General features: G+C 45.9%; 121 protein-coding genes, 1 tRNA gene, 2 pseudogenes and 1 riboswitch (1 of these 125 running past the window's edge). Of the genes and pseudogenes, 27 read left to right on the forward strand and 97 right to left on the reverse strand.

Annotation, left to right across the window (positions count from 1 at the left end):
• Positions 1 to 207: 207 nt before the first annotated feature.
• The 14 genes from mutY to INF28_RS00070 form a co-directional block, all read right to left on the reverse strand.
• A complete protein-coding gene (gene mutY, locus INF28_RS00005) occupies positions 208 to 1,260 on the reverse strand; it encodes an A/G-specific adenine glycosylase (protein WP_226391416.1) in 1,053 nt (350 codons plus the stop codon).
• Between the two features lie 33 nt (positions 1,261 to 1,293).
• Positions 1,294 to 2,133, reverse strand: coding sequence for a polysaccharide deacetylase family protein (locus INF28_RS00010; protein WP_226391417.1), 840 nt, complete (start codon positions 2,131 to 2,133; stop codon positions 1,294 to 1,296).
• 17 nt (positions 2,134 to 2,150) lie between these two features.
• The gene (locus tag INF28_RS00015; protein WP_226391418.1) at positions 2,151 to 2,792 is read right to left on the reverse strand and encodes an HAD family hydrolase; all 642 of its coding nucleotides are present in this window, start codon (positions 2,790 to 2,792) and stop codon (positions 2,151 to 2,153) included.
• On the reverse strand, positions 2,789 to 3,412 hold the full coding sequence (gene thiE / locus INF28_RS00020; RefSeq protein ID WP_226391419.1) for a thiamine phosphate synthase: 624 nt from the start codon (positions 3,410 to 3,412) through the stop codon (positions 2,789 to 2,791). The genes INF28_RS00015 and thiE overlap by 4 nt, the downstream gene beginning before the upstream one ends.
• Positions 3,396 to 4,232: a hydroxyethylthiazole kinase gene (gene thiM / locus INF28_RS00025; protein WP_226391420.1), complete on the reverse strand. Its 837-nt coding sequence runs from the start codon at positions 4,230 to 4,232 to the stop codon at positions 3,396 to 3,398. The genes thiE and thiM overlap by 17 nt, the downstream gene beginning before the upstream one ends.
• A gap of 38 nt (positions 4,233 to 4,270) precedes the next feature.
• Positions 4,271 to 5,068 (reverse strand): bifunctional hydroxymethylpyrimidine kinase/phosphomethylpyrimidine kinase, encoded by a 798-nt coding sequence (gene thiD, locus INF28_RS00030; protein ID WP_226391421.1) that lies wholly within the window; start codon positions 5,066 to 5,068, stop codon positions 4,271 to 4,273.
• Positions 5,069 to 5,083: 15 nt separating this feature from the next.
• On the reverse strand, positions 5,084 to 6,382 hold the full coding sequence (thiC, locus tag INF28_RS00035) for a phosphomethylpyrimidine synthase ThiC (protein WP_226391422.1): 1,299 nt from the start codon (positions 6,380 to 6,382) through the stop codon (positions 5,084 to 5,086).
• A gap of 143 nt (positions 6,383 to 6,525) precedes the next feature.
• Positions 6,526 to 6,624: riboswitch (TPP riboswitch) on the reverse strand.
• Between the two features lie 84 nt (positions 6,625 to 6,708).
• Entirely contained in the window at positions 6,709 to 7,188 is a 480-nt protein-coding gene (locus tag INF28_RS00040; protein WP_226391423.1) for a hypothetical protein, read from the reverse strand.
• A 63-nt stretch (positions 7,189 to 7,251) separates the two neighbouring features.
• The gene (locus INF28_RS00045) at positions 7,252 to 7,596 is read right to left on the reverse strand and encodes a type II toxin-antitoxin system PemK/MazF family toxin (protein ID WP_226391658.1); all 345 of its coding nucleotides are present in this window, start codon (positions 7,594 to 7,596) and stop codon (positions 7,252 to 7,254) included.
• Between the two features lie 302 nt (positions 7,597 to 7,898).
• Complete coding sequence (gene alr, locus INF28_RS00050) at positions 7,899 to 9,098, reverse strand: alanine racemase (protein WP_226391424.1); 1,200 nt, start codon at positions 9,096 to 9,098, stop codon at positions 7,899 to 7,901.
• 29 nt (positions 9,099 to 9,127) lie between these two features.
• Complete coding sequence (locus INF28_RS00055) at positions 9,128 to 9,730, reverse strand: LolA family protein (RefSeq protein WP_226391425.1); 603 nt, start codon at positions 9,728 to 9,730, stop codon at positions 9,128 to 9,130.
• A 32-nt stretch (positions 9,731 to 9,762) separates the two neighbouring features.
• Positions 9,763 to 10,983 (reverse strand): NAD(P)H-hydrate dehydratase, encoded by a 1,221-nt coding sequence (locus INF28_RS00060; protein WP_226391426.1) that lies wholly within the window; start codon positions 10,981 to 10,983, stop codon positions 9,763 to 9,765.
• On the reverse strand, positions 10,976 to 11,497 hold the full coding sequence (locus tag INF28_RS00065; RefSeq protein ID WP_226391427.1) for a DUF6106 family protein: 522 nt from the start codon (positions 11,495 to 11,497) through the stop codon (positions 10,976 to 10,978). The genes INF28_RS00060 and INF28_RS00065 overlap by 8 nt, the downstream gene beginning before the upstream one ends.
• A 145-nt stretch (positions 11,498 to 11,642) precedes the next feature.
• On the reverse strand, positions 11,643 to 12,314 hold the full coding sequence (locus tag INF28_RS00070) for a hypothetical protein (RefSeq protein WP_226391428.1): 672 nt from the start codon (positions 12,312 to 12,314) through the stop codon (positions 11,643 to 11,645).
• A gap of 179 nt (positions 12,315 to 12,493) precedes the next feature.
• Between INF28_RS00070 and INF28_RS00075 the strand changes: the two genes are divergently transcribed.
• The 9 genes from INF28_RS00075 to INF28_RS00115 all read left to right on the forward strand — a co-directional run bounded on the left by INF28_RS00075 (position 12,494) and on the right by INF28_RS00115 (position 23,865).
• The gene (locus INF28_RS00075) at positions 12,494 to 13,129 is read left to right on the forward strand and encodes a stage II sporulation protein M (protein ID WP_226391429.1); all 636 of its coding nucleotides are present in this window, start codon (positions 12,494 to 12,496) and stop codon (positions 13,127 to 13,129) included.
• A gap of 105 nt (positions 13,130 to 13,234) precedes the next feature.
• Positions 13,235 to 14,125 (forward strand): site-specific tyrosine recombinase XerD, encoded by an 891-nt coding sequence (xerD, locus tag INF28_RS00080; RefSeq protein ID WP_226391430.1) that lies wholly within the window; start codon positions 13,235 to 13,237, stop codon positions 14,123 to 14,125.
• 68 nt (positions 14,126 to 14,193) lie between these two features.
• Positions 14,194 to 15,465, forward strand: a complete 1,272-nt coding sequence (gene purD, locus INF28_RS00085; protein WP_226391431.1) for a phosphoribosylamine--glycine ligase — start codon at positions 14,194 to 14,196, stop codon at positions 15,463 to 15,465.
• A gap of 161 nt (positions 15,466 to 15,626) precedes the next feature.
• Positions 15,627 to 18,056: an endopeptidase La gene (gene lon / locus INF28_RS00090; RefSeq protein WP_226391432.1), complete on the forward strand. Its 2,430-nt coding sequence runs from the start codon at positions 15,627 to 15,629 to the stop codon at positions 18,054 to 18,056.
• Between the two features lie 53 nt (positions 18,057 to 18,109).
• A complete protein-coding gene (yihA, locus tag INF28_RS00095; protein ID WP_226391433.1) occupies positions 18,110 to 18,742 on the forward strand; it encodes a ribosome biogenesis GTP-binding protein YihA/YsxC in 633 nt (210 codons plus the stop codon).
• Between the two features lie 6 nt (positions 18,743 to 18,748).
• Positions 18,749 to 20,005 (forward strand): histidine--tRNA ligase, encoded by a 1,257-nt coding sequence (gene hisS, locus INF28_RS00100; protein WP_226391434.1) that lies wholly within the window; start codon positions 18,749 to 18,751, stop codon positions 20,003 to 20,005.
• 27 nt (positions 20,006 to 20,032) lie between these two features.
• A complete protein-coding gene (gene aspS, locus INF28_RS00105) occupies positions 20,033 to 21,844 on the forward strand; it encodes an aspartate--tRNA ligase (RefSeq protein WP_226391435.1) in 1,812 nt (603 codons plus the stop codon).
• Positions 21,845 to 21,898: 54 nt separating this feature from the next.
• A complete protein-coding gene (tyrS, locus tag INF28_RS00110; RefSeq protein ID WP_226391436.1) occupies positions 21,899 to 23,122 on the forward strand; it encodes a tyrosine--tRNA ligase in 1,224 nt (407 codons plus the stop codon).
• Between the two features lie 335 nt (positions 23,123 to 23,457).
• Positions 23,458 to 23,865, forward strand: coding sequence for a hypothetical protein (locus tag INF28_RS00115; RefSeq protein ID WP_226391437.1), 408 nt, complete (start codon positions 23,458 to 23,460; stop codon positions 23,863 to 23,865).
• An 88-nt stretch (positions 23,866 to 23,953) separates the two neighbouring features.
• Here the strand turns inward: INF28_RS00115 and proC are convergent, their stop codons facing one another.
• The 12 genes from proC to INF28_RS00175 form a co-directional block, all read right to left on the reverse strand.
• Positions 23,954 to 24,745, reverse strand: a complete 792-nt coding sequence (proC, locus tag INF28_RS00120) for a pyrroline-5-carboxylate reductase (RefSeq protein ID WP_226391438.1) — start codon at positions 24,743 to 24,745, stop codon at positions 23,954 to 23,956.
• A 12-nt stretch (positions 24,746 to 24,757) separates the two neighbouring features.
• Complete coding sequence (gene purB, locus INF28_RS00125) at positions 24,758 to 26,188, reverse strand: adenylosuccinate lyase (RefSeq protein WP_226391439.1); 1,431 nt, start codon at positions 26,186 to 26,188, stop codon at positions 24,758 to 24,760.
• Positions 26,189 to 26,317: 129 nt separating this feature from the next.
• Positions 26,318 to 27,541, reverse strand: a complete 1,224-nt coding sequence (locus INF28_RS00130; protein ID WP_226391659.1) for a pyridoxal phosphate-dependent aminotransferase — start codon at positions 27,539 to 27,541, stop codon at positions 26,318 to 26,320.
• A 90-nt stretch (positions 27,542 to 27,631) separates the two neighbouring features.
• Positions 27,632 to 28,582, reverse strand: coding sequence for a dipeptidase (locus INF28_RS00135; RefSeq protein WP_226391440.1), 951 nt, complete (start codon positions 28,580 to 28,582; stop codon positions 27,632 to 27,634).
• Positions 28,583 to 28,585: 3 nt separating this feature from the next.
• Positions 28,586 to 28,963 (reverse strand): YraN family protein, encoded by a 378-nt coding sequence (locus INF28_RS00140; protein ID WP_226391441.1) that lies wholly within the window; start codon positions 28,961 to 28,963, stop codon positions 28,586 to 28,588.
• A complete protein-coding gene (locus INF28_RS00145) occupies positions 28,960 to 29,586 on the reverse strand; it encodes a ribonuclease HII (protein WP_226391442.1) in 627 nt (208 codons plus the stop codon). Before INF28_RS00145 ends, INF28_RS00140 begins: the two co-directional genes overlap by 4 nt.
• An 83-nt stretch (positions 29,587 to 29,669) precedes the next feature.
• A complete protein-coding gene (ylqF, locus tag INF28_RS00150; RefSeq protein ID WP_226391443.1) occupies positions 29,670 to 30,521 on the reverse strand; it encodes a ribosome biogenesis GTPase YlqF in 852 nt (283 codons plus the stop codon).
• 11 nt (positions 30,522 to 30,532) lie between these two features.
• Entirely contained in the window at positions 30,533 to 31,303 is a 771-nt protein-coding gene (lepB, locus tag INF28_RS00155; RefSeq protein WP_226391444.1) for a signal peptidase I, read from the reverse strand.
• A gap of 88 nt (positions 31,304 to 31,391) precedes the next feature.
• A complete protein-coding gene (rplS, locus tag INF28_RS00160) occupies positions 31,392 to 31,733 on the reverse strand; it encodes a 50S ribosomal protein L19 (RefSeq protein WP_226391445.1) in 342 nt (113 codons plus the stop codon).
• Between the two features lie 130 nt (positions 31,734 to 31,863).
• Positions 31,864 to 32,790 (reverse strand): signal recognition particle-docking protein FtsY, encoded by a 927-nt coding sequence (gene ftsY, locus INF28_RS00165; RefSeq protein WP_226391446.1) that lies wholly within the window; start codon positions 32,788 to 32,790, stop codon positions 31,864 to 31,866.
• A 12-nt stretch (positions 32,791 to 32,802) separates the two neighbouring features.
• Positions 32,803 to 36,366 (reverse strand): chromosome segregation protein SMC, encoded by a 3,564-nt coding sequence (gene smc, locus INF28_RS00170; protein ID WP_226391447.1) that lies wholly within the window; start codon positions 36,364 to 36,366, stop codon positions 32,803 to 32,805.
• 139 nt (positions 36,367 to 36,505) lie between these two features.
• A complete protein-coding gene (locus INF28_RS00175) occupies positions 36,506 to 37,804 on the reverse strand; it encodes a glycosyl hydrolase family 18 protein (protein WP_226391448.1) in 1,299 nt (432 codons plus the stop codon).
• A 234-nt stretch (positions 37,805 to 38,038) separates the two neighbouring features.
• Here INF28_RS00175 and INF28_RS00180 point away from each other — a divergent pair, with 234 nt between their 5' ends.
• The 5 genes from INF28_RS00180 to INF28_RS00200 are packed head-to-tail and all read left to right on the forward strand — an operon-like array spanning position 38,039 to position 42,656.
• Complete coding sequence (locus tag INF28_RS00180; RefSeq protein WP_226391449.1) at positions 38,039 to 39,115, forward strand: Gfo/Idh/MocA family protein; 1,077 nt, start codon at positions 38,039 to 38,041, stop codon at positions 39,113 to 39,115.
• 32 nt (positions 39,116 to 39,147) lie between these two features.
• Positions 39,148 to 40,113, forward strand: a complete 966-nt coding sequence (locus INF28_RS00185; protein WP_226391450.1) for a sugar phosphate isomerase/epimerase family protein — start codon at positions 39,148 to 39,150, stop codon at positions 40,111 to 40,113.
• Entirely contained in the window at positions 40,113 to 41,177 is a 1,065-nt protein-coding gene (locus INF28_RS00190; protein ID WP_226391451.1) for a Gfo/Idh/MocA family protein, read from the forward strand. The genes INF28_RS00185 and INF28_RS00190 overlap by 1 nt, the downstream gene beginning before the upstream one ends.
• Before the next feature lie 19 nt (positions 41,178 to 41,196).
• Positions 41,197 to 41,928, forward strand: a complete 732-nt coding sequence (locus INF28_RS00195) for a sugar phosphate isomerase/epimerase family protein (RefSeq protein WP_226391452.1) — start codon at positions 41,197 to 41,199, stop codon at positions 41,926 to 41,928.
• Positions 41,928 to 42,656 (forward strand): ThuA domain-containing protein, encoded by a 729-nt coding sequence (locus INF28_RS00200; RefSeq protein ID WP_226391453.1) that lies wholly within the window; start codon positions 41,928 to 41,930, stop codon positions 42,654 to 42,656. Before INF28_RS00195 ends, INF28_RS00200 begins: the two co-directional genes overlap by 1 nt.
• Before the next feature lie 66 nt (positions 42,657 to 42,722).
• Here INF28_RS00200 and INF28_RS12965 read toward each other — a convergent pair whose 3' ends face one another.
• The 18 genes and pseudogenes from INF28_RS12965 to hisZ form a co-directional block, all read right to left on the reverse strand.
• Positions 42,723 to 43,184 (reverse strand): methylated-DNA--[protein]-cysteine S-methyltransferase, encoded by a 462-nt coding sequence (locus INF28_RS12965; RefSeq protein WP_318961685.1) that lies wholly within the window; start codon positions 43,182 to 43,184, stop codon positions 42,723 to 42,725.
• Positions 43,185 to 43,213: 29 nt separating this feature from the next.
• The gene (locus INF28_RS00210; protein ID WP_226391454.1) at positions 43,214 to 43,744 is read right to left on the reverse strand and encodes a 2-oxoacid:acceptor oxidoreductase family protein; all 531 of its coding nucleotides are present in this window, start codon (positions 43,742 to 43,744) and stop codon (positions 43,214 to 43,216) included.
• On the reverse strand, positions 43,741 to 44,496 hold the full coding sequence (locus tag INF28_RS00215; protein ID WP_226391455.1) for a thiamine pyrophosphate-dependent enzyme: 756 nt from the start codon (positions 44,494 to 44,496) through the stop codon (positions 43,741 to 43,743). The genes INF28_RS00210 and INF28_RS00215 overlap by 4 nt, the downstream gene beginning before the upstream one ends.
• 20 nt (positions 44,497 to 44,516) lie before the next feature.
• Positions 44,517 to 45,584, reverse strand: coding sequence for a 3-methyl-2-oxobutanoate dehydrogenase subunit VorB (locus INF28_RS00220; protein WP_226391456.1), 1,068 nt, complete (start codon positions 45,582 to 45,584; stop codon positions 44,517 to 44,519).
• Between the two features lie 15 nt (positions 45,585 to 45,599).
• On the reverse strand, positions 45,600 to 45,842 hold the full coding sequence (locus INF28_RS00225) for a 4Fe-4S dicluster domain-containing protein (RefSeq protein WP_318961691.1): 243 nt from the start codon (positions 45,840 to 45,842) through the stop codon (positions 45,600 to 45,602).
• Entirely contained in the window at positions 45,821 to 46,489 is a 669-nt protein-coding gene (locus INF28_RS00230) for a hypothetical protein (protein WP_226391458.1), read from the reverse strand. The genes INF28_RS00225 and INF28_RS00230 overlap by 22 nt, the downstream gene beginning before the upstream one ends.
• On the reverse strand, positions 46,486 to 46,899 hold the full coding sequence (locus INF28_RS00235; RefSeq protein WP_226391459.1) for a SoxR reducing system RseC family protein: 414 nt from the start codon (positions 46,897 to 46,899) through the stop codon (positions 46,486 to 46,488). Before INF28_RS00235 ends, INF28_RS00230 begins: the two co-directional genes overlap by 4 nt.
• A gap of 10 nt (positions 46,900 to 46,909) precedes the next feature.
• A complete protein-coding gene (gene recN, locus INF28_RS00240) occupies positions 46,910 to 48,610 on the reverse strand; it encodes a DNA repair protein RecN (RefSeq protein ID WP_226391460.1) in 1,701 nt (566 codons plus the stop codon).
• A 22-nt stretch (positions 48,611 to 48,632) separates the two neighbouring features.
• Complete coding sequence (locus INF28_RS00245) at positions 48,633 to 49,481, reverse strand: NAD(+)/NADH kinase (protein WP_226391461.1); 849 nt, start codon at positions 49,479 to 49,481, stop codon at positions 48,633 to 48,635.
• A 4-nt stretch (positions 49,482 to 49,485) separates the two neighbouring features.
• Entirely contained in the window at positions 49,486 to 50,280 is a 795-nt protein-coding gene (locus INF28_RS00250) for a TlyA family RNA methyltransferase (RefSeq protein WP_226391462.1), read from the reverse strand.
• Positions 50,281 to 50,289: 9 nt separating this feature from the next.
• Complete coding sequence (dxs, locus tag INF28_RS00255) at positions 50,290 to 52,140, reverse strand: 1-deoxy-D-xylulose-5-phosphate synthase (RefSeq protein ID WP_226391463.1); 1,851 nt, start codon at positions 52,138 to 52,140, stop codon at positions 50,290 to 50,292.
• A gap of 28 nt (positions 52,141 to 52,168) precedes the next feature.
• Positions 52,169 to 53,248: a YesL family protein gene (locus INF28_RS00260; RefSeq protein ID WP_226391464.1), complete on the reverse strand. Its 1,080-nt coding sequence runs from the start codon at positions 53,246 to 53,248 to the stop codon at positions 52,169 to 52,171.
• A 12-nt stretch (positions 53,249 to 53,260) separates the two neighbouring features.
• Complete coding sequence (locus INF28_RS00265; protein WP_226391465.1) at positions 53,261 to 53,629, reverse strand: ComEA family DNA-binding protein; 369 nt, start codon at positions 53,627 to 53,629, stop codon at positions 53,261 to 53,263.
• Positions 53,630 to 53,676: 47 nt separating this feature from the next.
• Positions 53,677 to 54,054, reverse strand: a complete 378-nt coding sequence (locus INF28_RS00270) for a VOC family protein (protein ID WP_226391466.1) — start codon at positions 54,052 to 54,054, stop codon at positions 53,677 to 53,679.
• Between the two features lie 20 nt (positions 54,055 to 54,074).
• The gene (gene hisIE, locus INF28_RS00275; RefSeq protein WP_264175631.1) at positions 54,075 to 54,716 is read right to left on the reverse strand and encodes a bifunctional phosphoribosyl-AMP cyclohydrolase/phosphoribosyl-ATP diphosphatase HisIE; all 642 of its coding nucleotides are present in this window, start codon (positions 54,714 to 54,716) and stop codon (positions 54,075 to 54,077) included.
• Positions 54,717 to 54,750: 34 nt separating this feature from the next.
• Positions 54,751 to 55,470, reverse strand: coding sequence for a 1-(5-phosphoribosyl)-5-[(5-phosphoribosylamino)methylideneamino]imidazole-4-carboxamide isomerase (hisA, locus tag INF28_RS00280; RefSeq protein WP_226391467.1), 720 nt, complete (start codon positions 55,468 to 55,470; stop codon positions 54,751 to 54,753).
• Positions 55,470 to 56,156, reverse strand: coding sequence for an ATP phosphoribosyltransferase (gene hisG / locus INF28_RS00285; protein ID WP_226391661.1), 687 nt, complete (start codon positions 56,154 to 56,156; stop codon positions 55,470 to 55,472). Before hisG ends, hisA begins: the two co-directional genes overlap by 1 nt.
• A pseudogene (gene hisZ / locus INF28_RS00290) lies at positions 56,157 to 57,137 on the reverse strand (ATP phosphoribosyltransferase regulatory subunit); the annotation flags it as partial.
• A gap of 269 nt (positions 57,138 to 57,406) precedes the next feature.
• Here hisZ and INF28_RS00295 point away from each other — a divergent pair.
• Positions 57,407 to 58,066 carry a hypothetical protein gene (locus INF28_RS00295; protein WP_226391468.1) on the forward strand — a complete coding sequence of 220 codons (660 nt, stop codon included), beginning with the start codon at positions 57,407 to 57,409 and terminating at the stop codon, positions 58,064 to 58,066.
• A 118-nt stretch (positions 58,067 to 58,184) separates the two neighbouring features.
• Here the strand turns inward: INF28_RS00295 and INF28_RS00300 are convergent, their stop codons facing one another.
• Together INF28_RS00300 and INF28_RS00305 are read right to left on the reverse strand one after the other, a co-directional pair.
• Positions 58,185 to 59,054, reverse strand: coding sequence for an FHA domain-containing protein (locus tag INF28_RS00300; protein ID WP_226391469.1), 870 nt, complete (start codon positions 59,052 to 59,054; stop codon positions 58,185 to 58,187).
• Positions 59,055 to 59,065: 11 nt separating this feature from the next.
• Positions 59,066 to 59,782, reverse strand: coding sequence for a PP2C family protein-serine/threonine phosphatase (locus INF28_RS00305; RefSeq protein WP_226391470.1), 717 nt, complete (start codon positions 59,780 to 59,782; stop codon positions 59,066 to 59,068).
• Positions 59,783 to 59,924: 142 nt separating this feature from the next.
• Here INF28_RS00305 and yfcE point away from each other — a divergent pair, with 142 nt between their 5' ends.
• Together yfcE and INF28_RS00315 are read left to right on the forward strand one after the other, a co-directional pair.
• Complete coding sequence (yfcE, locus tag INF28_RS00310) at positions 59,925 to 60,470, forward strand: phosphodiesterase (protein WP_226391471.1); 546 nt, start codon at positions 59,925 to 59,927, stop codon at positions 60,468 to 60,470.
• A gap of 88 nt (positions 60,471 to 60,558) precedes the next feature.
• A complete protein-coding gene (locus INF28_RS00315; RefSeq protein ID WP_226391472.1) occupies positions 60,559 to 61,176 on the forward strand; it encodes an SGNH/GDSL hydrolase family protein in 618 nt (205 codons plus the stop codon).
• Positions 61,177 to 61,343: 167 nt separating this feature from the next.
• Here INF28_RS00315 and rplQ read toward each other — a convergent pair whose 3' ends face one another.
• From rplQ to INF28_RS00485, 34 genes are all read right to left on the reverse strand, one after another.
• On the reverse strand, positions 61,344 to 61,688 hold the full coding sequence (rplQ, locus tag INF28_RS00320) for a 50S ribosomal protein L17 (protein WP_226391473.1): 345 nt from the start codon (positions 61,686 to 61,688) through the stop codon (positions 61,344 to 61,346).
• 34 nt (positions 61,689 to 61,722) lie between these two features.
• Positions 61,723 to 62,670: a DNA-directed RNA polymerase subunit alpha gene (locus INF28_RS00325; RefSeq protein ID WP_226391474.1), complete on the reverse strand. Its 948-nt coding sequence runs from the start codon at positions 62,668 to 62,670 to the stop codon at positions 61,723 to 61,725.
• 62 nt (positions 62,671 to 62,732) lie between these two features.
• A complete protein-coding gene (rpsD, locus tag INF28_RS00330) occupies positions 62,733 to 63,359 on the reverse strand; it encodes a 30S ribosomal protein S4 (RefSeq protein ID WP_226391475.1) in 627 nt (208 codons plus the stop codon).
• A gap of 20 nt (positions 63,360 to 63,379) precedes the next feature.
• Entirely contained in the window at positions 63,380 to 63,772 is a 393-nt protein-coding gene (gene rpsK / locus INF28_RS00335; protein ID WP_226391476.1) for a 30S ribosomal protein S11, read from the reverse strand.
• Between the two features lie 123 nt (positions 63,773 to 63,895).
• A complete protein-coding gene (gene rpsM, locus INF28_RS00340) occupies positions 63,896 to 64,261 on the reverse strand; it encodes a 30S ribosomal protein S13 (RefSeq protein ID WP_226391477.1) in 366 nt (121 codons plus the stop codon).
• A 139-nt stretch (positions 64,262 to 64,400) separates the two neighbouring features.
• The gene (gene rpmJ / locus INF28_RS00345; protein ID WP_226391478.1) at positions 64,401 to 64,514 is read right to left on the reverse strand and encodes a 50S ribosomal protein L36; all 114 of its coding nucleotides are present in this window, start codon (positions 64,512 to 64,514) and stop codon (positions 64,401 to 64,403) included.
• A 166-nt stretch (positions 64,515 to 64,680) separates the two neighbouring features.
• Entirely contained in the window at positions 64,681 to 65,814 is a 1,134-nt protein-coding gene (locus INF28_RS00350; protein ID WP_226391479.1) for a CapA family protein, read from the reverse strand.
• A gap of 42 nt (positions 65,815 to 65,856) precedes the next feature.
• The gene (gene infA / locus INF28_RS00355; RefSeq protein WP_177617669.1) at positions 65,857 to 66,075 is read right to left on the reverse strand and encodes a translation initiation factor IF-1; all 219 of its coding nucleotides are present in this window, start codon (positions 66,073 to 66,075) and stop codon (positions 65,857 to 65,859) included.
• Between the two features lie 6 nt (positions 66,076 to 66,081).
• On the reverse strand, positions 66,082 to 66,375 hold the full coding sequence (locus INF28_RS00360) for a KOW domain-containing RNA-binding protein (protein WP_226391480.1): 294 nt from the start codon (positions 66,373 to 66,375) through the stop codon (positions 66,082 to 66,084).
• Complete coding sequence (gene map, locus INF28_RS00365) at positions 66,372 to 67,133, reverse strand: type I methionyl aminopeptidase (RefSeq protein WP_226391481.1); 762 nt, start codon at positions 67,131 to 67,133, stop codon at positions 66,372 to 66,374. The genes INF28_RS00360 and map overlap by 4 nt, the downstream gene beginning before the upstream one ends.
• A 1-nt stretch (position 67,134) precedes the next feature.
• Positions 67,135 to 67,767, reverse strand: a complete 633-nt coding sequence (locus INF28_RS00370; RefSeq protein ID WP_226391662.1) for an adenylate kinase — start codon at positions 67,765 to 67,767, stop codon at positions 67,135 to 67,137.
• Between the two features lie 198 nt (positions 67,768 to 67,965).
• Entirely contained in the window at positions 67,966 to 69,246 is a 1,281-nt protein-coding gene (gene secY, locus INF28_RS00375; protein WP_226391482.1) for a preprotein translocase subunit SecY, read from the reverse strand.
• 2 nt (positions 69,247 to 69,248) lie between these two features.
• On the reverse strand, positions 69,249 to 69,689 hold the full coding sequence (rplO, locus tag INF28_RS00380; RefSeq protein WP_226391483.1) for a 50S ribosomal protein L15: 441 nt from the start codon (positions 69,687 to 69,689) through the stop codon (positions 69,249 to 69,251).
• Between the two features lie 92 nt (positions 69,690 to 69,781).
• Complete coding sequence (gene rpmD / locus INF28_RS00385; RefSeq protein ID WP_226391484.1) at positions 69,782 to 69,961, reverse strand: 50S ribosomal protein L30; 180 nt, start codon at positions 69,959 to 69,961, stop codon at positions 69,782 to 69,784.
• 30 nt (positions 69,962 to 69,991) lie between these two features.
• On the reverse strand, positions 69,992 to 70,522 hold the full coding sequence (gene rpsE, locus INF28_RS00390) for a 30S ribosomal protein S5 (RefSeq protein WP_226391485.1): 531 nt from the start codon (positions 70,520 to 70,522) through the stop codon (positions 69,992 to 69,994).
• A gap of 25 nt (positions 70,523 to 70,547) precedes the next feature.
• Positions 70,548 to 70,910, reverse strand: a complete 363-nt coding sequence (gene rplR, locus INF28_RS00395; RefSeq protein WP_226391486.1) for a 50S ribosomal protein L18 — start codon at positions 70,908 to 70,910, stop codon at positions 70,548 to 70,550.
• A 24-nt stretch (positions 70,911 to 70,934) separates the two neighbouring features.
• Entirely contained in the window at positions 70,935 to 71,480 is a 546-nt protein-coding gene (rplF, locus tag INF28_RS00400; RefSeq protein ID WP_226391487.1) for a 50S ribosomal protein L6, read from the reverse strand.
• 17 nt (positions 71,481 to 71,497) lie between these two features.
• Positions 71,498 to 71,896: a 30S ribosomal protein S8 gene (gene rpsH / locus INF28_RS00405; RefSeq protein WP_226391488.1), complete on the reverse strand. Its 399-nt coding sequence runs from the start codon at positions 71,894 to 71,896 to the stop codon at positions 71,498 to 71,500.
• A 100-nt stretch (positions 71,897 to 71,996) separates the two neighbouring features.
• Positions 71,997 to 72,182 (reverse strand): type Z 30S ribosomal protein S14, encoded by a 186-nt coding sequence (locus INF28_RS00410; protein WP_226391489.1) that lies wholly within the window; start codon positions 72,180 to 72,182, stop codon positions 71,997 to 71,999.
• 27 nt (positions 72,183 to 72,209) lie between these two features.
• Positions 72,210 to 72,746: a 50S ribosomal protein L5 gene (rplE, locus tag INF28_RS00415; protein WP_226391490.1), complete on the reverse strand. Its 537-nt coding sequence runs from the start codon at positions 72,744 to 72,746 to the stop codon at positions 72,210 to 72,212.
• A gap of 28 nt (positions 72,747 to 72,774) precedes the next feature.
• Positions 72,775 to 73,092 carry a 50S ribosomal protein L24 gene (rplX, locus tag INF28_RS00420; RefSeq protein ID WP_226391491.1) on the reverse strand — a complete coding sequence of 106 codons (318 nt, stop codon included), beginning with the start codon at positions 73,090 to 73,092 and terminating at the stop codon, positions 72,775 to 72,777.
• Positions 73,093 to 73,159: 67 nt separating this feature from the next.
• Positions 73,160 to 73,528: a 50S ribosomal protein L14 gene (gene rplN / locus INF28_RS00425; RefSeq protein ID WP_226391492.1), complete on the reverse strand. Its 369-nt coding sequence runs from the start codon at positions 73,526 to 73,528 to the stop codon at positions 73,160 to 73,162.
• Positions 73,529 to 73,640: 112 nt separating this feature from the next.
• A complete protein-coding gene (gene rpsQ, locus INF28_RS00430) occupies positions 73,641 to 73,898 on the reverse strand; it encodes a 30S ribosomal protein S17 (protein WP_226391493.1) in 258 nt (85 codons plus the stop codon).
• Between the two features lie 12 nt (positions 73,899 to 73,910).
• Entirely contained in the window at positions 73,911 to 74,123 is a 213-nt protein-coding gene (rpmC, locus tag INF28_RS00435) for a 50S ribosomal protein L29 (RefSeq protein WP_226391494.1), read from the reverse strand.
• Positions 74,123 to 74,554, reverse strand: coding sequence for a 50S ribosomal protein L16 (rplP, locus tag INF28_RS00440; RefSeq protein ID WP_226391495.1), 432 nt, complete (start codon positions 74,552 to 74,554; stop codon positions 74,123 to 74,125). Before rplP ends, rpmC begins: the two co-directional genes overlap by 1 nt.
• Positions 74,554 to 75,252, reverse strand: a complete 699-nt coding sequence (gene rpsC / locus INF28_RS00445; protein ID WP_226391496.1) for a 30S ribosomal protein S3 — start codon at positions 75,250 to 75,252, stop codon at positions 74,554 to 74,556. The genes rplP and rpsC overlap by 1 nt, the downstream gene beginning before the upstream one ends.
• Positions 75,253 to 75,268: 16 nt before the next feature.
• Positions 75,269 to 75,604 (reverse strand): 50S ribosomal protein L22, encoded by a 336-nt coding sequence (gene rplV / locus INF28_RS00450; RefSeq protein ID WP_226391663.1) that lies wholly within the window; start codon positions 75,602 to 75,604, stop codon positions 75,269 to 75,271.
• 42 nt (positions 75,605 to 75,646) lie between these two features.
• Positions 75,647 to 75,919 carry a 30S ribosomal protein S19 gene (gene rpsS, locus INF28_RS00455; protein WP_226391497.1) on the reverse strand — a complete coding sequence of 91 codons (273 nt, stop codon included), beginning with the start codon at positions 75,917 to 75,919 and terminating at the stop codon, positions 75,647 to 75,649.
• 12 nt (positions 75,920 to 75,931) lie between these two features.
• On the reverse strand, positions 75,932 to 76,765 hold the full coding sequence (gene rplB, locus INF28_RS00460) for a 50S ribosomal protein L2 (protein WP_226391498.1): 834 nt from the start codon (positions 76,763 to 76,765) through the stop codon (positions 75,932 to 75,934).
• Positions 76,766 to 76,807: 42 nt separating this feature from the next.
• Complete coding sequence (rplW, locus tag INF28_RS00465; RefSeq protein ID WP_226391499.1) at positions 76,808 to 77,092, reverse strand: 50S ribosomal protein L23; 285 nt, start codon at positions 77,090 to 77,092, stop codon at positions 76,808 to 76,810.
• Positions 77,092 to 77,715: a 50S ribosomal protein L4 gene (gene rplD / locus INF28_RS00470; RefSeq protein ID WP_226391500.1), complete on the reverse strand. Its 624-nt coding sequence runs from the start codon at positions 77,713 to 77,715 to the stop codon at positions 77,092 to 77,094. Before rplD ends, rplW begins: the two co-directional genes overlap by 1 nt.
• Before the next feature lie 26 nt (positions 77,716 to 77,741).
• The gene (gene rplC, locus INF28_RS00475; protein WP_226391501.1) at positions 77,742 to 78,377 is read right to left on the reverse strand and encodes a 50S ribosomal protein L3; all 636 of its coding nucleotides are present in this window, start codon (positions 78,375 to 78,377) and stop codon (positions 77,742 to 77,744) included.
• A 154-nt stretch (positions 78,378 to 78,531) separates the two neighbouring features.
• Positions 78,532 to 78,840 carry a 30S ribosomal protein S10 gene (gene rpsJ, locus INF28_RS00480; RefSeq protein ID WP_226391502.1) on the reverse strand — a complete coding sequence of 103 codons (309 nt, stop codon included), beginning with the start codon at positions 78,838 to 78,840 and terminating at the stop codon, positions 78,532 to 78,534.
• A 435-nt stretch (positions 78,841 to 79,275) separates the two neighbouring features.
• Positions 79,276 to 81,219 carry a glycoside hydrolase family 13 protein gene (locus tag INF28_RS00485; protein WP_226391503.1) on the reverse strand — a complete coding sequence of 648 codons (1,944 nt, stop codon included), beginning with the start codon at positions 81,217 to 81,219 and terminating at the stop codon, positions 79,276 to 79,278.
• Positions 81,220 to 81,580: 361 nt separating this feature from the next.
• Here INF28_RS00485 and INF28_RS00490 point away from each other — a divergent pair, with 361 nt between their 5' ends.
• The 3 genes from INF28_RS00490 (at position 81,581) to INF28_RS00500 (ending at position 87,512) form a co-directional block, all read left to right on the forward strand.
• A complete protein-coding gene (locus INF28_RS00490) occupies positions 81,581 to 82,147 on the forward strand; it encodes a helix-turn-helix domain-containing protein (RefSeq protein ID WP_226391504.1) in 567 nt (188 codons plus the stop codon).
• A 79-nt stretch (positions 82,148 to 82,226) separates the two neighbouring features.
• Positions 82,227 to 83,903, forward strand: coding sequence for an AMP-binding protein (locus INF28_RS00495; RefSeq protein WP_226391505.1), 1,677 nt, complete (start codon positions 82,227 to 82,229; stop codon positions 83,901 to 83,903).
• Positions 83,904 to 84,131: 228 nt separating this feature from the next.
• Positions 84,132 to 87,512 (forward strand): S-layer homology domain-containing protein, encoded by a 3,381-nt coding sequence (locus INF28_RS00500; RefSeq protein ID WP_226391506.1) that lies wholly within the window; start codon positions 84,132 to 84,134, stop codon positions 87,510 to 87,512.
• Positions 87,513 to 87,605: 93 nt separating this feature from the next.
• Here the strand turns inward: INF28_RS00500 and INF28_RS00505 are convergent, their stop codons facing one another.
• Positions 87,606 to 89,327: a phospho-sugar mutase gene (locus INF28_RS00505; protein WP_226391507.1), complete on the reverse strand. Its 1,722-nt coding sequence runs from the start codon at positions 89,325 to 89,327 to the stop codon at positions 87,606 to 87,608.
• A 204-nt stretch (positions 89,328 to 89,531) separates the two neighbouring features.
• Between INF28_RS00505 and rpiB the strand changes: the two genes are divergently transcribed.
• The 3 genes from rpiB (at position 89,532) to INF28_RS00520 (ending at position 91,806) form a co-directional block, all read left to right on the forward strand.
• On the forward strand, positions 89,532 to 89,972 hold the full coding sequence (gene rpiB / locus INF28_RS00510; RefSeq protein ID WP_226391508.1) for a ribose 5-phosphate isomerase B: 441 nt from the start codon (positions 89,532 to 89,534) through the stop codon (positions 89,970 to 89,972).
• 122 nt (positions 89,973 to 90,094) lie between these two features.
• On the forward strand, positions 90,095 to 90,787 hold the full coding sequence (locus tag INF28_RS00515) for an iron-sulfur cluster assembly scaffold protein (protein WP_226391509.1): 693 nt from the start codon (positions 90,095 to 90,097) through the stop codon (positions 90,785 to 90,787).
• A gap of 17 nt (positions 90,788 to 90,804) precedes the next feature.
• Positions 90,805 to 91,806 carry a GGGtGRT protein gene (locus INF28_RS00520; RefSeq protein ID WP_226391510.1) on the forward strand — a complete coding sequence of 334 codons (1,002 nt, stop codon included), beginning with the start codon at positions 90,805 to 90,807 and terminating at the stop codon, positions 91,804 to 91,806.
• Between the two features lie 350 nt (positions 91,807 to 92,156).
• Here the strand turns inward: INF28_RS00520 and INF28_RS00525 are convergent, their stop codons facing one another.
• Genes INF28_RS00525 through INF28_RS00535 form a run of 3 tightly spaced genes read right to left on the reverse strand, consistent with a single transcriptional unit; the run spans position 92,157 to position 94,495 of the window.
• A complete protein-coding gene (locus INF28_RS00525; protein ID WP_226391511.1) occupies positions 92,157 to 92,990 on the reverse strand; it encodes a class II fructose-bisphosphate aldolase in 834 nt (277 codons plus the stop codon).
• A 12-nt stretch (positions 92,991 to 93,002) separates the two neighbouring features.
• On the reverse strand, positions 93,003 to 93,539 hold the full coding sequence (locus INF28_RS00530; RefSeq protein ID WP_226391512.1) for a D-lyxose/D-mannose family sugar isomerase: 537 nt from the start codon (positions 93,537 to 93,539) through the stop codon (positions 93,003 to 93,005).
• On the reverse strand, positions 93,536 to 94,495 hold the full coding sequence (locus tag INF28_RS00535) for a carbohydrate kinase family protein (protein WP_226391513.1): 960 nt from the start codon (positions 94,493 to 94,495) through the stop codon (positions 93,536 to 93,538). The genes INF28_RS00530 and INF28_RS00535 overlap by 4 nt, the downstream gene beginning before the upstream one ends.
• Before the next feature lie 85 nt (positions 94,496 to 94,580).
• Between INF28_RS00535 and INF28_RS00540 the strand changes: the two genes are divergently transcribed.
• Positions 94,581 to 95,762, forward strand: a complete 1,182-nt coding sequence (locus tag INF28_RS00540) for an ROK family protein (RefSeq protein ID WP_226391514.1) — start codon at positions 94,581 to 94,583, stop codon at positions 95,760 to 95,762.
• 75 nt (positions 95,763 to 95,837) lie between these two features.
• Here INF28_RS00540 and INF28_RS00545 read toward each other — a convergent pair whose 3' ends face one another.
• The 7 genes and pseudogenes from INF28_RS00545 to INF28_RS00575 all read right to left on the reverse strand — a co-directional run bounded on the left by INF28_RS00545 (position 95,838) and on the right by INF28_RS00575 (position 105,324).
• Complete coding sequence (locus INF28_RS00545) at positions 95,838 to 97,748, reverse strand: ABC transporter ATP-binding protein (RefSeq protein WP_226391515.1); 1,911 nt, start codon at positions 97,746 to 97,748, stop codon at positions 95,838 to 95,840.
• Positions 97,749 to 99,473, reverse strand: coding sequence for an ABC transporter ATP-binding protein (locus INF28_RS00550; RefSeq protein ID WP_226391516.1), 1,725 nt, complete (start codon positions 99,471 to 99,473; stop codon positions 97,749 to 97,751).
• 146 nt (positions 99,474 to 99,619) lie between these two features.
• Positions 99,620 to 100,180 (reverse strand): MarR family winged helix-turn-helix transcriptional regulator, encoded by a 561-nt coding sequence (locus tag INF28_RS00555; RefSeq protein ID WP_226391517.1) that lies wholly within the window; start codon positions 100,178 to 100,180, stop codon positions 99,620 to 99,622.
• Between the two features lie 630 nt (positions 100,181 to 100,810).
• A pseudogene (locus tag INF28_RS00560) lies at positions 100,811 to 101,563 on the reverse strand (PSP1 domain-containing protein); the annotation flags it as partial.
• Entirely contained in the window at positions 101,541 to 102,521 is a 981-nt protein-coding gene (locus INF28_RS00565) for a DNA polymerase III subunit (RefSeq protein ID WP_226391518.1), read from the reverse strand. The pseudogene INF28_RS00560 and the gene INF28_RS00565, both read right to left, overlap by 23 nt.
• A gap of 20 nt (positions 102,522 to 102,541) precedes the next feature.
• Positions 102,542 to 103,918, reverse strand: coding sequence for an aminotransferase class I/II-fold pyridoxal phosphate-dependent enzyme (locus INF28_RS00570; RefSeq protein WP_226391519.1), 1,377 nt, complete (start codon positions 103,916 to 103,918; stop codon positions 102,542 to 102,544).
• Between the two features lie 20 nt (positions 103,919 to 103,938).
• The gene (locus INF28_RS00575) at positions 103,939 to 105,324 is read right to left on the reverse strand and encodes a glycine--tRNA ligase (RefSeq protein WP_226391664.1); all 1,386 of its coding nucleotides are present in this window, start codon (positions 105,322 to 105,324) and stop codon (positions 103,939 to 103,941) included.
• 215 nt (positions 105,325 to 105,539) lie between these two features.
• Here INF28_RS00575 and INF28_RS00580 point away from each other — a divergent pair, with 215 nt between their 5' ends.
• The 3 genes from INF28_RS00580 (at position 105,540) to INF28_RS00590 (ending at position 106,878) form a co-directional block, all read left to right on the forward strand.
• Positions 105,540 to 106,121, forward strand: coding sequence for a nucleoside recognition domain-containing protein (locus tag INF28_RS00580; RefSeq protein WP_226391520.1), 582 nt, complete (start codon positions 105,540 to 105,542; stop codon positions 106,119 to 106,121).
• A complete protein-coding gene (locus INF28_RS00585) occupies positions 106,118 to 106,636 on the forward strand; it encodes a spore maturation protein (RefSeq protein WP_318961688.1) in 519 nt (172 codons plus the stop codon). Before INF28_RS00580 ends, INF28_RS00585 begins: the two co-directional genes overlap by 4 nt.
• 165 nt (positions 106,637 to 106,801) lie before the next feature.
• Positions 106,802 to 106,878: transfer RNA gene (locus INF28_RS00590), tRNA-Pro, on the forward strand.
• Between the two features lie 506 nt (positions 106,879 to 107,384).
• Here INF28_RS00590 and INF28_RS00595 read toward each other — a convergent pair.
• From INF28_RS00595 to INF28_RS00620, 6 genes are all read right to left on the reverse strand, one after another.
• The gene (locus tag INF28_RS00595) at positions 107,385 to 108,302 is read right to left on the reverse strand and encodes a magnesium transporter CorA family protein (RefSeq protein ID WP_226391521.1); all 918 of its coding nucleotides are present in this window, start codon (positions 108,300 to 108,302) and stop codon (positions 107,385 to 107,387) included.
• A 127-nt stretch (positions 108,303 to 108,429) separates the two neighbouring features.
• Entirely contained in the window at positions 108,430 to 109,620 is a 1,191-nt protein-coding gene (locus tag INF28_RS00600; protein WP_226391522.1) for an LL-diaminopimelate aminotransferase, read from the reverse strand.
• Positions 109,617 to 110,405: a diaminopimelate epimerase gene (gene dapF, locus INF28_RS00605; RefSeq protein ID WP_226391523.1), complete on the reverse strand. Its 789-nt coding sequence runs from the start codon at positions 110,403 to 110,405 to the stop codon at positions 109,617 to 109,619. The genes INF28_RS00600 and dapF overlap by 4 nt, the downstream gene beginning before the upstream one ends.
• Before the next feature lie 2 nt (positions 110,406 to 110,407).
• Positions 110,408 to 113,596, reverse strand: a complete 3,189-nt coding sequence (carB, locus tag INF28_RS00610; RefSeq protein WP_226391524.1) for a carbamoyl-phosphate synthase large subunit — start codon at positions 113,594 to 113,596, stop codon at positions 110,408 to 110,410.
• The gene (gene carA, locus INF28_RS00615) at positions 113,589 to 114,746 is read right to left on the reverse strand and encodes a glutamine-hydrolyzing carbamoyl-phosphate synthase small subunit (RefSeq protein ID WP_404815127.1); all 1,158 of its coding nucleotides are present in this window, start codon (positions 114,744 to 114,746) and stop codon (positions 113,589 to 113,591) included. Before carA ends, carB begins: the two co-directional genes overlap by 8 nt.
• A gap of 8 nt (positions 114,747 to 114,754) precedes the next feature.
• Positions 114,755 to 115,343 carry the 3' portion of a CTP synthase gene (locus INF28_RS00620; protein WP_226391525.1) on the reverse strand. Its footprint extends 1,022 nt past the window's final position, so 589 of the gene's 1,611 nt are visible here — the last part of the coding sequence; the start codon falls outside the window, past its right edge; its stop codon occupies positions 114,755 to 114,757.

Raw genomic sequence — 115,343 nt, forward strand, 5'->3', positions numbered from 1 at the left:
CTATTGAAAATATTTCTACTTGATTTCGTTCTTTCTTGTTTGTTCTTAGCATTTTTATCACCCAACCTTATTTTACCACATAACAAACAAAAAGCCCAGCTTTTGCTGAGCTTTTTCGACAGGCTGAAACTCCTCATTGCCAAAATGGCAATGAGGAGTTGGTTTTCTTTCTTGATAAAATTTCTTTATAAAATAAAGAATATCAGTTTAAACTTTAAAATGCCGAAATGCAGACGGCAAAGAAATCTCCTGCTCTATCTGTTTGGAAGTAACCCAAACTGTATCCTTATACTCTTTCCTGCACAAAACCAGATACCCAATCATATGCCACTCCACATGGGTAAAAACATGACGCGCTTTTCCTAAAGCAGTTATTTTCTCTAGCACAATTCCCTGCGCCTTCAAATATTTCTCCGCTTCTATTTTAGACAGACAGCCTTCCGTATTAGGATACTCCCACAACCCAGAGAGCAAACCTTTTTCCATTCTTTTTCGCACCGCAATCTTATCACCGCACTGCAAAAGGAAAACTGTTTTTTCCTCTATTCGTCTTGGCTTTTTTTCTTTCTTTATCGGCAATTCGTCTGTACGATTTTGTTGGAATGCCAAACACCAATCCGCAATGGGACAATCTCCGCATTTAGGCATACCATTTGGCAAGCAGACCACGGCCCCCAACTCCATTAAACTTTGCGTAAAATCACCGCACCGCTTTTGTGGATAAATCTTTTTCAATGCAAAAAAGAAGTCTTTTTTGACCTGTTCCAACTGAATTTCCCGCTCCTCCCCCGTTACTCTTGCGAGCACACGAAGGACATTGCCATCCACCGCAGGTACTGGCTGATGAAAAGCAATAGATGCAATGGCGCCTGCCGTGTATTCCCCAATTCCCGGGAGACAAAGCAACTCTGCATAGCTTTGCGGCATTCTGCCTCCATACCGTTCCATGATGATGACTGCCGCTCTCTGCATCTGAAAAACGCGGCGGTAATATCCCAGTCCTTCCCACAGCTTAAGCAAAACCTCTTCTTCTGCCGCTGCCAGCGCCGCAATATTCGGAAGCACTTTCATAAACCGGGAAAAATACGGTTTCACCGCCTCTACTCGGGTTTGCTGCAGCATAATTTCCGATACCCAAACATAATAAGGCGAAGGATTCTCCCTCCACGGAAGCTCCCGATGTCCGCTGTCATACCAAACAAGCAACTGCTTGGTTAAAGCTGCTGGTAAAATAATTTCTTTTGTTGTCTCTTTATGCACATCCGCACCTCATTCGCCCCTATATTTTACTTGTTAATCTATCATCAATGTCTTTCCTGCCGGAACCATATAATCCTTGTTCTGCCATGCAAAATATAGATCCGTGTTGGTGGGATTTTCAACCAATGTCATATTGACATTAAACCGCAGCTGCCGATATGCCAAAATATAATCAAAAATTTCTATATTCGTTGCATACCAAATATCAGACTGACCGCTAATCTGTTCTGCAAAATTCTCAATTACATTCCAGTTATCATTCTGCTCAAACTCATAACTATGTCCCCACAAGTAAAACATCATAGGCGAGGACTGGCTTTGTGCTTTCATGAATTTTTCTCCCAGTTCCATCAACCGAGGATTGTTATGGTGACAGGTAGCCGGCAGCCGGAGCCAGTCCTCAGAAATGCCAAAACCTTCTGTGCTAACCGTTGTTCTGGCATATACTATTCCCGCATTCTTGACCATTTGTACTACATCAGAACTGGTTGTGCCAAATGGATACGCCATACCACGCACCGTTCCACCAAAGATCTCTTCCAGCCTTCTGCGGTCTTCCACGATCTCCCACTCTGCTCTGCCCGGCGGAAGCTGTTCCAAAAAGGGGTGGAACAACCCGTGGATCGCCACTTCCTGTCCAGATCCCTTAAACAAAGACTCTATTTGCTGCTGTGTCATTCTTCTGTGGATCTGCCCTTTCGGATAAACTGTACCTTCCGGTGCAAACAGTCCCGCATTGATGTTAAAGGTCCCCTTCAAACCATTTTTGTTCATAATCTCCATCAGCCGGATATCCTGCTCTACACCGTCATCATAACTCATAGTAAACGCCTTTGCTTTTCCACCGGGAAAACGCATAAATAAACTTGCCATGATACTTCTCTCCTTATTTATAAAAGTTCATAAAAATTCTGAATATATTGATCCGCTTCTTTTTGAAGCAATTCTCTGTCCGGCGCCGCGCTGGATTCTTCTACTACCACAACCTGCATTCCTATTTTTTTTGCAGTCCTGAGCGCGGTTAAAATATCCTCAAACAAAACTGCCTGATCTGCCGTACAACCAAGACGCCGCAAACATTCCAAATAAATATCAGGGCTGTTTTTTCCCTTTCCCACATCATCGGCAAAGGTAAACACATCAAACAAATCATACACGCCGTTGTGCTTTAAACAAATTTCACAAAGGGTTCGGTCACAGGAGGTCACAATTCCCATAGCAATCCCCCGTTCCTTTAAGTGCTTAAGATACTCCTCTGCCCCCGGTTTTAAACGAATTTTTTGCGCATAGGCCTCATACACCATATCCGTCCATTCCTGGCGAATCTCCTCCGGAGTCATGGGCAGTCCAAATAATTTTTGAATATAAGCGGAACTCTGGGTCAAGCTCATATGTACCACCTCATTTAGCACATACTGCGGCGTTTCTAATCCATGACTTGCCAGAAAATCAATCAACAATCGATCCCAAATCCACATGGAATCCACCAACGTACCATCTAAATCAAATAGGGCTGCCTTTTTTTCCATCATAAATATTTCACCTTTTCCTTGAGCGCCGCAGCTGCACTGCGGGGATCTTTACTCGCCATAATAGCCGATACCACTGCAATGCCATCAATACCAGAACCATAGATCTGACCAATATTTTCAGCATTAATTCCACCGATACCCACTATAGGGATGGTGGTCTGTGTCTTAATTTCCCGCAAAGCCTTTTTGCCGATCCAAACCGCATCCTTTTTGGTAGAAGTAGGAAACACTGCTCCCACACCAATATAATCCGCACCATCCGCCTTGGCCTTCCTAGCTTCTTCCAGATTACCCGCCGACAAACCAAGTATTTTATTTTCTCCCATAATTCTTCGCGCTACCGCGGCAGGAATATCGCTTTGTCCTATATGAAGGCCATCGGCTTCTACCGCCAGCATAATATCGAGACGGTCATTAATAATCAGCGGAACATGATAATATTCTGTGATTTTTTTCAGCGCCAGCGCCTCCTCATAAAACGCCCGGGAACTAATGTCCTTCTCCCGCAGCTGAACCAAGGTCACACCGCCTAAAATCGCCTTTTCCACTGTTTCCGTCAATTTTTCCCGAGAGCACAGGTCCGTATCCGTTACAAGATACAGCTCATAACAGTTCGCCACCGTAAACCTCTCCTCTCTCCATAATGTCCTTTTCTCGAATCAGATAAATGGCATCCATCATCTTTACCCGGAATGTTCCTATCCCATCACCATTTTTTCTACAGGCTTCTGCTGCATATTCTCCTGCCAATCCCAACAAAACTACGGCTGCTACCGCACCGTTTAAAGCCCCTCCGGCCGCACACGTAGCTCCGGTCAACGCAGAACACATGCAACCGGTACCGGTCACATCACAAAGCATGGGGTCACCATTTTTGATATAAAATATTTGTTCTCCGTCCGACACCAAATCAATCGCTCCGGTAGCGCAAACCGTACATTGATATTTCGTGGCAAGCTCCTGCACCATTTTTCCGCATACCTGCATATTTTCTTCATTGACGGCATCCTCAGCGGCCGCATCCACACCGCGGCTTTGTATCGCCGCTCCAGACAACGCACGAATTTCCGAAAAATTACCTCGAATCACATCCGGACGTACTTCATTCAAAATCATCTGCGCCAAATCATCTCTCAGTCTTGAAGCTCCAGCACCAACCGGGTCAAAAATAACCGGAATACCAGTCTGTTTTGCTTTTTTCCCTGCCATAAGCATAGTAGAAACGATTTTCTGATCCAAAATCCCCAGGTTTAAAACCAGCCCTTGAGAAATAGAGATGATTTCATCTATTTCCCGCTCGTCCTCTGCCATGATCGGAGAACCGCCTGCGGCAAGTAAGATATTGGCACAGTCATTAATCGTAACCCGATTGGTAATGCAATCAATCAACGGTTTTTCCTGCCGCAGTTTTTGCAGTGTTTTCACAATCTCCAATAACATTTTTTCATTCTTTTGTTGCATTTGATGTCTTTCCTTTCCTATTCGGTTTCTTCTTTCCACATCCGGTAAAAATGATTGGTTGGCCCGCAGCCGCTGCCCATTTCAATAGCATGTTCTATGGCACCGGTCACATACTCCTTTGCTTTGCGAACTGCCTCTATCACCCTATCACCTTTTGCCATATATGCTGCAATAGCCGATGATATGGTACAACCTGTACCATGCGTATTTTTTGTTTCGATTCTTTTTCCGGGAAGCCATATTTTTTCCTTCCCATCAAATATCAAGTCATCCGCATCTCCCTGAAAATGGCCCCCCTTTATGACCACAGAATGTGCTCCCATAGCATAAAGCTGTTCTGCGGCTATCTCCATATCTCGATGTGATACTATCTTCCTATCACACAGGATTTCCGCCTCGGGAATATTCGGCGTCAGCACCGCACCAAGAGGCAAGAAATACTTCTTCATGGCAGAAACCGCGTCTGGTCGGAGTAAATGAAATCCGCTCTTTGAAACCATGACCGGATCAATGACTATCACAGGCGGCTGATATTTTTTTAAGGCCGCCGCAATCACCTTTATAGTCTCTGGCACCGAAACCATACCCACTTTTACGCCATCCGGGGGGACATCCTCAAACACCGCCTCCAGCTGTTTTTGTATCATTACCGGCGAGATATCCTGGGAGTCCAGAACTGCTGCAGTATTTTGTGCCGTTACCGCTGTGATCACGCTCATACCATAACAGCCCAAAGCGGAAAACGTTTTAATATCCGCTTGAATACCCGCGCCGCCAATACTGTCCGAACCGGCTATGGTCAAAAGTTTTTTCAATCTCTGTTCCCCCTCTCAGATGGTCACTTCTTCACCGCCCAGAATACGATTCATGTTCCGCACCGCACATTGTTCCCCGCACATAGTACAGGTATTTTCTTCTCGGGGCTTTGAACCTTCTCTGTACTTTCTGGGCTTTTCCGGATCCAAAGCAAGCGCAAACATCTTTTCCCAATCCAGCGCCTTGCGGGCATCGCTCATGGTATTATCCCATTCTCTTGCACCTTTCACACCTTTTGCAATATCACCCGCATGCGCGGCAATTTTTGATGCTATGATTCCCTCTTTCATATCCTCAAGATCCGGCAGGCAAAGGTGTTCTGCCGGCGTCACATAACACAAAAAATCAGCACCGTTTGCAGCAGCAATTGCCCCGCCAATCGCACTGGTAATATGGTCATAGCCCGGAGCCACATCGGTCACCAGCGGACCAAGCACATAAAAAGGCGCTCCATGACACAACCGCTTTTGCATGGTCATATTGGCCGCAATCTCATTAAGCGCCATATGTCCCGGTCCTTCTACCATAACCTGCACATTTTTCTCCCAGGCCCGTTTGGTCAGTTCTCCAAGTACAATCAACTCCGATACCTGTGATGCATCAGTGGAATCATCAATACAGCCAGGACGGCAGGCATCTCCCAAGCTAATCGTCACATCATACTGTGCAAAAATATCCATCACTTCATCATAATATTCATAAAATGGATTTTCATTCCCCGTCATTTCCATCCAGGCAAACAACAAGGCACCGCCCCGGGATACCAAATTCATTCTCCTGGGATTCTTTTTTACAATCTGTGCAGTGGCACGGTTGATACCGGCATGAATGGTCATAAAATCCACTCCATCCTCAGCATGCTGCCGCACTACCCGCATAAAATCGTCTTTAGTAATATCCTTCAGTTTTTTTTCACAATATCCAATGGCATCATACACCGGAACCGTTCCCAGCATGGCAGGAGAAATGTCAAGAATTTTCTTCCGCATTTCTCTTGTTTTTCCATAATTGCTCAAATCCATAATGGCTTCCGCTTTCATATTGATGGCAGTCCTAACCTTATCCAGTTCCTTTTCCACATCGGCACAGTCTCTGGAAATTCCCAAATTGACATTAATTTTGGTTCGCAGTCCCTCACCGATTCCTTCCGGACTTAAGTTAGTATGGTTTTTGTTAGCAGGGATACAAACTACCCCTCTTGCTGTTTTCTCCACCAGATCATTAATGTCCATTTCTTCTTTGGCCGCAACAATCTCCATTTCCGGTGTAACAATTCCTTTTTTTGCTGCATCCATTTGTGTGGTATAATCCATTTTTACTCCAGCCTTTCTTCTCACGTAAAATAAATCTTTCAGCACCTTATCCGTGAGCAGGATAAGGCGGAAACACCAAGAAATAACACTTCATGAAAACAAAAAGGGCTTATCTTCGCAGAATGACGAAGATAAGCCCTTAGTTTTCAATTCAGATGCTTTCCTACGTCGGTATCAGCCGAATCAGGTTCAAAGGGTCAGGCAAAAGCCTTCTCAACCGCAAGGTTCCCCCAGCATTTCTCTTTTCTGCTTATGCACTATTATACGACAACAACTGATAAAATGCAAGTATTATTTCTCATAATCTTCCGAAATAATGTATCATATTACTGAATACTATACCCACCTTTTATCATAACAATAACATCTGTGTCAGCCGTAAATCCACGGCCATCCGCCACTGGAACAACAAGCTGATGATTGGAAGGCATAGCTGTACCATTTGCGAGGTCATAACCGCTGGTGGTATCAGCAAGTCCGCCTTTGGCAGTAGCAATAATGGTTCCTTGTCCCATTCGGAGAATCAGCTCTGTTCCGGCCTCACAAATCACTTTTTTCCCGGCAGATACATTTACCACCATATAACTGTCCGAACTGGGAGTAACCACCCCTTCAGAAGCGGCAATACCAAACCGCTCATCAATGTACGCCTTAATTTCCGGAATTACTTGATCGACAATATAGCTTTTGGTAACTACTGGATCATCAGTGTCACCAGGCGCAGAAAATACCACAGCCGTTCCAATTACTACGAGACAAATACAGAGAGTAATTCCTGCCCCTAAAAGCCTTTTTCTATTTTTCATTGTTTCTCTTCCTTTCCGCTGTAACAGCATAGGATTTTATGCCGCTTCCAACGGAAAACGGCATTAGGTCAGGCCGAATGAAATTTCCAGCGCCTCATTGACCTTGTCCATTAAATTTTCATCCAAATGTCCAATTTTCTCCTTTAACCGGCGTTTATCTATGGTTCTGATCTGCTCGGCCAATACCACCGAATCCCGGGACAAACCATATCCCCCCGCATCAATTTCAATATGCGTCGGCATTTTGGCCTTGTTGATCTGTGATGTAATTGCTGTTGCAATTACCGTTGGACTATAACGGTTTCCGACATCGTTCTGAATAATCAGCACCGGACGGATTCCGCCTTGTTCTGAGCCCACTACCGGACTCAGATCCGCATAATAAATGTCTCCTCGTTTCACTATCAAGATTTTCACGCTCCGCAAGTTCAGATTCAGATGCGAACAGATACATTGCTGTGTATCCGGCTTTAACAGCTGAAACTGCAGAAGCATTCGTTTGTGCCTCCGGCTCAAACCGCGCTGTACCCAAAATTTCTCAAGTCTCTACCTCTCCGCAAAACGGCACCGCGCGGAAAGCGGTTTCAGAATCTTTTGTTAAAGCATCCTTCCCTCACTGGCATTTTATGCGGCTTGGCTGATTTTGGTACATAATCTTTGGACGGCCTGTCGGCGAACAATGATAAGCTTATGTACTTTCTAAAGATGGATCAGACGGAAACCGGCGGGTCAAGAAGGTAATTGTGTACCTCCTCTACCTTACCGCCGCGGAAATAAACCCGCGGAATCCGCTTGCCGATGACGCAAAGGATTTCGTAATTGATTGTCCCCATTTTTTCGGCAAGGCTCTCTACCGGTAATTCTATATCATCGCTCTTGCCGAACAAAATGACATCGTCGCCGATAGCTATATTATTGACATTTGTTACGTCAATCATACATTGATCCATACAAATATTTCCCACAATATTACATAATTGATTTCCTGCAATCATTTGTGCTTTTTGCGATAAAATTCTTGAATATCCGTCCGCATATCCAACCGGAACGGTTGCTATTTTGGTGACTTTTTCCGTTTTAAATTTCCGGCCATAGCTGACACTGACACCAGCTTCCACCTCTTTCAGATTTGTAATACGCGCCTTAAACTGCATGGCAGGCTGAAGATGCAGACGAGAACAATCCACAAAACTCGATGGCTGAAGTCCATAAAGAATAATGCCGGGTCGAACCATATCCATATGCATCTCCGGAAAACGAATCAGTGCCGCGCTATTACAGCAATGCCGCAACGGTATATGCAAACCGCTTTCCTGCAGGCGGTCACAAATTTTCTGAAACCGCTTGAACTGTAAATAAGTATAGTCATCATCTTTTTCATCCGCAACGGAAAAATGTGTAAAAATCCCATCAATATCCAAATTGGGAAGCACCGCCATTTTCAAAATGGTATCCACCGTTTTTTGGTTCATCGCTTCATCCTCGGTATATCGAAAACCCACGCGGCTCATGCCGGTATCAATTTTAATGTGAATTTTTGCTCTTTTGTTTCTCTTCACTGCTGCCCGGGAGATACAGCTTGCCAGTTCATAGCTGAAACAGCTGGGAATAATATCCTCCTCCACCAGCTGTCCTGCATCCTCATTGGCAGTATGTCCCAAAATCAAAATAGGACATTGTATTCCGCATCGGCGCAGTTGCACCGCTTCATCAATACAGGCAACCGCCAAACTGTCTGCACCTCCGCCAAGCAGTGTCTTTGCTACTTCCAAATATCCGTGGCCATAAGCATCGGCTTTAACCACGCCTAAAATTTTTGTTTGCGGACGCACATACTCCCGAATCCTGCTAATATTATTTTCAATGGCATCTAGGCTGATTTCCGCCCATGCCCGTTTTTCTGCTATCATGTTATTGACTACCCCTCAAACTTCCCCTATTACGGCATAAACACCGCATCTTCTATCTCTGCATTGGGGACAAATTTCTCATATTCTACCCGCAAAACCTCACTGCCATCTGCATCTACCGTCACCAATTGCCGAGGCGTTCCAGAATCCGCATCCACCAGTAACGTCTGGCTAAACCGCCGCGGATTGTTTTCTCTTCCCGCCACCGTCATTGACACCAGCCCCTGTTCATTTTCCTGCAGCTGCGGCAACGGTTTGGTCTCAAAAAAAGCAGTAGTAAAATCTGTCAGCAGCATATAATCAGATTCCATATTTTCTATACCGCGGGTCAGTTCCATAACCGGCGCCTGTGCGCCATAAAACCGCATGGCATCTCCGTCCATGATACAGACCGTTCCTTCCATTTCTGAAGGTTCCAGCACTTCAAGACGATATTGATCCGGCGCCCGCCAGTTTTGGTACATTTTGTACTCCTGCTTTCCCTGTCCGTTTGACACCGTTACTTTAATTTCCGCGGTAAAGCTTTGTAAATCCTTGTAATATTCTGCAATCGTATCTTCTCTATCACCGCCGCAGGCAGTGACGCTCATCATCAGTATAACGATCAAAAAAACCGATATACTTTTTTTCATACCTTCCTCCGCATCTGCCGCCAAAAAACGGCTTATGGATTTTGGAGCTTGCAAATGGCAAAAGGCAGTTTACTCACTACATCAGAAGCAATCATTCCGAATTCACCCAATTCGTCAGCCGCCAGGTCTCCTGCAAGTCCGTGCAGAAAAGCCCCCAAAACTGCAGCATGATATCCGGAAAGCCCCTGTCCCAAAAGGGAAGCAATCACACCAGAGAGTACATCACCCATACCGCCGGTTGCCATGCCACTGTTACCGGTGGGATTACAATGCACCTCTCCCCGCGGAGAAGCAATCACCGTATTCTTTCCCTTAAGAAGCAAGGTTACACCCCAACGCACCGCAAATTCTGCCGCCGTTCCTTCCCGGTCAGCCTGAATCTCTTCTATGCTCTTACCGCAAAGCCGTGACATTTCCCCAGGATGCGGCGTCAACACCACCTCTCCTTGCTTTTGCTCCAGTATATCTATATGCGTGCTCAGCGCATTTAGACCATCCGCATCCAGAAGCAAAGGTGTTTTTGTTTGCAGTATTTTCTCTATGGTTCTCCAAAGCTCCGGTGCAGGCCCCAGTCCGGGGCCGACCGCACACACATCAGAAACTTTGGCTTTCTCCCATATCTGCTCCGCCCCCGAGGCATCCAACATGCCATCTTTCTCAGGCAGAGGCAAAGTCATGGTCTCTGTCAGTTTCACCGCCAATACCGGCTGTTCGGATACCGGCGTTCCCACTGTCACCAGGCCACTCCCCGTCCGAAGCGCCGCCTGTGCACACAAAACGGCAGCACCAGTCATTCCTTTGGAACCCGCCAAAACAAATACCCGACCGGCGTCGCCTTTGTGCATATCCTCCCGCCGTACAGGCAGAAGCGCACGGTATGTTTTAATCTGTTCGGCAAGAAAACCGCCCACTGCATTTTCTTCACCGCAGACCACCGCCACTGCAATGGTCTTTGAATGGCTAATGCTTAAATCTACCGAAGATGGCGTTCCCATAAAATACAGAATAGGTTTCCCCAATTCGTCATGCCTGATTTCAATATCCTTCCAGCCAAACCCTCGCATTCCAGTCCCCATATATTTGGAAAAGGCCTCTTTGGCTGCATAAAATCCTGCAATACTCTCATATGGCGCGGTTCTTTGTTTCAGATAATCGCTCTCCTGCCGTGTAAACACCCGCTTCACAAAGGTGTCCAGATTTTTCATCCGTGCAAACCGCTCTATCTCTATAGCATCAACACCCGTCTTAATCATTTAAAAACACCTTCTGCGGGTTATACCGCCGAATACCTTCCTTAATTTTATCGTTAGGGTTAAAAATCAGCATTTTGCTTCCATTATCATCCTGATACCGGATAAAGAACACCCCTTCATCCTGAGGATGGGTACAAGCATAAATCTTTTTGATATTCCGATCTTCCAGAAAACGTTTGTATTCCCGGTTTTTATTGCTTGCCATCATATCGATTTTCCGTACATTGACTTCAGTAAGCCGCTTTCTGCTTCGCACATTAATAATTTTATCTACATCCAGCGCACCATTGGTAAAGCAATATTCATATTCCAGGTTAGTGGCCGTGATCAAAAGATACAGCAGATAAATCAGCGCACAGCAAGCAACAAAAATAATAAACCCAATGCCTTTGATTGCCATCCCCATTACCATAATCAGCAAAAGCAGAAGGGCGCCGAAAATACAAGCCACAATGCGCAGATAATCCAATCCGGTTCGTTTCTTTTTTACCAATTGCTCCACAAATATATCCATATTTTACCTCCAAAAACATTTTATCCCGCAAAACACAACATCACCTATTTTACTATATCATAGCACACTCTTTTCAAAAATTCAATCTTTTTTTCTTTCCGAAGTTTCCCTACAAAAAAACGCCTGCAAAAGCAAGCGTTTTCCTTTATTCCTGCGCATTCTGCGCTTTTTCATAAAACGCACGAACCTGCTCCTGACCACCGTTTCGCAAATAGGTCGTAGAAACCTGGCAAGCCACCAAGATCGTCATCACTTCTGCTCCGTCCGTGTTCGTTATATATGCGGTCTCAAAATCCACCTCCAGCACCGGGTCATCCGAAAACGCCCAAGTGTCACTGACCTGCTGGAGTTCTTTCAGCTTTTCCAAGCTATCCACCGCCGAAAGTGTATTAGCGAGGCCAGGATAAGTGGTTTTTTCTCCATATTTTTCTGTCAGTGCTTCTTCTATCTTCTTAATCCATTTAAAATCTTCCTGTGCGGGATTCTGTATGACCAGCCGGTAGCCTGTGCGGTAAATCGTATCGGTAAATTCCTCATAATCCCCGGCTTCCAACGCCACCTCAACATCACGGCCCAAAATGGATACAGGATGATCCAAGAAATAGACCCCTTTCAAGTTAGATTCTTGAAATTCGCCTTCCCCCTTCAGCGCTTCAAAAGCCTCCTGCCGGCCATGTCCGATATACTCCGCATAAGGAAAGCTAAGCGCTTCTGCCTCAACATTTTTTCCCATATCCTGTGCCTTTTGATTCTGTTCACTGCAACTGCTGCAAAGCAACAAGAGTATGACCATCATAAAAACAACTGTTTTTTTCATACATTCTCCCCTCTTTCTTCCTTATATTTTGGCTTAATTATATTGTACGATAAAGCTTTTGTCAATTCTTTTCTATATCCCGTAAAAAAGTTGTCCATGTTTCCATAATCCCAAGTTCTTTTTTTACTGTAAACGCATATTTATAGTATAAAACACAAAAGCCAACAGGAGGGTTACTTATGAAAAAAGTATGGCACATATCTGACCAATTCATCAGGGAACTGAACAATAACCGCCGGGCATACCTGATTACCGCAGGCATATTTCTGCTTGGAATCCTGGCAGGAAGTATCATCGCCGCAAGCGGAAACGGCAATACCGAATTGAAAGAGTATTTTGATCATTTTCTATCGGGATATCCTCTTCAGGGAGCCGCCCACTCCGAAATTTTTCAGCTTTCACTGACGAACTATCTGCGCATGGCAGTATTGCTTTGGTGCTCTGGCTGGTTTTTCTTCTTGCTGCCGCTGGGTGCTTTTCAAATAGGGATGAAAGGCTTTAAAACCGGGTTTACCATAAGCTATCTGATGCAGTGCTATCACCTCAAGGGTGCACTGCTGGCTCTGTTGTCCGTCCTGCCACAAAATCTGATCCTGATTCCGGCTCTTTGCTTTTATATGGTTTATCAAACCAAATTCGCGGCAGACCGCCGGCATTTGCGATCTCTGAATAACATCTCACCCCTAAAACGCCAGGTTTATCTTCATAACCTGCTGATGACGGGTATCTTTCTCGCACTACTTTTGCTATGTGCCTTTATTGAAAGCTTTATTGTTCCCACATTGCTTCAGCCCGTATGCGGGCTGTTCCTATGATTGTTTTTGCCGAAGAACAAAGATTTTTTGTGTTTTTGATAAAAAACACTTGTCAATTTTAAAAAAATTTTGTAAAATGAAAGAATGATAAAGGGAGGAATCATTGTGGACGTATTAATTGATGAATATCTTGCCTATCTGAAAGGCAGCCAAAATGTTTCAGCAAACACCCGGGAATCCTACCGGCGTGATATTCTGAAATATGCCAAATATCTGGAAGATCTGCAAATTCAATGCGTCAATGAATGCAGCAACACCACGATTATCAATTATCTTCTTTCCATGCAGAAACAGGGAATGGCCTCTTCCACCATTTCCAGAAACCTGGCTTCCATAAGAGCCATGTACCGTTTCCTGCTGAGCCGCCACCATATGACAAATGACCCTACACAAAACATTCACGGCTTTAAAACTGAAAAAAAACTACCCCAGATTCTCACCAGTCAAGAAGTTGAAATTCTGCTGGAGCAGCCAGTTTGCAGGGATTTTAAGGGCTACCGGGATAGAGCTATGCTGGAACTTCTATATGCAACCGGTATGCGGGTTTCTGAACTAATATCCCTGCGCATTTCTGATGTACATCTGGAAGTCGGATACATCAACTGCACCCATCACGGCCAAGAACGGGTCATTCCCATATATACCGCGGCACGCGAAGCAATCCGCGCCTATCTTTCCCGGGCACGTTCCAAACTCCGGGAAATACAGGATCCTGATATTCTGTTTCTTAATCTCAACGGAGCGAAGCTGACACGGCAAGGATTTTGGAAGATTATCAAATATTATACCCAAAAAGCCGGCATCAAAAAAGACATTACACCGCATACCCTGCGTCACTCGTTTGCCATACATCTGCTGGAAAATGGCGCTGATCTAAAATCCATTCAGGAAATGCTGGGGCATACGGATATTTCTTCTACACAAATCTATGCTCAAATTGCCAAAAGCCGGCTGGCAGATGTTTACCAAAAAGCGCACCCCCGCGCCCATTCCTGAGCAAACAAGCAAAAAGCAGATTTACATTTATACCATGCCATATTTTAACGGCAGATAAGGAGATTGTTATGAAAGTTTTGATTATTGGCGGCGGCGGCAGAGAACACGCCATCGCATGGAAACTGAACCAAAGCCCTAAAGTTGATAAAATTTACTGCGCTCCCGGAAACGGCGGAATTGCACAAATCGCAGAGTGCGTACCCATTCCGGTGATGGAATTTGATAAACTGACCTCATTTGCTAAGGAAAACGGCATTGGTCTAACTGTGGTTGCGCCGGATGACCCATTGGCCGCGGGCGCGGTTGACGCCTTTGAGGCAGCTGGTCTTCGTGCCTTTGGCCCCAATAAGGCCGCCGCAGTGATAGAAGGCAGTAAAGCATTTTCGAAAGACTTGATGAAAAAATACCGGATTCCCACCGCCGCATACGAAATTTTTGACAACAGCAATGATGCCATCGCATATGTAAAATCCCAGAATCAATACCCCACTGTGGTAAAAGCAGATGGTCTGGCGTTGGGCAAAGGGGTAATTATTGCCAAAGATTTTTCGGAAGCCGAACAGGCCATTCATGAAATCATGGATGACAAGGTTTTTGGCGCGGCAGGCGGTAAAGTTGTTATTGAAGAATTTCTTACCGGCCCTGAAATATCCGTTCTTGCATTTACCGATGGAAAAACACTAAAGCCTATGGTATCCGCTCAGGATCACAAACGTGCCTATGACAACGACCAAGGCCCCAACACCGGCGGAATGGGCACTTTTTCACCCAGCCGCATTTACACCGAAGCCGTGGCGGAGGAATGCATGGAAAATATTTTCCTTCCAACTATGCGAGCCATGAACGCCGAAGGCCGGCCTTTTAAAGGCGTTTTATACTTTGGCCTTATGAAAACGCAGGAAGGCGTCAAGGTAATCGAATACAACTGCCGTTTTGGTGACCCTGAAACCCAGGTGGTACTTCCCCGGCTGAAGACCGATTTGTTTGACATTTTTAACGCCGTCATTGACGAACAGCTCAGCGAGATAGAAATCCAGTGGGAAGACAATGCCGCTGTCTGTGTGGTTTTGGCTTCCGGTGGCTACCCCAAAAAATATGAAAAAGGCTATCCAATTCAAGGGACTGCGCAAGCCGAAGCAGCCGGCGCACTTTTGTTCCACGCCGGAACCGAACTGAAAAATGATATACTTTATACCGCGGGCGGCCGGGTTTTGGGCGTCACTGCCACAGGCAAAGATTTAAACGCCGCCATTGCACAGGCTTACCGCTATGTTTCTATGATTTCTTTTCAGGATATGCATTACCGAAAAGATATCGGCATAAAAAAACAGGAAGCTTGATGCGAAAATAAAAAAAGATACGCCAGCCGAATCAAATGATTTGGCTGGTTTTGTTTATTTTCACAAGAATATCCAAGGAAAAAACACTTGATATTTTCGCTCTATCATAGTATAATAACAGGATACGTAATAATTTGATAAAGAAAGCGGGTTTATAACATATGACCAAAAACAGACTGACTCTGCCCCTTGTTCCGCTCAGGGGAATGACCGTATTTCCGGGTATGACGCTGCATTTTGATGTTGGGCGTCCCCGCTCTATCGCCGCGGTGCGCAGAGCAATGGATACGGATAAATATATTTTTTTGTGCTATCAGACAGATATTGCTGTCGATCAGCCCCAGGCAAAGGATCTTGCACAAATTGGAACGATTGCAGAAATCCGGCAAATTCTCAACCTGCCCGACGGCAATATCCGTGTACTTATCAACGGACTGGACCGGGGAAAAATCACACGTTTTACTGAGCTGGATCAACTGGTTGAGGTCAACGTGACACGACTGGAAGATATTCCTGCATCTGATGATATACAGATTCAGGTGCTGGTTCGCCGGATGTATCACCTTGTTGAGGAATTTTTATCCCTGTATGACCGTCTTTCCCCGGAAGCCATGACCTCCCTTTTATCCATCGAGAATCCGGGTGAGCTGACCGATGTTGTCATTTCCAATTTTCCGGTCAAAGCGCAGCTGAAACAGGAAATTCTTGATGAAATATCTGTAGAGGCCCGTCTTAAAAAACTGATTGCTATTATTTCTCATGAAATTGATATTTTGAAAATTGAAAAAGAACTTGCAGACAAGGTGCAGGAATCTTTAGACGAGAACCAGCGTGAGTATGTCCTCCGCGAAAAATTAAAGGTCATCCAAGAGGAACTGGGAGATGGCGCATCCGCAGAAGACGACGCACAAAAATACAGAAAACAAGTCAACAGCCGCCAGCTTCCCCAGGAAGTAGCGGACAAGCTAAATGAAGAAATCACCCGGCTTACCAAAACCCATCCTTATTCTCAAGAATATGGAGTGGTACAAAATTATATTGAAACTGTACTTGCGCTTCCATGGGACCACAAAACCGAAGATCGGCTGGACCTGGAAACCGCCAAAGCCATTTTGGAGCGGGATCATTATGGCCTCCAAAAGGTAAAGGAACGTATTCTTGAATACATTGCAGTACGCAAACTCTCCGGACAGCCGAAAAATAATATTCTCTGCCTGGTAGGTCCTCCGGGAACCGGAAAAACTTCCATTGCACGCTCTCTGGCAGAAGCGCTGGGCCGCAATTATATCCGCATCAGTCTTGGAGGCGTACAAAATGAATCCGAAATACGCGGACACCGCAAAACCTATGTTGGCGCCATGCCCGGCCGCATCATAGATGCACTAAAACGCGCAGGCAGCAGTAATCCGCTGATGCTGTTTGATGAGATTGACAAGATGTCACATAGCTATAATGGTGACCCTGCCTCTGCCATGTTGGAGGTTTTTGATCCGGAACAAAATCAAAGCTTCCGAGATCACTATATTGAACTGCCGTTTGATTTATCCGGGGTGTTATTTGTAGCAACCGCAAACTCACTGGACACGGTTCCAAAACCTCTTCTTGACCGTATGGATATCATGGAAATTAGTGGATATACCATGGATGAAAAAATGAATATTGCAAAAAAATACCTTATTCCCAAACAACGGCGCATGCATGGATTGAAAGCTTCTCAGCTAAAATTCAATGCCTCTGCACTGCCCGCTTTAATCGAAAGCTATACACGGGAATCCGGGGTTCGTTCTTTAGAGCGCAGAATTGCCGCTATTTGTCGAAAAGCCGCTGTAAAAACAGTAGAAGATTCGGCAGAAGGCCCCATATCCGTCACCGCCAAAAATTTGAGTGAATTTTTAGGAAAGCCAATTTATCATTATGATAAAACCGCCGCCCAGGATCAAATCGGGCTGGTCAATGGACTTGCATGGACGGAAAGCGGAGGAGATACCCTGAGTATCGAGGTAAATACCATGTCCGGTACCGGGAAACTCGAACTGACCGGAAATCTGGGCGATGTAATGCAGGAATCCGCAAAAGCCGCCCTCAGCTTTGTGCGTGCCAACGCCTTTCGATTGGGAATTGCCCAGGATTTTTACAAAAAGCTGGACATTCATATCCATGTTCCCGAGGGAGCCGTTCCCAAAGACGGTCCTTCTGCAGGAATCACCATGGCTACCGCTTTGGTTTCCGCCCTCAGCGGCAGACCGGTCAACCGGCTGGTTGCCATGACAGGAGAAATTACCCTGCGTGGCCGAGTGCTCCCCATTGGCGGCCTGAAAGAAAAAGCACTGGCCGCATTTCGCATGGGAATAAAAACCATTGTCCTTCCCTTTGACAATAAACCCGACTATGAAGAACTGCCGCAGAACCTGAAAGACAGCATATCGTTTGTCTTTGCCAAAGATATGAATACCGTATTAAAAACAGCGCTGCTGCCTGTATCAACTGCAAAAAAGCAACCGCTGCAAAAAGAAGTGCGGTACATAGATGCCTTGATTTCCGGATCAGAACAAAAAGAACGGGTACGGGCAGACCATTTCCAGCAAATATAGCAAAACCGTATCTTCCTGCACCAAAAGCCAAAACGGCAGAATGGAGATTTTTCATGGAATATATTGATGCAAAGCTTCTTATTACGGCGGTAAAACCGTCTCAGTATCCAGATACTTTGGTACCAGAAATTGCCTTTGTGGGTCGTTCTAATGTTGGGAAGTCATCCTTGATCAACTGTCTTACCAACCGGAACAAGCTGGCCAGGACAAGCAGCACCCCAGGCAAAACCGCCACCATCAATTTTTATGATATTGCCGGGCGATTCCGGCTGGTGGATCTGCCTGGCTACGGTTATGCCAAAGTATCCAAAACGGAGCAAGAACGTTGGGCAAAAATGATTGAAACCTATCTGACCGACCGCTATAACCTGGTACAGGTGATTCAGCTTGTTGACGCCCGGCATAAACCCACGCAGGATGATATTACCATGCTCAACTGGATTCGTCGTTTTGGCTACACGCCGGTGGTGGTAGCAACCAAACTGGACAAGCTGAAAAAATCACAGATTGAATCAAATCTGACCTTGATTTATCATACCCTTGCGCTGGATGACAGCTGTTTTCTTCTGCCTTTTTCTGCCGAGAAGAAAACCGGCCGAGAGGATTTGGCAGAATTCATAGATACGCTTTGTTCCCGGTTTCATCCGGAACAGCAAAACATTTTGAAAAATACTGCGAAGGAGTGATCACGCATGATCAATAAACCGCGAGGGACCGAGGATATTCTACCCGCAGACAGTATTCTGTGGCAAAAAATCGAGCAGGCGGCACGGGACGTCTGTGCCGTATATGGTTACCGCGAAATTCGTACCCCGGTGTTTGAAGACACTTCCCTGTTTCAGCGAGGCGTAGGAGATACCACTGATGTGGTACAAAAGGAGATGTATACCTTTGAGGATAAAGGCGGCCGGAGCATTACACTGCGTCCAGAAGGAACCGCGTCACTGGTCAGAAGTTTTATTGAAAACTCCCTGTATGCCGATCCTCAGCCTACCAAGCTGTTTTACCTCATCTCATGCTACCGCTATGAAAAACCTCAGTCAGGTCGTCTGCGGGAATTTCATCAGTTTGGCGTGGAATGCTTCGGCGGAACCTCCGATGCGGCAGATGCAGAAATCATTGCCTTGGCACTGGCCTTCTTTGAACGCCTTGGCGTCAAAGATTTGAAACTCAATCTAAACAGCATTGGCTGTCCGGTCTGCCGGAAAGAATATAATGAAAAACTCCGGGAATATTTTTCCCAATATAAATCTGAACTTTGTCAGACCTGCCTTTCCCGTCTGGAAAAGAATCCTATGCGCATCATTGACTGCAAGTCTGAAATTTGTTCTAAAATTGCCAAAAACGCCCCTCGCATGATTGACCATCTCTGCGAGGACTGCCGGCAGCATTTTAACAAAACGCAAAAATATTTAGACAGTATGAATATTTCATATACCATAGACCCCCACATTGTACGGGGTCTTGACTATTACACGCGTACCGTCTTTGAAATTACCTCTGACGCCCTTGGGGCACAGTCCACCGTATGCGGCGGCGGGCGTTACAACGGCTTAGTGGAAGAATTAGGCGGAAAGCCCACTGAAGGCATCGGCTTTGCCGCAGGTCTTGAACGCCTTGTCATGATCATGAAACAGCAAGGCCTTGACCAAAACTGTACGTCTGCCCCACCTCGACTCTTTCTTGCCGCACTAGGTGAAGAAGCGGAAGTAGCGGCACAACAACTGGTCTTTGCACTTCGCTCCATGGGTTGTTATGCAGAACGAGATCTTTGCGGCCGCAGTCTGAAAGCACAAATGAAATATGCCAACAAACTGGGTGCCGCTTTTAGTATGGTACTAGGCGAAAGCGAGCTCAAACAGGGTGCTGCCGGATTGAAAAACATGGAAACCGGCGAGGTACAAGATATTGCACTGACCGCAGAGGCAATCTATAATCAAATCAAATGAGAAGAATGACTATGGAGGTTGATCGTTATGGAATTTGAAACAATGGCAGGCTTAAAGCGCACCCATATGTGCGGGCAGCTGACTGCCGCAAATCAAGGTGAAACCGTCACACTGACCGGTTGGGTTGCCCGTAACCGGAAACTGGGCGGCGTTAATTTTGTCACCTTAAGAGACCGCACCGGCATTATTCAGCTGGCGTTTAATGACCAAAGTGACAAAAAAGTATTTGAAAAATCAGAACAGCTCAAAAGCGAATATGTGATTGCCGCAGTGGGAACCGTCCTCCTGCGGACACCGGAAAATATTAATCCGGACATGAAAACCGGCGAAATTGAAGTATTTGTCAGTGAACTGCGTATTTTAAACGGCGCTGAAACACCTCCTTTCTATATTGAAGAAAACATAGATACCAATGACGCTCTGCGGCTGAAATATCGTTATCTGGATCTTCGGCGTCCGGATATGCAGCGGAATATGATTTTGCGGCATAAAGTGGCCAAATTGGCACGGGATTACTTTGACGAGCATGGTTTTCTGGAACTGGAAACGCCAATGCTTACCAAAAGCACCCCGGAAGGCGCAAGAGACTATCTGGTCCCCAGTCGCGTCCATCCCGGAAGCTTTTACGCATTGCCGCAGTCGCCTCAGCTATATAAACAGCTTTTAATGCTGGCAGGCTATGACCGGTATTTTCAAATCGCCCGATGCTTCCGTGATGAAGATCTGCGTGCTGACCGCCAACCTGAATTTACCCAGCTGGACATGGAACTGTCATTTACCGACATTGATACCATCATTGAAATTAATGAAGGCTTTTTGAAAAAATTGTTTCATGACGTTTTAAACCTGGACATTCAAACGCCTTTCCAGCGGCTTCCTTATGCCGAGGCCATGGAACGCTACGGCTCAGATAAGCCGGATACCCGTTTTGAAATGGAATTTGTTAATATTTCCGATGCCGTCAAAAACTGCGGCTTTAAGGTATTTACCCAGGCCATTGAACAAGGCGGCAGCGTCCGCTGTATTGTAGCAAAAAATCTGGGCGACAAAATGACCCGCAAGACTTTAGATCAGTTGGCCGAATATGTAAAGACCTATCGCGCCAAAGGAATGGCCTGGATTGTCGTAGAAAAAGATAATCTTCGGTCACAAATCACCAAATTCCTTTCCGAAACAGAAATACAGGATATTCTTGATGCAACCGGAGCACAACCCGGCGATGCCATCTTAATCATTGCAGACAAAAACAATATTGTCTACGATGCACTGGGCAATCTGCGTCTGGAAGTAGCACGACGCTTTGATTTAATTGACAAAACCAAATTTAACTTCCTCTGGGTGACCGACTTCCCGCTGCTGGAATTTGATGAAGAAGAAAATCGCTATGTTGCCAAGCACCATCCCTTCACCCATCCTGTGGATGAAGATATTCCCAAACTCAAAACCACACCGGGAGAAGTTCGGGCGAAGGCCTATGATATTATTCTAAATGGAACCGAGATTGGCGGTGGAAGCCTGCGTATTTTCCACACTGACCTTCAGGAACAGATGTTTGAAGCGCTAGGTTTTTCCAAAGAGGAAGCTTGGGAACGCTTTGGATTCTTGATGGAAGCTTTCAAATATGGAACCCCGCCTCATGGCGGACTTGCTTACGGCCTTGACCGGCTGGTTATGCTGCTGGCCGGCTGTGATTCTATCCGAGATGTCATTCCTTTCCCCAAAGTTCAAACCGCAGCAGAGTTAATGAACGGTTCTCCATCACCGGTAGATCAGAAGCAATTGGATGAACTGGGCATTGCGGTAACAGTAAAACCAGAAAAGGAAAATGAACAAAAGTAAACTTCGTGTTTCACGGCAATACTGCTCTGAAACAAAAAGAAAGGATACAGTACGATGCAAAATGTTTTTGATACCTTAAAAGAACGCGGTCTGATCGCGCAAACCACCCACGAAGAAGAAATTCGTAAAATTTTGGGGGAAGAAAAAATTACTTTTTATATTGGTTTTGACCCCACTGCTGACAGCCTGCACATCGGACACTTTATGCAGCTGATTGTGATGAAGCATATGCAAAACGCAGGTCATCGCCCCATTATTTTATTGGGCGGCGGCACTACCATGGTAGGAGATCCCACCGGGAAAACCGATATGCGTCCCATGATTACACAGGATGTCATTCAACATAATGCGGATAATTTCAAAAAGCAAATGTCTAAATTCATTGACTTCAGCGACGGCAAAGCGCTCATGGTCAATAACGCCGATTGGCTCCTTGACCTGAACTATGTGGATTTTCTGCGGGAAGTGGGCGTTCACTTCTCAGTCAACCGCATGCTGACTGCGGAATGTTTTAAGACCCGTCTCGAAAAGGGCCTGTCCTTCCTGGAATTTAATTACATGCTGATGCAAGGCTATGATTTTTATAAGCTGAACCGGGATTACGGCTGCTTAATGGAATTTGGCGGTGATGATCAATGGTCCAATATCTTAGGCGGGATTGAATTGATCCGGCGCAAAGAAGGCAAACAGGCTTATGGCATGACCTTTACTCTTCTTACTACTTCTGAAGGTAAAAAGATGGGGAAAACCGAAAAAGGTGCCTTGTGGCTCGATCCGGAAAAGGTGTCGCCTTATGAATTCTATCAATATTGGAGAAATGTTGATGACAAAGACGTCATTCGCATGCTGAAACTGGTGACCTTCCTGCCCATGGAGCAGATTGCAGAATATGAAAAGCTGGAGGGTCAGGAGCTTAATAAAGTGAAATGTATCCTTGCCTATGAAGTTACCAAAATGGTGCACGGCGAAGAAGCTGCAAAGGCTGCAAACGATGCCGCATTGGCTATTTTCAGCGGAGGCAATACCGAAAATATGCCTTCCAAACCCATTGCCGCAGCCACCATACAGGATGGTATGAATATCCTGGACCTGCTTACTGCAGTAGAGCTGGTACCCTCCAAAGGTGAAGGACGCCGTCTAATTCAGCAAAATGGGCTTAGTATCAATGGTGAAAAAGCCACATCGATTGAACTAAATATTACGGCTGACAATTTCCAAAACGGTGAATTGATCCTGAAAAAAGGCAAAAAAACCTTTTTAAAGCTTATTTTGGAGTAATGACGAAACACTCCTGTAATGTTTTGTTAGATGTGCACAAAATATCAAAATCAATTTTTACACATTGTACAAAATTAACTATTGAAAATTTGGTCAAAATGTTGTATTATATATACATACCACAATTAACTAACAATCTTTTTTTCATTTCCCCCGTTTAAGATAATACATCTTAAATGGAACTCCCGACCGAGAAATATCTCGGTCTTTTTTTTATTTTTTCTGTACTTGCCTCCCGCCCATATCAATGTTGTATTTATAAATTTCCCATGAATTTCCACTAATTGTTTTTACATAATCTGCATAATTTTAAAAATTCTTTCCATACTATCCATATGCTGATACGATATATTATTTACGGACTATTAGGATGGAATATAGAAATTATCTGGACAGGCTTTACCTCCCTTGCCAGCGGAAGCAAAAATCTGATGGGACATACCTCTATATGGATGTTCTTTATTTATGGTGCAGCCGTATTTCTGTTTGAACCAGTGCATACCTGGATTGCCAACTTTCATTGGTTCTGGCGGGGCTGTATATGGACTATTTTGATTTTTCTGATTGAAATGATCAGTGGTCTATTGCTCAAAGCGCTGGGGATACAAGCTTGGGATTATACTGGCCCTACCTCTGTGTTGGGCGTCATTAGGCTAGATTATGCCCCGCTTTGGTTTATGGTTGGCCTGATCTTCGAAAAAATCCATCATTTACTGCTCAGTTACCATATCGGCATTAAATAAAACCGCTCCTCTTTACAACAAAAAACAGGACGCATTTTCCGCTTATTGCGGGGATGCATCCTGTTTTTTTATACAACACTCCGTACTTTTATTGCTTCATTTCCTCATTGCGTTTTACACAGGCATCGATTGCCGCCTGCAAAGATGCACGAAAACCTGTACGTTCCAATTCACAAACTGCAGCAATAGTCGTACCCCCAGGAGAACACACCTGATCCTTCAGCTGTTCTGGATGGATACCGGTCTGCAAAACCATTTTCGCACTTCCTTCCACCGCTTTCGCCGCCAGCTTCATTGCATTTGCTTTCGTTAAACCGTACCGCACTCCAGCATCCGCCATGGCATCAATCATCATATAAATATATGCCGGACTGCTTCCGTGAATGGCCGTTGCGATTTCCAATTCTTTTTCCGGCAGAATCATTGCTGCACCCACACTGTCAAACAAACGAAGCACCATTTCCCGTTCCTCATCGCTTAAATTGCAATTGGGCGAAATCACTGTCATTCCGCAACTCACCATAGCAGGAGTATTCGGCATGGTGCGCACAATTTTTTTATCTGAGCCCAATTTTTCCTCCAAAAAGCCCACACTTACACCGGCGGCAATGGAAATATAAATCTTATCCGGGTTTCCCTTCATCTGCGCTAATACGCCCGGAATCACATTGGGCTTTACTGCAAAAACAATAAGATCACTGTTCGCTTCCACTTCTGTATTGTCAGAAGTGACCTTGACCCCTTTTTCTTTCCAAACTGCAAGCTTAGCTGAATCCGCATCCGAAATTGTCACATTTTCTACATCTGTCATACCCGCAGACAACATACCGTTTAACAAAGCAGACGCCATATTTCCCGCTCCGACAAAGCCAATCTTCACCGCCAGCACCTCCTATACTGTAAGTTCTACTTCCGCAGCGGAAACCTCATTTTCCGCTAAAATCGGATCCACATATTCTGCCACAAACTCCTCCACCTGCTTGTCTGCACGACCAATGAAGTTTTCCGGCTTCAAGATTTTTTGTACGTCGTCCATATTCAAACCAAAAGCAGGATCCGCCACAATTCGCTCAATCAGGTCATTGGGTTTTCCTTCCTCTTTAACAGTACGGCCTGCTGCCATGGAATGAATTCGAATCTTTTCATGCAACTCCTGACGGTCGCCGCCCTTTTTCACTGCATCCATCAAAATATTTTCCGTAGCCATAAACGGCAGTTCTGACAAAATCCGCTGCTCAATCACTTTGGGATAAACCACCAGCCCACCTGCCACATTCATATAAATATTCAAAATCGCATCTACCGTTAAAAAGGCCTCGGCAACACTAATCCGCTTATTTGCCGAATCGTCAAGGGTACGCTCAAACCACTGTACTGACGTAGTAATTGCCGGATTCAGGGCATCTGCCATAACATATCTTGCCAAAGAACAAATCCGTTCACTGCGCATGGGATTCCGCTTATAGGCCATGGCTGATGAACCGATCTGAGATTTTTCAAACGGCTCTTCTATTTCCTTCAAATGCTGGAGCAGGCGAATATCGTTGGCAAATTTGCAGGCACTCTGCGCAATACCACTAAGAACTGACAGCATCTGATAATCCAGCTTTCTGGAATAAGTCTGCCCAGATACTGGGTAATATTTGCTATATCCCATTTTTTCACAGATTTTCTTATCCAGCAGCTTGACCTTTTCATTATCACCGTCAAACAGTTCCATAAAGCTGGCTTGGGTTCCGGTTGTCCCTTTTGAGCCCAGCAAAGCAGCACGGCTCAGCTGAAAATCAATATTTTCAAGATCCATCACCAATTCCCACAGCCACAGCGAAGCACGCTTTCCCACCGTGGTAAGCTGCGCCGCTTGAAAATGGGTAAAGCCCAATGTAGGCATACTCCGGTATTCCATGGCAAAATCCCGCAGCAGGGAAATTACTTTAATCACCTTGCTCCGGATTAGCCGAAGCCCTTCATACATGATAATAATATCCGTATTATCCCCCACATAACAGGAAGTTGCACCTAAATGAATGATTCCTTTCGCCTTGGGGCACTGCTGGCCGTACGCATAAACATGGGACATTACATCATGACGCACTTCTTTTTCCCGGGCCTGTGCCACCTCATAATTAATATCCTCCATATGTTCTTTTAATTCCGCAATCTGCTCTGGCGTAATGGAAAGCCCCAACTCCATTTCTGCTTCGGCCAGTGCCACCCATAACCTACGCCAGGTCTTAAACTTTTTGTCCGGAGAAAAAATATATTTCATCTCACGGCTAGCATATCGGGAATTTAAAGGGCTTTCATAAACATCTTTCTGCATACCGATTCTCCTTTTTTATACCGTTTTTTATCATATTTTCTTAACTGGCATTTCTGCCGCAAGATCTTTCATAATAAGAGAAGCCTTTATCACCACAAAGATGATAAAGGCCAAAATTCTTTAAGCCTTTTAATCCAAACTGTTGTCGGAATATACTATTTTCTCGCTTTTTCCCTGAAGATATTCTTCAATCCGGTCAAGTCCGGTAGTGATTACTTCCATAGAGGTGGCATAAGACAAACGGACATAGCCATCCAGTCCAAAACCTTCACTGGGTACCATAGCCACCAAGGCACGATCCAAAATATCCTCACAAAGCTCATGCGCCGTATGAATCATCCGGCCGTAATGCTCTTTTCCAAGGACACCCTTTACATTCATAAAAATATAGAAGGCACCATGCGGCTCTCTACAGCTGAGCCCCTCAATACTATTAATCCGCTTTACCATGTAATCACGACGCTTAATATACTCTGCCTTCATTTGATCAATAAACGACTGATCTCCCGTCAATGCTTCCACTGATGCGCTCTGTGCAATAGAATTCGGATTAGAGGTGGCATGGCTCTGCATATTGCTCATCGCCTTAATTACGGGCGCTTCTGCAACTGCGTAACCAATCCTCCATCCAGTCATGGCATAAGTCTTTGCCATACCATTTACTATAATAGTCAATTTGCGGATCTCATCACCCAGAGTCGCAATATTGATATGCTGGCCTTCATACACCAGCTTTTCATATATTTCATCAAAAATAACATATATTTCGTGTTTTACTGCAAAATCAGCAATTTCCTGCAGTTCTTCACGCGTATATACCATTCCGGTAGGATTGCTGGGCGTATTGATGACCAATGCCCGGGTTTTGGGAGTAAACGCCGCTTCCAGCTGATCCATCGTAAACTTAAAGTTATTTTCTTCTTCCGTCTCAATATAGACAGGAATTCCATCAGCCATTTTTACCATTTCGGGATAGCTTACCCAATACGGCGCTGGAATAATGACCTCATCTCCTGGATTCAGGATCGCCATAAACGCATTGGTCAATGCATGTTTACCGCCATTACAAATGATCACATTGGCCGTGGTATATTTCAGTCCCGTATCTTTCTCCATCTTATCACAAACCGCCTGTTTTAATTCCAAAGTACCAGAAGCCGGCGTATAGCGCGTAAAATTATTCTCAATGGCCTTAATTGCCGCCTGCTTAATATTCTCCGGGGTATTAAAATCAGGTTCACCGGCACCAAATCCCACAACGGGAATTCCTTGTTTTTTCATCTGCTTAAACTTTGAATCAATTGCCAAAGTTGGTGACGGGCTGATCGCTTTGGCCTTTTCTGAAATCCGCAATTCCATATCCTCTAAAACCTCCAATAAATCATACTATATGATATTTTAATATATCTATCTCTAAAATGCAACGTTATTTTTCATAATTTTTTACATGCTTCGACGCATTGTTTCATGAAATATCCTGCGAAAATTCTCAAATCTTATATTTTTAACCTGGTTTTGCGTAAAACCATAATCCAACATAGCCTGCACCACTTGACCCATATCCTGAACCCCGGTCATATCAGCGGGCAAAGCCTCGACGCCGTCAAAATCCGAGCCCAGCCCAACGGTTTCATCTCCGCCACGGCACAGAATATATTCCATATGCCGCAAAATATCCTGGATGATACAGTCCGGTCGCTGGGTCAAAAATTCCGGAAAAAAGTTAATTCCTATTCCACCGCGGCGAGAGATCAACAAATCAATCTGGTCATCATCCAAATTACGGGGATGGGGGCACAAAGCTTTCACACAGGAATGAGAAGCCACAAATGGATATTGTGTCATTTCCGCCACATCCCAGAAACCCTTAACAGACAAATGGGAAACATCTATCAAAATTCCCATTCTTTCCATGGCAGCCACTGCCTGGCGGCCAAAATCCGTCAAACCTCCGCCCCGGGATTGGGTAATTCCATCAGCAATTTCATTTGCATGGTTCCATGTAAGGGTAATCAGCCGGACACCCAGCCGGTAATACATCCATAGTGCCGCCAGATTACCCTCCAGCGCTTCTCCTCCTTCTATGGATAACACCGCCCCAATTTTTTGCTTTTCTATTACTTCTTCCAAATCTTCTGCTGTTTGAATCAACGTAATTTGTTTACTGTTTTTTTCGATTTCACGATGCATTCGTTCCAAAAGGGCAATACAGTGATTCATGCATGTGCCACAAATAGATTTCTGATCCACAAACGCAGCAAACACCTGTATGTATCCTTCATATTCTTCCATTCGCTGTAAATCCAAATGCAGATCATTCCGGTTTAGCTCCTTTTTCTGCTCCTGCAGTTCAAATACCGTATCACAATGGGCATCAAAAATCCTTGGTTTCATATTTCACCCCTCCAAAATAATACCGGGTATGTGCCGCAAATCCTTCAGGAAAGGCACTCCATCCTGCATGGATGCAAATATCTCTATGACGTCAAAGCGCACTTCTTTTTCTGCAGGATACAGCATCAAATAGTATGCCGCTGCCCGGCGCATATGTTCCTGCTTCCGTCGATCAACCGCTTCCGCCGGCTGTCCAAAACGGTCATTACTTCTGGTTTTGACCTCTACAAAAACCAAAACCGCATCTGTTTCAGCAATCAAATCCAACTCGCCGCCGGGAACGCGAAAATTTCTTTCCAAAATCTCATATCCTTGACGCATCAGGAACTCTGCTGCCATACGTTCTCCGAAATCCCCTAAATCCTTTTTGTACCGGCTCATTTGATCCCCAGCACCTTATCTGTCATATAGGTTTTTCTGTGAATAGGACAAACACCCAGTTTCTGAATGCATTGTCGATGCAGAGCTGTACCGTATCCCTTGTGTTTGGCAAAGCCATATCCGGGATAAATCTCATCCAGCTTAATCATATAACGGTCCCTGCTCACCTTTGCCATGATCGATGCCGCCGCAATGGACTGTACTTTAGCATCACCTTTTATAATATATTCCGATGGGACGGAAAACGGAATATGATCATTCCCATCTATCAACAGATAATCCGCAGGAATTTTTAATTGATTGACCGCATCTTGCATTGCTTGGTGGGTTGCCTGGCGAATATTAATTTCATCAATCACCGATGGTTCCACAAACGCAACACTCCATGCCAACGCTTTTTCTTTTATGGTTTCATACAAAATATCCCGCTTTTTGGGAGACAATTTTTTGGAATCATTGAGTCCCTCTATCGTCAATCCCGGCGGTAAAATCACCGCACCAGCGCACACAGGACCTGCCAGGGGCCCCCTTCCAGCCTCATCCACACCAGCAGGAAACCGGTATCCCTGCGCATAACATTGATTTTCCATCTCTAATCCTGGCTTACTATCTGACTGTTTCATCCATATCATCCTTTTCTTTAAAACAAAACCGGCTTCACGCAGGAAGCCGGCTGTCTTTTTATCTCTTTTGTGTGAAGCTTGGCTCATTCCGGCATTTCTAAAGTAATGGTACCGATCCGTACACTCCGGAAATCGTCCAGCACCAGGGAAGCAGCCCGCAAAGTATCAATATTCCCGCCGGACACAATACATCCGCGTTTTTTCCCAATCTGCATCAACAAGTCATACGAAGATTCTTTCAGCTGTCCATCCTCAAGCTTATACCGTGCTTTTAACATATCGGCATAATGTGCAGAAAGAAAACCAAGTAGTTCACAGCTCAGCTCTTCAAGATCCATAATTTCATCCCGGATTCCTCCGGTGAAAGCAATCCGTTTTGCAACTTCCGGATCTTCAAATTTTGGCCATAAAATTCCAGGTGTATCCAGAAGTTCATATTTCCCCGCAATACGAATCCACTGCTTCGCCGTTGTAATACCAGGCCGATCCCCCGTCCGGGCCGCGCCTCGGCCGGCAAGGCGATTAATAAAAGAGGATTTTCCCACATTAGGTATACCCACTACCATCAACCGGATGCTGCTTCTTTGAATCCCTCTTGCACGCTCCCGTTCCAGCTTTTCTTTCATAACCCGGCGAATTGCCGGCTCCAGCGCCGAAAACCCCCGTCCGCTTTGACTGTCAACCGCAATAACTGCATATCCTTTTTCGTTGAACCAGTTTTTCCATACTTCCGTAGCATTGTGGTCGGCCATATCCGCCTTATTCAGCACCAAAACACGGGGTTTGCTTCCTACAATCCGGTCAATTTCCGGATTCCGTGACGACAGCGGGAGCCGTGCATCCAGCAATTCTACCACCGCATCTACCAACTTCATATTCTCGGTAATCATGCGCCGAGTTTTTGCCATATGTCCCGGAAACCATTGTAAATTCATTAAAAAACTCCTTATCCCAGTCCGTATTCGCTGTCTTCCGGCAGTTCCCAAAGTTCATCGGTAAGAAAGGAAGTAGAAACTGCATCACGATGTACCGATCCGAACTGATCCAGTGGCCAGAACCGGAATACTGCACCACCCATTACCTCATCAATGGGTACCTGTCCCAGCTCACGGCTATCTTTACTGTTGTTGCGGTTATCACCCATAACAAAAATGTATCCCGGCTGTACCACAATGGGGGTATCCTTGCTGTATTCGCCTTTTGCAACAAGGCTCATAATATAGCTTCCGCTAAGCTGCGTTTTATCTTTAATATAAGGCTCATCTATCAGCTGATCATTGACATATACCTCTCCGGTATCAAAATCAATATAAACCGAATCCCCTTCGGTAGCAATTACACGCTTAACATAAGGGCGCTTGGGATCAGAGGCCGGCTTAAAAATAACCACATCTCCTTTTTCTGGAGTATAAAACAGACGATTAACATACAACCGGTCATTATTGTGCAATGTTGGCTCCATAGACTGCCCCTGCACCTTTACCAGCGTAAAAACAAAATTTCGAATTACAAGAGACAACGCCACCGCTACTGCAATGGCAACCACCCAGTCGCGGATTTCTTTGCCCCAGTTTACCACCGCTTTTTCCTTCTCCTCAAACAAGCCCTTTTCTTCTTCTGGTTTCATATCCGTTTCCTCCATCGCCACATGCTGCCGTTTTGTTTCGGCTGTCTCGGAAGACATTTCTTCGGTGTTTATTTTTTTATTCTCCTCCATATCAACTTCACTCCTTTGTGAACATTCCGGAGAAAATGCCAAACAGAGGTGATTATTTTTCATAACCACCTCTGCCCTGCGTTTCCTATTAAAGTTTTTCTTTCACCTTGGCCGCCTTACCCACTCTGTCACGCAGATAATAAAGTCTTGCCCGGCGAACTTTACCGTGTCTCACCACTTCAATCCGGTCGATCTTTGGGGAGTTAACCGGGAAGGTTCTTTCCACTCCAACGCCATAAGATACACGGCGAACGGTAAAGGTTTCCTGAATGCCGCCATGATTTTTCTTAATCACAGTGCCTTCAAACATCTGTACTCTCTCTCTGTTTCCTTCTTTGACCTTTACATATACCTTTACGGTATCACCGATTGCCATAACCGGAAGGTCTGTTCTGATTTGTTCCTGTGTGATTTGCTTTAAAATATCCATAGCTTATCCTTTCTTTCCAAAGACATTCATACCGCAGCTTAGGCGGCAGAGGACTATCCGTATTCAACCAATTAACTATACCACAAAAAATTTCCTTTTGCAAGTGTTTTTTTCACTTTTTTTCATTTTCTTATTCTTCATCTGACAAATCCAAAATCCCATTTACAAATTCATCCGGATCAAACAGCGCAATATCATCGGCTCCTTCCCCTAAACCGACCAGCTTCACCGGAATATCAAATTCATTTTTAATCGCAAAAACAATACCGCCTTTGGCAGTGCCGTCCAGTTTTGTCAGCATAATACCGGTAATGTCTGCGGCTTCTTTAAACTCCTTGGCCTGCTGTACTGCATTCTGCCCGGTAGTTGCATCCAAAACCAAAAGGATTTCCTTTCCTCCCATAGGCAGCTCCCGCTCCAAAATGCGGTGGATTTTTTTCAGTTCTTCCATCAGATTTTTCTTATTATGAAGCCGCCCCGCTGTATCACACAGCAGTACATCTACATATTTTCCCTTGCAGGCATTGATGGCATCATACACCACAGCCGCCGGGTCTGCCCCTTCCTGCTGTTTGATGATCCGCACGCCGGCCCGTTCTGCCCATACCTCCAGCTGTTCAATCGCCGCCGCACGGAATGTATCCGCCGCGGCAATCACAACCTCTTTACCCTGTTTACGGTACATATTAGCAATTTTCCCAATGGATGTAGTTTTTCCTACTCCATTGACCCCGATCACCATAATCACAGCAGGCAATCCAAATACATTCAGTTCATTGCTGCTGCCTTCCTTTAAGATATCTTTTAAAATCTGCGCCAGTTCCCCCTTGAGCGCCTTACTGTCCGTAATATGTTTTTCCGCCGCGGCACTGCGCAGTCTATCAATAATCTCCAGCGAAGTGTTCACTCCCAAATCCGCTGTAATCAATGCTTCCTCCAGTTCCTCAAACAATTCCTCATCTACCGTCCGAAAAGTTTTGATCACCGTTTCCAGTTTATCATTGATGGAATCCCTGGTCTTGCTTAGACTTTCTTTAATTTTATTAAAAATACCCATCTTTCTCCTCCATTACTGCTGTATTTCATCGATATTTAAGGAAAGCAATTTAGAAATACCCCGCTCCTGCATGGTAACGCCGTATAAAATATTCGCCGCTTCCATGGTGCCCCGTCTGTGCGTAACTACAATAAACTGTGTTTTGTCGCTGTAATGCTTTAAATAGTCCGCAAATCGGTAAACATTCACATCATCCAGCGCCGCCTCGATTTCATCTAGAATGCAAAACGGCGTGGGACGGATCTCCAGAATGGCAAATAATAAAGCAATGGCAGTAAACGCCCGCTCGCCGCCAGACAGCAAGGTAAGGCTCTGCAGTTTTTTTCCGGGCGGCTGGGCTTCGATCTCAATACCACTTTCCAGTACATGATCCGGCTCGGTCAAAATCAAATTCGCCCTTCCGCCGCCAAACAAGGCGCTGAACACCCGGCTAAAATTTTCATTCATCAGCTTAAACTGTGCTGCAAACTGATCCTGCATAATGACCAGCATATCCGATATTACGGTTTCCAACTCTTTTTTCGCCTTTTCCAGATCATTGGTCTGCACAGTAAGAAAATCAAACCGTTCTTTGACATTCTTATACTCTTCAATGGCATCAATATTGATGTTCCCCAGGGCGCGAATCTGTTCTCTCAGGGATTTGATACGCGCAGACGCTTCTTTAAAATCAAAGGGTTCTTCCACTTTCACCGCTGCAGCTTGGCTGTATGGCATATCATACTCTTCCAGAAGACGGTTGACAATGGTTTCAATTTCTGTTTCATACCGCTGCACCCGTGTTTCCATCCTATCCTGCTGCTGATTCAGACGAAACATCTGTTCTTGCACATCTTTTACAGAAGCCTGCCGTTTTCTCAGTTTTTCTTCCAGTGCCCCCCGTTTTTGGGCAAGCTCCGTCTGCTGATTCCTATACTGACTAAGCGCTTTTTGCTGCTCAGACATGCTCTGCTTCAAGTTTTGTATCTGCACCAAAATTTCATCATTACGCTTTCTCAATGATGCAATATCACTGTTTTTCACTGCAATTGCCTGCGCGTGCTGCGCTTTTTCGGTATTCAAACGGGAAATACGGTCATTTTGAAGTTCCATATCTTTTAAAATAGTATTCCGAGCAATATTCAGCTCGGTTAATTTGGAAGATAAAACATCATTTTTTCCAGACAACTCGGTATATTCTTTCTGCACCGCAGTCACCTGTTCTTCCATACTCCGAACCTTTTCTGCATGCGCGGCAATTTGCGCTTGATTTGCTTCTTTCCTTCCGCTAAGCTCCTTCAGCTTCTCTATAATATCCGTATTTTCTTTTTCCAGCTGTTTGGCCGTGCTTTCCGTATTTTCAATTAATACCTGCTGATGCTGTAAATCTGATTGCAAGCGAACCATTTCCTGCTGATATTGCTGCTGCTGGAGATTTTCTTTCCGCAGTTCTTCCTGCTGTTCTTGCATCAACCGTTCCAGTTCTTCCCGTTCTTTCTTCTCCTCCGTCACTTGTTTCTGCAACTTTGCAATTTCCTCTCCCAACCGCTCAATTTCTCCGGTTCGAGATAAAGAACCAGTGGTCTTTCCCGCACTACCGCCGGTCATTGCGCCACCCGCCTGAATCACATCTCCTTCAATCGTAACAATCCGAAAACGATGCCCGGTTTTTTTTGCCATAACAACCGCATGATCCAGTGTATCACAGATTACGGTTGCGCCAAGAAAACTCTGTACGATATTTTTATAAGTTTCTTCACATTGTACCAATTCGGAAGCCATCGCCACAAAGCCAGGCATTTTTTCCGCCTGGCTGCGGTCAAATTTTTTTCCTTTGATTGCACTAACCGGAAGAAAGGTGGCGCGTCCCAAACGCTTTTCTTTCAAATAAGAGATAGCCGCCTTAGCATCCTCTTCTGCCGCCGTTACAATATTTTGATTGGCTGCTCCCAGCGCCGTTTCGATAGCCGTAACATATTTCTGATCCGTCTTGATCAACTGGGCAAGGGGACCGTAAATTTCCGCACCGGAAATTTCACCCTTCCGGTAGGCCGTCATGACACCTTTTACCCCCCGGGCATAGCCTTCAAATTCCCGCTCCATGTCAAGCAACATACTTCTACGGGATTGCCGTTGATTCAGCTGAATAACATTTCGATTCCCACGCTCACTCAATTCACGTTGTCGCACCTTACCAGCATTATATTTCTCATTCAAACGCCGAATCTTGTCTTGACTACGCGCAATTTTTTCTGCAATCTCTTGATATATTTTCTCCTTGTCCCGAATCTGTTCCAGCATACCAGATTTATCCTGCTGTTTTCCGGAAAGTTCTTGCTCCACTATATTTTGCCGGCTGCGATAATTGCCTTCCAAAATTTCCAAATTATTATCAGCAGCTTTCAAGGTATTGATTTCAGCCGTCAAGGCGATCACTTCTGCCCGAATATTATCAAGCATTTGACTGCGCTCGCTGACATCCTGTCCTGTCTTTTGCGATTCCTGAGTCAAGGCTTCCAAACTTTGCGTTGTTCCCTGATTATCAAATCGAAGCTGCTCTAACCGCTCCATGTGTTCTTTCAGTGTTTGATTAATCCGTTCAATTTCTTCTCCGCTGCTGTGGATTTCCTCTTCCATTCGTTCCATATTCTGCTTATTATGTTCTATATCGCTAAGCAACAGATTAGTTTGGTTCTTCTGTTCGTTCACAGCCGTAACCGAAAGCTTGTCCGCTTCGCGGCAATTTTCCATTTCCCGATCGTACCGGTCAATCTCCTCATACATCTGGGAAATCTCCGCGTCTGTATCATCCAGTTCCTTTTGGATTTTCTGGATCTGTTCGGACAGCAAACCGATATTTTCCTTCAGCTCCGCCTGCTGTCCTTTTGCGTTTTCTGCCTGAATTACGGATACCGCAATATCCAGATCCTTCATTTCATCACGCAGCCGCAGATATTTCCGAGCTTTTTCCGACTGCCGTTCCAGCGGCCCTAACTGAGATTCTAACTCTCCTAAGATATCCTCCACCCGGGTAAGGTTATCCGTTGTCTGTACCAGTTTCCGTTCTGCTTCTATTTTCCGGTATTTATATTTTGAAATTCCTGCGGCTTCTTCAAAAATTTGTCGCCGATCCTCGGATTTGGTACTTAAAATACTATCTATTTTCCCCTGACCAATAATAGAATATCCATCCCGGCCCAAGCCGGTATCCATAAACAACTCATGAATGTCTTTGAGCCGACACAGGGTTTTATTGATATAATACTCTCCTTCCCCGCTGCGGTACACACGTCGGGTTACTGTAATTTCCGGAAAATCCAGAGAAAAATACTGATCGGAATTATCCAGCACCAAGGTTACTTCTGCAAACCCCAACGCCTTTCTGGCTTCTGTCCCAGAAAAAATAACATCTTCCATCTTGCTTCCACGTAAAGATTTGATACTCTGTTCACCCATAACCCACCGAATTGCATCGGAAATATTGCTTTTCCCTGATCCGTTCGGTCCTACAATTGCCGTGATGCCCGGATTAAAATCCAGATAAATTTTATCCGCAAAAGATTTAAACCCCTGCATCTCAATACTTTTCAGCCGCATAATGCCATACCCTTTTCTATAATTTCTTTTTCAGTCAAACTGAAAACAATCCAATTATAGATTATAACACAAACCACTTTACTTGTCACGTTTTTTTCACAAGAAAAAAGCAATGTTGTTAAAAAGTGTATTTTAACAGTTAAAACGCTATCTGTGGCCGGTCTGTCACTTGAAATTCATGGTTCAATACCACCCAATTTTGCGGAAATTCTCGCATGGAATTCCAATATCCAATTCCTACCAATCCATATTCATATACCAGATTCAACTTGGCTAAAATACTCCGGGCATCTTCAAACCACACTTCATGAAGGCTCCCTTCTTCATCTGCATACCGGAACCACGGCGCCTGCGCCTTTTCATCAAATAAAATTTCAGCACCATATTTCCCCGCCAGCCGAACCGCTTCCACCGGAGATATGGACGGTGCTCCCGGATTTCCTTTTTCATAAGGCAACGTCCAGTCATATCCATAAGTGGGAATACCAAGAAATAATTTCTCCCGTGAAATACGGGTCAAGGCATAATCTACCACTTGACGCACATTCTGAATGGGTGCCACTGCCATAGGAGGTCCATAGGTGTACCCCCACTCATAGGTCATCAAAAGCACCATATTAGCCGCCGCCCCGATACCCGCATAATCATGGCCTTCATACAGCACACCCCGCTGGGTATCACTTGTCTTAGGGGCCAGTGCCGAAAACACAGGGTAACCCATTGGATTTAAATAAAGCCGTAAATTCTGTAAAAATGTAATGTAATCATAACGCTCTTCCGGATAGATAAATTCAAAATCCACATCTAATCCTTTATAATTTTTTTCTTGCAAGGTTTGTATGATTTCTCGGATTAGTTTTTCCTGTTTTTCAGTATCATTAAAAATCATGCTGGCGCGGTCATTGCTAAATCCTCCCTGTTCTGTCAGTGTAGACAGATGCATGAGAGGTCTTGCTGCATAGGCCTTCGCTAACCTCAACAATGTTTCATCCTCCAGTTGTACCAATCCCCCATCTGTATTGATTCCATAAGTAAACGGAGTAAACCAGGATAAAAATGGAAGCTGTGGCCGCAGCAATTCCACATTGATATAAGGATAAGCATAACTATTTGTCATAATGTTTCCTTTCGTCCATTGCTCTTGATATTGAAGAACAATTGTACTGCCTCGGCCCAGCAGCGCCTGTCCTTTCAGCCACAAATTATTACGGTAGATCTGCCGCATTGAAATTCCATTGGCCTTAGCGATAGCATACAAGGTATCCCCCTGTCGGACTGTATACACCTTCTCCGGAATCTGTACCACAACAGCTTGCCCAACCACCAAAATATCCTCGGCTTTGAGACCATTATCCGCCATCAAATGAACGGGGTTAACTCCATATCGTTTTGCAATGGAATAAATGGTATCTCCAGCTTTTACAATATAAATAATCATACTACCCCTCCTATGCATGATTTTTTTGCCTAATTATTCTTATGTGACAAGCACCACGCTTATGTCTGCCAAAAGCACGTACACTGCAATGTATTTATCTATTCCGCTTCATTACAATTCATAAATATAATGACAAAAAAATGATATTTTTCTGCAAATTCATGGTAGCAACTAAAACGGGAATATGCTATACTTTGCGTAGAATGGAAAACTATATCTGGAGGGATGAAAAAAATGACAAAGTTAAAAGTAGGTATTATCGGTTGCGGCGGCATTGCCAACGGCAAGCACATGCCGTCCCTCAGTAAGATTGACACAGTGGAAATGACCGCTTTTTGTGATATTATTCCCGAACGTGCAGAAAAAGCGGCAAAAGAATATGGCGTTGACGGCGCCCGTGTATACGAAGATTACACAGAAATGCTTCAAAAGGAAGAATTAGACGTAGTCCATGTCTGTACACCCAACAATGCTCACGCGCCAGCCTCCATCGCGGCTATGGAAGCCGGATGCCATGTAATGTGCGAAAAGCCTATGGCCAAAACAGTAAAAGAAGCGGAAGCCATGCTGGAAGCACATATCCGTACAGGCAAGAAACTGACCATTGGCTATCAGAACCGCTTCCGTTCCGACAGCCAGTATCTGAAAAAAGTCTGCGAGCGTGGTGATCTGGGCGAAATCTATTTTGCCAAAGCTCACGCTCTCCGCCGGCGTGCCGTTCCCACCTGGGGCGTATTCTTGGACGAAGAAAAACAGGGCGGCGGTCCACTGATTGATATCGGTACCCATGCACTGGATCTCACCTTATGGTGCATGGATAACTACGATGTAAAAAGCGTAAAAGGCACCGTTTATAAAAAGCTAGGAGATCAAAAGGATACTGGCAATGCTTGGGGAGACTGGGATCCTGAAAAATACACCGTAGAAGATTCTGCATTTGGATTCATTACCATGGCGGATGGTGCAACCATTATTTTAGAAAGCAGCTGGGCAATCAATATGCTGGATACCAAAGAAGCCAAAACTACACTTGCAGGAACCCTGGGTGGTGCTGATATGAATGACGGTCTGCGACTAAACAAAGCCGATCTTGGCAAACTGGTGGTAACCAAACCAGCCCTTGATGCCGCTGGTGTAGACTTTTATGACGGCGTTGGCGATGACCCTGCCCTGAATGAAGCCACCCAATGGATTAACGCTGTTTTGGAAGATAAAGAGCCCATTGTAAAACCAGAACAGGCTCTAGTAGTCACAAAAGTCCTGGAAGCAATTTACGAAAGTGCGAAAACCGGAAAAACGATTGAATTTTAAAATTAATCTATTATATAAGGAGGAAACAAATCATGAAGCTTGGTGTTATGAATCCTGTACTAAACCAATATACATTTGAAGAAGCCATTGAATATCTGGAAAGCCTGGGCGTACAGACCATTGAAATTGGCGCAGGTGGTTTTCCGGGCAACCAACATTTAAAACCCGAAGAGCTGCTGCAAAGCCCGGAAAATGTGAAGAATTATAAAAAAGCTCTGGAAAACCATCATTTAGAAATTTCTGGTATTAGTTGCCATGGTAACCCCTTGCATCCACAGAAAGCAATTGCAGAAAAATTCCATAATGAATTTAAAAATGCGATTCTGGCGGCAGAAGCTCTGGAAGTAGATACGGTAATCGGTTTTTCGGGCTGTCCCGGAGACTGCGACACTTCCAAATACCCCAACTGGGTTACCTGCCCCTGGCCGGAAGATTTTACTGAAATTTTAAAATGGCAATGGAATGAAAAGGTCATTCCCTACTGGAAAGACATGGCCAAATTTGCCGCAGAACATCATATTAAAAAAATTGCATTTGAAATGCATCCCGGCTTTGTTGTTTATAATCCTGAAACATGCCTGCGGCTGCGCAATGCCGTTGGCGAGATTATTGGCGCAAACTTTGACCCCAGCCATTTGTTCTGGCAGGGTATAGATCCAGTCGCGGCAATCCGTGCATTAAAAGGTGCTCTTTATCACTTCCATGCAAAAGATACTCGTATTGACCAACGCAACTGTGATGTCAACGGTGTTCTGGATACCAAGAGCTATGGTGATATTCCAGAACGGTCTTGGGTATTCCGCACCATCGGCTATGGACACGACAAAAAGGTTTGGAATGATATTATCAGTATGCTGAAAACCATTGGATACGATGGCGCTATTAGCATTGAACACGAAGACGGCTTAATGTCACCGAAAGAAGGCCTGGAAAAAGCTGTGGCTTTCTTGAAAGATGTTTTAATTTTTGAAAATGCAGGAGAAATGTGGTGGGCATAATGAAGATTTACAAAGCAGCATTGATTGGGTACGGTGGAATGGCCGGCCATCACGAAAAAGTAATGCGGGTAGACTATGACCGCATGAAATTAAAAGGCGTTTTTGATCTGGATCAGCGCCGCATGGACGTGGCAGCAAAACAGGGATATTATACCTATTCTTCCAAAGAAGAATTGCTCTCTGACCCGGAAATTGATGTAGTAATCATTGCTACAACCAACGAAGCACATAAAGAGCTTGCACTTGAAGCGCTTGCCGCTGGCAAACATGTCATTTGTGAAAAACCTGTTACCATAACCTCCGCTGAATTGGAGGAAATTATGGAAGCTGCCAAACATAGCCGCGGTATTTTTACCATTGACCAAAACCGACGCACCAACAAGGATTTTGTGTTGATGCGCAGGCAAGTGGAATCGGGCATTATTGGAAAGCCCTATGTCATTGAATCCAGAGTGGAAGGTTCCCGGGGAATGCCCTCCGGTTGGCGGACCATGAAGCATCTGGGCGGTGGAATGATGCTGGACTGGGGTGTTCACCTGATCGATCAGATCATGTATATGATCCCTGAAAAAGTAACCAATGTTTTTTGCAAAATGTATAGCATTGAGTACCCGGAAGTAGATGACAACTTCCGAATGACCATGACCTTTGAAAGCGGACTTACTGCACACATTGAGGTTTCTACCAATAACTACATCACACACCCTCGCTGGTATGTTCTGGGTGAAACTGGTACTCTGGTAGTAGATGACTGGAGCTGCAATGGAAAAGTCGTCCGCTGTATTGATAAGGAAAATGTCTGGGAAGAAGAAATTGTCTATACCAAAGCAGGACCTACCAAAACTATGGCACCGCGAAATCCTAATTCGACCGAAACAATCCTGCTATCAGAACCTACCGATGTCATAGATAACCTTACAGTAGTTTATAATCAGTTGCTGGACTGTGTAGAAGGCAAAGCCGAACTTACCATTAAACCGGCCGAAGCTCTGCGGGTTATGAAAGTGATGGAAGCCGCTTTCCAGTCTCATGAAACCGGGGATGCGATCCATACCAATATATAAGGTTTTCGGAGGAATTACAATGCAATACTCACTTCAGCTTTACTCTGTGGTACATGCTATGGAAAAGGATTTTAAAGAAACCGTCCGCCATACTGCTCAAATTGGTTATGATGGTGTTGAATTTGCTGGTTTTTATGACATGAACGCAGCAGATATAACACAGCTGCTTACAGAAAACAAGTTATATTGTCACAGTTCTCACTGCAGCGTGGATCAGTTTGGGGATGCATTTGACAAAACTCTTGCTTTTCACCGGGAAATTGGATGTAAATATATTATCCTTCCTTATTATTCCTTTTCCTCTTCTAAAGACATTGACAAAGTAGTACAATTGTTAAACGATGCTGCTGAACAGGCTGCACCGTACGGAATCAAGATCGGCTATCATAATCACCAACACGAGTTTGAATCCATAGACGGCAAGAGGATCTTGGATGAAATTGCCGCCCGCACCTGCGAAAATGTAGTGATCCAGCTGGATGTTTTTTGGGCGGCTTATGCCGGGATAGATCCCATTGCCTGGATCAAAAAATGGGGCAAAAAAGTAGAAATGATACATTTAAAACAAATTGACAGCAACAAAGAAAATGTTGATTTTCCCGATGGCATTCTCGACATGAAAGCCATTATTAATGCAGCCGCCTATGCCAAGGAATTTACCGTTGAACATGAACGGCCAGAAGACGAAGATGCTGTGATTTGGAAGAGTGTACAACGAAATATTGAATACTTAAAGGAGCTGAATCTCTAATGAAGGTATTAGTATGGAATGAATATTTTCACGAAAAAAATGATGAGAAGGTAAAACAGGTTTATCCTGCCGGCATTCATCAAGCCATTGCAGATTTTTTATCAAAAGAGCCTGATATGGAAGTGAAAACCGCTACGCTGGAGGATCCGGAGTGCGGCCTTACACCAGAAGTCCTGGCAGAAACAGATGTACTGCTTTGGTGGGGACATATGGCGCATGATAAAGTTCCAGATGAAATCGCAGCCAGAGTGCGTGACGAAGTACAAAAAGGCATGGGTTTTATTGCTCTACACTCTGCGCATATGTCCAAACCCTTTCGGTACCTGATGGGAACCAGCTGTACGCTGACCTGGCGTGAAAACGGAGATTCTGAACGGGTCTGGGTTGTTGCTCCCTCCAGCCCAATTGCCCAGGGAATTGACCGGTTCTTTACCCTTCCTCATGAAGAAGCTTATGGAGAACATTTTGACATCCCAGAACCGGATCGACTGGTATTCATCGGGCATTTTGACGGTGGCGAGGTATTCCGCAGCGGTTGCTGTTACCATCGCGGCATGGGTCGTGTTTTCTATTTCCAGCCCGGACACGAAACCTATCCTACCTATTATATCCCGGAAGTACAAACCGTTTTGAAAAACGCGGTACGCTGGGCGGCCCCCATTTGTCGGCTGTCTGCTCTGGACTGCCCACAAGTTAAACCGATTCTTCCCGTACATTCTGAAGAATAACATTTTATTGCTAAAAATCCCCTGGAAATCAGAAAATTCCGATTCCCAGGGGATTCCTTTTTCTGTCTACTTCCGGCTATGCCTACTCTCCAAGTCAAGCAGTGCTTTTTTCATAGGGAGTCCTCCTCCATATCCCACAAGTGTACCATCTGCACCGATTACCCGATGACATGGCACGGCAATCATGATGGGATTGCGATTCGCCGCCATACCTACAGCACGGGCGGCACGAGGGCTGCCAATTTTCTCTGCGATCTGCCCATAACTTTGGGTTTTGCCATAAGGTATTGCACAAATCGCATTCCATACCTTTTGTTGAAAAGGAGTTCCGCGCAACACATAGGGAAAAGAAAAATCCTTTCTTTTGCCACAGGCATATTCCTCCATCTGCTCAAAAACCAACCGGCTCAGCACCGATGTATCCGGTTGTGCTTCTCCCTGTACGATTCTAATGCCAAGAACCTCTTGTCCATTGTGTTCTATTTCCAAAGTGCCGAACCAAAACGCCCGGCGTGCAAGATATCCCATAGCACCGCCTCCTGATTGGTTCAATGCACTTACCGCGAATATCCGATATCAATCATTTTTTTATTCAGTTCTGCTAGTGCCGCACGGGATTTTGGCGTGTGCTCTTCAATGCTTTTATAAACCATCTCTATCTGGAGCATCTGCCGATGCTTTAGCGCCGCTCCCAGCATTACCATATTCCCCAAATTTTCATTGCCCGCTTCTCCGGCCAAATGCTTTGCTGGAATATAGACTGCTTCTACGTCATCCCGGGCAACTTTTTTATCAATCAAAAAGCTGTCCAGAATAATCAATCCCCCAGGGACCACCGCATTTTCAAATTTCTCCAAAGAAGGTTTGTTCATGGCAATCAAAATATCCGGTGTCGTAATGACCGGCGACCCAATGGGCTGATCAGAAAGGATGACCGAACAATTGGCAGTACCTCCCCGCATCTCCGGTCCGTAAGAGGGTAGCCAGGAAATTTGAAGACCTGCATCCATACCTGCATAAGCCAAAGTTTTTCCGGCAAACAAAACGCCTTGACCGCCAAAACCGGCAAAGATTATCTTCTGTATCATTTCTCTACCTCCTCTTGCAAGCGATCACAATACACACCCAGCGGATACTGCGGCATCATGTTTTCACGAAGCCATTTCAGCGCTTCTTCCGGACTCAAGCCCCAGTTTGTAGGACAGGTTGAAAGCACCTCTACCATAGAAAATCCTTTTTTGTCCAGCTGACACTGAAAACTTTTCTTGATCGCCGCTTTGGCTTTTTTGATATTAGGGATGCTGTCTACCGAAACCCGTTCAATGTAAGCCGCTCCCTGAAGGGTTGAAAGCATTTCTGACATACGAATCGGATATCCCTGATTTTCCACCTTCCGTCCATACGGCGTGGTCTGAGTAACCTGCCCCACCAGAGAGGTAGGCGCCATCTGTCCGCCAGTCATACCATAAATGGCATTATTGACAAATACGATTGATATATTTTCAGCTCTGGCAGCGGCATGAACTGTTTCTGCCGTACCAATTGCCGCCAAATCACCGTCACCTTGATAAGTAAAGACCAAATGATCCGGATGTACACGCTTAATACCAGTTGCTACCGCAGGTGCTCTTCCATGCGCGGCTTCCTGCATATCACATTCAAAAAAATTATATGCTGTTACACTACATCCCACCGGTGCAACGCCTACTGTTTTTCCTTCCATTCCCAGTTCATCAATGACCTCTGCTACCAGCCGGTTAATGATTCCGTGCGTACAGCCAGGACAATAAGACAACGTAACGTCACTAAGTGCATGGGGTCTATCAAATACGGTTTCCATTTTCTCTATCTCCTTTCCCCTTATTTACAAATGTACTGTTTGGCCTGCTTCACAATGGCTTCCTGATCCGGAACCATACCGCCGTTACGGCCGTAAAAATATACTGGTTTTTTCCCATTAACAGCCAAGCGTACATCTTCTATCATCTGTCCCTGACTCATTTCCACCGCCATAAACGCCTTGGAAGTTTCCGCGGCGGCGCGGGCATAAATGGCTTCTGTCGGGAAAGGCCAAAGTGTAATCGGCCGAATCAATCCCGCTTTAATGCCTTCTTCCCTCAACATATTTACCGCCGACATGGTAATTCTTGCAATGGTTCCATAAGCCACAAAAATCAATTCGGCATCCTCTGTCTGATATTCTTCCACACGTACCTCATTTTCCATGATGGTTTGATACCGCTTCTGTCGGTCATTGTTCAAGTTTTCCAGTTCTTCCGGGGTCAGATACAGCGAATTGATAATATTTTTCTTCCGCTTCATCATGGTTCCGGTGGTTGCCCAAGGCTTCTCCGGCAAGCTGGAAGGATCGCGCTCTTCCTGAAATGCCACCGGCTCCATCATCTGCCCCAGCATACCATCACCCATAATCATGGCCGGCATGCGATACTGATCCGCTTTATCAAATGCCGTACCAATCAAATCCGCCATTTCCTGAACGGAAGACGGTGCAAATACCAGCAGATGATAATCCCCGTGACCGCCGCCCTTGGTCGCCTGGAAATAGTCAGACTGTGCCGGCTGGATACCGCCCAGGCCAGGACCGCCACGAACAATATTGATGATCACACACGGCAGATCTGCTCCGGCAATATAGGAAATACCCTCCTGCTTTAAGCTGATACCCGGACTTGAGGAACTGGTCATTACTCTTGCGCCGGCACCGGCCGCACCATATACCATATTGATTGCGGCAATTTCACTTTCGGCCTGTAAAAACGTACCGCCGCGCTTTGGCATCTGTTTTGCCATATAGGCTGCCAGCTCTGTCTGCGGCGTAATCGGATAACCAAAGAAAAACCTGCACCCACTGCGGATTGCCGCCTCCGCCAATGCCTCGTTCCCCTTCATTAAAACTTTCTTTTCCATTTTCATTCCTCTTTTCTATCTTTCAACTTTGATTACACAGTCAGGGCACATGGTTGCACAAAAGGCACAGCCGATACATTTTTCCTGCTCTTTGACCGTTGCCGGATGAAAACCTTTTTCATTAATGATATCATAATCCATCACCACAATTTTTTTAGGACAAACCGTGGTGCATAATCCACAGCCTTTGCACCGGTCAGTCCGAAATGTCACTTTTGGCATATTTTTCTCCTCCTTTAAAACATTAGATTGATATATAGCTGAAGCGGAAATTTCATATTCTCATATACAGCGGGAAGACCTGCGAGATTCTCCGGTGTACCGCTGATATAGGCAACTGGCAACCCCAATTTTTGGGCCACCTGTTCTGTCAGACGTTGTCCTTCCATAATAATTTCCGGTGTGGTATCCTCTTTTAAATGGGTATTGTTGATAAGCGCAGTAATGGGCATACGGGCGACTGCCGCAATTTCCTCAAAGGCCTCCTGTGCACCTTCCAGATCCGCAGTCAGCAGCCGGCGTTCATTGAGTACAAAAAACACATCGCACTCTTCCTGCTTAAAATATGGATAATACCGTCCCAGGGGAATGGTTCCATCCTCACCGCCGCCTACATCAAATACTACGTACTTTTCCCTGTTGGTAAAAACACTGTAAATCTCTGCGGGCAATGCCGGATTTTCAATATTGCTGTTGGCAAATTCCGGCGCAATTACCTCTATCCCGTGTTGTTTTAAAATCTGCTCTGCATCCTTGGTGCGAAAATAAGGGTTTACAATATCAAAGTCCACAATCACAACCTCTTTGCCCATCTTTCTGAGCATCAAAGCATAATTGACTGCCAGTTCTGTTTTTCCACTTCCATAATATCCTACAAACACAGTAATACGTTTGGGTTCTATCATCTGTCTTCCTGCACCTCCTTGATACGTATCACCTTAATATCTTCTTTTTTCCCCCTGAAAACAAAGCGAACCAGACCAAAGCCAGCTGCCAAACCTAAGAAAGCGCCTAACACTGCCCCGCCTTCCTTTCCACTGATCCAGCTTCCAAGGACAGCGCCAGCCAGCATGGTTACCGCCATCAGTCCATAACCGCCAAAGGCACGTCCCAAAAACTTTTTATCCGGCATTTCCAGTTCCACCGCCTCACCCACCTGAAAAGGCTGTTGAGGATTGTCCGGCACTGTCACAACCACGCCCTGACCGGAACACCCGCCGCAGGATGCGCAGTTTCCGCCGCAGGCAGAAATCCGTTCCACCTGCACACTTACTTTCCCGGCAGATACACTTATCACATATCCTGTTTGCTTCATTTTCTGACGCCTACCGCCTTTCTTTTAAAACAGCTGCCATATCCAGCATTTCCTGTGCCGCCTGCAGCGTCAAATCGGTAATTTTTACCCCACCAATAATTCTCGCCAGTTCCGTCTTACGCTCCTCTTCGTCGAGCATTGTAACAGTTGTCCTGGTATGCGTATCATCAGAGCTTTTTTCAATCAAAAAATGAACATCTGCCATACTGGCAATCTGCGCCAAATGAGTGATACATAAAATCTGATGACTGCGCGCCAGCATACCAATTTTTTCCGCAATCTTCTGCGCCGCCCGGCCACTGACCCCAGTATCAATCTCGTCAAAAATCAAGGTTTCCACAATATCGCTGTCCGCCAAAACGGATTTTATGGCCAGCATGATCCGGGACATCTCACCGCCTGATGCAATTTTTTGCAGGGGTTTTAGCTCCTCCCCCGGATTTGCAGAAATTAAAAACTCCACATGGTCACAGCCAAGCGGCGTATACCGGATGGTTCCGTCGGCATTTTCCAACGGCTGTACACATACCGAAAACCGCATTTTCTGCATATCTAGATCAGATAGTTCCTCCATAATCCGTGTCTGCAAAGAAATGGCCGCTTCTTCCCGGGCAGCCGAAAGGGCCAACCCCTTTTCGTGCAGTACTTTCTGCTCCTTTTCTAATTCCGCACGCAGGCTTTCCCGCGCCGCATCACTATTTTCTATCTCATCCAGTTCCGCCTGGGCTTCCTCACAATACTTTAAAACCGCTTCGGCCGAACCGCCGTATTTTCTTTTTAACGTGGCATATACCTCCAGCCGCTCCTCAACCTGATTTAGTTCTCCCGGCTGATAATCAATATCCTCCGCATAAGACTTTAAATCATGAGTTACGTCCTCCAGTTCTGCCAAAACCGATGTTAATATTTCATGAAAGCCAGCAATTCGGGTATCATATGATACGACCGATTCCAAATCCCGAACTGCTGCCCCAATCTGATCATAGGCCGCCGCTTGACTTTCGTCACCATAAAGCGCCGCATATGCGCTTTCTGTATTCTCAGCAATTTGCTCAATATGCGCAAGATAACTGCGCCTCTCTTCCAGTTCCTCTTCTTCATCCGATTTTAGCTGTGCTGCTCTAATTTCATTAACCTGATAAGAAAGAAGGTCAATCTTCCGCAGCCGTTCCGTTTCGTCTACCAATAGTTTGGTTAGTTTCCGGTTGATTTCAGATACTTTTTGATATTGCTTTCCATATTCCTGAAGAAGCGCATCATAATTTCCATAATCGTCCACAAAATGAATGTGTGTTTTGGGGGACAAAATACTTTGATTGTCATTTTGACCATGAATTGTCAAAAGACAAGCAGAGGCTTCCCGCAGGACACTAAGCGGAACCAAGTGCCCATTTATGCGGCATTTGCTTTTACCGTCAACCCCGATCTGCCGGCTGATATACAACAGGTCATCCTCCGTTTCAATCCCCAATTCCAAAAGTTTTTCTGCCGCTGCAGGCGATGGCTCAAACACAACATCCACTTCTGCTTTTTCAGCTCCGGTACGAATCAGATCTTTCGCCGAACGCTCACCCAGCGCCATATTGATAGAATCAATCAAAATGGATTTTCCTGCACCCGTTTCACCTGTCAGTACATGAAAGCCATCACCAAAAGAAACTGTCACCTCTTCTATGACTGCTATATTTTTAATATGCAGTTCTCTGAGCATTTTCTGTCACCTCCGGCAACCGTCAATCCGATAATTTTTCACGTAGTACATCGAAGAAATTCCGATTGTTGGCATTAATTAATTTGGTCCTATACTGGGACCGGGTAACTTGTATATATTCTTCCGGCGCCAATACGTGCCGGCGTTTTCCATCTACCATCACCACAGCAGTTGACCGGTACGGAGGGCAAGAAACAATTTCAACCCGGTCATCCCCAGGAACCACCATAGACCGTGCTTTCAGCGTATGAGGACAAATTGGCGTCAGCATAATCGCATCCATCTCCGGATGCATTACCGCTCCTCCGGCCGAAAGAGAATATGCCGTAGACCCTACTGCTGTTGCCGCAATCAATCCATCTGCCGAATAAGTTCCGATACAGGTGCCATTGACCGAAGCAGACAATTTCACCATGCGGGAATATCCATCACCGGATACCACAACGTCATTTAAAGCTACAAATTTTCCAATTTCCCGGTTTTCATGAAAAATACCGCAATCAAGCATCATACAATTCATAACCGTATAATCCCCCCGGAGCAGGACATCAAAAATGGTATAATCTCCTTTTTCTGCCTGTGCCAAAAAGCCAAGATGTCCCAAATTGATCCCCATGAGCGGCAGATCGTATTGTGCTGCCCGAGGAGCGATTTCCAGTATGGTTCCATCACCGCCCAGCACCACTGCCGCCTGTGCGCTTTCCAGCATGGTTTCCATACTGCAGAAACAAACATCGCAAAAGCCGTCAGAAGAAAAGCGTTCTTCCATAAAGACGGTAATTTTGCGCCGCGTCAAAAGGGAAACTACATTTTTTGTCTCCGTCAAGCCAATATCACGCAGTGCGTTCGGAATTACTGCAATTCTTTCCATTTCATCACCCATCCAGCACACCGGATTCTTCCACCACTCTGCGGGCATCCGGCCATTGTTCTTCTCCCTGCAATCCAATGTACATCAAATATTCCACATTCCCCTCCGGTCCCCGGATCGGAGAATAATCCAGTCCTAAAATACAAAATCCCGTTTCCCGGGTAAAGGCAAGTACATTTTCTATCACCTCAAGGCGCACCGCTGCATCACGAACTACACCTTTTTTTCCTACTTTTTCACGTCCCGCTTCAAACTGGGGTTTGATCAGACAAACTCCCCGCCCATTTTCTTGAAGCAGACGACGAATTGCTGGAAGCACCAGCTTAAGAGAGATAAAAGATACGTCCACCGAAAAAAAATCCACCTTTTCCGGCACATTTTCCTCGGTAATATACCGGACATTGGTTCGCTCCAGATTGATCACTCTCGGATCCTGCCGCAATTTCCATGCCAGCTGGCCATAACCCACATCAACAGCATAAACTTTCTTCGCGCCGTTTTGCAACATACAGTCCGTAAACCCGCCGGTAGAAGCACCAATATCCATACAAATTTTATCTTGCAGGTCCAAACCGAAAGCTCCAAAGGCCTTTTCCAGTTTCAATCCGCCGCGGCTGACATATTTCAGTCCCTTGCCACGAATCTCGATTTGCTCCTGCCCAGTCACCATCTCTCCGGCCTTTGCGGCCTTTTGTTGATTCACATAAACTTCTCCGGCCATGATCATGGATTGCGCCATGGAACGGCTTTTCACCAAACCATTTTCTACCAGATATACATCCAAACGCTGTTTAGCCATATCGTCACCTTACCAAACCACTAATTTCATCAATTCCCGGGCAATCTGCTCCGGCGTCAATCCATATTTTTGTTTCAGTTCATTCACGCTTCCCTGCACAATGGGCTCATCCGGATAAGCAAAAATACGAACCCTCTTTTTCAGCAAGACCGTCAACTGCTGTCCAAAACCGCCTGTCACCACATTATCTTCAAGAGAAGCAATCATCTTTTTATTCTCACAATATTTGCAAATATTAATTTCATCCATAGGTTTTATGATACCTACATCCAAAACTGCAACACGGATTCCATGCTTTTCCAGAATATCTGCAACTTTCAATGCATCAAAAACCGTGGTACCTGCTGCCGCAATCAAAATATCATCTCCATCCCGCCGCAGATGTGCCTGCATATCCAAAGTTGGCTGATCCTCCGGCCAGGCTGGATGAAGCACCGTACCCCGCGGATAACGAATTGCCACCGGTCCCGTGCAGATATGAAACGCATATTCTAACATCCGGTCAAAGTCCCGGCTATTTGACGGAGACAAAATGGTAAATCCAGGCAGATGCGATAAATAGGAGATATCAAAGACACCCTGATGGGTCTCCCCGTCCCGCCCTACTGGGCCGCTGCGGTCAATGCAAAAAACGACATGCAATTTTTGCAGCGCCACATCATGCAGCAGTTGATCGTATGCACGCTGAAGAAAAGTAGAATATACTGCCAAACAAGGCAACATTCCGCCTTTCGCCAAACCAGCTGCAAAGGTTACCGCGTGCTGTTCCGCAATACCCACATCAAAGAAACGTGCGGGAAACATTTTCTGAAATTTTGTCAACCCGGTTCCCAACGGCATTGCCGCTGTAATTGCTGTTATTTTGTTGTCCTTCTCAGCCAGACGACAAAGCGTTTGTCCAAAATATTCAGACCAGTCCATTTCTTGTTTGGCGTCCAGCAACTGTCCGGTTTTCGAATCAAAACTTGGAACCCCATGAAACTGTCCCGGATTTTTTTCCGCCGGCAAATATCCCTTGCCCTTTTTGGTATGTACATGCACTAAAACTGGCTCTTGCCTTTTCTTGGCCTGGCGGAGAATGACTCTTAACTCTTCTATATTATGCCCATCTACAGGGCCGAGGTAGGTAAATCCCAGATCTTCAAACAAAACATTATGTACAATCAGTGGTTTTAACGCCTTTTTCAGTGCAGCAACACGTTTTTTCAGCGGAGGTCCTATGAGCGGGATTTTATCCAGCACCGATTTTACATTGGATTTAAATTCAAAATATCGCCGGGTATTTCGGATCCGCTTAAGCCGCTTGGAAAGTCCTCCAACATTTTTGGAAATGGACATTCCGTTATCATTTAAAACCACAATCAGTGGAATTTTCATTGACCCGGCATGGTTCATGGCCTCAAACGCCATGCCGCCAGTTAAAGCCCCGTCACCGATCACAGCCACTGCCGTCCGATTTTCTCCTCGGAGCTTTGCTGCAGCCGCAAAACCCACCGCTGCAGAAATAGAAGTGGAACTATGCCCTGTATTAAAGGTATCGCTTTCGTCCTCTTCGGTTTTCGGAAAACCACTAAGACCGCCAAATTGACGCAAGGTATCAAAGCATGGCCCCCTTCCAGTCAAAATTTTATGGGTGTATGCTTGATGGCCAACGTCCCATATTAACCGGTCATAATGTACATCAAAAACCTGATGCAGCGCAAGGGTCAGTTCTACCACGCCCAAATTAGCTGCCAAATGCCCACCGGTTTTTGCCACATGAGAAATCAAAAAATGTCGAATCTCATCAGCAAGAACCATCAGCTGCCCGTCAGAAAGTTTGCGCAGATCTCCAGAGGTATGAATTTGTTCTAAAATCATAAACTACCCCCTTTCTGCACACAACTTCTTAGTCCTCTTTTGGTTTCTCCTCGGATGAAGATTCTTCATCCTTTTTTTCATCAACAAACTCCCGGTAATTGGTATAGGTATCATACATTCCGGAAGCATAATCCATATCTTTGCTTTCTTCCTCCGATTTCGTCTCCGAAAAAATATCGGATTTCACCGGATCCTCCGTATTGGTCAACATATACTTTTTCATTTTCGGATAAGCATTGAAATTGACCAGAAAAGCCGAAAAGCTCAGTAAAATAAACACTTCCAGCAACAAAATCACAATCAATATCAAAATAGAATAGCTGCCTCCGAAAAATACGGCGGCAAAAACGGAACCCATATGTACTAAGAGCAAAATCAAAAAAACCAGCAAATTTGATGGCAATTTCCCCAAAGCAAACAGCATGGAATTACGGTACAAATCCTTCAATGACAACTGAAAAGTCACCATCAAGGGATAAATATAAAAATGCATCAAAGTATAAACCAGTGTCACAATGATAATGATATACCGCAGCGCCCCAATCAGTCCGGGCATCTGCATATAAAACGTAATGGCAAAATACAAAAGAACAAACACCACAACATCAATAATAAAAACCACAATGGATTGCTTAAAATTGCTTTTGAGCGCATCTTTAAAATCGCTCCAGATCCAGGCATGCTCCTCCCGGGCAAAATTACGCAAAACATAGGTAACACCTGCCGTAGCCGGGCCCATACCCCAAAATACCACAAATAAGTAGGTAATTACAAATCGAACAAACAAGTCAAAAGTCACGATCAGCTGCGCACGCTGGTATTCAGCCAGTCCAGCATCTCCTGCGCTTTCTGCCATCTGCTGCGCTAAACTATTTAGCATTTCTGACATATTCGGAAGGGAAAGAATTCCGTTTGATACAATACCTGCAATCACAAATACTACTACAAATGTGGGAATAAGGGTCAACGCATAAATAAGATTCACCCGTACAAAATGCCAAAATTTTCTGAAAAAAATATCAAAAAACCGGAAAAAGCTCCGTTTTTGCGGAGCGTTCGGGTCAACCCCCTTACCGGGCTTATCAAAAGAACGTGTAAAAAGTCCCATTACAATATTCTCCTATTCTACTGTGACATAATTTTTAATTTGCTCAAACAGCTTATCTCCAATCCCTTGCACCTCATGTAACTGATCAATAGACTGGAAGCCGCCCAATTCTTCTCTTTTTTCTATAATCCGTTTGGATAAAACTTCCCCTATGCCGTCCAAAAGGCACAATTCACTTTCCGTTGCTGTATTGATATTAATTTTGTCCTCAATTTCAGCAAGGGCACGATCTTCCTCTTCCTCCGTGCGAGGCGAAGAGGTTTCTTGTGCCATAGAAGCAGTTTCCGTCGGAGTCAGCGTAGTTTCCGGCGGCACGATTTCGGCACTGCGGTTTTGATACAATCGAAGACCGATCATGTATACCGCAATAAGCAAAATCAAAATAGGGATTCCAAACGCGATCCTTTTCGTTTCCTTTCTCATTTGAATCAAAGAGGCGCGGGACGATTAATCAAATGCAGCACATTGCCATCCGGATCTTCAAAAAACATGGTGCCAATCCCTTTTGCTGATACCGAAGCTTCTGTGAGCACCTTTACCCCTGCCTCCGTCAGCTTGGCAACCATCTCATCAAAATCATCAACAGAAATTGCGATATGCCGAATTCCGGTTGCCTTCATATCATGACTTCCACCGTCAATCTCGCTCTGCACAAACTCAATCATACTTCCATCATCGGCTTTCAAAAAATAAGTTCCCTTGCCATTGTCATATACGATCTTCCAGCCAAACATCTTGATGTACCAATCTTTTAAAGCCGCCGTATCTTTAGAAAAAATTCCCACATGCTCAATACCAATTTTCATATCGCTCTTCTCCTTTTTTCTTATTTTTTATACCGTGACGAAAGTTCTTCAAATACATCATCCCAGGTCAGGCCTTCCTCAACCAAAACCACAGAAAGATGATACAGTAGATCCGCCGTTTCATACTGCACTTCAGACTTTACATAATTTTTAGAAGCAATGATAACCTCAGCAGATTCCTCTCCCACTTTTTTCAGCATTTTATCAATGCCTTTTTCAAATAAATAATTTGTATAGGATCCTTCCTTCGGATTCTTCACACGGTCGACAATGACGTTATATACATCATACAAAATTTTGGGGTTCCGTCCCAATCCCGTAGGCACTTCCACAAGTTTTCCGTCTACCACTCTGCGGTAAAAGCACGAAGGATGACCGGTATGGCAAGCAGCGCCTTCCTGATCGATTTTTAAAACCAGTGCATCGCCGTCACAATCCACCAAAATTTCTTTCACATGCTGAACATGCCCAGAAGTCGCACCTTTTTCCCAAAGTTCCTGTCTGCTACGGCTAAAATAAGTCGCTTTTCCTGTTTTGATGGTTTGTGCAAGACTCTCCTCATTCATGTATGCGCACATTAAAACCTCTCCGCTCAGCGCATCCTGTGCAATCGCTGGGATTAACCCGTTTTCGTCAAACTTCAATTCTTTCATAAACTCCATGATTAACACCTTTCTTTTTTGAAATAAGATACATTTATAAAGTTTTACAAAGCTCCACTGCTTCTGCCGCATCAATGTGACCGGTATACAATGCCTTACCCACAATAGCGCCACCTACACCCACGGCACTCAACTTTTTTAAATCCTCTAACGAAGTCACTCCACCGGAAGCGATAACGTCTACCGAAACATACTCTGCCATTTCCTTCATCGCGGCAAAATTCGGGCCTTTCAGCATACCGTCTGTTGCAATATCCGTATAGATCAAAGTGGATACCCCGATTTGCTCCATGCCTTTTGCAAGAGACAAGGCTGATATCTGGCTTACCTCTTCCCAGCCGCTGACAGCCGCCATACCATCTTTTGCGTCAATGCCTACCGCAATTCGCGAACCGTATTCCTTAACGGCGTTTTTTACAAAATCAGGTGCGTGCAACGCAGCAGTACCGATAATCACACGGCGGACACCCGCTTCCAAATACCTGGAAACTGCCTCCATATCCCGGATTCCGCCCCCCACCTCAATAGGAATATTAAGCTGCTGCGCCATAGCCGCAATCAATTCAAAATTCGGCATGTCTCCACTGCGGGCGCCGTCCAGATCCACCACATGGATCCATTCACACCCGGCATCCTGCCATTTATCCGCAATTTCCAGCGGATTTTCCGCAAACGTGGTTTTACGGTGATAATCACCCTGCACCAACCGCACGCATTTTCCATTAATAATATCAATTGCAGGATACAAACGCATTATTTCAATTCTCCTTTTATTTTTCCAATTAAATCTACCACTGTTTCCCGGTGCAGTTTCATGCTGACACGGTTAACCACCAATCTGGCACTCAACGGACAAATTTCTTCCAATACCTCAAGGCCATTTTCTTTCAAAGTCTTGCCACTTTCCACAATATCCACGATAACCTCGGAAAGTCCAACCAGCGGTCCCAGTTCCACAGACCCGTTCAACTTGATAATATCCACAGTCTGTCCCTTTATCCCATGGAAATAATCTCTGGCAATCCGCGGATATTTGCTGGCCACACGCATAATATTTCGGCCTTCCAACCTGCCTCGCATCTGCGCCGGGCCTGCCACAGCCATCTTGCAAAATCCAAAACCAAGATCCAAAACTTCATAAAGATCTTTTCCGCTCTCCAGCAAGGTATCTTTCCCTACCACTCCGATATCTGCAGCGCCATATTCCACATAAGTCGGTACATCGGATGCCTTGACCAGAATAAATTTAAATTTCCGCTTCTCATCCGTAAAAATCAATTTCCTGGTTTTCGTCTTCATTTCTGCTACATCAAAGCCCAGACGTTCAAAAATCTCTATCGACAATTCAGCCAGCCGCCCTTTTGCTAACGCGACCGTTATGTATTCATCAGAGGCTTTTTCCGCAGTCTCCGCCGCCTTGTCGTCATGGAGTGCCGCCATCAGCCGCTCCACACCCAATGCCGCACCTGTTGCAGGAAGATTCCTTCCGAATTTTCCCATCAAAGTATCATATCTTCCGCCGGAACATATGGGGAAGCCGATTCCATATGTAAAGCCCTTAAAAATCATTCCCGTATAATAATCCAAATGCGGAACCATTCCCAAATCCACAGAAATATATTCCTCAAGCCCTCTGCCTTGAAGGATATGGTAAATCTGTTTTAAGTTCTCCAACGCCAGCTTTGACTTCTCATTCAGGCTTTCCTGTGCCAGAGCCTCATCTGCCACAGAAAGACTTCCAAATCTTGTTGGCATTTTCAAAAATGCTTGCCGTAAGGTATTAGGCATGTCCAGCGTATCCAAAAGCTGTTCGATCGCCACAAAATCTTTATCATTAATTCGTTCCCGGAGACAGTCTGTCTGCTCCGGACTGAGCGCCGCCTGCTCCGCAAGTCCCATAAAATATGCCACTTGGCCAATATCAATCTGAAACCGGCGCATTCCTACCTTTTGCAGTGTTTCTATGGCAATGCCAATCACTTCCGCATCCGCCTCAGCACTGTTTTCTCCAATCAGCTCGATTCCCACCTGAGAAAATTCCCTTTGCCGCGCCTGGCTAAATGCCTCATCATTCTGAAACGCACTGCCGGCATAGCAAAGGCGCAAGGGCAGTTGCTGCCCTACTGATTTCGTCGCCGCAAGTCTTGCAATGGATGTGGTGAAATCTGGACGCAAAGCCAACATTCTTCCGTCCACGTCAAAAAATTTAAACATGCTTTCCGCTTTATTCGGCGTTGCAGCATGATATACATCATAATATTCAAATGTAGGTGGCTGAACCATCTTGTATCCATGCGCCGCAAAAACTCCGCGGGCTGCCGATTCAATCTGATATTTCAGCTCACATTCCTCCCAAAGGATGTCTGTCAGTCCTTTTGGAGTATGCGTGACTTTTTCATTTCTCATTGGCATCACTTCCATACATAAAATTTAACATGTTCTATTTATTATACCACTCCCCATGAATAACGTCAATAAAAATTTATATCTGTTCCTGGCCTTGCAACGTGCAAATACTCTCCTTTTATGATCTAAAAATCCCAGCATCTCTCTTTCGTTTTTTCCATATCGGCCTTTAGACAATCGTTGACAACCCGGGGATAAGGTGTTATAATGTTTGACATAAAATTTTTGATGTGTATGCGCAAAACCACTCCATAAAAAAGACAAAAACCGAGGTGGATAAAAATATGGACAGAGAAACACGCGAAGCACGGCAAATGGCAAAAAATTTACCCTTCAAAGCCAAAATGGCGCATATTTGGACGTACTACAAATGGTGGATTTTGGGCACGATCGCCGCAGTCCTGCTGATTGGCGGAACCATTTATGAAGTCTTGACCCGTCCCAGCTATGATTTAGAAATCGGGTATTACAGCGAAAAATATGTCAGTGATGAAACCCTTCAGGCAATGGAATCATATTTTTCACAATTTGTTGAAGATATTGACGGAGACGGACAAAAAACAGTAAAAATATATTCCGTAAGTGCTTCCATGGCAGGGGAATCTGCCGAAGCGCAAATGGCCATTCAAACCAAATTTATGGCGGAATTATCCGCCGGTTCTTATCCGGTGTTTTTCTTTGATGAAACATTTTACCAAATGTTACAGCAAGATTCCTATCAAGGCACCATGGAAAGCTTTCGAGATATGGCTGAAAACCCAGAAATGCGCCAAGCCTTTGAAATAGAAGACGGTACCCATGTATATTGGGCCACCAGATCGCTTTACCAAAGCGAAGAAGATAAAGAAGAAAAATGCGCCGCGCATGACCTGGCGGTTCGTATGGAATTATCCGCATTTGGAGAACGCGCAGAAAACACCGACAAAGAAACTGACCAGAAATAATTCGTATGAAATAATGCTCCCCCCATAATTGGGAGGAGCATTATTTCATAGCCTGGGGCAGTTACAATTGGCAACTACCCAAATAAAATTTTCTTTTATTAATTTAGTAAAAACCCATTTAAAATCCTACACGGAATTCCTGACGTCCCAAAGACAGGACGTCGCCTTTATGCAATTCGGTTTTTTCTGTTATTTTCTTTGCGTTCACAAAGGTGCCATTAGTAGAACCTTCATCATGTACAAAGACCTTGCCATCTTCTGAAAGAATCGTACAATGCATCCCCGAAACAGTGCTATCTCCCAAAACCAGGTCACAACTGCGGCGCCTTCCTATCGTAACAGATTGCTTCAGCGGCAAAACCTTAAGCTCATTGTCACGGATTCCTATCAGTGTCAATTTGGGATAAACCGTCTCCTCTTCCTGTATCTCGGGTTCCTTCTCTTCCTTCTCATCTGATCCAGAATTCTCTTCAATCGACTCCAATTCCGCTTCATCAGGTTCTGTTGCTATTTCTTCCTGCTCTGTCTGCATCTCATCTGTGGGTACCTCATCCTCTTTTTCCGATTCTGCGCTGTCTTCCAAAGACTCTTCCGCATGCTCAGAAGTTTCTTCCGCATCCAAATTTGCTGAATCTTTCATTTCGTCTGCCTCTTCTTCTCCGCTTTCCGGTGTGTTTATAGCGTCATACTCTTCTGATGCTTCTCCTACTTCCTCTGTTTCCTGTTTCATCTCTTCATCCGGCGGCTCTGATGCATCCCTATCAAAAAAGACTTCCTCTTCCTGCGGTTTCTCTTTTTCAGGCTTCAAAAAAGCAATACATAAAAACAGAATTCCAATTAAGATCAATCCGACAGCAATCAAAAACAAAGAGTCAAGGATCGACAATCCACCGCCCAGCAGATTCAGCGATACCGGCATGGCGAATCCTGATGCCGGAAATAACAGCAAACAACCGATTAAGATCAAAGGCAAACTATATTTTTTCATGATATCCTCCGCTAAATTTTAATTGTAATCGCACTGTAATCATCCATTACTTTAGTATATTTTCCGCGTGCACGGTTGCGGTCCACAATTCTCTGCATCCGATCCAGCCAATCCTGCGCACTTTTCGAGCGCTTCAATGTTTTTTCTATCTGCAGTTCATGAATATTTTCCCAAAAACCATCCGTACATATCAAAAAACTATCGTGCTTCCGCACCACAGTGGGAAGCGCAAAAGTGGGAGCAAAATCCTGTCCAAGCCCCATCAAATGTGTCAAATCCTTGCGCTTTCTATCGGTCCGAATCGCCGGATAGCGAATATCCCCTGCTTCATATCGGTAATATGCCTCACTATGATCCGGTGTGATCTCGTACAAGAGCTTATCCTGCAAATGATAAATACGGCAATCTCCAATATGTGCCCATACTGCCAATTCTCCATCCGTCAACAAAACTGCAGCTGCACAGCCCTCCGGCAAAGCATCTTTTGACTGTACTTCTTCCAATACTTTCTGGGCATGCTCAAAGAAACGAGGCATGGTAGCTGTTGTAATCTCAGACTGCAGCTTAAAATCCTCTAGTATGGTACGCACGGCAATTTCAGAGCTGTCCGGTGTATTTTTACCGTCCGCCGCAGCAAAACAGGCACAGTAATATTCTTCCATAATTCCTACATAATCATGATTCTCTGCCCGTCCGCCCCGTACACATATGGACGCAAAATCCAACATTCTCTCACCTCTGTTTTCCGTATTCGATTTATTATATAATAATTTTTTAAAAAAGTCAACGGGAAACCTTCTTCCGGCAATTGACAGTTCCATAACCAATATGCTACAATAAACGAAATGATTGCAGAAAGGATGCGTAATAATGAAACTTATGATTGCTTCGGATATTCATGGTTCCGCCGTATGCTGCCGACGGCTGATGGATGCCCTTCACCGGGAAAAACCGCAGCGCCTGCTGCTTTTGGGAGATTTGCTCTATCATGGTCCCCGAAATGGTCTTCCTGAAGAATATGATCCACAGCAGGTTGCTGCTATGCTGAATCAGCACCGCAATATACTGCTCTGCGTTCGGGGAAACTGCGACGCCGAAGTGGATCAGATGATGCTGCAATTTCCTATTTTATCCGATTCCTGTCTGCTTTTTCGCCGCGGTAAAACAATTTTGGCAGTACATGGGCATCATGCACAGGAACAACTTCCCGCACTGCAAAAAGGAGACATTTTGCTCAGCGGGCACACGCACATACCTGCCTGCTGTCTGGACGAAAATGGCATTTTACGTTTGAATCCCGGCTCCGTATCTATTCCGAAGGAAAATTCCGCCCCTGGTTATATGATTTTTGAAGAAAATCAGGTTGTTTGGCGAGATCTTGATGGTACCGATTTAAAAATCTATTCTTTACTTTAAAATCTTTCTTGACAATCTAATTTGCTGTGCTATAATAAGCATTGTAAGTTTTTATTAACAAATTTTTACTTATTAAGGAGAAATAAAAATGAGTGAGTTAACCGTTCTTTTTCAAGGCGATAGCATAACAGATGCTGGCCGCACAGCGGATAATCTTGACGGTCTCGGCAATGGTTATCCTCTTTTAATTGATGCCATGTTTCATGCCGAAAATCCTGGCCGGGATGTTACATTTATTAACCGTGGCATCAGCGGGAATCGGGTCAAAGATCTGCGGGCACGCTGGCAGGAAGACTGTATTGATTTAAAACCAGACATTCTTTCTATTTTAATTGGTATCAACGATACCTGGCGCAGATATGATCAAAACGACCCCACTTCTGCCGAAAAATATGAAGAGGATTATCGCTATATTTTGGATAAGACCCGTACAGAACTTCCCGATACAGAATTAGTTATTTTAGAGCCCTTTGTATTGCCATATCCGGCTGACCGGAAAGAATGGCGGGTAGATTTGGATCCAAAAATTCATGTTGCACGCAAGCTGGCAGCGGAATTTGATGCAGTCTTTATCCCTCTCGATGGTATTTTCAACGCAGCTGCCATCGCAGGCGGTCCCACACGTTGGTCCGCAGACGGGGTTCACCCCACCGCCGCTGGACACGCTTTGATTGCTGAACATTGGTTGGATACCGTAATTCTATAAATTTTTTGAACTTTTAAAGCCGCCTTTTTGGCGGCTTTTTTCTTAAACTTTATCTGCTATTCCCAACATTTGAATGGTTTTCCCATCGATTTGATTCATTCTTTTTAAACATAAAAAAAACGGCAGACGCAATGCCTGCCGTTGAGAAAACCTAAGGTTTCCATATATTAGTCCACAAACTCCAGAACTGCCATTTCAGCAGCGTCGCCGCGGCGAGGACCGATCTTAATGATGCGGGTATATCCTCCGTTCCGTTCAGCATACTTAGGCGCAATCTCATCAAAGAGCTTTACCACAACATCACGTCTGGTAAGATAGCCCAGCGCCTGTCTTTTTGTGTGAAGTGTGTTGGCCTTGCCGAGGGTGACCATTTTCTCCGCAATCCGCCGTACTTCCTTTGCTCGGGTCACGGTAGTCTCGATCCGACCATGCTCCAGGAATGATGTCGTCATAGAACGCAGCATTGCCCGTCTTTGGTCTGTCGGTCTGCCAAGTTTTCTCTGGTGTGCCATTTTATCACCTCATTTTCTTTTTTCTTTATCCGGCTCAGTCATCATTTGCCAGAGCCAATCCCATGGCTTCCAGCTTGGAGATGACCTCCTCAAGGGACTTGCGTCCAAGATTTCTGACCTTCATCATATCATTTTCTGATCTGGTGGTCAGATCCTGTACTGTATTGATTCCCGCACGCTTTAAGCAGTTATAAGAACGTACAGACAGATCCAGTTCCTCAATGGTAGTTTCCAGAACCTTCTCCTTCTTACTTTCTTCTTTTTCAATCATGATTTCCGCATTCTTTGCATCATCTGATAAATCAACAAACAAACTCATATGCTCGCTGATGATCTTTGCGGCAAGGCTAACCGCTTCAGATGGAGGAATGGTACCGTTGGTCCACACCTCAAGCGTAAGTTTATCATAATCGGTTACATTGCCTACTCGGGTATTCTCTACGGTATAATTTACCTTCTGTACAGGTGTATAAATTGAATCTGTAGCAATCACTCCAATCACCGGCTGAAGCAATTGCTTATTCCGGTCAGAGGACACATAGCCGCGGCCTCTGTCCAGTGTAATTTCCATAAACAGTCTTGCATCCTCACCTAAGGTAGCAATATGCAGATCCTCATTGATAATTTCTACATCGGAGTCATGCTTAATATCTCCCGCGCAGATTTCACCCGCACCCTCCTGGTTAATATAAACCGTTTTCGGCGCGTCAGAATGCAGCTTAATTGCCAGCTTCTTGATGTTGAGTATAATTTCCGTTACATCCTCTTTCACACCGGGTACGGTGGAAAACTCATGCAGGACTCCATCAATTTTCACCGACGTTGCCGCCACACCCGGCAGGGAGGACAGCAACATTCTTCTCAGAGAGTTTCCGAAGGTCGTTCCATACCCTCTCTCCAGAGGCTCAACAACAAACTTGCCATATTTATTATCTTCGGATGCTTCCACGCATTCAATTCTTGGCTTTTCTATTTCTATCATTGTCAGCCCTCCTAAACATTTTAAACGAACCTACAACCTTCGCTGGGCCTCACGGCAGCTTATTATTTGCTGTAATACTCAACAATCAAATGCTCCTCGATGGGCAGGTCGATATCTTCACGGTCAGCCAAAGCAACTACACGGCCTTCCATGGTCTCACGGTTCATATCCAGCCACTTGGGAACAATTCTACCCTCAGTGGAATTCAGGACAGCTTCAAATTTCGCACTTGATCTGCTTTTTTCCCGAAGTGCTATGACATCCCCCGGTTTTACCAGATACGAAGGAATATTAACCTTCTTTCCGTTTACCGTAAAGTGTGCATGGGAAACCAACTGTCTGGCTTCCGGACGAGAAACCGCCATCCCAAGTTTATATACAACGTTATCAAGACGGCTTTCCAGCAAGCTCAACAGGTTTTCACCAGTTACGCCTTCCTTTTTGTTTGCCATCTCAAAATAATGTTCAAACTGGCCTTCCAAAATACCATAGGCCCGTCTTACCTTTTGCTTCTCACGGAGCTGTGTGCCGTATTCGGAGAGCTTCCGTCTACCCTGACCATGCTGGCCGGGAGCATAAGCACGTCTGGTCAGTGCACACTTATCTGTGTAGCATCTGTCACCCTTTAAGAATAACTTCTGACCTTCCCGTCTGCATATTCTACAAACAGATTCTGTATATCTTGCCATTTACTATTTCACCTCCGTCATTACACACGTCTTCTCTTTGGCGGTCTGCATCCGTTATGGGGAATCGGTGTAACATCCTTGATCATATTTACCTCAAGGCCTGCGACCTGCAGTGCGCGGATCGCTGCCTCACGGCCGGATCCCGGCCCTTTGACATAAACCTCTACATGTTTTAAGCCGTGTTCCATCGCCGCTTTTGCTGCGGTCTCCGCAGCCATCTGCGCCGCAAACGGCGTACTCTTTCTGGAGCCTCTGAACCCCAGTCCGCCGGCGGATGCCCAGGAAATAGCATTTCCGGCTACATCTGTTATGGTAACAATGGTATTGTTGAACGTGGATTTTATATGTGCCGCTCCGCGCTCGATATTCTTTTTCTCTCTGCGGCGGCGTGTTCTTTTCACTGTCTTTGCCATTGTATCTTTCACCTCCTGAATATACGAATATCTATTATGAACATGGTTCATAAAGAAAAATCATTTTGACGCAGGGCACTCTCCCTGCAGTTTTCAGAAATTATTCCTGACTACTGCCAAGCATTATTTCTTCTTATTCGCTATGGTCTTTTTCGGACCTTTGCGGGTTCTGGCATTGGTTTTGGACCGCTGACCGCGAACCGGCAGACTCTTTCTGTGACGAAGTCCTCTGTAGCAGTTAATTTCCATCAAACGCTTGATGTCCAGAGCGATGTCTCTGCGCAGATCACCCTCCACATTGTAGTGGTCAATCTCCGCTCTCAGCTTGGACACTTCGTCCTCCGTCAGGTCACGGACTCTGGTGTCCGGATTAACTCCCGTTGCTGCCAGAATTTTCTTGGAAGTAGAAAGACCAATTCCAAAGATATATGTGAGACCAATCTCAACTCTCTTTTCATTGGGCAAGTCTACACCTGCAATACGTGCCATAAAATTTTTCACCTCCATTGATTTTTTCAGAAAAAAACAGTGGAGCAGAATTTCACCCGTTTTTCACGGCGTCAGCTTATCGCTGAAAGTGGTGAATAAGCCTGACCCTGCTCCTACTTTGGTTCCCTTACGAGTTCCATCAGCCTTGCTTCTGCTTATGCCGCGGATTCTCACAAATCACCATAACTCTGCCTTTTCTTTTGATTATTTTACATTTTTCACAAATAGGTTTTACGGAAGGTTTTACTTTCATTTCCTTCACCTCCTGAATTTGTACTCGCCCGTTTAAAGACACTTTCACCCATTAAACGAACTATTCTATCATATCACACAAGATATAGGTTGTCAAGCTTTTTTTTCTGTGCTCTATCCAAACTTCCATAGAAAAAACGTGCTTTTCTGGTTGATTTTGCCTAAAATTACAGTATCATAGAATCCTTCTGTTCCGGTGATGCATCCTCTTCCATAGGATTTGCTGCCTCTCCTGTTTCCTGATCCTGTGCAAATTTCACCGTAAGCGTCCCTACTTCGTCTGATAGCTGCTGGATCTTTTTCTGGATCCGTTCCTTTTCGCTGCCTTCTGCCGGGGTTGGCTGATAATTATTTCTGTTGCTTTCTGACGAAATAGAACAAGGATAAACCACATAATCCAGTTTGTCCTGCACTTTTCCATCTCTCAAAGTAAAAGTCTGCTGATAAATCATGGTATCCTTATCCCGTGGATTCTGATTTCCGCCAAAGCAAAAGTTTCCCATGCTATAAACGATCATCCGTCCACGATATTCCTCAATCCCCTGCATCACATGGGGGTGATGTCCTATTACCAAATCAGCGCCTGCATCTACCGCCGCATGGGCCAAAGCAATCTGACTCTGTTCCGGCACAGTACTGCCTTCAACTCCCCAGTGTACCTGTACCACGATCAGCTCAGCCCCTTCCTGCTTGACCTGCTCCATCGCCTTGGGAAGATTGGATTCCGCTGTGCCATTGAGTGCATAAAGCCCAATCAATCCAACTTTGACCCCTTTTACCTCTTTTACGGCCGTATTCAGATTTTCAAACCAGGTGATTCCTGCTTCCTCCAAATATTTTTTGGTATCGGTAAAGCTTATCTCACCGTAATCCCGGCTGTGGTTATTGGCCAGCGTTACCGCTTCCACACTGCCTTTGGTCAAAATGTTCACATAGGCCGGGTCGCCCCGAAAAGCAAAGGTTTTATCTTCCCGACTGCCGCCGGTTGTCAGCGTCCCTTCCATATTCACAATAGTAAGGTCATCTGATGCAAAAATGGGTTTCACATTACGGAAAAACCAGCTGTAATCATTTCCCTGGGCTTCCGCCTCCACCGGAAGCGTTCTGCCGCCAAAGGAGACATCTGTTCCCAAGGTACAGTCACCTGCACAGGATATGGTGATCTGTCTTTGCGTATTTTCCGCCTGTGCTTCCTGCCGGGTCTGCATATCCATATCACCGGAAGCAGGGATCTCCCCACCACATCCGGAAAGCATCACCAACAGCAATACAGCCAAACCAGCAATTCCTATTTTTCGCATCTGTTCTCCCTCCTGCTTTTCGGACCTTAACCTTTTGCCACCTTATTTAGCGCGCCATGTGATCCGCCCCTTGGTCAGATCATAGGGGGAGATCTCTACCGTCACTTTATCTCCGGGCAGAATTCGGATAAAATGCATACGCAGTTTTCCCGAAATATGCGCCAGTATTTGATGGCCATTTTCCAGTTCTACCTTAAACATGGCATTGGGCAACGCTTCCAACACGGTACCCTCTACCTCCAAAACATCTTCCTTGGACATACTTTTTCACCTCCCTGACGCAAACTCGGTTTCCTGTTTCCGCAATAAATCCCGAATCGCACGGCGCACCGACGTATTGTTCACACGTTCTGGTTCCGTATCGATCCAGCCGCAGATCAGACCTGTGCTTATCACATGTTTTTCTTTTTTCTTTTTTAAATGGTTCACCTTTCTGCGTTTTCCATCACACAGGAAAACATACGGCTTCTGCACCGAAAGCACCAGAAAATATTCTCTCTTGTCGTGACCGGCCAGCACCTGCACCAGCTCCCCTCGGCAAAGTCTCCCAGAGCTTTTCATCTCCGGTTTGCCTCCGGCAAAGTCAGTAGATATGGATCACCGCTTGTAATCAATACACTATTTTCATAATGGGCGGCCATCTTGCCATCCCGTGTACACACGGTCCATTCATTTCCACTGACATAATATTCCTTGGCGCCTTGGCAAACCATGGGTTCAATTGCCAGACACATTCCTGCACGAAGCCGTATTCCGCGCATATGGGTGACATAATTAGGCACCTCGGGATCCTCATGAAGATCAGCACCTACACCATGCCCGCAATAATTTCTTAAAACAGAATATCCGTTTTTTTCTACATACTCCTGCACGGCCCGGGATATATCTGAAATTCTGTATCCTTCCCTTGCAAAAGCCAGAGCTTCAAAAAAGCTCTGCTTGGTTACATCCAGAAGGCGCTGGGTCTCCGGTGCGATTTTCCCCACTGCAAAGGTTCTGCAAGCGTCTCCATGATACCCTTTATAACACGCTCCCACATCTACGCTTACAATGTCGCCTTCCTCAAGCACGCGCTCACCGGGGAAGCCATGAATAATTTCATCGTTAACACTGGCGCAGATACTGCCTGGGAAACCTCCGTATCCTTTAAAAGAGGCTGTACACCCCTGAGATCGGATGTAATTTTCCGCCACCCGGTCAAGCTCCATGGTTGTAACCCCTGGCTTCACCGCTTTCCGAACCGCTTCCAACGTTTCATAGGTGATACGTCCGGCAACTTTCATCTTTTCTATCTCTGACTTTGATTTGATTGCTACCATATTAGTCCTCCAGCGCTTTCAGTACTTCCGCTGTAGTATCTGCAATTTCTTCCTGTCCATGTGCTGTCCGCAGCATTCCCTTATCAGAATAATACTTCAAAAGGGGTTCTGTCTGGGTATGATATACAGCCAGCCGGCTCTTCACAGTCTCTGGCTTATCATCTGCACGAGTTACCAGCTTCCCGCCGCAATTATCACATACACCCTCTACCTTTGGCTTCCGGTATTCTGTATGGAAGGTTGCCGCACACTGGCTGCACTCTAAACGTCCGGAAAGACGGGCAATGATTTTTTCATCTGGCACTTCAATATTAAGTACCTTATCAATTTGAATGCTGGAAGCATCCAATGCTTCCGCCTGCGCCAGCGTCCGGGGAAAACCATCTAAGATAAATCCGTTTTTACAATCCTCTTTGGAAAGCCGGTCATCCATGACCTGAATCATGATATCATCCGGTATCAGATTGCCGCCATCTATGTATGTCTTTGCCAGCTTGCCAAGTTCAGTTCCCTCTTGAATATTATGACGCAAAATTGCGCCGGTAGAAATGGTAGGGATACCGAAATGCTCGCTCAGCTTTTCCGCCTGCGTTCCTTTTCCGGCGCCCGGCGCTGCCAATAATATAAGTCTCATCTGATCCATATCCTTTCCTTGGCTGAAACTTCTGTCCGTCTTATAAATGGTACAGTCCAGCCCGCTGTAAAATCCGCCTTGCGGCGGCTTTCTTTTGTTTTTTTGTAATAAACACGGATAGAGCAGACCCCGCTTGTGCTATGCATAACCGGTTTCTACTCTTCCGTAAGCCGCACCTTAAGTGCGCCATATTCTTTTTTATTCCAAAAATCCCTTGTAGTGCCGCATGAGCATCTGAGATTCCAGATCCTTTACCGTTTCCAGCGCAACACCAACCACGATCAGGATAGAAGTGCCGCCGATGGCAAAGTTGGAAATATTGAGTCCCAGGTTCATGAAAATAGGCAGAACCGCGATCACCGCCAGGAATACAGCACCCGCCAGAGTAATTCTGGAAAGTACCTTAGAAATATATTCCGAAGTGGGCCGTCCCGGACGGATACCAGGAATAAATCCGCCATTTTTCTTCATATTGTTCGACATTTCAATTGGATTAAACTGAATGGCCGTATAGAAATAGGTGAAGAAAATGATCAGCAGGAAGTACAGAACAGCATAAATCCAGGACTGGGTGGAAAATGCCCACAAAAAGCTGCCCCAGAAACCTTCCTGTCCCGGCTGAACACCGAAGAAACTGGCAATGGTTCCCGGAAATGCCATAATGGACATGGCAAAGATGATCGGAATAACACCTGCAGCCGCAACCTTAATCGGAATATGGGTGCTCTGCCCGCCATACATTTTTCTGCCTACCACACGCTTTGCATACTGTACCGGAATCCGACGCTCTGCTTCATTCATGGTTACAACAACACCAACCACAACCAGCGCCAGTATCAACAGTGCAACAACGCCCAGCCAATTCAGGCTTCCACTCTGCACATATGCCCAAAGCGAGGTAAACATGCTTGGAAGTCTCGATACAATACCCGCAAAGATGATTAGAGAAATACCGTTACCAACACCTTTTTCGGTAATCTGTTCGCCCAACCACATCAGGAACGCCGTTCCTGCTGTAAAGGTTGTAATAACCACAACCGCACTTGTCCAGCCCGGGTTGGTTACCGCATTGTAAGAATCCAGCAGGAAATAAAGTCCCACTGCCTGAATCAGCGCCAAAATCACCGTTCCATAACGCATCATCTGTGCAATCTTTTTTCTGCCGTCTTCGCCTTCCTTTTGCATCCGCTCAAGAGCAGGAATTGCAACGCACAGCAGCTGCATGATAATGGACGAGTTGATGTACGGGGTAATGCTCATCGCAAAAATCGTGGCGTTCTGAAACGCACCGCCGGACACCAAATCAATAAATCCAAACATGGAATTTTCTGTACTGAATAATGCTTTCATCTGTTCCGGATCAAGCAGCGGAACAGGAATACAGGATCCCAGACGGAAAATCACCAGCAAAACAAAGGTGTATATCAATTTTTTTCTTAAATCGATGATCTTCCATGCATTTCTGATCGTTTCGAACATGCTTATACCACCTCTGCCTTTCCGCCTGCAGCCGCAATCTTTTCAGCAGCGCTCTTGCTGAATCTCTTAGCCTTTACGGTAAGATTCTTATTGAGCTCGCCGCGGCCCAGAATGACTACGCCGTCACAAATCTTAGAGATGATGCCGGCTTCTTTCAGCGTTTCCGCCGTAACTTCTGCACCGTCTTCCAGCTTGTTCAGCGCTTCTACATTGACGGATACATACTGCTTTGCAAAAATATTGGTAAATCCGCGTTTCGGAAGTCTGCGGTAAATCGGCATCTGTCCGCCTTCAAATCCGGGACGTACACCGCCGCCGCTGCGGGCATTCTGGCCTTTGTGTCCTTTACCAGCCGTTTTCCCATTGCCGCTTCCGTGACCTCTTCCTACACGGAACGCCTTTTTCTTAGAGCCTTCGCTCGGAGATAATTCATGGAGTTTCATTGTGTCCACCTCCTCCTTTTTGTTCAAAATTCTTTCTGAAACCCTTGGGGATTCCTCCCCTGTTTCCGCTTCGGCCTATACCGCTGCGGTTTTTACTCGGATACCTCTACCAGATGCTTTACTTTAAAGACCATGCCGCGAATTTGCGGAGTGTCATTTTTCTCTACTGTCTGGCCAATTTTCTTCAGTCCCAGAGCAGCTACTGTTGCAATCTGGTCTTTTTTGCATCCGATGGTACTCTTTTTCAGTGTGACCTTGATCGTATTCGCCATGGATAAACCCTCCTGTCTTTCTTTCTATAATTACCCGAGGATCTCTTCCGGCTTTTTACCTCTGAGCTGTGCAACCTCTTCTACACTCTTGAGAGATGCCAGACCCTCTATGGTCGCCGCAACAACATTCTTCGGATTGTTGCTGCGCAAACATTTTGTACGAATATCTCTAATTCCTGCCAGTTCCAATACCGCACGCGCCGGACCGCCGGCAATAACACCGGTACCTTCTGCAGCCGGCTTCAACAGTACACGTCCTGCGCCATACTCACCGATGATCTCGTGAGGAATGGTGGTCTTGACCATAGGAACCGTTATCATATTTTTCTTTGCGTCATCAATACCCTTGCGGATCGCGTCAGGAATTTCTGCCGCTTTTCCCATGCCGCAGCCTACGTGACCATTTCCGTCACCAACTACAACCAATGCGCTGAACCGGAAGGTTCGTCCGCCTTTTACAACCTTTGCGACACGGTTCAGATGTACAACCTTTTCCTGAAGGTCCAATACGTCTGCGTCAATCCGCGGCTGCTTTTTGGTTCTTTCGCCTTTTTCTGCCATTTATGTTTCACCTCTTTCTCATCGATTAGAATTTCAGGCCGCCCTCACGCGCTGCCTCAGCGAGTTCCTGTACTCTGCCGTGGTATACATATCCGCCTCTGTCAAAGACAACTTCACTGATACCCTTTTCCGCCGCTTTTTTTGCGATCAGCGCTCCAACCGCTTTTGCAGCTTCCTTGTTGCCGCCGTAATTCGCTTTCAGCTCTGCATCCAGAGTCGATGCGGAAACCAGAGTATTGCCCGCTGTGTCGTCAATGATTTGTGCGTATATGTTCTGCCGACTCCGGTACACGCACAGTCTGGGGCATTCGGGCGTTCCGGATACCTTTTTCCGGACTCTCGCGTGTCTGGCAAGTCTTGCTACATTACTGTTTATCTTCTTAATCATTCCGTTTGCACCTCCTTGCGGTTATTACTTCTTGGAACCGGTCTTACCTTCCTTACGTCTGATATGCTCATCAACGTACTTAATACCTTTGCCCTTATATGGCTCAGGCGGTCTCTTTTCACGGACGTTTGCCGCAAACTGACCAACTTTCTGCTTATCCGGCCCGGAAATAATGATCTGGTTCGGCTGCGGAACCTCAATGCTGATTCCGTCAATCTCCTCCATCTCTACCTGATGAGAATAACCCAGGTTCATCACCAGTTTATTACCCTGCTTCGCCGCTCTGTAACCAACACCGTTGATTTCCAGCTGCTTTTTGAACCCTTCTGTCACACCCACAATCATATTATGGAGCAGGCTCCGGGTAAGGCCGTGCAGCGATCTATGCTCTTTATTGTCCGTCGGACGTTTTACTTCTATCGTATCACCGTTTTGCTCTATCATCATATCCGGGGCAAACTGCTGTTTCAGCTCGCCTTTGGGACCTTTTACGGTTACTTCGTTATTTGCCCCGACCGTAACGGTTACCCCAGCGGGAACCCCGATCGGCATCTTTCCTATACGAGACAATGCTTTCTCCTCCTTTCTTACCAAATAAATGCCAGCACTTCACCGCCTACGTTCTGACGGCGTGCCTCCTTATCAGTCATTACGCCCTTGGACGTGGATATAATCGCAATTCCCAGGCCTTTGAGTACCTTGGGCAGCTCATCCTTTGACGCATATGATCTCAAACCGGGCTTGCTGACTCTTTTCAGTCCGGTAAGCACCTTTTGCTTGTTCTCTCCGTATTTCAAAGTAATACGGATAATGCCCTGAAGATTATCATCAATCACTTCTACGTTCTTGACATACCCTTCATTTAGCAGGATATTTGCGATTGCCTTTTTCATATTTGAAGCCGGAATGTCAACACTGGTGTGTCTTGCGTTGTTGGCATTTCTGATTCTTGTCAGCATATCTGCGATCGGATCTGTAATATGCATGAGTTCTAACCTCCTTCTTATCGGGATCAAGAGGCCGGTTTGGTTTTCCGTATCTGTTGTTTAAACCACCTGTCCTCTTTGTTCTTCATTCTTGTGCCGCTTACCAGGACGCCTTTTTTACGCCCGGAATCTGGCCTTTGTATGCAAGCTCGCGGAAGCAAATTCTGCAAATACCAAACTTACGAAGATAGGCATGGGGTCTGCCGCAAATCTTACATCTGTTATATTCGCGGGTCGGGTATTTCTGCTTTCTCTGCTGCTTGACTATCATTGACTTTTTCGCCATGAGCTTTTCATCCTCCTTATCCGGTACTTATTTCGTAAACGGCGCGCCCATCAGACTCAGAAGCTCTCTTGCTTCCTCATCCGTCTGTGCGGTGGTTACAAAAATGATATCCATACCACGGATCTTATCGATTTTATCATAATCTATTTCAGGGAAGATAAGCTGTTCCTTTACGCCCAGGGCATAGTTGCCGCGGCCGTCAAAGGAGTTGGGGTTAATCCCGCGAAAGTCACGTACACGCGGAAGTGCCGCGTTAAACAGACGGTCTACAAATTCATACATCTTTGAGCCCCGCAGGGTTACCTTACAGCCGATGTTCATTCCCTCTCTTACTTTAAAGGTCGCAACAGATTTCTTCGCTTTGGTGATTACCGCCCTCTGGCCTGCAATCATAGTCAGATCATTGGCAGCGCTCTCTACGGCCTTGGAATTTTCTCTCGCATCACCTACGCCCATGTTGATGACAACTTTATCCAGCTTCGGAATCTGCATTACGCTTTTATAGTTGTACTTTTTCATCAGAGCGTCCTTGATTTCTTTTGTGTACTTCTCTTCCAGTCTCATTTAGAGTGTAACCTCCTTCCTTTTCAAATTAGAATGTTTCGCCGCACTTCTTACAGTAACGAACATGGGTTCCGTCCTCCAGAACCTTACGCCCAACTCTGCTGGGTGCGCCGCACTTGCCGCAAACATTCATAACCTTGCTTGCGTAAATCGGGGTTTCCTGCTTGATGATTCCACCCGTTTCACCCATTCTTCTGGGTTTTTTATGTTTGGTGGCCATGGAAACACCTTCAACGATAACCATGCGCTTTTCCGGGTTTACAGACAAAACCTTACCTTTTTTGCCCTTGTCCTTGCCGGACAAAACCACGACTTCATCGCCGGTTCTCACGTGCATTTTCGCCATTGTCTTTCCTCCTTTTCCTACTTAAAAGGCTCACGCATGCCGTTTTCAACACGGCTGCGGTCTATTCTTACAGAACTTCCGGCGCCAGGGACAGGATCTTCATATAATCCTTATCTCTCAGCTCTCTTGCCACCGGACCGAATATACGGGTTCCACGAGGGGTCTTGTCATCTCTGATGATTACCGCCGCATTTTCGTCAAACCGGATCTTGGATCCATCCGGACGCTTTACGCCGTTTACACTGCGCACGATAACCGCCTTGACAACGTCTCCTTTTTTAACAGCACCGCCGGGCGTTGCTTTTTTTACAGAAGCAATGATCACGTCGCCGATGTTGCCGTAACGCCGGAAAGATCCGCCCATTACACGAATGCAGAGGATTTCTTTTGCTCCGCTGTTGTCCGCGACCTTCAATATTGTCTGCTGTTGAATCATATCGGACTTCCTCCTATCTTATATATTAGGAAATTGCCTGTGCAATCTTCTATACCGGAGCCTAGGCTCCCAGGTACCACGCTTTGCGAAAATATTTTCCGCAAACAGCGTTTTATTTTGCTTTCTCTACGATCTCGACCAGACGCCATCTCTTGTCCTTGGACAACGGGCGGGTTTCCATTACCTTTACTCTGTCGCCGATTCCGCAGATGTTGTTCTCGTCATGCGCTTTCAGCTTATAGGTTCTCTTCATAACCTTGCTGTAAAGTGGGTGCTTTTCGTGCTCCTTGATCGCCACAACGATGGTTTTATCCATTTTATCGCTTACGACCTCACCGATCCGGGTCTTACGGTAATTACGTTCACTCATTCTTTACACCTCCTACGCATTCAAGCTTGTGTTGATTCCAAGCTCTTTTTCCTTCAGCACGGTTTTGACTCTTGCAATGTCCTTCTTGACGCTAACAATTCTCATGGGATTATCCAGCTGGTTGGTAGCGTTCTGGAAACGAAGGTTAAAAAGCTCTTCCTTTAAGTCCTTGATCTTATCTTCAAGCTCCTGCGTTGAAAGGTCTCTTATATCCTGAATTTTCATTAACTATCACCTTCCGTTTCTTGGTCAGCCTTTCTGACAAACTTACACTTGAGCGGAAGCTTGTGCATGGCAAGACGCAATGCTTCCCGCGCAACTTCTTCGCTCACTCCGCCGATCTCAAACATCACTCTGCCGGGCTTTACCACAGCTACCCAATACTCAGGCGAACCTTTACCACTACCCATACGGGTTTCAGCCGGTTTCGCCGTTACAGGCTTGTCAGGGAAGATCTTGATCCATACCTGACCACCTCTCTTGGTATAACGGGTCATAGCAACACGGGCAGCCTCAATCTGATTGCTGGTTACCCATGCCGGGCTCATGGCCTGCAAGCCATACTCGCCGTATACCACTTTATTGCCGCGGTGTGCAGCGCCTTTCATTCTTCCGCGCTGTACCTTTCTGCGTTTAACTCTCTTCGGTGATAACATTATTTTCTGCCTCCTTCTCTGCGTCTGGGAGCAGGTTTTCTCTCCTCGGTTCTGGAAGCGTTTTTGCTTTCAGCCAAAATCTCGCCTTTATAGATCCAGACCTTGACACCCAACTTGCCGTAGGTGGTATTTGCCTCGGTAAAGCCATAGTCAATGTCCGCTCTCAGCGTCTGCAGCGGGATGGTTCCCTCATGATACTGCTCTACTCTTGCGATTTCTGCACCGCCAACACGTCCGGCCACGCAGGTCTTAATTCCCTTTGCACCCATCTTCATGGTGCGGCCCATACACTGTTTCATTGCCTTTCTGAAGGAAATACGGCGCTCTAACTGAGACGCAATGTTTTCGGCAACCAACTGTGCACTCATATCGGGAACTTTCACTTCGATTACGTTTAAGATGATGGTCTTGCCCGTCATCTTTTCCAATTCCTTCTTCAGCTTTTCAATCTCACTGCCGCCTTTACCAATTACGATACCCGGTTTTCCTGCATGAATGGAAATACGGATTTTATTGGCAAACTTCTCGATTTCTATTTTATCAACTCCGGCCAGGAATAATTTCTTTTTGAGGAAAACTCTGAGGTTATAGTCCTCTACAAGACTGTCACCGAAGTGTTTTTTGTCAGCAAACCAACGAGAGTCCCAGTCCTTAATAATCCCGACTCTGAGACCGTGCGGATTAACTTTCTGACCCATATTTTTACCTCCTATCTTATTCCTTCTCCCGAAGTTTTAATGTGATATGACTTGTCTTTTTATTAATACGGAACGCGCGTCCCTGTGCTCTGGCCTGAATCCGCTTCAGCGTGGGGCCCTGATCCGCATAGATCTCTGCAACATAGAGATTTTCCACATTCATCTTGTGGTTGTTCTCCGCGTTGGCCATGGCGGATTTGAGCAGCTTCTCCACAACCGGACTTGCGGCCTTGGGGGTATTTCTTAAAATCCCCAGCGCTTCGCCGACAGACTTGTTTCTGATCAGGTCAATGACGATGCGGACTTTTCTGGGCGCAATACGTACATGCGTAACTTTTGCTACTGCTTCCATGTTCTGTTGAGCTCCTTTCATCTATCTGTTTCCTCGGTGCGATTATTTCGAGGTTTTCGCACCGGCATGACCTCTGTACGTTCTGGTGGGTGCAAATTCGCCCAGCTTGTGGCCGACCATATCCTCACTCACATAGACCGGAACGTGCTTTCTTCCATCATAAACCGCAATGGTGTGTCCGACCATATCCGGGAATATAGTAGAAGCTCTTGACCAGGTCTTTAAAACGGTTTTTTCGTTCTTTTCGTTCATAGCGACAATTCTGGCGAGCAGTTTCGCATCAACGAAAGGTCCTTTTTTAATACTTCTTCCCATTTCATTCCCTCCTTACTTACTGTTGCGTCTCTTCACAATAAATTTATTGGACTGCTTCTTCTTGTTTCGGGTCTTGTATCCCAGTGCAGGCTTACCCCACGGAGTAACCGGGCTCGGCATACCGATCGGAGACTTACCTTCACCACCGCCGTGCGGATGGTCGTTCGGGTTCATAACAACACCGCGGACCGTCGGACGGAAGCCCATGTGACGTTTTCTTCCTGCTTTACCGATATTGATATTGGAATAATCCGTATTACCCACCTGACCGATAGTAGCACGGCAATTCAGCCGAATCATACGAACCTCGCCAGAGGGAAGACGCAGCTGTGCATAGCCATTCTCCTTTGCCAGGAGCTGTGCGGTGGTACCCGCGGAACGAACCAGCTGACCGCCTTTTCCAGGATTCATTTCGATGTTGTATACCAGAGTACCAACCGGGATGTCTTTCAGTTCCATAGCGTTACCTGGCTTAATATCTGCACCTTCACCGGAAACAACAACATCGCCCTTTTTCAGTCCCAGCGGCGCTACGATGTAATTTCTCACGCCGTCTTCGTATTCGATCAGTGCAATGTTTGCACTTCTGTTTGGATCGTATTCAATGGAAAGTACGGTTGCATTCATACCGTCTTTGTATCTCTTGAAATCGATCACTCTGTATTTTCTCTTGGTACCGCAACCACGGTGACGAACGGTAATCTTCCCCTGCGCATTGCGCCCTGCCTTGCTGGACAGCGGACGGAGAAGAGCCTTTTCCGGTGCCACCTTGTCAATCTCTTCAAAGGTGGAAACCGTCATATGACGCCGTGACGGGGTCGTAGGCTTATACTTTTTAATACCCATTTTTCATTCTCCTTATCTGCAAATTTTTTCGCGCGCAGCGCATCAAGACTCAAACAGCTCAATGGTTTTGCTTCCCTCTTTGAGCTTGACAACCGCTTTCTTCCAGTCAGCACGCTTACCGGAAAACACACCCTGTCTTTTGGGTTTGCCGATATAGTTCATGGTGGTAACCTTCTCCACTTCCACTTTGAAGATTTCCTCTACCGCTTTTTTTATCTCGATCTTGTTTGCGCCCTTTGCAACCTGAAAAGTGTACTTCCGGTCCGCAACCTGATCCATACTCTTTTCGGTAATGATCGGTCTAATAATGATATCATGTGCCAGCATTAGGCGTACACCTCCTCAAGCTTCGTTACCGCATCCTTTAAGATGATGCATTTGGTATACTTCAATACTTCATAGGTGTTGATTGCTCCCACATAAGTAGTAGCTACTCCCTTAATATTTCTTGCCGAAAGAACGGTATTCTTGTCGTTTTCCGGAAGTACAATCAACGCCTTTTCATTTACGTTCAGGTTCTTGAGCAGTTCAACAACCTTTTTGGTCTTAATCTCATCGCAAGAGAAAGAATCCAGAACAATCAGTTCATTCTCCTCTACTTTCGATGACAGTGCCGACTTCAGCGCCAGCCGTCTTACCTTTTTATTCAGCGTATATCTGTAATCTCTGGGCTTGGGGCCAAGAGCTACGCCGCCGCCAACCCACTGAGGAGCACGGATGCTTCCCTGACGGGCACGTCCGGTTCCCTTCTGACGCCAGGGCTTGATACCGCCGCCGCGAACCTCGGTCCGGGTTTTGGTGCTCTGCGTACCCTGTCTCTGATTGGCTAAGTAGTTTACCACTACCTCGTGCATAACATCGGGACGAACCGCAACGCCAAACACGTTTTCATTCAAATCCATACTGCCGACAACCTTGCCGTCTGCATTATAAATATCTACTGTAGGCATTCTCTATTTCCTCCTCTCTCTGCGGGTTAAGCGTTTGCCTTAACTGCGTTTTTCACAACCAGCAATCCGCCCTTGGGTCCGGGTACCGAACCCTTTACCAGCAGAAGATTGCGCTCTGTATCTACCTTTACCAGGTCAAGATTCTGAATGGTAACCGTATCCACACCATAGTGACCAGGCAGCTTCTTTCCTTTGAACACACGGGACGGATCCGAACATGCTCCCAAAGAACCAGGGCCTCTGTGATAGTGAGAACCGTGGGTCATAGGGCCTCTGTGTGTCCCCCATCTCTTGATGGTGCCTGCATAACCATGACCTTTGCTGGTGCCAGTTACATCAAGTACATCGCCGTCCTGGAACTGTTCTACACTCAGAACATCTCCCACATTCATTTCTTCCGCACCGTCAAGTTTGAACTCCTTGAGGTATTTCTTCACCGGAACGCCAGCCTTTGCAAAATGGCCTTTCTCCGGCTTGTTGCTGCGGTTTTCCTTTTTGTCCTCAAACCCGAGCTGTACGGCGCTGTAGCCGTCTACTTCTACGGTTTTCTTCTGGACAACAGGACAAGGACCAGCCTGAATTACCGTTACCGGAACCAGATTGCCGTCCTCTGTGAAGATTTGGGTCATACCAATTTTTTTACCCAAGATCGCCTTTTTCATTTTTCTTTCCTCCTGTTTGACACAGGCAGCGGTTTCTTTCAAAACATACCTGCGGGTTATTGGTTGACTTTCGCCAACGTGACCTAAATTTTTATTGTTTCCCCATTCAGGGGCTGCTTAAGCAGAGCATTTTCGCCCTGCGTGAGGCCGTAAACTAAATTTTCAACTCGATGTCCACGCCTGCCGGCAAATCCAGATGCTTTAACGCTTCAATGGTTTTATTGGTGGGACCCAAAACATCGATCAGTCTCTTGTGCGTTCTCATTTCGAACTGCTCACGGCTGTCCTTATACTTATGAACCGCTCTTAAAATGGTAACAACCTCTTTCCGAGTCGGAAGCGGAATCGGTCCTGATACCTTAGATCCCGTTCTGCGTGCGGTTTCTACAATTTTTGCCGCACTCTGATCAATAAGATTGTGGTCATAAGCTTTTAATCTGATTCTGATTTTCTCTGCTGCCATGCTATACCCTCCTTAAAGAATAAATAATTTACACCGTGCCGGGCGTTTCGCACGAGCTTAAAATGAAACCCGAATCCGACAAGTCCTTTCGTGGACAACGGCTTCGGGACGTACAGACGCAACTTAACCAAACTGCGGTATCAGCATACTACCGCACGGCATTGTCTTCTGTATTCGCAATAGAAAGTGTGACCTTTCCGCCCGTTTTTGTCAACCGGACAATCTCCTCCGAAATTTCCAAAAGTGCCGTAAACACGGCCTTTTGCCACCTCCGGAATCATCGTATGTCTTTGTCACGCCTAAATATTATACTACTCCTACCTTTTACTGTCAAGTTTTTTTTTCTATTTTGCCTGCTTTTTGAAACTTTTGTCTATTTTGTCCTGTTTTAACAAATAAAATACTACTATCATAGCATTTATATACAAACAGATATTATTTCTCTTTTTTTTGCTTCCAAACGTACATTTTTGCTGTCAAAGGCGGCAGGGTCAATTTTATCTCTTCCTGTCTTCCTTCCAAAATTTCCTTTGCTCCGCCACAGCATTCCCGCATTACCATTCCTTCCGCCTCCGGAAGCGCAAATACCGCAGTCTGTTCTTCAAATCCGCGGTTTACAGCGCAAAGGGCCAGACTGCCCCCGTCTTTGTCACCGAACACGTTCCGGCCGCCGCGGAAACGGCGCAGATAGGCATATACGTCATTCCTGGCATACACAGGCTCAAAATACCCCCGGCGCAGACAGGATAGCCGATTCCTAAGCGCTCCCAGTTTTTTGTACCAGGAAAGCAACTGAGGATCCACTGCACGCCACGGGAAAGTACCTCGATTAAAGGGATCCTTCCCGCCCTGCATTCCCACTTCATCACCGTAATAGATGCAGGGTACACCGTAAAAGGTCATCTGCATAAACACCCCCAGCATCAATCTTTGGGAGGCCAGTTCCTCCATGCCGGAGCTAAGGCGGCTGGCACCACAGTCCTCATTCATTCCACCCAACAAAGATTTTACCCGCATGGTATCATGAGTACCTAAAATATTCATCAGGGAATACGCTGTTTCTATGGGGTAATTTTCAAGCTGCGACATAATTCTGCGGCTCATGGCTGCGGCATCCCACCATCCCATCAAAAAACCCAGGACCTGCTCTTTAAAAGGATAGTTCATTACACTGTCCAATTCCTCGCCCAGCAAATATTCCCGTTCTTTCCCGTATGCTGTCTTATGAGAAGCGTCCTCCCATACCTCACCAATCAGTACAGCCTCGGGATTTTCTTTTTTCAGTTCTTTCCGGCACATTTTAATAAACTCGTCCGGAAGCTCATCTGCCACATCCAATCTCCAGCCGGATGCACCCCGGTGTATCCAGCGTTTAATGACCGCATCTTTATCCCGCAGGATATAATCAAGATAGGAAGGTTCCATCTCGTTGACATTAGGCAGATTGCTACACCCCCACCAACTGTTGTAATTGGGATAATCGGTAAACTGATACCACGGCCGATATGGTGAATTCGGATCCCGCCATGCCCCCGTATGTTCCCCATAGCTGCCGTACTTATTGAAATAAATACTGTCCGCACCGGTATGACTGAAAACACCATCCAATATGATCCCAATGCCATACTTCTCTGCTTCTTTACAAAGCAACGCAAAATCCTCTTCCGTTCCGAACATAGGGTCAATGGTTTTATAATCTGCCGTATCGTATTTATGATTGGAATACGCATCAAAAATCGGGTTCAGATACAGAACTCCCACACCCAGCCTTTTTAAATAAGGAAGCTTTTGCATAATCCCCCGAAGATTTCCGCCATAAAAATCATTACAGGCCGGCCCATCCTCATAAGGATGCCGCTGAAAAGAAAGTGGTTCATGCCAGTCATAATGTATCATGTAATCTTCTCTTTTGCGGGGAATTCCCTCCGGTCCGTGCACCCCAAAAAAGCGATCTGGAAAGATCTGATACATGATTCTTTCCCGGAACCAGGCAGGAGTATGATATTGGGGGGCATAAACGGTAATCTGGTAGCTATTGGCCGCCGGCGAGGACGCCATCTGCCCTACACCACCCAGTCCATCAGCGTTGTTAAAATAATACAGGGTTTCTTCCTTCCCTTCTACAATAAAATCATACCAGAGCAGCTGTGGTGTATTGCCAGTAAAAAGTTCTGTTTCATAAAGCCGTTTATGCCCACCATCCTCTACAATTTCCATGGGGAACTGCGCCTGCCCGTCTTTTCCAAACACCCGAAGCCATACCTTCTGCGGTTCCTTCTCCGAAATCACCTGCATCCGTAAAACAACCGTAGTTCCTGCCGGAACTGCCCCAAAAGGCGTCCGATATCGCAAATCCTGTGAATTATGAAAAAGCTTCATAATATTCCTCCATTCTACCCGCGTACCTTTTTCTTACTTTAGTATAATATGTAAATTCATATCTTTCAACCATGATTCTTACCAAAAATTTTTCCTATTGTAGTTTTTCTCTTTGTTTTGTTTAAATCCACAAAACCAATTTACGGTTTTTGTATGTTTTATCCAAGCATTGTTTATTTTTTAACAATTTCTACAAAACGAAAACACCTCTTGAGAAAATATTTGTAAATCCTCCCAAAAAAACATTGAAATTCTATAAAGACTGCGGTATAATAAAATGAAAAAAAGGGAAATGCGGCCATCGGATCTACATACTCTCATTCAGGAATCCTACAGGGCGCACGGAAAAGGAGATGAAAACATGGAAGGAAATTTTGAACAGGATAACGTAAGAGAAATTACCCGCCGCATTGCAGAACTCCGGGACGCCTGCGGTTACAGCCAAGATGAATTTGCGCAAAAGCTGGGGATTGATCCACAAGTATATCACGCTTATGAGCAAAACGCAAGCGCCATCCCCGTCAGTCTGATTTGTAACATTGCCAATCTCTGCGGAGTGGAACTTTCAGAAATTATGACCGGCATTAGTGCCAAGCTTCACACGCTGCAAATTGTCCGATCCGGCGAGGCCAAAAGTATGAAACGTTACCCCGGATACCGGCTGGAGGATCTGGCACACCGTTTTGCCAACAAAACCATGCAGCCCATTATGGTTACCATTCTTCCCAATGACCCGCCGGCGCCGCTGGTATCACACGGTGGCCAGGAATTTAACTATGTACTGGAAGGCAGCATTGAACTGCGCTGGGGTGAAAAATCCTTTGTACTGGAGGCCGGTGACAGTGTTTATTTTGACCCGGTGCACGAACACGGTCAACGCTGTGTAGGTGAAAAGCCTGCCCGGTTCCTAACTATTATTGCTGAATAAGTTTGTTATATATGTTATATATAAGGAAGCTTTTGCTTTTGCAAAAGCACATGATATTTAGAAAAAGGAGCGCATGCTGATGTTATTGGATCGTTTTTTGCCCAGGATGGATTTTGACTCTTATGAGGATTTCAAAACCAATTACCGGGTTAATGTCCCGGAGTATTTCAACTTTGGCTTTGACATTGTTGACGCCTGGGCAGAACAGGAAAAAGATAAAAAAGCCCTCGTTTGGTGTGATGATCACGGTACAGAAAAGATTTTTACCTTTTCTGATATAAAACGGCTGTCAAACCAAGCAGCCAACTTCTTTCTTTCCATCGGAATTAAAAAAGGGGATGCGGTCATGCTGATTCTCCGTCGCAGATGGGAATACTGGATTTTGGCTACAGCCTTACATAAACTGGGTGCCATTTTGATTCCGGGCACACTGCAGCTGACCACAAAAGATATTGTTTACCGGGCGACAGCCGCAGATGTAAAATGCATTGTCTGTCTGAATGACGATTTTGTTATTGAACAGGTGGAAGGCGCACAGCCCAAAACGCCCTGCCTGAAACATAAAATATTGCTGGAACGGCACAGAGACGGCTGGCTTAATTACGAAGACTGTATGCAGGGTATGTCTGAAGAACTGACACCGCCTGTCGGAGACCAACGTACCCGCTGGGATGATTTGATGCTGGTATTTTTCACCTCCGGAACTACTGGAATGCCCAAAATGGTACAGCATAACTGTGCCTATCCGCTGGGACATATTGTTACCGCAAAATACTGGCAGCAGGTGCAGGAAAATAAACTGCATATGACGGTTTCTGATTCCGGATGGGCAAAATTTGCCTGGGGGAAAATATATGGGCAATGGATTTGCGGCGCAGTGATTTTTGCCTATGATATGGACAAGTTTGTACCTCTTCGCCTTCTTGAAACCATTACCAAATATCAGGTAACCACTTTCTGTGCACCGCCTACCATGTTTCGATTTATGCTTCAAGAAGACCTTTCTAAATTTGACTTGTCTTGCATCAAACACTGCTGCACCGCAGGCGAGCCGTTGAACCCGGAAGTTTATAACCGCTGGCTGGAATGGACTGGCCTACATTTATGTGAAGGTTTTGGACAGACAGAATCTACCGTATTGCTTGCCAATTTCCCTTGGTTCACTCCCAAGATTGGATCGATGGGGAAACCCTCTCCCCTCTACGACATATGCCTGCTGAACAACCAGGATGAACTTACTGCTGACGGTGAAGAAGGCCGTATTGTTGTACGGGGTATCAAAGAAAATCCGCCGCCAGGCCTTTTAACCGGTTATTACAAAGATCCGGAACTGACCCAAAAAGCAGTAGGAGGTCCGTGGTATGATACCAATGATGTAGCATGGCGTGACGAAGACGGATATTACTGGTTTGTAGGCCGGGATGACGACGTTATCAAATGCTCCGGTTACCGCATTGGCCCCTTTGAAGTAGAAAGTGCTCTTATGGAGCACCCATCTGTGGTGGAATGTGCCATTACTGGCGCGCCTGACCCCATTCGGGGCCAAGTGGTCAAGGCCACTATTGTTTTGGCCCGGGGCTGGGAGCCTTCTCCCGAATTAATCAAAGAGCTTCAAAATCATGTGAAGCATACTACCGCACCGTACAAATATCCCCGCGTTGTGGAATTTGTGGATGAACTCCCCAAAACATTAGGAGGCAAAATCAAACGGGCACAAATCCGCCGTGAGGATATGCAGCGGCACGAAAACAACTGATGTATCTTCTGCCGCCGGAAGCAAAATCTCTGCTTTCGGCGGTATTTTTGTTTGTCTTCTTTCTGTAACATTAGTGTAACCTTTCTATTACACAACCGTAAGGGTAAAATCCTTTTTTTGGCGTAAAATCACTTATTTGGAGGCTTTTTACCTTTGACAAAGCCCTTTTACTGTGGTATACTGACCACAAAGTAATAATTTATTTTTTAGGAATCGAGGTACAAAAAAATGAGCTTAAGAAAGAAAGTACTTTCCGGCGTCATTGCCGCAGCTATGTTGGGAACTGCCGTTATTCCAGCAATGGCAAGAGAGTTTCCCGATACAGCATCCCATTGGGGTAAAGACGCTGTTAGCGTATGGAGCGACCGCGGCGTGGTCAAAGGAGACGATCAAGGGAATTTCCGCCCCGATGATTCTGTGACCCGGGCTGAAACCGCAACCATTTTGGACAATTTGATCGGATATCAGAAGCAGAGCAACAAGGTCTTTTCCGATGTAGCCAAGGAAGACTGGTATGCCGGCGCTATTTCCCGCCTGTACGAAGCACAGGTCATGACCGGATATGAGGACGGTACCGTTCGTCCCTCTGCCGCTATTTCCCGGCAGGAAGCCTCTGTCATGATTGCCAGAGCCTTTGGCCTTGAGACAGACAGCGCCAATGTATCCTCTCTTGACGTTTTTGGTGACCGGAATCTGGTGGGCGATTGGGCACAAAACGCTGTAGCACTGATGGCAGAACGGGGATATATCCAAGGAAGCGATGGTCTTTTCCGTCCCACAGACCCCATTACCCGTGCGGAGATTGTTACCATTCTTAATAATATGGTGGCCATTTATGCAGACGGTACCCAATCCGTTTACACCGGCGGCGATTACAGCAACAAAATCGCTGTTATCAAAGCCGATGTGACTTTTAACGGGGTTACCATTGGTGGTGCTGTTATTAGTCCTGCTGTTAGCGGACGCGTTAACTTTAACAGCGGTACAGTCATTAACGGCCGGCTTTTAGATTTAACCACCGATGCTACCATCGGGACTTCCGGTGCCACCATCGGCTCCCAATCATCACCCAACAAGTCGGATGATGAAACCAATAATAACTATAACGGCGGGAGTTCCATCATTAATGGCGGCGGCTCCTGGGGCGGCGGCAGCAGCGGCGGTTCTTCGGGCGGAAGTTCTAGTTCCACAAGCTACACCGTAACCTTTAATCCCAACGGCGGTATGTTCGGCGGCTCCTCTCAGTCATTCAGCGTTTCTTACATCCGTCGTTCTGCACTAAAAACACGTCAGCCCAACAATCCTTCTAGGACGGATTATACCTTCAAAGGCTGGTATTATACTAAATCAGCAGCAGACGATCTGGATGAATCCAAGCTGGTTGACATGGAAACTTTGGTCACCACCAATCTAACTCTATATGCCGGCTGGGAACGCAATTATAGCAAATACGGCTATGTTGAACCTGCCAAAGGCACTGATATTTGCGGCTATGGCAAGGATGCAGATGAGTTAATGGAAAACGTGAAAGTAGTTAGTACGCAAAACGAAAATGAATTTCGCGCTACCGGCGAGTTGCTCTATGTGCATGACTACAGCGGATTCCAGGGGTCTTTGGGACAAGAAAAGCAGGGATACTTCCTGGCACTGACTTATACTCTGCCTTCCAATCTGGCAAAACCGGAAAATGCTGAGCTGAAAGTAAAACACTTAAGCGAAACCACATACTCCCGCTTTACAGAAGACAATCTGACCTATACTCACGTCTTCAAGATAGACAACAGCAACAAGACCACCGACATTGTCTTTACCATTGATTTAGATGGAGAAGATAGCGACAGATATCTGCCCACAGAACTGGTGATCGACATTTCTACCATTTCCTTTGGCGAAGTGACCGTTGTTTCCAAAGACGTCACCACCGAAGCTGAACTGGTCGAAGCGCTGGCAACTCCCAATGTAACTGATATTGTTGTGAAAAATGCCATTACATTGGGCAAGGATAAAACCTATGAGTCTACCGGAAAACGCAAAACGGTTACCGTCAATGCACCTCTCACACTGGCGGACGAATCCACAGTAACCATAAAGAACCTTGACTTTAAGACACCGGACAAGACCATCGTTTCCAATCTGATTGTCAGCAACGCAAGCAAAGCCAAGAACTTCACCTTTGAAGGCAATACCGTAACCGGTGCGTTTGCCTGTGTTCTGCCGGACATTCTTTCTGGTAATGTAACCATCAAAGACAATGTATTTACCAACACTTATACGGAAGACGGCGGCTTTGAAGGTGATATTGGCAACAACACCTGTCTGACCACCCGGGAACACGAGGGAACCTATGTTGTGACGGGCAATACCTTTGATCAATACAGTACCGCAGTTACTTACTATGTTACTTCGCCGATTGAATTTACCAAAAACAAATTCCTGGATAACGATAAAGATATTTTGGGTGGAAGCAATGAAAGCATTTCTGATTACAGCTATAATTACTTCAAAGACGGTCCGGTCATCGTGGATGCTTTCTATGTAATCGACCCGGTATATACCGATGAAGCCTGCAAGACTTTAAGTGAAAACACCAGCAATGACGCTTACCTTAAAGTAACCAGCAAAAATGCGGCAGCTACTTATATTCGGACACTCAGCCTTTCCGATACGCTGTATCTGAAAGACGATACCGATGAACTGACCATCACCGTAGTTCCCAAAGACGTCCGTGACACTGTTACAATTACCGGCGGAACCGCTGTAGAGGATCAGGAAAACACTGTAAGCGCAAATAAGGATGTCACTGCGCTTTCCATCACCATTGGCGATGGAGAAGCCAAATCGGTAGCCATTGCACAAAGCGCCGCATCTGTGGAAGCAGATATTTACATCTCCACCGACAAAGCTGCGGTTATCGGAAAGAACGAAACCGCTCTGTTGAAATTAACTGCGCAAGATCCCGATACAAGCTGGCCAACTTATATAGCAGAAAAATCTTTGAGCGGTTTGAAAGACAGCGATACGCTTTATGTGGGCATTTATCCGAAAGACCAATATCAAAAAGTGAATGAGATTGGCTTCCAAAACAGCAAAGGCATCTTTTCCTTCGCTCTTGAAAACAACGTAACCGCCATTCCCGGCAGTGTTCTCAATGCCGTCTATGGCGAATATGACTACATGAACTTTGCTTTATCCACCCAGACACCACAAAAAACAGCTTCTTATAGAATCAGCTTTATTGAAGCAACCGCAAACGATGCTTTGGTTTGGAATCCGGAAGACATTGTTGGAACGTATGCTTCGGACAGTGTTGCTGGAATTTCCATTGAAATTACTAAGGATGGAGAAAATGTTGTAAGCCGGATTGTGGAAGAGGTTACCACTGCGGGCGATCCCACAACACCGGGCAGCTTAAATGTCTCCCATTTTTATAACGCCAATGGGGAAAAACAGTTTACACAGATCAAGGCTGGATACGGCGTTAATCTCTATATGACCGTAGGTGCTGATACTTTAACTACAACCGAAGCCAAAAGCGTTAAAATTGAAGGCGGCAGCGTTGAAATTCCTGCCGGAACCGTTTTTGGTAAGAAAGTAATGCCAGCAGCTTAAAACAACGTTTATAAAACTCGAAAGGGGGTTACGGCCATTGGCCGTAACCCCCTCAGTTTTTTGCAACCACCAGCATTGCCGGTGGTCATGACTTTATCCAATCATTTGTTTAATATCTTTCCGCACGAGATTTGCCAGCTGCTCTGCCTCTTCGGGTGTCCTGCCCTTGAGCAGGCAGTATAGTTTAATCTTCGGCTCTGTGCCAGATGGACGAATAATAAAGTTATTCTGATCCTCCAGCTCCAAATATATCACATTGGATACCGGCAACAATATCTTTTCTGTTTTTCCCGTGTCCACCTCAGTACGAATAGAAGTCTGATAATCCCGTACTGCCAACACCTTTTTCCCAGCCACGCTCTTCGGCGGGTTTTTACGGATGGCTTCCATAATAGCCCGGATTTTGTCAAGCCCCTCAATACCTTCCATGGTGACCGATTCTACCTGCTCCCGGTAATATCCATATTTTTGATACAGCTTCTCCAGCTGTTCCAGCAAAGAACTGCCCTTTTCCTGATAATAAAGCGCCATTTCTGCGATCAGCATCGTGGCAACCACCGCATCCTTATCACGGGCATAGGTACCTTTCAAGTATCCGTAGCTCTCTTCAAAGCCAAAGAGATAAGTTCCCTTACCAGTTTCTTCCGACTCTTTGATCTTTTCGCCGATAAATTTAAAGCCGGTCAACACCTCTTTCATTTCTACACCGTAATAGTCACAGATCGCCTGAATAATATTGGTGGTAACAATGGTTTTTACCACATATCCGTCCCTTGGCAGTTGCCCTCTCTCCTTAAGACTGCTCAAAATGTACTCTGTAAGCAATGCACCCACTTGATTCCCGGTAAACGGAATATATTCTCCCTGCTGATCCCGCACCAAGATCCCCACACGATCAGAATCCGGATCCGTTCCTACAATTAAATCCGCTCCACAATCACGAGCATAGCCAATGGCAAGGGTAAATCCTTCCTTATTTTCCGGATTGGGAGAAGCCACCGTAGGAAAGTCTCCATCCGGCTTTTCCTGTTCTTTGACCACAACCACATTATCAAAGCCAATCCGTTTTAAAATCTTGCGTACCGGTTTGTTTCCCGCTCCATGGAAAGGAGTATAAACAAACTTTAAGGTATGTCCTTTTTCTTTCGCCAACTCCGGATTGATACACTGGGCCTGTACACAATCAAGGTATGCGTCTTCGACCTCATCGCCCATCCACTCAATCATGCCATTTTGAACCGCCTGCTCAAAATCACAGCGTTTGATTCCGGTAAACATATCCGTCTGATTGATTTCTTCCAGTACAATATCCGCAAGCTCCGGATTCAACTGAGCGCCGTCTGCCCCATATACTTTATAACCGTTGTATTTAGCGGGATTATGGCTTGCGGTTACCGCTATGCCTGCCGTTGCCTTTTTATATCGAACCGCAAAAGAAAGCTCCGGCACGGGCTTGAGTTCCCGAAACAAATAGGCCTTGATTCCGTTGGCAGCCAGAATCATTGCCGCTTCACGGGCAAATACATCTGATTTGTGCCGGCTGTCATAGGCAATGGCCACACTGCAAGCTGTTCCCTTTGGGTTGGTACGCAAAAGCTGATTGGCAAGTCCCTGGGTCGCCTGTCCTACCACATAAGTATTCATCCGGTTAGGTCCGGCACCAATCACACCCCGAAGCCCCGCCGTGCCAAATTCTAACGTTCGGTAAAACCGATCCCGAATTTCCTCTTCATCACCGCGAATTGCCTCCAATTCCTGTACCGTTGCCGCGTCGGCATGGTCCAGCCAATTTTGATATTCTTGCATGTAATCCATAGGGGATCGCCTCCTGTATTATTTCTAAAACATAAGTTTTAGCTGATATTTTTATTATACTATGAAACTTGTCCAAATACAACCCAGAGACCAAAATAATTTTAGCAGAGATTTTTGGAAAATTAGATTGCTTTTATCATTATGATTTGATATGATAAGATATGACAGAATTTGATAAAAGACAAATACTGGAGGGAAACTAATATGTTAAAAATTGGCATTGGAAGTGATCACGGCGGCGTGGAACACAAGGCATATTTGAAAGAAGAACTGGAAAAGCAAGGCTATACAGTCATTGACTATGGCACCCAAGCCGGCGTACCGGCCGATTATCCAGATGTGGCAAACACCGTCTGCTCTGCATACCTAAACGGGGATTTTGATCTTGGAATATTGATCTGCGGCACCGGTATCGGCATGAGTATTTCCGCCAACAAAATCCACGGTATCCGGGCTGCCCACGTCACCGACTGCTTCAGCGCTCGTATGGCAAGAGAACACAATCATGCGCAAATTCTCTGTCTGGGACAGCGTATTACCGGCAACGCACTGGCGCTTGAAATCACGAACGCCTTTTTAAATGCCCAGCCCCAAGATGGCCGGCACGCAATGCGGGTGGAAAAAATCATGCGGTTGGAGTCTTAAATTGGCAAAACTGACAAAAGACGACAAACTTCTTTCCGGATATTTTTCTTGCATAATTTTGAATTTGTGATATAATTAACATAATGGGCGAATTTGCCGATTGATATGAAAGGAGCAGAGAAATGAAGTATTCAAGCGAAGTAGAAAAAATGTGTCCGCTTGCCAAGGGCGCATATCACGGCCCGGCGCCGATTCCTCAGGAGGGAAAATGGACGCAGGCAAAAGAAATTAAGGACATATCGGGTCTGACCCATGGTGTGGGCTGGTGTGCACCCCAGCAGGGTACCTGTAAACTGACTCTTAATGTAAAGGAAGGCATCATCCAGGAAGCCCTGGTTGAAACCATTGGCTGCAGTGGTATGACCCATTCTGCCGCTATGGCATCAGAAATTTTGATCGGAAAAACCATTCTGGAGGCGCTCAATACCGACTTGGTTTGTGACGCTATCAACACCGCTATGCGGGAGCTGTTCCTCCAGATTGTATATGGTCGTACCCAGACGGCATTCTCCGAAGACGGCCTGCCCATCGGCGCCGGCTTGGAAGATTTGGGCAAAGGTCTGAGAAGTCAGGTAGGTACCACCTATGCTACCCTGAAAAAAGGCCCCAGATACTTAGAGCTTGCAGAAGGATATATTACCAAAGTGGCTGTAGATGACAAAGACCAGATTATAGGGTATAAGTTTGTTCACTTAGGTAAGATGATGGAAATGATCGGCAAAGGCATGGATGCCAACGAGGCACTCGAAAAAGCCAGCGGTCAGTACGGAAGAGTAGACGATGCGGCTAAGCTGATTGACCCGCGTCACGAATAAGATAGGAGGTATTGAGAATGGCTTTATTTGAGAGTTATGAAAGAAGAATCGATCAAATCAATGCAGAACTGGCAAAACACGGCATCTCTTCCATTGAGGAAGCCAAGCAGATCTGCGATGACAAGGGTATCGATGTATATAAAATGGTCAAGGAGATTCAGCCCATCTGTTTTGAAAACGCTTGCTGGGCTTACATTGTTGGTGCTGCCATCGCAATTAAAGACGGCGTAACCAACGCTGCTGACGCGGCAGAAAAGATTGGTCTGGGGCTGCAGTCCTTCTGTATCCCCGGTTCCGTTGCTGATGATAGAAAAGTAGGCCTTGGCCACGGTAACCTGGGCGCAAGACTTCTGCGTGAGGAAACCAAATGTTTTGCTTTCCTTGCTGGTCACGAGTCCTTTGCGGCGGCAGAAGGCGCTATTGGTCTTGCAAAGAGCGCTAACAAGGCAAGAAAGGAAGATCTGCGGGTTATCCTGAACGGTCTTGGAAAAGATGCGGCACAGATTATCTCCCGTATCAACGGCTTTACCTATGTACAGACCAAATTTGACTATTATACCGGCAAGGTAGAAATTGTAAACGAAACCGCATATTCAAACGGCGAGCGTGCTAAGGTTCGTTGCTATGGCGCGGACGATGTACGTGAAGGCGTTGCTATTATGCACCTTGAGGGCGTGGATGTTTCAATTACCGGTAACTCCACAAACCCAACCCGGTTCCAGCATCCTGTAGCCGGCACTTATAAGAAGGAATGTATTGAACAGGGCAAAAAGTACTTCTCGGTGGCTTCCGGCGGCGGTACCGGAAGAACACTGCATCCTGACAATATGGCGGCAGGTCCTGCTTCTTACGGCATGACCGACACCATGGGCAGAATGCACTCCGATGCACAGTTTGCAGGTTCCTCCTCTGTTCCCGCTCACGTTGAGATGATGGGACTGATCGGCGCGGGCAACAACCCTATGGTAGGTATGACAGTTGCTGTAGCTGTTGCGGTTGCTGAAGCAATGAACAAATAATTCTATCTAAAATGCCAAAAGGCCGTGCGGACTTAAAACAGTCCGCACGGCTCAGACTGTCGAAAAAGTCGTTATACCGCAAGCGAGACGATAAAAATAAAATGCACCTCCTTTTCATAAACTTTATGTTGTCGTATAATATGACGCCGGATTCATCGAGAAACCGGCGTCATTGCTTGCCTTTCCCGCAATCGCTCTCTACCGTACCTTTGTACGCCGACGAAAGCGATTGCGGAAAATCTAACTTCCTTTTTCGGCATCTGCCAGCGTGTCGATACTTTATCGACACGCTGGGCCGTGCGGACTTAAAACAGTCCGCACGGCTTTTTTGTTCGTCAATTATTCCTTCTTTATGCGCGCCCAGCACATCCAAAAATCTTCATTTTTTCTTTGGTTGCCTTTGCAACAGCATTTTTTATTTTAGGCATCAACTCTGTCATACCAAGCCCTTTTTGATAGGCCGTATAAGCCGCATCCGCCGCGGCCTGATTGATATCTGTAAAAATGTTGACCTTGGCAATTCCATTTTGAATGCAGTTTTGAAAATCTTCATCAGAAAGTCCTGAGCCGCCGTGCAGAACCAGCGGGACATCCACTGTCTGGGCAATCTGCTTTAATAACCCAATATTTAGCTGCGGTTTTGCCTGATAGGTACCATGCGCCGTTCCAATGGCTACCGCCAACGCATCCACCTGGGTGCGCTCCGCAAAGACTGCCGCATTTTCCGGATTGGTATATATAGATTGATCTCCTTCCGGCGTTTCCGCACTGCCCACGTGTCCAAGCTCCGCCTCCACAGTAATCCCTGCCGCATGAGCCGCTCGGGTCAGTTCCGCCGTTTCCCGGCAATTCTCTTCAAACGACAGGGCAGAACAATCATACATGACCGAAGAAAATCCCAAATCCATGGCTCTGCGCACCTTTTCTATACTGAGTCCATGGTCAAAATGCAGAACCACAGGCACCTTTGCTCTTTTTGCCATGTCAGAAAGCAACGGCGCCAGTTCTTCCAAAGAGGCACAAGGCAGCAGTATTTCCGCCGTACCAATTATGACCGGTGCACAAAGTTCCTCTGCGGCACAGATAACCCCCTGTGCCATTTCCAAATTAACTGTATTGAACAAACCAACTGCATAGTGTTTTTTCTGTGCGTCCCGAAGCACCTCATTTAAAGTAACTAACATTTCCATTCCTCCCTAAGCAAGCCGATCAATTCGTGGATCAGTAAAAATATCATATTCATCATGGCTGGCAGTGCTGAATTCAGAGACCACAGCTCCTTCTTTCCCGCCTTGAAACCAATGCCGTGTATTTGGATAAATGGTATATTGCTCTCCGGGATGAAGAATCACCTCGTGCCATGCCGTATACCATTCTTCACTTCCCTCCGGAACCACCGCTTTGGGATTGGGTGTTTTTTCCCCCTCTACATACAAATATACTTCTCCATAACGACAGCGAAAGGTTTCTTCTTTTCCTGTGTAACTAGTCCCCGCAACCGGCGCATGCCGATGTTCCGGACAGGTCTGCCCGGGCAAAAGCACCATTTCTTTGGCACAACACTTTTCCGTATTCACATAGGTAACAATAATTAATCCGCTGATACGAGTTTGATGCAAACCAAACCCCGTGATTTCCATCTCTTCTTTTTCCTTTTCCGTCAAAACAATATGGGCGGCATCATATAGCTTCAAAGCCTCTTGTTTTAACTCTTCATATTCTTTTTGGCTCATAAAGAACCCTCCTTTTCTATCCCGTAGGATGCAATAAATTCTTCTATTTGTTTCAGCGGCGGTATACCTGCGGAAGCGCCGAGTTCCATAACGCAGTGTGCTCCCGCCGCATTGGCAAGAATACCACACCGATAAAAATCCTCTCCCCGGGCGATTCCTGTCAAAAATCCCGCGCAAAACGCATCTCCTGCACCTGTAGTATCTTTCACTGTCAATCCGGAAAAAGCGGGAAGCACCTGTGCTTCGCCATGCTGTGGAGAAAGATAGGCGCCATCCTTTCCCATTTTAATTACCAAATTTTTTGCACCACATTTCTTAAAAAAACGAACCATTTCTGATACTTCTGTACAACCACTGAGCTTAACGGCTTCGTCATAGCTTGGCATAAACAAATCCAAATGCGGCAGAACATCCTTTAACTTAGGCAGCCAAATATCTTCAAAATCCCAGCCGGTATCCAATGCCGTATACTTGCCTGCCTCTTGCATCTTCTGTAAAAATGTACCGCAAGGATTTCCGTCAAATCCACTAAGAAGCATTGCGCCAGCAACAAATACAATTTCACATCCATCTGCGGCAGATTCGGGTATATCCTCTGTACAAAACGCTCCGGCTGAACCGGGATAATAAAGAAAACTTCTTTCCCCGTTGCTTTGAACGCATACCACAGATACGGTGGTCTGCGGCGCATCTCTCTGAACCACTGCTGAAATATCCACTCCTGCTTCCTGTGCAGTCTCCTTTACAAAATCGCCAAACCGGTCATTGCCCAATCGGCAGCAAAGCCGTACTGGTACACCAATTTTTGCTAAATCCATCGCCGCATTTGACGCACATCCACCTGTATGGACAGAAATGGATTCTACACTTTGCAAAGTCCCCGGCTCTGGAATGCTGTCTGCCGGCTTTACCATTACGTCAGCCGTCACACTTCCCACACATAAAATTTTTTTCATTCTGCTCCTCCAAAATTTAATTGTAAATTGACTTTACTATTAGTTTTATTATATAATAAAAAAGAAAAATGTCAAGATAAAAATTTTGCTGAATGAAAAGGGGAAAATTATGCAAACAGCCGGCGTCAATGGATTGAATATTAAAAAGAAAAACCGAGGGCTTTTGCTGCGGCTGCTGTCCTGCGGGATCGCAGATTCCCGCGCTGGATTAACCAAAATCAGCGGTTTAACTAAAATGACGGTATCTAATATTATTTCTGAATTTCTACAAGAAGGATATGTGGTTGAAACAGAAATTGAAAAAAATAAAAACCGGGGCTGTAATCCCATGGGGCTGATGATTTCTAAGCGGGCTCCCAAAGCTGTTGCGGTCGCAATTAGCCGGGATAAAGTTGCCGCATGTATCATTGATTTGACCGGAAAGCCGTGCAGTGATATTTATGCACAAATTCTGGCAGAAGAAAGCCCAAAAACATTAGAGCAAAAGCTGATTTCTGTCATCCGTGATGCGCTTGCACAGACCAAAGATAGAATTTTAGGCATTGGCGCCGCCTCCATTGGTCCGGTACACGCGGGCAGCGGTGTAATACTTAATCCAGTAAACTTTTTTGGAATTACCAACTTTCCCCTAAAGCATCTTCTGGAGCAGACCTTTCAGCTTCCTGTTATGGTAAATAATGATATGAACGCCGCCGCCTTGGCGGAAAAACTTTACGGCGCCGGAGCGGCATATGAGAACTTTGTCTATTTGGGCATGACCAACGGTATTGGGGCAGGCGTGATTGCAGACGGCCGCCTTTATTACAACCAAAGCGGCTTTTCCGGAGAAGCTGGGCATATGAGCGTTCAGGCGGACGGCGGCATTTGCTTCTGCGGAAACCGCGGATGCCTGGAACTTTATGCTTCCATTCCAGTTATTACAAAACAGCTCAAACAGGCACTGTCTCTGGAAAGAACGCCAAACCCACATGAATTTTCTACTTTATACCAAATGCCGGCCGGAAAAGAGATTTTTCAAAAAATGGAACATTATTTAACAGCCGGACTGGTCAATCTGGCAAATCTTTTTTCACCGCAGGTAATCATTATTGGACATGACGGCTATTATTTCCCGGAGGAAATGCTTGAGCGCATGGAAAAAAATATAAACCGCCGCGTTTTATTTACAGGCTGGCAAACGGTTCGCCTGCTGCGTTCCTCCTTTGAAAATCAAGCCGCCCTGACTGGCGCGGCCTGCTGTGTATTTCATTCCATATTTGAAGGCTGATGATGGATCTGAAAAAACAATCTGAAAAAAAGATTGCCGCAAACGATAAAATCGTTTGCGGCAGTCTCTTTTTTCTCACGACAATTCAAACATACCAGTATAAAGCTGATAATATTTTCCGCGCTGTGCAATCAATTGATCATGGCTTCCTCTTTCAATAATGACACCATGCTCCAAAACCATGATTGCATGCGAATTTCGAACCGTAGAAAGGCGATGCGCAATTACAAATACTGTCCGGCCTTCCATAAGCCGATCCATTCCCTTTTCAATTAAGGCTTCCGTTCTTGTGTCAATAGAACTGGTAGCTTCATCCAAAATTAATACCGGCGGGTCTGCCACTGCAGCTCGCGCAATGGCCAGCAGCTGACGCTGTCCCTGGCTCAAATTACTACCATCGCCAGTCAATACCGTATCATACCCTTGGGGAAGGTGTCTGATAAACCAATCCGCATTTGCCAGCTTTGCCGCTGCAATCACTTCTTCATCCGTGGCCTGCAAATTACCGTATCGTATATTATCCATTACCGTTCCGGTAAACAAATGCGTATCCTGCAAAACCATGGACAAAGAACGGCGCAAATCTGCTTTTTTTATTTTATTAATATTAATACCATCGTACCGGATTTTACCGTCCGGCACATCATAAAACCGGTTGATCAAATTCGTAATCGTAGTTTTTCCAGCTCCGGTAGATCCTACAAAAGCAATCTTCTGACCGGGTTTGGCATAAAGGGAAATGCCATGCAATACCACTTTATCTGGTTCATAGCCAAATTCCACATTTTCAAATTCCACTGCGCCCCGAACCGGCGTATAAGTTAGCGTCCCATCACTGTGAGGGTGTTTCCAAGCCCACTGACCAGTATGGTGATCCGCTTCATGCACAGTACCGTCTTCATCAATGACTGCATCAACCAAAGTTACATATCCATCATCCACTTCCGGCTTCTCATCCAGAAGAGCAAAAATACGTTCCGCGCCTGCAAGGGCATTTAATATTACATTAAACTGCTGTGACACCTGCGTAATGGGCTGGGCAAACGAGCGGGTATACTGCAGGAAGGAAATCAATGCCCCCAAACCCAAGCTAAAAAATCCCAAATCCCGCTGTCCGGATAAAATTGCCAAACTGGCGCCTATCACTGCGGTTAAGGCATAGTGTACATACGAAAGGTTGTTCATAATCGGCATCAGAATGCTTGCAAAGGTATTGGCACGGGTAGATGCCGTACAAAGATCTTCATTAATCACATCAAAATTCTTTTTACTCTCTTCCTCGTGACAGAATACCTTTACCACTCTCTGGCCCTCAATCATTTCTTCGATATAGCCGTTTACAACACCAATGGCACTTTGCTGACTGCGGTAATACATAGAGCTCTTTCCGCCAACTTTCTTAATTACCCAAAAAATGGTCAGCATCATTAATACAACCAAGATAGTCAAAGGTACGCTTAAAATCAGCATCATGACAAACACACCAATGACCGTTATCGCAGAAGAAATCAGTTGCGGCACACTCTGGCTCATCATATTCCGCAGGGTATCAATATCGTTGGTATAGCGGCTCATAATTTCGCCATGTGTCCGCGTATCAAAATACCGAATCGGTAATTTTTGCATATGAGTAAACATATCCATCCGCATCCGGTACAGGGAGCCCGCTGCTACATTCACCATAACCCGGTTATAAATATAGGTACAAGCTGCACCTGCCACATATATAATCGCAAGCAGCAAAACAATGTGTAACAGACCGGAAAAATTCGGGTTTTGTGCACCAATCAGCGGGACAATATAATCGTCTACAATCGGCTTTAAAAAATAGGTGCCCGCTACCCCCGCACCGGAACTGATTATTACGGCAATGACAACAATAATCAGCTGCCATTTATAAGGACTTAAATAGCTTAAAATTCGAAAAAGTGTTCCCTTTGCATTTTTGGGCTTTTTCATGCCCATGTTTTTATGTGCCGGAGGCATTTACGCCACCCCCTTCTGCTGAGATTCATAGACTTCACGATAAATTTCATTGTTTTTCATCAGCTCTTCATGTGTTCCCACAGCATTGATCCTGCCGTTATCCAGCACAATAATCTTATCTGCATCACTGATAGATGAAATTCTTTGTGCAATAATAATCGTTGTGGTATCCGCCAGTTCGCGACGAAAGGCTTCCCGGATTTTGCTGTCAGTCGCGGTATCCACCGCACTGGTACTGTCATCCAAAATAACAATTTTCGGCTTTTTCAACAGAGCACGGGCAATGCATAACCGTTGCTTTTGTCCACCGGAAACATTCACACCGCCTTGCCCCATTTCGGTATCATAACCCCTTGGGAATGACATAATAAAGTCATGGGCCTGGGCAGCTTTACATGCCTCGATAATTTCTTCATCAGTAGCATCTTTGTTGCCCCATTTCAAATTATCTCGAATCGTTCCGGTAAACAAAACATTTTTCTGTAATACCATTGCAACCTCATTGCGCAATGTTTCCTGTTTATATTCCCGTACGTCCCGACCTCCTACCTTGACGCTTCCAGAGGTAACATCATAAAGCCGGGGAATCAAATGTACCAGCGTAGATTTGGAACTTCCCGTTCCGCCGATAATCCCCACTGTCTCTCCAGAAGCAATTTTCAGATTGATATCTCTAAGCGCACAGCTTGACAAGTCGCCTTTATAACTGAAACATACCTTATCAAATTCAATAGAGCCATCTGCAACCTGAGGATCTCCTTCTGCATCATCCGGAATATCCGGCGTTTCATGCAGAACTTCCACAATACGGCTGACCGATGCCTTAGATATGACCAGCATGGTAAAGGACATTGCCACCATCATCAGCGACATCAAAATCTGATTTACATAGCTGATAAAGCTGACCAAATCACCGGTTCCCATATCTCCGACAACAATCATTTTGCCGCCCAGCCACAATACTGCCAGAATACAGCTGTATACCATCAACTGCATAATGGGCATATTCAGCACCACCAAACGCTCTGCCCTTTTTTGGGTATCCCGCACTGCTGCCGCAGCCTTTTCAAAACCTTCGTTTTCGTAATCACCCCGTACAAAAGCCTTTACCACGCGAATACCAATCAGGTTTTCCTGAATTTTGGCATTCAGAAAATCAAACCGTTTTAGCATGCTCTGAAACCGAGGATAAGCTTCTTTAATGATCAGCGCCAGAACAACACCCAAAATTGGCACAGCAATCAAAAAAATCAACGATAATTCACCGTTGAGTGTGATAGCCATAATAGATGCGGACACGAACATAATTGGCGCCCGAACCATCATACGGATGACCATCATAAAAGCGTTTTGTGTATTTGTAATATCCGTTGTCATTCTGGTAATCAGCGATGACGGACTGAATCTGTCTACATTGGAAAAAGAAAAATCCTGAATCCGGTAAAACATTTTTTTCCGGACTTCCTTACCAAATCCCATGCCGGCAATAGATGCCGTCCAGCCGGCAAAGGCACCGAAACACAAGGACAACAAGGCCATAACCACCATTAGTCCACCCCGGGTAGCCACATAACCGATATCCTTATTTCCGATACCGACATTCACGATATCCGCCATTAACCGGGGGATTGAAACTTCCATGATAACCTCGCCTATAATCAAAATCGGGGTCAAAATTGTCATCCACAAGTATTTTCCGCGAAGCAGTTTTAACAATTCTCTCATACAAATCTCCTATCCGCCGCTGTGCACCGGCACACACCATTTTATAAAAATCTCCTATCCGCACAGCAGGAAATGATAAGAGATTTTATTACCCATGCCTGACACATAAAAAGCTCCAACATGGGCTTTTATTCCGTTATTACAGACTATGTATTGCTTAGATCCGTTTCTGACACCCTTTTTTCTTGCTGTCTTTCATCGCTTCTTTTGTCTGGGTGTCCCTCATCCATGACCTGCCGCATTAAAGAAGAAATAATTTTAAAGTTAATCTCATTTGTTTTCTCACCGGTTATATTCATCGTAATCCTGTCCAAATACGATTGAAAAATCTTAAGTTCTTCTTCCGTCATACCCCGAAACATATTTTGGTCAAACCGATCAAAAATTTCCCGGCTTTTTTCACAGACTTTCCGCCCCGTTTCCGTCAGACGGAGACGTTTTCGCCGCAGGTTATTTTCATCTGCTCTTTTTTCTAAAAGTTTTTCCTGCTGCATTCGTTTCGTAGCCAGGGCGATAGCGGCTGGTGTCAAGGCAAGATCCTCAGATATTTCAACCTGCGTACATTCTTCATGACGGTTAATATATTCCAATATGGGAAGCTGACTCGGATGTAGCTTCAATGCTTCCAATTGCTGCTGCAAATATCTGCGCCGCAAAAGCTGTATCTTTTTCAAGCTTTGGTTAATATGAAAACAGGTTATAGCCAACACTTCACCCCCTTAACAGTTTTGCACTTAACAATTAAGCGTATAACTATTATACGCAGATTTTGATGCTCTGTCAAGTAAAATATCTGGCATTGCTTTGCTGCTTTTTTGGGCATTTTGATAAGTATGGGAAAGAAAAGGTTGCTATCAACAATATAGAAACAGCTCGCCTCAGTCTAATCTGAACGAGCTGTTTGGTTGTCCTCTATTCAAGGATTATTTTGTTTCCTGAATCTCATAGCCGCTGCTGTATCCACCGTTTCCGCTTTCTCTATTTTCTCTTTCTTCTTTGCTTCCTCCACGGTTCTTTTTGCCACTTCTGCGTCTGGATCTTGACCGTTTTTTATTTTTTGAAGCAGTATCTTTGTTTTCTTTATTTCCGTCATCTTCCTTTTTGGTCTCTTGCCCGGAGCCTTCACGTTCTCCAGACAGGAGTTCACTTCCGGCAACCTCCTTTAATTCCGCCACCAATTCTGGAGTCAACTCCTCATAACCTTCATTGCGCAACTCTTCCAAAACTTCTTCAGACCGAAACTCTTCTTTTTTGCTATTCTTTCCTCTTTTTTGTTTGTCCAGCAAACGAAAGTCTCCTAAAGCATAGGTTTCAAATTTCACGAGATCGCCATGTTCATCTGTAAATTTCACTTTCACTTTGCCTTTCAGCGTAGCAGTATCCACTACTGTTCCAATTCCGTCCGCAGTTTCTACCCGATCTCCCTTTTTCGGCATTTTGGCCAGCATATCATCATAAGCATTTTGCTCATACTGCAAACAACACATTAGTCTGCCGCAAACGCCTGAAATCTTAGTAGGATTTAAGGACAATCCCTGCTCCTTTGCCATTTTAATGGACACTGGATGGAAATCGTTCAAAAATGTACTGCAACAAAGCGGCCGCCCACAAATACCAATACTTCCTAACTGCCGCGCTTCATCCCGAACGCCGATCTGGCGCAGCTCTATACGGGTACGAAACACGCTTGCCAGAGATTTGACCAGTTCACGAAAATCAATCCGGCCGTCTGCCGTGAAATAAAACAGAATTTTACTCCGGTCAAAGGTATATTCTGCGCCCACCAGCTTCATTTCCAGCTTGTGCTCTGCAATCTTTGCAGCAGCAATCTCAAAAGCTTCTTTTTCTTTTTGCTTGTTTTCCTCTGCCTGCTTAAAATCAGCCTCACTTGCCCGGCGAATAATAGGCTTGAGCGGCGGTACAATTTCCTGCTCTTCTACCATACGATTGGGAATAACCACCTTTCCCATTTCCACGCCTCGGGCTGTTTCGACCAGCACCTGAACGCCTACATCCAGCTTTTCACCTTTGGGGTCAAAATAATATGCCTTTCCAGTGCCGTTAAATTTAACTCCTATGATTTCTACCATGGATTTCCTCCCAATATTCCAGAGCCATACAATGTACAGCCGCCGGATAATTTACATTCTGACCAATCATACTGCGATACAGCATGGTAATCTCGCAAAACCGAGCCGCAGCCTTTCGGCTGAGCCTTCTGCTAAACGCTTCAATTACTTCTGCCTGATCCGCGTTGACAATTTCTGCCTTGTTTCCACACAGCTTTCTGTGGGCAATGTCCCTGCTAAAAGACAACAACACTTCCAAAATAAATGCTGCATCTGCTTTATGCTGTTTTAAAAATCGGACAAATTCATACAAATCCCGTGCGTTTCCCTCTGCCATTGCCGCCATTTTTTTCATGGCTTCTTCCCTAAGGGCGATCACGCTATCATCCTGCGCCAGCTGAATTGCTTTTCCAATGACGCCACCACTCATGACCGCCAGCTGTCCGGCCCGGGCCGAATCCATTCCCTTTTGCTCTTTCAAATATTCCTCGGTCAGCTGCCGGCCTGCGGGATGCAACCGCAGTATTTGTGCCCGGGAAAGAATGGTTGGCAAAAAAGCATTTGCATTTTCTGCCAACAGGAGAATAGTACAATATTCCGGCGGTTCTTCAAAAACTTTCAGCAAGCTATTTTGTGCCGGAGCCTGCATAGTATCGGCACGGGGCACCACGTAGACCTTGCGTTCTCCCGCATAGGGCCGTATATAAACATCCCGTTTCATACTCCGTATGGTATCTACCAACACATTTTCCTGTTTCTTAGACGGATCGTAAAGCTGATTGGTGACCACCGCAAAATCCGGATGGGATTCCGGATGCTCTGTGTGCAGAATACCGGCGGCAAAAGCCTTTGCTGTCATCATTTTGCCGGAACCTCTTATGCCCTCAAAAATATAAGCATGCCCAATCCGGCCTGTTTCCAGCGTATGCCGCAGCCTCGTTTTTACCGCTTCGTTTCCCTTCAGTTCTTCCAGTGACACCAATCCACCTTCTTCCCAAGCTACCGTTTTATAATTTCTACAGATTCTTCCTCACTATGCCGAAGCAAATACGAAACTGCCGCAGGATCAATTTTTTGTCCGGGAATCAAAACTGCTGCTCCAGGTGGACAAACCGAAACAATCCCTGCAGAAACTTCACCTGATGCATCTCGTATTGGTATCCGTTTCTTTTGCGCATTCCATGCCGCCTTTGGTTCCATTGTCATGACAACCTTCGACAGAGGTTCCGGCGCAAGCGCTGGAACGGAATCTAACCGTGTTCGCGATATCCGTATCAGCGCTTGCTTCAAAAATTCTATTTCCTGCCGTGTATTCGCTGTCGTAATCACAAATACAACATGAAACGCATCCGCCATTTCCGGATAAATATGAAATGTTTCCTGCAATAACCGCTGCATACAATAACCGCTGACGCCCGTTTTTCTGAAATCAACAACCAGCCGCAGGGCATCCTGAGGACAATTTAGCCCTTTGCTGTCCAAAAACTCCAAAACACCGTATTTTCTCACAGTTGCTTTTAGCTCCGCTGTCTGCCGAATACACCGATCCAGCTCCCGAACGCCGTGCCGCTCCATATACATGACCGCCTCATCCAAGGAGGTCATTAACAGATAAGAGGGGCTGGTGCTCCGTACCAGCCGCAGAGCCTGCGCCACTGCGTCCCGGTCAATCAGAGAACCCCGTCCCACATGCAAAAATGCGGTTTGTCCCAAAGCAGGCAAGGTCTTGTGCGCACTCTGCACACAGATATCTGCCCCAAGAGAAAGCGCTGTTGCCGGCAACTCCTCATGAAACGCGAAATGCGCGCCATGCGCTTCATCTACAATCAAAAACTTTCCGCTGTTATGCAGGCACATGGCAATCCCCCATATATCGGAGCATATACCATAATAGGTGGGGCTGGTGATCACAGCCCCTGTAATATCCGGATTTTCATCAATTGCAGATTTTACCATTGCCGCCGTAATTCCAGTATAAACGCCCAGTTCCGGGTCAAAGCCGGGATACACAAACACGGGGCGAAGTCCTGCCAGAACCAACGCCGCAATCACCGCCTGATGACAGCTTCGGTCTACCAAAATTTGATCGCCGGCCTTGCAGGCAGCCAGCACTGCGGCATGCAGTCCGCCGCTGGATCCGTTGGTCAGGTAAAAGCTGGTGCCGGCACCAAATGCTCGTGCAGCCCGCAGCTGTGCTTGCCGAAGAATTCCAGTTGGGTTTTGCAGATCATCCGTTTCAGAAAATTCGGTCACATCCAGCAAAAAGCCATCCCGTTTCAATCTTTCGCTCAGTCCTTTGCCGTTTTTGTGTCCGGGAATATGAAAACTCACCTGATCCTTTTGATGAAATTTTTTTAATTCATGATACAGTGACATAGCACACCCCGTTTTTTTATTTAAAAGCGGATTCCTTTGCGGATATACTCCACCAAATCATCAATTTTAACTCTTTCCTGCTCCATGCTGTCCCGATGTCGTATGGTCACACTGCCGTCTTCCTCGGAATCAAAATCATAAGTAATGCAAAACGGCGTGCCAATCTCGTCCTGGCGGCGATACCGTTTTCCAATACTTCCCGCTTCATCGTATTCACACATAAATTCTGCGGCCAGCATATGATAGACTTCTTGCGCTTTTTCCGAAAGTTTTTTAGACAATGGCAAAACCGCCGCCTTAATTGGCGCCAGCGCCGGATGAAAATGCATTACAGTACGCACATCATTACGTTCTGCATCAATGACCTCTTCATCATATGCCTCTACCAAAAACGCCAAAGCCACACGATCTGCGCCAAGTGACGGTTCAATGCAGTACGGCACATACTTTTCCCCGGTTTCGGGATCGTTGTACTCCATCTTCTCGCCGCTGTGCTGGCTGTGCTGTTTTAAATCAAAGTCCGTCCGGTCGGCAATGCCCCACAACTCGCCCCAGCCAAAGGGGAACATAAACTCAATATCTGTGGTAGCATTGCTGTAATGGGACAGTTCTTCCTTTTCATGATCCCGAAGCTTGATATTCTCTTCGCTGATACCCAGCGAGAGCAGAAAATGCTTGCAGTAATCCTTCCAGTAACTGAACCATTCTAAATCGGTGCCCGGCTTACAGAAAAACTCCAGTTCCATCTGCTCAAACTCTCTGGTGCGGAAGGTAAAATTTCCAGGGGTGATTTCATTACGGAAAGATTTCCCGATCTGTCCAATACCAAACGGTATTTTTTTTCTGGAAGTCCGCTGTACATTCTTAAAGTTCACAAAAATGCCCTGTGCTGTCTCTGGACGAAGGAAAATTTCATTTTTGCTGTCTTCGGTAACACCCTGAAAGGTTTTAAACATCAGGTTGAATTTGCGGATATCTGTAAAATTATGCTTGCCGCAATTGGGGCATGCAATTTGATTTTCTTCAATAAATTGCAGCATTTTTTCGTCTGACCATCCATCCGCCGACTGCCCCGTAGCATCTTCAATCAGCTTGTCTGCCCGAAACCGGCTTTTACACTCCTTACAATCCATCAGCGGATCGGAAAAACCACCCACATGGCCGGAAGCCACCCAGGTCTGCGGATTCATCAAAATAGCTGCATCCAGCCCCACATTATACGGGCTCTCCTGCACAAATTTTTTCCACCAGGCCCGTTTTACGTTATTTTTAAACTCAACTCCCAAAGGGCCGTAATCCCATGTATTTGCCAACCCTCCGTAAATCTCGGAGCCCGCGTATACAAACCCGCGGCCTTTGCAAAGCGCAACTATTTTATCCATGGTTTTTTCCGTATTTTTCATCATCATCAACCTTTCCGAACGCGGCTGGCTGCCGCGCCCCGCATCGTAATTTTATGTCTCTATAGACTATTACTTTTTATTATAATATATTTTCAAGCGAAATTCAAGCATTATTCAAGGAAAGGGCAAATTTTTCCCCTTTCCCTGTTTTTCCTAAAAAACGGGCTATTTTGCAGACAACCTGCATAGAATATACAAAAACGAAAAAGGTGAAAAATATGCTCAATTACATATGGGGCGGCATGATCCTGCTTTCCCTGATTGTCTCTTTGTTTACCGGCCGGATAGAAGAAACTGCCGCGGCAGCTGTAACCGGCGCAAGCAGTGCGGTAGAAATCAGCCTGACTCTTCTTGGTATCATGTGTCTTTGGGGTGGGCTTGCCAAAATTGGCGAGCGCGCGGGGCTGATCGACCTGCTGGCGCGCTTGCTTCACCCGCTTCTTCGCCTTTTATTCCCGGATCTTGACAAGCAAAGTCCTGCCCGCGGGAAAATTATTTTAAACATAACAGCCAATCTGCTGGGCATGGGAAACGCAGCCACTCCTTTGGGCATTGACGCGATCCGAGAATTAAACCGGATCAGTCCAAAGCCCGGCTCAGCTACCAATGCCATGTGCATGCTGGTGGTGTTAAACACGGCTTCTATACAGCTCTTACCCACCACACTGCTCTCCCTGCGGCAAACCTTTGGTTCCTCTGCTCCGGCAGAAATTATCATTCCCATCTGGCTGACCAGCATCTGTGCCCTGATTGCCGGAATTACCGCGGCAAAATTACTGGAAAGGAGATATCCGTTGTGACCCAAATTTCTGCCATGGCTGTTCCAGCTGTCATTGCCCTTTTTATTGGAATGGGGCTATATAAAAAAGTAGGGGTGTACGACTGTTTTACCGAGGGCGCCGGTTCCGCTCTCAAAAGCATGACCGGTATCCTTCCGTCTTTGGTTGGGCTCATGGCGGCCATTCATATGTTCCGGGCCAGCGGCGCGCCGGAGCTTCTGGCCGATTTCCTTTCCCCCCTGCTCAGCCGGCTGGGAATGCCGGCCGACGTGCTTCCCCTGGCTCTGCTTCGGCCCATTTCCGGCAGCGCTTCCACTGCCATGGTGACGGACATCTTTCAAACACTGGGGCCGGATTCCCTGGCTGGAAAAATTGCATCTGTCATGATGGGCTCCACCGAAACCACCTTTTACACCGTAGCCGTCTATTTCGGCGCAGTGGGGGTTAAAAACACACGACACACCTTGATTGCCGCACTGACAGCCGATATCACGGGCATCATTATGTCTGTCTTGATTACCCAATGGCTTTTATAACTTATCTGGCTTAAAAGACGTGTTTCTTTTCCTAATCAAAAAAGAAATTTTTATTTTTTTTAAATTATTGCTTGCATTTTTCAGAAAAATAGTGTATACTATTTTTTGCGCAGAAAAGCAAGTGCCTTTTGGGCAGATTTTTTCTAATATTTTTAAAAATCAAATCGGGGTGTGGCTCAGTTTGGTAGAGTACCTGAATGGGGTTCAGGTGGCCGCTGGTTCGAATCCAGTCACTCCGACCACATCGGAATGGACTTTGCTCCATTCCGATTTTTATTGGTACAAAAAAAGGCACATCTGAATTATCATTCAGGTGTGCCTCAGCGTGTCGATAAAGTATCGACACGCTGACAGATGTTGAAAAAGGAAGTTAGATTTTTCGTAATCGCTTTCGTCGGCGTACAAAGGTACGGTAGAGAGCGATTGCGGAAAAAGCAAGCAATGACGCCGGTTTCTCGATGAATCAGGCGTCATTTTTGCGGAAAGGAAAAGCAATTTTGCGGTCAACATAAATGCCCGGGGAGCCTTCGGGTACAGGGCTCCCGCAAAACTGCTGGTTTTGCGGGAAAGAGGAGCGGCAGCCGATAACGTGAAGCCGTATTTTCAAAAAAATGCGGCAAACCAAGAGGCTTGCCGCGACGAAGATTGCGGTATAACGACTTTTTCGACAGTCTGAGGCACATCTGAATTTATCATTCAGGTGTGCCTTTCTTGACATCTTAAGATACCAATGATGTATTTACCCGCTTTACCAAAATTTTTTCTTCTTCATAATCCACAGGCAAAAAGCAACAATAACCAGACTAATCACAATAACAGCGGGATAGCCATACTTCCAACTCAGTTCAGGCATTCCCTTAAAATTCATTCCATACCATCCTGCCACCAGTGACAAAGGCAAGCAAAGCGTGGTCACTACTGTAAGAATCTTCATAATTCGGTTTTGCCGAATATCCACCTCTGCCTGAAACAACTCCCGTATCTGAAGGCAATATTCCCGGAGCAGCTGTGATTCGTCCCGCAGCCGTTTTAAACGTTTTTCCAACATATGCATCAATCGCCGTTCACTGCTGGAAAAAACCCCGTTTTCCTCTTCTTCTAGTTCACTTATCATAACGCCGAGCTGAGAATAATAGCGAAACCAGGCCATTGTTTTTTTGCGCATAGAAGTCAGGAGCACACCAAAACGATTCAGGTCCCCGGCCAGGATTTGATCTTCCAGCTGTCCAAGCCGGTCTTCCAACTCTTCTAAGTGGTGCGGATCTTTAATCAGTAAAAAATCCAGCAGCTCATAAAAAAATCTGCCCGGCCCATTTTCCTGCCGCTGCCTTTCCTGGGCCAGCCGTTTCACAGCAGAACGAATCACGCCGCAGTCATCGCAAAGCACCAAATGCGTTTTGGTCAGCAGATAACCAAAAGCAATCCGCTCTCCCTCCTTGGTATGCCGCGGGGTAAACACCGTGCCGCAAAGGCAGTCCCGGCGGCCTTCGGCCTTGCAGTCCATGACATCTCTTGCAAGGGGTGTATGATGAAGCACCGTCTCCAGTCCAGGCAAAGATCGAGTATGAACCAGTTCATCACTGGTCAGAATCACCAATATCTGCGTCTCTGCCTGTGATAAGCCATCTAACCGTTTCATAATATGGTCCAGTGCATACACCTCCATGATAATACCTCCTTACAAAATGAAAAGCCTTTATGATACAATAATTGTATCATAAAGGCCGAAAAATAACAAGACTTCTTTTTGTCCACTGCCCAATAACCACTGCCTTGGGCAAGCATTCCATTTTCTATTTTCCGCCTAACAAAGTGCAAAGCCGGCGGGCGGCCTCTTTGGTATCCTCTGGACTTCCAAAAGTAGAAAATCGAAAATACCCCTCTCCGCAAGCACCAAAGCCTTCTCCCGGCGTGCCCACCACCTGGATTTCCCGCAGCAGATAATCAAAGAATTCCCAGCTGCCCATCCCTTTTGGGCACTGCATCCAAATATAAGGGGCATTTTTTCCACCACAGTACCAAATACCACATTGGTCAAGGGCTTCCATCAATACTGCGGCATTCTTTTTATACACCTGAATGTTGGCACGCACTTCCTGCTGGCCGCGGGGTGTAAACACAGCCGCACCGCCCTTTTGCAAAATGTAAGATACGCCGTTTGTCTTGGTGGTTCGGTTCCGCACCCACATACTGTTGATATTTAATCCGCCCCGCTCCAATTCCTTAGGAATGATGGTATAGCCCAAACGGGTTCCTGTAAAGCCTGCCGTTTTGGAAAGAGAACAAATTTCTATAGCACAGGTGCGGGCCCCATCCAGTTCAAAAATGCTATGGGGCAAATCAGGCTCTTCGATAAACGCCTCATATGCCGCATCAAACAGGATAATGGCTCCTTTTTGATTGGCATAATCTACCCATTTTTGCAGCTGTTCCCGGCTGAAAACGGCACCCGTTGGGTTGTTGGGGGAACAAAGATAGATTAAGTCCGCCTTAAGATTCTCATCCGGCTCCGGCAAAAATCCGTTTTCCTTGCTGGAGGCCAAATGAATGATTTTTCTGCCTTCCATGATATTGGCGTCCACATACGCAGGATATGCCGGTTCGATCACCAAAGCATTGCTCTCGGGACAGAATAAATCCAGAATGTCTCCCAGCTCGTCACTTGCACCACTGGATACAAACACCTCCTGGTCAGAGATGGTCACCCCCCGTTTGCCGTAATACTCCGCCACAGTCTGGCGCAAAACAGGCGCACCGCACTCTGGCATATAGCCGTGAAAACTCTCCTTTTTTCCCTGATCCTCCACCGCTTCCCGAAGCGCCTCGATCACTGCACCGCACAGCGGCAGAGATACATCGCCGATGCCCATGCGGTAAAGGTGCTGATCTGGATTCTCTTCCAGATATGCTTTTGTCTTTTGTGCAATATTATAAAACAAATAAGATTCTTTCAGATCCGCATAATGAGTATTTAATTTTATCATAGGTCAGCCTCTCCTTCGTATATGGTTTCTGCCGGGCCGGTCATGCGCACTGCCGCATCAGACCCAACCTGGATTTTCAGTATGCCTCCGTCCAGCTGCACCGATATGGGCGAGTCAAAGCGACAAAATCCCTTTTTCACTGCTGCGGCCGCACTGGCACAGGCCCCGGTGCCGCAGGCCATGGTAATGCCGCTTCCTCTCTCCCACACCCGCATCCGCAGGCTGTCTTGTCCCAGCACCTCAACAAACTCTACATTTACGCCGCCGGGAAAATCAGGATGATGCTCTATCTTTGGCCCAATTTCAGCCAGCGGCACCTGGCTGACATCTTCCGTAAAAATGACCGCATGAGGATTCCCTACCGACACCGGAAGGTATGTTATCTCCTGTCCGTCTATACATAGTTTTTTTTCTTCCTCTGCTATGGCCTTTCCCATATCCACCGAAACGCTTTTCACCTTTCCTCCGCTGACCTGCAAATCAAGAGTACGGATTCCGGACAGGGTTTCTACGGTCAGCCGCTTTTTATCGGTATATCCTTTGTCATAGACATATTTTCCTACGCACCGAATCCCATTGCCGCACATTTTTGCCTCGCTGCCGTCTGCATTAAAAATCCGCATTTTGAAATCAGCAACCGTCGACGGTGAAATCCAGATCATGCCATCCGAACCGGCTCCAAAATGCCGATCTGACAGCTTGATCGAAAGGGCTTCCGGGTCTTTCGGCTCTCCATAAACATACAAATAATCATTGCCCAATCCATGCATTTTTGTAAAGCGCATATTTAATCCTCCTGTTCATTGATGGCAGAAACGCCAATGGTTACTTCCTCCAGTACGTCCAAAAGAACCCGAACCGTATCTAATGAGGTAAGCATGGTGATATTATTTTGGCTGGCACACCGCCGTATTGCGGCACCGTCCTCATAGTGCACCCCGGAAAATACCGCCCGGGTATTGACCACGTAACTCACATAACCTGCACGAATGGAATCAAGAATTTCCTCGCTTCCCTCACTGAGTTTTCGCCGCACCCGTGCCTTGATGCCGTGCTTCTGCAAAAACGCTGCAGTGCCTGCAGTGGCTTCCAACCGGAAACCCATCTTGTAAAACCTCTGTACCAGTGGAAGAGCCTCTTCCTTATCCTCATCGGCCAGAGTCACTACCACTGTCCCATAATTTTGCAGCTTGATCCCCGATGCCAGCATAGCCTTGTACATGGCCCGGTGCAGCTTTTTATCATAGCCGATCGCCTCCCCAGTGGATTTCATCTCCGGTGACAAATAGGAATCCATGCCGCTGAGCTTGGAGAAGGAAAAGGCGGGCGCCTTGACATAATACCGTTTGGGTTTTTTCGGCGGGGCTTGGGTCAGCCCCTGTTCCTTCAGGCTTTTTCCCAAAATTACTAGGGTTGCAATATCTGCCAGAGCATAACCGCTGGCCTTGGAAAGAAAGGGTACCGTTCTGGAAGACCGAGGATTGACCTCTATGATATACACATCATCCTTATCATCCACAATAAACTGGATGTTAAACAATCCCACAATTCCTATGCCAAGCCCCAGCTTTTTGGTATAATCATAGATGGTGTTTTTCACCTTTTCTGAAATGCTGTACGGCGGAAATACGCTGATGGAATCGCCGGAATGGATTCCGGTTCGCTCTACCAGTTCCATGATGCCCGGCAAAAAAACATCTTTTCCATCACAAACCGCATCCACTTCAACCTCTTTACCCCGAATATATTTATCCACCAGCACGGGACGGTCCTCATCAATGGCAACCGCGGTTTTTAGGTAATGCCGCAGTTGATCCGGCTTCGCCACAATCTGCATAGCCCGCCCCCCCAGTACGAAACTGGGACGAACCAATACCGGATAGCCAATTTCCTCCGCCGCTCGAATTCCCTCCTCGATGTCTGTGACCGCCCGGCCTTTAGGCTGAGGGATATTCAGCTCGGAAAGCAGTTTTTCAAAGGCTTCCCGGTTTTCCGCTTTTTCAATAGCGGCACAATCAGTCCCAATGATTTTTACGCCCCGCCGGCGCAGGGGCTCTGCCAAGTTCACCGCCGTCTGTCCGCCCAATGCCGCAATGACGCCTATAGGCTGTTCCAGTTCAATAATATTAATGACATCCTCGGCACACAGGGGTTCAAAATACAGCTTATCAGAACAGGTATAGTCCGTAGAGACCGTCTCAGGATTGTTGTTGATGACAATGGCCTCATATCCGGCGGCTCGAATTGTTTTGACTGCATGAACGGTAGAATAGTCAAATTCCACCCCTTGCCCAATCCGTATCGGCCCGGAACCCAGCACCACTACCTTCTGTCTGTCTGAGCGCTTTGATTCGTTTTCTTCTTCATAGGTGGAGTAAAAATAGGGGATATAGCTGGCAAACTCCGAAGCACAGGTATCCATCATCTTGTATACTGGGAAAATTCCTGCCTGCTTTCGCATGGCAAAGATTTCCGTTTCCTCCCGATTCCAAAGCCAGCCGATGGCCCCGTCTGAAAAGCCCATACGCTTGGCTGCCCGCAAAACCGAAAGGCTATCTGGATTTTTTTTCACTTCCTGCTCCATAACAACAATATTCTTCATTGCTTCAATAAAAAACCGGTCAATGGACGAAGCCGCCATAATTTCCTCCACCGGACAGTCCAGACGCAGTAACTGAGCAATAGCAAAAATACGGTCTTCTGTTCCGTCCTTGATGTATGAAAGGAGCGCCTCCTTGGTCATGGAATCAAACCGAGAATGATACAGATGATTCACCCCAGTTTCCAGAGACCGCACCGCCTTGAGCAGGCTTTCTTCCATCGTTCTGCCTATGCTCATAACCTCGCCGGTGGCTTTCATCTGGGTACCCAGCACATTGTCCGCATCGGTAAATTTGTCAAAGGGAAACCGAGGGATTTTAGTCACCACATAGTCAAGAGCCGGTTCAAAGGAGGCCGGTGTATTGGCAATGGGAATCTCATCAAGCGTCATACCAATGCCGATCTTTGCCGATACCCGGGCAATGGGATAGCCGCTGGCCTTGGAAGCAAGAGCAGAGGACCGAGACACCCTTGGGTTGACCTCGATCAGATAATACTGAAAGGAATGAGGATCCAGCGCAAACTGTACATTACATCCTCCTTCAATTTTCAGCGCCCGAATCACCTTGAGCGCACTATTTCGCAGCATCTGGTATTCCCGGTCCGTAAGCGTCTGTGACGGGCAGACAACAATAGAATCCCCGGTGTGTACGCCGACAGGATCCAGATTTTCCATATTACAAATAGTGATTGCCGTGTCGTTACTGTCACGGATCACCTCATATTCAATTTCCTTATATCCTTTAATGCTTTTTTCAATCAACACCTGACTGACCGGCGAACATTTCAGCGCATTTTTCATCAGCGGCAGAAATTCCTTTTCACAATCCGCAAAACCGCCGCCGGTACCACCCAGGGTAAAGGCTGGCCGAAGCACCACTGGGTAGCCAATTTCCTCCACGGCAGCTAAGCCCTCTTCCATAGATTCTGCAATACAGGAAGGCAAAACCGGCTCTCCCAGGCTTTGACACAGTTCCTTAAACAACTCCCTGTCCTCCGCCTGTTCAATACTGCTGCTTTTGGTTCCCAAAAGCTCTGTACCACACTCTTTTAAAACACCTTTTTTCTCCAGCTGCATGGCAAGGTTGAGTCCTGTTTGACCACCAATGCCGGGCAAAATGGCGTCAGGGCGTTCATAGCGGACAATTTTTGCCGCATACTCCAGATTCAGTGGCTCCATATACACCTTATCCGCCACCGACGTATCGGTCATGATGGTTGCGGGGTTGGAGTTGCACAAAATGACCTCATAGCCCTCCTCTTTCAGGGCAAGACAGGCCTGCGTCCCCGCATAGTCAAATTCGGCCGCCTGACCAATCACAATGGGACCGGAGCCAATTACCATTACCTTTTTGATGTCTGTCCGCTTAGCCATTGTTCTTTCCCTCCTCCATCAGTTTCATAAAACGGTCGAACAAATATCCGCTGTCCTGCGGACCCGGGGCGCTCTCCGGGTGATACTGTACGCCAAACACTCTATCCTCTTCACAGCAAACACCCTCCAGCGTCTGATCCAGCAGGTTGACATGGGTGGCCCGCAGCGGTGTTGCCGCAAGGCTGTCGGCCTTTACCGCATAGGAATGGTTCTGGGAGGTGATTTCAATTTTGCCTGTTGCCAAATCCCGTACCGGATGGTTCCCTCCATGATGGCCAAATTTCAATTTATAGGTCTTTGCCCCATAAGCCAAAGCAATCATCTGAAAACCAAGACATATTCCAAAAATAGGATATCTGCCCCGGAGTGCCTTTACTGTTTGGATGGTTTCCGGTACATCCTCCGGATCCCCGGGACCATTAGACAGGAAAATGCCGTCCGGACCAAGAGCCGCGATCTCCTCCGGCGGCGTGTCATACGGTACCACAGTGACCCTGCATCCTCTTTGGGTAAGCCCGGCTAAAATCCTTTGCTTCATCCCGCAGTCAATGGCGGCCACATGGTATTTTTCTTCTGTGCCCGGCAATACATATTTCTCTTTACAGCTAACTCTGCTGACCGCATCATGAGGCCGGCTGTACCCCTTCAGCAGGGCAAGCCCCTGCTCTTTTGAAGTGGAGATTCCTGTAATCAGTGCCTGACAACTGCCCTCATCACGAATCACCCTGGTTAATTTTCGGGTATCAATTCCGGAGATTCCCGGAATCTGATACCGCTTCATCACCTCAGACAGGGTGGCGGTACTTCTGAAATTAGACGGCACATCCCTGTAATCCCGCACTGCAAGCGCACCAATTGCCGGGATCTTAGATTCATAATCCTCCTCCGCCATTCCGTAATTTCCAATCAAAGGATAGGTCATAACCACAGTCTGGTCTGCATAAGATAAATCCGATAAAATTTCCTGATAACCAACCATGGAGGTATTAAATACCAATTCACATATCCGCTCTGTTTCCGCACCGAAGCCGTATCCGCAATATTCCTGTCCGTTTTCCAAAATTAATTTCCTGTTTTGCTCCATCACCATATTCCCACCTCGTATGCCTTTTCCATTTTCTCTGTTTCTATTTTCTTCCAAATCCTGCATTCCATACCCTACTTTGTTGCAATCGTTTTTTCACAAGCAGCCTGAATAAATCCCAAAAACAATGGATGGGGCTTATTGGGCCGGCTTTTGAATTCTGGGTGATACTGAACACCCACATAAAAAGGCCGATCAGAAAGTTCTACCGTCTCCACAAGCCGCCCGTCAGGTGAAATACCGCTTATGGTCAGCCCCTTGCTCTCAAGCAGTTCCCGGTACTCATTCTGAAATTCGTACCGATGCCGGTGCCGCTCCCAAATGAGCGGCTTGCCGTAACAACGATCCATTGTGGTGCCTTCTTTGATTTTGCACGGGTATGCACCCAGACGCAGAGTTCCGCCCTTGTCCACGGTATCACTCTGCCCAGGCATAAAATCAATCACCTTATGCGGGCTGTCCGGCCGAAATTCCCCCGAGTCCGCATCGGAAATCCCCGCCTGATTGCGGGCATACTCAATAACCGCCACCTGCATTCCAAGGCAGATGCCAAAATAGGGCAGCTGATTCTCCCGGGCATAGGCGGCAGCAAGGATCATGCCCTCTATCCCACGGCTTCCAAATCCACCGGGAATCAAGATACCGTCAAGACCTGACAGTTTA

This window comes from Ructibacterium gallinarum (genome assembly GCF_014982785.1).
Lineage (GTDB): Bacteria > Bacillota > Clostridia > Monoglobales > Monoglobaceae > Ructibacterium > Ructibacterium gallinarum.

Excerpts from the sequence above, each read along its gene's own strand:
- INF28_RS00010 (WP_226391417.1), bottom strand. The coding sequence starts at position 2,133 with ATGGCAAGTTTATTTATGCGTTTTCCCGGTGGAAAAGCAAAGGCGTTT.
- INF28_RS00015 (WP_226391418.1), bottom strand. The coding sequence starts at position 2,792 with ATGATGGAAAAAAAGGCAGCCCTATTTGATTTAGATGGTACGTTGGTG.
- thiM (WP_226391420.1), bottom strand. The coding sequence starts at position 4,232 with ATGTTATTGGAGATTGTGAAAACACTGCAAAAACTGCGGCAGGAAAAA.
- thiC (WP_226391422.1), bottom strand. The coding sequence starts at position 6,382 with ATGGATTATACCACACAAATGGATGCAGCAAAAAAAGGAATTGTTACA.
- INF28_RS00040 (WP_226391423.1), bottom strand. The coding sequence starts at position 7,188 with ATGAAAAATAGAAAAAGGCTTTTAGGGGCAGGAATTACTCTCTGTATT.
- alr (WP_226391424.1), bottom strand. The coding sequence starts at position 9,098 with ATGATAGCAGAAAAACGGGCATGGGCGGAAATCAGCCTAGATGCCATT.
- INF28_RS00055 (WP_226391425.1), bottom strand. The coding sequence starts at position 9,730 with ATGAAAAAAAGTATATCGGTTTTTTTGATCGTTATACTGATGATGAGC.
- INF28_RS00060 (WP_226391426.1), bottom strand. The coding sequence starts at position 10,983 with ATGATTAAGACGGGTGTTGATGCTATAGAGATAGAGCGGTTTGCACGG.
- INF28_RS00065 (WP_226391427.1), bottom strand. The coding sequence starts at position 11,497 with ATGGATATATTTGTGGAGCAATTGGTAAAAAAGAAACGAACCGGATTG.
- INF28_RS00070 (WP_226391428.1), bottom strand. The coding sequence starts at position 12,314 with ATGAAAAAAACAGTTGTTTTTATGATGGTCATACTCTTGTTGCTTTGC.
- INF28_RS00075 (WP_226391429.1), top strand. The coding sequence starts at position 12,494 with ATGAAAAAAGTATGGCACATATCTGACCAATTCATCAGGGAACTGAAC.
- purD (WP_226391431.1), top strand. The coding sequence starts at position 14,194 with ATGAAAGTTTTGATTATTGGCGGCGGCGGCAGAGAACACGCCATCGCA.
- lon (WP_226391432.1), top strand. The coding sequence starts at position 15,627 with ATGACCAAAAACAGACTGACTCTGCCCCTTGTTCCGCTCAGGGGAATG.
- yihA (WP_226391433.1), top strand. The coding sequence starts at position 18,110 with ATGGAATATATTGATGCAAAGCTTCTTATTACGGCGGTAAAACCGTCT.
- hisS (WP_226391434.1), top strand. The coding sequence starts at position 18,749 with ATGATCAATAAACCGCGAGGGACCGAGGATATTCTACCCGCAGACAGT.
- aspS (WP_226391435.1), top strand. The coding sequence starts at position 20,033 with ATGGAATTTGAAACAATGGCAGGCTTAAAGCGCACCCATATGTGCGGG.
- tyrS (WP_226391436.1), top strand. The coding sequence starts at position 21,899 with ATGCAAAATGTTTTTGATACCTTAAAAGAACGCGGTCTGATCGCGCAA.
- INF28_RS00115 (WP_226391437.1), top strand. The coding sequence starts at position 23,458 with ATGCTGATACGATATATTATTTACGGACTATTAGGATGGAATATAGAA.
- purB (WP_226391439.1), bottom strand. The coding sequence starts at position 26,188 with ATGCAGAAAGATGTTTATGAAAGCCCTTTAAATTCCCGATATGCTAGC.
- INF28_RS00135 (WP_226391440.1), bottom strand. The coding sequence starts at position 28,582 with ATGAAACCAAGGATTTTTGATGCCCATTGTGATACGGTATTTGAACTG.
- INF28_RS00140 (WP_226391441.1), bottom strand. The coding sequence starts at position 28,963 with ATGAGCCGGTACAAAAAGGATTTAGGGGATTTCGGAGAACGTATGGCA.
- INF28_RS00145 (WP_226391442.1), bottom strand. The coding sequence starts at position 29,586 with ATGAAACAGTCAGATAGTAAGCCAGGATTAGAGATGGAAAATCAATGT.
- ylqF (WP_226391443.1), bottom strand. The coding sequence starts at position 30,521 with ATGAATTTACAATGGTTTCCGGGACATATGGCAAAAACTCGGCGCATG.
- lepB (WP_226391444.1), bottom strand. The coding sequence starts at position 31,303 with ATGGAGGAGAATAAAAAAATAAACACCGAAGAAATGTCTTCCGAGACA.
- rplS (WP_226391445.1), bottom strand. The coding sequence starts at position 31,733 with ATGGATATTTTAAAGCAAATCACACAGGAACAAATCAGAACAGACCTT.
- ftsY (WP_226391446.1), bottom strand. The coding sequence starts at position 32,790 with ATGGGTATTTTTAATAAAATTAAAGAAAGTCTAAGCAAGACCAGGGAT.
- smc (WP_226391447.1), bottom strand. The coding sequence starts at position 36,366 with ATGCGGCTGAAAAGTATTGAGATGCAGGGGTTTAAATCTTTTGCGGAT.
- INF28_RS00175 (WP_226391448.1), bottom strand. The coding sequence starts at position 37,804 with ATGATTATTTATATTGTAAAAGCTGGAGATACCATTTATTCCATTGCA.
- INF28_RS00180 (WP_226391449.1), top strand. The coding sequence starts at position 38,039 with ATGACAAAGTTAAAAGTAGGTATTATCGGTTGCGGCGGCATTGCCAAC.
- INF28_RS00185 (WP_226391450.1), top strand. The coding sequence starts at position 39,148 with ATGAAGCTTGGTGTTATGAATCCTGTACTAAACCAATATACATTTGAA.
- INF28_RS00190 (WP_226391451.1), top strand. The coding sequence starts at position 40,113 with ATGAAGATTTACAAAGCAGCATTGATTGGGTACGGTGGAATGGCCGGC.
- INF28_RS00195 (WP_226391452.1), top strand. The coding sequence starts at position 41,197 with ATGCAATACTCACTTCAGCTTTACTCTGTGGTACATGCTATGGAAAAG.
- INF28_RS00200 (WP_226391453.1), top strand. The coding sequence starts at position 41,928 with ATGAAGGTATTAGTATGGAATGAATATTTTCACGAAAAAAATGATGAG.
- INF28_RS12965 (WP_318961685.1), bottom strand. The coding sequence starts at position 43,184 with ATGGGATATCTTGCACGCCGGGCGTTTTGGTTCGGCACTTTGGAAATA.
- INF28_RS00210 (WP_226391454.1), bottom strand. The coding sequence starts at position 43,744 with ATGATACAGAAGATAATCTTTGCCGGTTTTGGCGGTCAAGGCGTTTTG.
- INF28_RS00215 (WP_226391455.1), bottom strand. The coding sequence starts at position 44,496 with ATGGAAACCGTATTTGATAGACCCCATGCACTTAGTGACGTTACGTTG.
- INF28_RS00220 (WP_226391456.1), bottom strand. The coding sequence starts at position 45,584 with ATGGAAAAGAAAGTTTTAATGAAGGGGAACGAGGCATTGGCGGAGGCG.
- INF28_RS00230 (WP_226391458.1), bottom strand. The coding sequence starts at position 46,489 with ATGATAGAACCCAAACGTATTACTGTGTTTGTAGGATATTATGGAAGT.
- INF28_RS00235 (WP_226391459.1), bottom strand. The coding sequence starts at position 46,899 with ATGAAGCAAACAGGATATGTGATAAGTGTATCTGCCGGGAAAGTAAGT.
- recN (WP_226391460.1), bottom strand. The coding sequence starts at position 48,610 with ATGCTCAGAGAACTGCATATTAAAAATATAGCAGTCATAGAAGAGGTG.
- INF28_RS00245 (WP_226391461.1), bottom strand. The coding sequence starts at position 49,481 with ATGGAAAGAATTGCAGTAATTCCGAACGCACTGCGTGATATTGGCTTG.
- INF28_RS00250 (WP_226391462.1), bottom strand. The coding sequence starts at position 50,280 with ATGGCTAAACAGCGTTTGGATGTATATCTGGTAGAAAATGGTTTGGTG.
- dxs (WP_226391463.1), bottom strand. The coding sequence starts at position 52,140 with ATGATTTTAGAACAAATTCATACCTCTGGAGATCTGCGCAAACTTTCT.
- INF28_RS00260 (WP_226391464.1), bottom strand. The coding sequence starts at position 53,248 with ATGGGACTTTTTACACGTTCTTTTGATAAGCCCGGTAAGGGGGTTGAC.
- INF28_RS00270 (WP_226391466.1), bottom strand. The coding sequence starts at position 54,054 with ATGAAAATTGGTATTGAGCATGTGGGAATTTTTTCTAAAGATACGGCG.
- hisIE (WP_264175631.1), bottom strand. The coding sequence starts at position 54,716 with ATGGAGTTTATGAAAGAATTGAAGTTTGACGAAAACGGGTTAATCCCA.
- hisA (WP_226391467.1), bottom strand. The coding sequence starts at position 55,470 with ATGCGTTTGTATCCTGCAATTGATATTATTAATGGAAAATGCGTGCGG.
- hisG (WP_226391661.1), bottom strand. The coding sequence starts at position 56,156 with ATGGCGGCACTCCATGACGACAAGGCGGCGGAGACTGCGGAAAAAGCC.
- INF28_RS00295 (WP_226391468.1), top strand. The coding sequence starts at position 57,407 with ATGGACAGAGAAACACGCGAAGCACGGCAAATGGCAAAAAATTTACCC.
- INF28_RS00300 (WP_226391469.1), bottom strand. The coding sequence starts at position 59,054 with ATGAAAAAATATAGTTTGCCTTTGATCTTAATCGGTTGTTTGCTGTTA.
- INF28_RS00305 (WP_226391470.1), bottom strand. The coding sequence starts at position 59,782 with ATGTTGGATTTTGCGTCCATATGTGTACGGGGCGGACGGGCAGAGAAT.
- yfcE (WP_226391471.1), top strand. The coding sequence starts at position 59,925 with ATGAAACTTATGATTGCTTCGGATATTCATGGTTCCGCCGTATGCTGC.
- INF28_RS00315 (WP_226391472.1), top strand. The coding sequence starts at position 60,559 with ATGAGTGAGTTAACCGTTCTTTTTCAAGGCGATAGCATAACAGATGCT.
- rplQ (WP_226391473.1), bottom strand. The coding sequence starts at position 61,688 with ATGGCACACCAGAGAAAACTTGGCAGACCGACAGACCAAAGACGGGCA.
- INF28_RS00325 (WP_226391474.1), bottom strand. The coding sequence starts at position 62,670 with ATGATAGAAATAGAAAAGCCAAGAATTGAATGCGTGGAAGCATCCGAA.
- rpsD (WP_226391475.1), bottom strand. The coding sequence starts at position 63,359 with ATGGCAAGATATACAGAATCTGTTTGTAGAATATGCAGACGGGAAGGT.
- rpsK (WP_226391476.1), bottom strand. The coding sequence starts at position 63,772 with ATGGCAAAGACAGTGAAAAGAACACGCCGCCGCAGAGAGAAAAAGAAT.
- rpsM (WP_226391477.1), bottom strand. The coding sequence starts at position 64,261 with ATGGCACGTATTGCAGGTGTAGACTTGCCCAATGAAAAGAGAGTTGAG.
- rpmJ (WP_226391478.1), bottom strand. The coding sequence starts at position 64,514 with ATGAAAGTAAAACCTTCCGTAAAACCTATTTGTGAAAAATGTAAAATA.
- INF28_RS00350 (WP_226391479.1), bottom strand. The coding sequence starts at position 65,814 with ATGCGAAAAATAGGAATTGCTGGTTTGGCTGTATTGCTGTTGGTGATG.
- infA (WP_177617669.1), bottom strand. The coding sequence starts at position 66,075 with ATGTCCAAGGAAGATGTTTTGGAGGTAGAGGGTACCGTGTTGGAAGCG.
- INF28_RS00360 (WP_226391480.1), bottom strand. The coding sequence starts at position 66,375 with ATGAAAAGCTCTGGGAGACTTTGCCGAGGGGAGCTGGTGCAGGTGCTG.
- map (WP_226391481.1), bottom strand. The coding sequence starts at position 67,133 with ATGGTAGCAATCAAATCAAAGTCAGAGATAGAAAAGATGAAAGTTGCC.
- INF28_RS00370 (WP_226391662.1), bottom strand. The coding sequence starts at position 67,767 with ATGAGACTTATATTATTGGCAGCGCCGGGCGCCGGAAAAGGAACGCAG.
- secY (WP_226391482.1), bottom strand. The coding sequence starts at position 69,246 with ATGTTCGAAACGATCAGAAATGCATGGAAGATCATCGATTTAAGAAAA.
- rplO (WP_226391483.1), bottom strand. The coding sequence starts at position 69,689 with ATGAAACTCCATGAATTATCTCCGAGCGAAGGCTCTAAGAAAAAGGCG.
- rpmD (WP_226391484.1), bottom strand. The coding sequence starts at position 69,961 with ATGGCGAATACGATCAAGGTCACACTGAAAAAGAGTACCATCGGATGC.
- rpsE (WP_226391485.1), bottom strand. The coding sequence starts at position 70,522 with ATGGCAGAAAAAGGCGAAAGAACCAAAAAGCAGCCGCGGATTGACGCA.
- rplR (WP_226391486.1), bottom strand. The coding sequence starts at position 70,910 with ATGATTAAGAAGATAAACAGTAATGTAGCAAGACTTGCCAGACACGCG.
- rpsH (WP_226391488.1), bottom strand. The coding sequence starts at position 71,896 with ATGCATATTACAGATCCGATCGCAGATATGCTGACAAGAATCAGAAAT.
- INF28_RS00410 (WP_226391489.1), bottom strand. The coding sequence starts at position 72,182 with ATGGCGAAAAAGTCAATGATAGTCAAGCAGCAGAGAAAGCAGAAATAC.
- rplE (WP_226391490.1), bottom strand. The coding sequence starts at position 72,746 with ATGAGACTGGAAGAGAAGTACACAAAAGAAATCAAGGACGCTCTGATG.
- rplX (WP_226391491.1), bottom strand. The coding sequence starts at position 73,092 with ATGGCGAAAATGCACGTGAGAACCGGCGATGAAGTCGTGGTTTTGTCC.
- rplN (WP_226391492.1), bottom strand. The coding sequence starts at position 73,528 with ATGATTCAACAGCAGACAATATTGAAGGTCGCGGACAACAGCGGAGCA.
- rpsQ (WP_226391493.1), bottom strand. The coding sequence starts at position 73,898 with ATGAGTGAACGTAATTACCGTAAGACCCGGATCGGTGAGGTCGTAAGC.
- rpmC (WP_226391494.1), bottom strand. The coding sequence starts at position 74,123 with ATGAAAATTCAGGATATAAGAGACCTTTCAACGCAGGAGCTTGAAGAT.
- rplP (WP_226391495.1), bottom strand. The coding sequence starts at position 74,554 with ATGTTATCACCGAAGAGAGTTAAACGCAGAAAGGTACAGCGCGGAAGA.
- rpsC (WP_226391496.1), bottom strand. The coding sequence starts at position 75,252 with ATGGGTCAGAAAGTTAATCCGCACGGTCTCAGAGTCGGGATTATTAAG.
- rplV (WP_226391663.1), bottom strand. The coding sequence starts at position 75,604 with ATGGAAGCAGTAGCAAAAGTTACGCATGTACGTATTGCGCCCAGAAAA.
- rpsS (WP_226391497.1), bottom strand. The coding sequence starts at position 75,919 with ATGGGAAGAAGTATTAAAAAAGGACCTTTCGTTGATGCGAAACTGCTC.
- rplB (WP_226391498.1), bottom strand. The coding sequence starts at position 76,765 with ATGGGTATTAAAAAGTATAAGCCTACGACCCCGTCACGGCGTCATATG.
- rplW (WP_226391499.1), bottom strand. The coding sequence starts at position 77,092 with ATGCTGGCACATGATATCATTATTAGACCGATCATTACCGAAAAGAGT.
- rplD (WP_226391500.1), bottom strand. The coding sequence starts at position 77,715 with ATGCCTACAGTAGATATTTATAATGCAGACGGCAAGGTTGTCGGCAGT.
- rplC (WP_226391501.1), bottom strand. The coding sequence starts at position 78,377 with ATGAAAAAGGCGATCTTGGGTAAAAAAATTGGTATGACCCAAATCTTC.
- rpsJ (WP_226391502.1), bottom strand. The coding sequence starts at position 78,840 with ATGGCAGCAGAGAAAATCAGAATCAGATTAAAAGCTTATGACCACAAT.
- INF28_RS00485 (WP_226391503.1), bottom strand. The coding sequence starts at position 81,219 with ATGAAGCTTTTTCATAATTCACAGGATTTGCGATATCGGACGCCTTTT.
- INF28_RS00490 (WP_226391504.1), top strand. The coding sequence starts at position 81,581 with ATGGAAGGAAATTTTGAACAGGATAACGTAAGAGAAATTACCCGCCGC.
- INF28_RS00495 (WP_226391505.1), top strand. The coding sequence starts at position 82,227 with ATGTTATTGGATCGTTTTTTGCCCAGGATGGATTTTGACTCTTATGAG.
- INF28_RS00500 (WP_226391506.1), top strand. The coding sequence starts at position 84,132 with ATGAGCTTAAGAAAGAAAGTACTTTCCGGCGTCATTGCCGCAGCTATG.
- INF28_RS00505 (WP_226391507.1), bottom strand. The coding sequence starts at position 89,327 with ATGGATTACATGCAAGAATATCAAAATTGGCTGGACCATGCCGACGCG.
- rpiB (WP_226391508.1), top strand. The coding sequence starts at position 89,532 with ATGTTAAAAATTGGCATTGGAAGTGATCACGGCGGCGTGGAACACAAG.
- INF28_RS00515 (WP_226391509.1), top strand. The coding sequence starts at position 90,095 with ATGAAGTATTCAAGCGAAGTAGAAAAAATGTGTCCGCTTGCCAAGGGC.
- INF28_RS00520 (WP_226391510.1), top strand. The coding sequence starts at position 90,805 with ATGGCTTTATTTGAGAGTTATGAAAGAAGAATCGATCAAATCAATGCA.
- INF28_RS00525 (WP_226391511.1), bottom strand. The coding sequence starts at position 92,990 with ATGTTAGTTACTTTAAATGAGGTGCTTCGGGACGCACAGAAAAAACAC.
- INF28_RS00530 (WP_226391512.1), bottom strand. The coding sequence starts at position 93,539 with ATGAGCCAAAAAGAATATGAAGAGTTAAAACAAGAGGCTTTGAAGCTA.
- INF28_RS00535 (WP_226391513.1), bottom strand. The coding sequence starts at position 94,495 with ATGAAAAAAATTTTATGTGTGGGAAGTGTGACGGCTGACGTAATGGTA.
- INF28_RS00545 (WP_226391515.1), bottom strand. The coding sequence starts at position 97,748 with ATGCCTCCGGCACATAAAAACATGGGCATGAAAAAGCCCAAAAATGCA.
- INF28_RS00550 (WP_226391516.1), bottom strand. The coding sequence starts at position 99,473 with ATGAGAGAATTGTTAAAACTGCTTCGCGGAAAATACTTGTGGATGACA.
- INF28_RS00570 (WP_226391519.1), bottom strand. The coding sequence starts at position 103,918 with ATGTCACTGTATCATGAATTAAAAAAATTTCATCAAAAGGATCAGGTG.
- INF28_RS00575 (WP_226391664.1), bottom strand. The coding sequence starts at position 105,324 with ATGATGAAAAATACGGAAAAAACCATGGATAAAATAGTTGCGCTTTGC.
- INF28_RS00580 (WP_226391520.1), top strand. The coding sequence starts at position 105,540 with ATGCTCAATTACATATGGGGCGGCATGATCCTGCTTTCCCTGATTGTC.
- INF28_RS00595 (WP_226391521.1), bottom strand. The coding sequence starts at position 108,302 with ATGGAGGTGTATGCACTGGACCATATTATGAAACGGTTAGATGGCTTA.
- INF28_RS00600 (WP_226391522.1), bottom strand. The coding sequence starts at position 109,620 with ATGATAAAATTAAATACTCATTATGCGGATCTGAAAGAATCTTATTTG.
- dapF (WP_226391523.1), bottom strand. The coding sequence starts at position 110,405 with ATGCGCTTTACAAAAATGCATGGATTGGGCAATGATTATTTGTATGTT.
- carB (WP_226391524.1), bottom strand. The coding sequence starts at position 113,596 with ATGGCTAAGCGGACAGACATCAAAAAGGTAATGGTAATTGGCTCCGGT.
- carA (WP_404815127.1), bottom strand. The coding sequence starts at position 114,746 with ATGCAGGATTTGGAAGAAAATAGAAACAGAGAAAATGGAAAAGGCATA.